Genomic DNA, 112,612 nt, shown 5'->3' on the forward strand with positions numbered 1-112,612 from the left:
TCGATACGCAGAAACAGGCCGATGCACAGCAAATTACGCAGTTATTTGGACGGGAGGAACAAAAATGAGCGAATTTATCAGCCGCGGCGATCGGTGGTTAAGCCTGCTGACCGACAATGCTCCCCGCATGCCCGGCCTTTGCCCTTCCGTGCAGGTCGCTGACGGCATGCTGGACGGCGAACCCGCGCGCTTTATTGCCGTGGTGCCGGATGCGAATAACCACTATCCGCGCGCCACCAAGGGGGAAGTGGGGCTGCTGGAGGGCTGGACGTTAGCAAAAGTACTGGCGGAAACGCTGGCGGAAGATGCGGACAGCGCAACCAAACGCCCGCTGGTGGCGGTTATCGATGTGGCAAGTCAGGCCTATGGTCGTCGCGAAGAGGCGTTTGGCATCCATCAGGCGCTGGCTGCGGCGGCTGGCGGCTGGGCAAACGCCCGCCTTGCCGGACATCCGGTCGTCGGCCTGATTGTCGGTAAAGCGATGTCGGGCGCCTTCCTGGCTCACGGCTATCAGGCTAACCGGCTCATCGCCTTCAACGATCCGGGCGTCATGATCCATGCGATGGGGAAAGATGCCGCCGCCCGCATCACGCTCCGCAGCGTCGAGGCGCTGGAGAAGCTGGCCGAAACCATCCCGCCAATGGCCTATGACATCGCTAACTATAAATCCTTAGGGCTGCTGGAAGATCTGCTGGATATCCAGGATCCCGATGCCCCTTCGTCTGATGATCTTGCCACAGTACAACAGGCGGTTAAAAAAGCCGTCATCGCTGCGCGCAACGATCCCGGACTGAGCTGCCGGCTGCATGCGGAAAACCGCCGCAGCTCGGCGCTGGTGCGCGAAAAAATGCGCGCTGCCTGGTAACACACAACTAAGACAAACCTGCCCGGCCCCTTTCTGAGCACGCGGTTGCGCGCGCCCGGAAAGGGAGTCTGTACAAAAAAACATCGTACCTGTGCTATTCGCTTATCTAACGTTTACAGGTGGTATTTATGACTTACGTGATTGTTCACGCGCTTGCGCCAATTTTTGTCATTATGTTGCTCGGTTTTTACGCCGGGAAAGCAAAAATGGTGGATAACCGCAACGTCGCTTTGCTGAATATTTTTGTGATGGATTTTGCCCTGCCAGCCGCGCTCTTTTCCGCGACCGTGCAGACTCCGTGGCTTGGGATCGTTAAGCAAACCCCGCTGATTCTGGTGCTGGCGATGTGGATCGCCTGGGTGGCGATCTATTTTCTCTGCACCAAGGTGTTTCATAAATCGCCGCAGGATGCTGCTGTACTGACGCTGACGGTCGCGCTGCCCAACTATGCCGCGCTGGGTTTGCCTATTCTGGGCAGCGTCCTGGGGGAAAACCCTGCCACTTCACTGTCGGTCGCGGTTTCTATTGCCTGCGGTTCCGTGCTGATGACGCCGTTCTGCCTGATGATTCTGGAGCGTGAAAAGGCGCTGGCAGCCGGTAACGCACAGAAATCGGGCGCCGCCATGCTGCCGGTGCTGATGTGGCGTTCGCTGACCAAACCGATCGTCTGGGGACCGCTGCTGGGCGTGGTACTTTCCGCACTTGGTATTCATATGCCTGAGATGGTGCTGACCACCATCAAACCGCTGGGCCTGGCTGCGACGGCCGCCGCGCTCTTTTTGACCGGCCTGATCCTCTCCGCCCGCCAGCTGAAAATTAACCGGGCAGTTATCGTCGCCAGTTTGACCAAGCTGATTATCCAGCCGCTGATCGCCTGGGCTATCGTTATCGCGCTGGGCCTGACGGGACAGATTGCCATCACCGCAATCCTGATGATTGCGCTTTCGGCAGGCTTTTTCGGCGTAGTGTTCGGCAACCGCTTTGGCGTCCAGTCACCGGATGCAGAAGCCGCGCTGCTGATTACCTCTGTCTTGTGTATCATTACGTTACCGCTATTTATTTCATTAACCGCAGGGATCTGACATGTCGTTGCAATACCGGGCACACGATCTGATCTGGCTCCGCCATCCGGACGCGCTGCAGGGCGCGCTCCCGGAATGGGTTTCCAGTCAGTGGCGCACCTCACTACCGCTGGTGGTGCGTCGCGACTGGGATGAGAAGGGGCGCGTGCCTGTCGGGATCAGAGGATTACGCCGGGAGTTACGTGCGGCGGCCTGGATCGATCCCGCCGCGATCCAGCGTCACCTCGCGCCCGAGGCGCTGAGCGAACGCGATGTGTTGCTGCAGTCGCCGTTCGTATCCCAGCCGCCGGTGCAGGCAGCGGTACAGCTCGCTCAGCAGTCCTGGCCCTGGCGCTGGGGCATCACGGGCAGCGTGGGGTACGCCCTGGCGACAGAAGTGCCGGTACTGCATGGCGACAGCGATCTTGATTTACTTATCCGGAGTCCGGCACCTTTTGCGGAAGAGGAGTTTGACCGCTGGCAGCAGTTTTGCCAGCGGCTGACCTGCCGCGTGGATACCCAGGTGGAGACGCCTGTAGGGGCTTTTGCGCTGGCGGAATGGCTACGTGACGGACGGGTGATGCTGAAAACAAACGAGGGGCCGCGGCTGACTTCGTACCCCTGGGAGGGCGCTGCGTGAAAATTTTACTGACCTTTCCCGGCCAGGGACCGCAGCGTCCCGGCATGCTGCAACAGCTGCCGGATGGCGAGGCGCTTCTGGCGCAGGCCAGCGACGTGCTGGGCGAGCAGGTGGGCGATCTCGACAGCGTGGAGGCCCTTAAGCATACCCGGGCGGTCCAGCTTTGCCTGCTGATCGCAGGCGTGGCGCATGCCCGCGATCTGCAGGCTAAAGGGCTTGAGCCTGATATGACCTGTGGACTCTCCATCGGCGCGTTTCCTGCCGCCGTGGTGGCTGGCGCGCTCAGTTTTGACGCGGCGTTGCGGCTGGTGGCGCTGCGCGGGGAGTTAATGGAACAGGCCTATCCAGAAGGGTATGGCCTGACGGCGATCGTCGGCCTGACCCAGCGCGAGCTGGAACCGCTGCTGGTGGAAGGAAGCTGGATCGCCAATCTTAACGCCGAGCGGCAGCTGGTGATTGCGGGCAGCGAGGCCGCCATGCAGGCCGTGGCGGAACGTGCGATGGCGGCCGGGGCGCAGAAGGTCCACCGGCTGGCGGTCAGCGTGCCTTCCCACTGTGCGCTGCTGGCCGAACCGGCCAGCAAACTGGCTGATGCCTTCAGCAACGTCACCCTTAACCGTCCACGCTATGCCTATCTGAGCGGCAGTAGCGGCAGGGTGCTCTGGCAGCCTGAGCAGATTGCTGACGATCTGGCATACAATATGTCGCGCACCGTACGCTGGCATGAAGCGATGATTGCGGCGAACGAGCGTGATGTGCAGCTGGCGATTGAGATGCCGCCTGGTGCGGTGCTTACCGGGCTGACCCGGCAGGCCTTCACCTCGGGCGAAACCCTGTCGCTGGAGCAGGGCGGCAGCGACCTTGCCCTGACTCTGGCTAAGCGACTCCGGGATCCACGCTCATAAGTTACGCAAATTTATCTAACGTCCGGCGGCCAGTGGCAGGTTTGTACCTGCGGTGACGACCAAAACACGTTAGCGGCGGGCTGCTTAAGCGACGCCGAAGCCGCTGTTAAGGCGATTCAGCGAGTACATCCGGCCCTCGGTGGCCAGCGCCAGCAAATTGGGATCGTGTTCCCGGTTACGTTCAAAAACAATCGCCAGCGTCTGACGCATCTGATACTGCTGATCCAGCTTCAGAAGCTTGACGGAATTCTCATAAACCCGCTTCATCCGGCCAGGGATCAGCGTCAGTCCGACGCCTGCCTGCACCAGGCTCAGCATGGAAAAAATATCATTCACGCGCATAACGATTTCCGGCTCAAATCCCGCAATATGAAAAGCCTCTTTAAAGCCGTGATAGGTGGCGAACCCTTCCGCCAGGGAGACGAACTTATGGGTGCGGAAATCGCGCAAGTCCGCGACCTTTTTATTATCCAGCGGAATGGTGCCCGGCGCCGCCAGAAAAATATCATCCTCAAACAGCGGCAGCACCTCAAAGCGGCCGTAGTCAATGTCACTGTCGGAAATGGAAATCAGAATGGCATCCAGGAAACCTTCATCCAGCTTGCCTAAAAGCATCTGGTTTGAATCCATGGTGAGATCCAGTTCAATATCCGGACGGCGGATTTTCATCCCCATAATCAGCTGGGGTACCGTCTCCAGCGTCAGCGAGTAGAGCGTGCCCAGCCTGACCCGTCCCTGACCGATCCCCGCTGTTTTACGCGTCTCTTCCATTCCTCTGGACATCACATCCATCGCTTCCTGGCTGTATTCGCACAGCGTATAGGCGGCGGGCAGCGGCACAAGACTGCGTCCCTGATGAATAAACAGCGGGCAGCGGACGTTCTCTTCAAGCGTATGCAGCGCGCGGTGAACGCTGACGCTGCTTAAGCCGAGCGCTTCCGCCGTCCGTGCGATGTTTCCCCGTTGCATAAAAGCCATAAAAATACCGAGCTTACGAAAGGTAATATCGAGATTATTTTTCATTATTTTATCCGTACCGATTCTGGTCGCTCTGCCGCAGCAAAGCGGGTCCGGTTTGCCCCGTTAAGCCAGCGAAATGCATGTGGCCGGCGTCGGGATGCTCTGAGTGTACAGGCCCTGGTGGATACGGCGTCGCAATGAAATAAAACGAAACATAATCGTCAGACTTCATCTGTCCAGACTGATTAAGCGTAGCCGCATTTCGTCTGGTCGCGGAAACAGATGCTTTGCATGCTAAAGTGGCTGAAAGATCTTTTCCCGGCCTGCTGCCTGGTAGAGGTTTTCTCTGGAGAGTGGATGTTATGACAAGGCAAACCGATCGCATTTCACTTCAACGTTATCAGCCACGCTATCAGCAGGGCGTGGTTTCGCTTATTTTACCGATACAGAATCAGGAGTTTGGCATAGGGATCACTGCTGAGCAGCAGCCGGATCTCAGTGAGATTGAACACTTCTATCAGCGCGGCGGCGGAGATTTCTGGCTGGCGCTGGCGGACGAAAAAGTAGTGGGCTGTATCGGGCTGAAAGATCTGGGCAACCAGCAGGCGGCGTTGCGTAAGATGTTTGTGGCAGAGGGCTACCGGGGAAGCGCAATGGGCGTAGCGGGCGCGCTGTTAAACAAATTGCTCGATCACGCCCGCCAGCAGAAGATCCGGGAGATCTATCTGGGTACCACGGCGAAATTTCATGCAGCCCACCGTTTCTATGAGAAAAATGGCTTTGAAGCGGTCACCATCCCGATGCTGCCCGCCACCTTTCCGCTGATGCAGGTGGACACAAAGTTTTATCGCCTCAGGCTGCCCCGCGAATAACGATCCGGATAGCGACTGGCTTTAATAAGTGCCGTCCGACAAGATGAATCAGACGGGCTTTGCCTGGCTGATTCAGAGGGGATAAGCACATCTTTTCCGGCCTGATAGCAGCAGGGCCAGTCTGGCGACCGGCCCTGATAATGAGCACAGCGGAGCGGTTTTCCCGTTACGGCTGCGACGCCTCTGGGGCACTCATTTTCATCAAATCTTTATCAACAAAGAACAGTCCTTTACCGCTGTTGCCAACCAGCGCCAGCTTATCCAGCACCGATTTAAACAGCGTCTCTTCTTCATGCTGCTCGGCCACGTACCACTGCAGGAAGTTGAAGGTGGAATAGTCCTGGCTGGTCATCGCCGCATGGGCCAGTTCGTTGATTTTCGCGGTAATCAGCTGCTCATGCTCGTAGGCCTGCTCCAGCACTTCGTTCAGTGAATTCCAGGTGACCGGCGGCGCGGCAATCGTGCCCAGCACCGGCATGGCACCGGTATCGCTCAGGTAATTGAACAGGCGCTGCATATGCTGCATCTCTTCTGCCGAATGCTTGCGCAGGAACGCAGAGGCACCTTCAAAGCCTTTATCAGCACACCAGGCACTCATCTGGAGATAAAGATTGGCGGAAAAGAATTCGAGGTTTAACTGATCGTTCAGTCTGGCGGTCATATCGGTCGTCAGCATAGCACTTCCTTACAGAGGGCAAATTTATCCGAAATAGTGGAGGCATTATGCACGGGTGTTGCACAAATAAAAACCGTTTGTTGCGTTTTTCCCTGCTTTTCTTTTAAATGTAACCCTATGAAAGTTAACTGATAATTATTATCACGCTATCGCGACAGGTTCCATTTTATGAATGGTTCTGAGAACGATTGCTATTAGTAAAAGAAGCAAAAAAAAGCGTCCGGACCGCAAGCACAGTAACGGCAAAATGCGTTCCGGCCAGGTTTTTTCGCTTAAGAACTGCAGAGCTGTCTCAGGCATAAGCGAGATGACTGTTGCTAAAAGCATCTTCTGCCTGAAGAGGGACAGTGCTTCCGCCAGGATAAAAAGCAGAGGTCGCCAGACTGTCGGGAAAAAAGAACAGTGTTGTTTTAACAGGCTCAAGCGGTCAGTTAAAAAAAGAAGGAGGGCGTGCAGCGGTTATTTTATGCTGGCGTAAAAAACCAGACGCATAGGGTAGGGAATTTTAAATCTGAAATTGACAGTTTCTTTAAAAAAAATAAAATGACATGTAGCGAAACTGCATTATCCTGCAACAGGATGATTTGATTCGTTAATAAATTTAATTATTCTTTTTTTTATGATTAAAACTCAATCAGATGTTTTAATTCTATCTCAAGACCTTTGGCTAAAATAACGATCACCTCAAGGGTTGGGTTGCGCAAACCTCTTTCAATTCCGCTGATATAGGTGCGATCAAGCCCGCATTTGAGCGCAAAAGCCTCCTGAGACAAGCCTGCCTGCAGCCTGAGTTGTTTGACTCTTTTTCCAAAAAGGATTTTTGGCGCTATTATTTTTTCCATACGCGCAGCATTGCGCTTTGCGGCCTATAAGTCCACGGACTATTAGTCACATTTAACTTGCCTTACTTATAATTGTGACTCATCGTCCACAAAGAAGATCCTTTTAAGAATTAGTCTGTAAAAATAATGAGCGATGCCTCCTCAGGCAAATGAAATAATTAACGCACGTTGAAAAGCGGTCTCTTTTTCAGCGTGCGTTCCGGATGAATTCTGGATAAAGACCTGCGCGAAGCATTCCATGAACATAAACTTAGCAGGCGGTTCCGGCATGCAAACAGCCCGGTGAAGTGAACGGTGTGCTTCTCTGGTCTCTGCGCATCTCACCACAAAGCTTCACTTACTTCCATCGGCATACCACAGTCTGCACAGGCTGCGGCTGAGTAGGCGGAGAGTAAAGCTGCCCGCATCCGTCAGCCTCACCCTTCTCAGCCGGTCTGTTTACGCCGTAGTCTGCACTGTTTGCGCCGGGCTGCGGCTGAGCAAGCGGACAATAAAGCTGCCCGCACCGGCCAGCGTCAGCAGCGTCACCACGCCCTGCCAGCCCGCCCACTCCAGCATCAGACTGCCCAGCGCCGAGCCTGCCGCCATGCCGATAAAGACGCCGGTAAACATCAGGGCGTTGAGGCGGCTTCGCGCAGCTGGCTCAAGACTGAAGATAATGGCCTGATGCGACACGAGCGTGGACTGCACGCCAAAGTCGAAGCCAATCGCGGAGACCACAATCAGCGCCATCTGGGCCGCAGGAGAGAGCAGCGGCAGCAGAAACATCGCCGCGAAGGAGAGCGTCGCCAGCGCGGTACCGATAAAGGTCACAATTGCCGGACCGTGACGGTCAGCCAGCGATCCCGCCAGCGGCGCGGCGAGTGCGCCGGCGGCACCAGCAAGGCCGAATGCGCCGGCAACAGCGCTGCCCGTCTGATAAACATCATGCAGCATCACCGCAAGCGTTGACCAGAACGCGCTGAAGCCCACCGAAAGCAGCGCCTGAGCCAGCGTGGCCCTGCGCAGCGGCTGGTGCGCTTTCCACAGGTGATACATTGATCCGAGCAGCGCCGGATAACGCATTTGGGTGCTGGCGGGCATTGATGGCAGGCTGCGCCATAGCACCAGCGTTATCGCCATCACCATGGTTGCCGCGACGCCGAACATCACCCGCCAGCCGAAATATTCCGCGACGAATCCACTCAGTACCCTTGAAAGTAAAATGCCCAGCAGCAGGCCAGTCATCACCGTGCCGACGGTTTTTCCCCGCTGCGCGGCAGGGGAGAGGGCGGCGGAAGCGGGAACGATATCCTGCGCCATGGTGGCGGTAATGCCAATGGCGAGGCTGGCAACTAATAGCATCACGATGCCGCCGCTGAAGGCGCTGAGCAGCAGCGCAAGCGTCAGCAGCACGCCTTTAATGGCAATAATGCCGCGGCGATCGTGACGATCGCCCAGCGGTGCAAGCAGCAGAATACCGAGCGCATAGCCAATCTGCGTCAGGGTAGGGATCAACCCAACCAGACCGATCCTGGCGTGCAGATCGGTAAGCAGGATCCCCAGCATCGGCTGGCTGTAGTAGATGGAGGCGACGCTGAAGCCTGCGCCGGTTGCCAGCATCAGAACATGGCGGGGAGCAACACGCGTCTCTGCAGAGGCCGTGGTGTGAAGAGTGGTCATCATAAGTGTCCTGAGTGAGATAAGAATCACAGTTTTACTGCTTTATGCCGCCGACGGTAGCCCTTTGCCATGCAGAACTGTTATACGTATGGCGTATGAAAAAAGAGAATCTGTCAGGCATCGATCGTATAGAGCTGATGCAAACCTTTATCCGTATTGTGGAAGCGGGCAGCCTTTCCGCAGCGGCCGCGCGCCTCGCCACTTCACAGCCGACCATCAGCCGCCGTTTACAGGCGCTGGAGCGAATGCTGGGGCTGAAGCTGGTGCAGCGCACCACCCATGAGATGAAGCTGACTGACGACGGTGAACGCTGCTATGTTCACGCCAAAGCGCTGACGGAAAGCTGGCAGATCATTGAGGAAGATTTGCAGGGTGCTGCCGAAGAGCCAAAAGGACTGCTACGCGTGCTGGCACCCCATGCCTTTGGTCAGGATCAGATGATCCTGCCATTGCAGAATTACCTGAGAAGCTATCCGAAGATGACCGTCGAATGGATGCTGAGCGACCGGCAGCCCGATTTCCTGGCGGAGGGAATTGACTGTGCTGTTCACGTTGGCGCGGTCACCGATCCCTCGGTAGTGGCGTTGCATGTGGCGGAGGTGCCGCGCATTGTGGTGGCATCACCTGAGCTTTTTCAGGGAGAGAGCGTACCGACGCAGCCGGCTGCGCTACCGGCCCTTCCCTGGGTGGCGCTGAGTACGTTTTATCGCCGTGAAATCGTACTGCACCAGGATAAAGGGGAACCCTGGCGGGGAGATATTCAGCCCGCGCTGCTGACCGACAGCCTCTATGCCCTGCGCAACAGCGTGCTGGCAGGGATGGGCGTCGGGATCGCCTCATCCTGGCTGGTGCAGCCGGATATTGACGAAGGAAGGCTGCTGCATCTCTGCCCGGACTGGCACGCCGCGCCGCTGCCCATCTTTCTGGTCTATCCCTGGGCGCGCTTCTATCCTGCCAAGCTGCGCAAGTTTATTGCGCTGATGCGCGAAGTGCTGCCGGTGGTAGGCGGCACGCAACTACCCGGCAAATAAACTTACTGATTGCTTATTCTGATCCAGCGCCAGGGCGCTTCGGCCAGTTGCTGATAATAACGACGCAGGCGCGCGGAGGTCAGACTGTTAAGCATCTCCTGCGTCAGCACTGGTAGCGTTAGCTGCTGCTTCTGCCACGCGCTCAGCACCGCATCCAGGTTCTCCGGCAGCGTTTCGCCCTCAACCAGCCGGAGCGTCCGGGCTTTTTCCTGAAGCGCTTCTGTCGTTATCTGGCAGATAACGTCGGCCATTCCGGCGATAAACTCCCCGATCTCCCAGTAAAGTTGTTCAGCGGTAAACGTGGCCGACTGAAGCGCAAACAGCACGCCCGCCGCGCCTGCTGACTGATGAAAGCGACAGCTGACCACATAGCCAGTCTGTTTTTCCATCCTGAACTGCTGAAAAAAAGGGGGTTCAGCAAAGGCGGCAATGAGCTGCCAGGCAGCCAGACATACGGCGTCGTGTTCTGCCAGCGGACAGAAAAGCAGTACTGCCGCGTCAGGGCTTTTGGTCGGAAAGAGATAGCGCGCCGCCTCCTGCGCCTCAGCCTTGAGTTCAGCCGGTGCCTGTGACGCACCGGGGGGCTGAGGGAAGGGGAACTGACCCGGAAAACGGGAAAGCAGCCGCGACAGCGCCAGGTAAAGCGCCTTATCGCCGCCGTAAAGCGTGGCTTCCCAGCCCACAGCAGAGAGGCTGATTGCAGAAAGGGGCGCCGGCTCGTTGAGCAGAAGTGTGCCAGCTGGCCTGTCAGCGCCGGATGAAACAGGGGTAAAGGCATCTGCATGACTTCCTGCCTGCCGCTGGTGAGTAATGGCGAGCGGCAGCGCGGCCAGCAAGGCCCGCACGGCGATATCCCCGCGCTGCTGCTGAGCGGCCCGCCGTGCCAGCCGCTCGCCCAGGGCGATATCAGCAGCGGCGGGAGCGCGGAGCCGGTTGTTCATCTCATTCAGCGCCGCCAGCATCAGCGCCTGGCTGCCGCTCAGCCGCAGCAGCCAGCTTCCCTGACGGCGCTCAAAATGCAGTTCACCGCCCTGATGCCGGCATGCGCCGCTGATTGTCTGCAAAACGGCGTCAGTCAGTGCCGCCTGGGCTGCGGAAAGCCCGCCGTTTATCGGATTTAAGAGCAGCACCGGAGCGCATAACGCGGGAAAATGGCTCAGCGGTACGCGTTCTGCCGGGAGAGAAGGCGGCACGGGCAGCGGGCTGTCGGCAAAAGTCAGTCCGGCGTTCTCCGCCCAGGTATCCGGCACCAGCAATTTTTCCGGGGCACGCCCGGCGCTGAGATTGAGCATAAACCCCTGCACGGTAACACTCTCTGCCACGGCGTCGGCAGAGATGTGCAGACGCGTCATCGTCTCCGGCCTGAGCTGACGCAGCAGATCCGGCCATGCATCTGACTGCGCGAGCATCTCTTCTGTTGCGGGCGGCAGGCCAAAGGCCTGCGCACGTAACCGATCCAGAGAGGAGAGACGGGCGAACCGGCGGCAGGAAAGGGCGGCGTAGTGATGCAGCTGTTGCGCCGTCAGGCTGGACAGCAGCTTCAGCCAGTGGCCGAAAAGCGCCTCCACGGCGGCCGGGACAGATGCTACAGCCTCACTTTTAACATCTGCACTGTCGCACAGATGGAAAACAACGCTAATGACTGCCTGCGCATCGCTGCGATAAGGCTCCAGCAGGTCGATCTCATCGCACAGCCCGTGCGCTCTGAGCGTTGCCAGCAGGCTGTGGCTGGCTGTGTCGCCGAGCAACTCCTGTAACAGGCTGAACGTCTGCGGTTCGGGCGATGCGATAAGAAAACTGAACTGCAGACGTTCCGCGCCCGGCAGTTGCAGCCTGAACTGCCGCTCCGGGCGCAATACCAGCGCGGGCGGCCATGCGGAAGGAGGCAGACGCGCGGTGCTGTCCGCTGCTGACCAGCCCGCCTGCGGGGTAGCCTGCTGAAACTCTCCACCCCAGGTGGCGGCAAGCTGGCGGAGTTCCGCCAGCGACTGTGGCCCTTGTAGCCAGAGCGTCAGCCGCGCCGTATGGAAAAACTGCTGGTGATAGGCCCGCAGCGCCTGCCGCAGCGCAGGCAAATCCTGACCAAAATGCGTCTGGCTGCCGACGTGGAAACGGTGCAGGGGATGAGGCGCGGCAAAAGCCTTGCTGAGGGCGGCTTCACTCAGCGTTTCGCGATGCTGCGCCAGCATGCGATATTCCGCGTCAATGGCCGCGGCTTCCTGACGGATGGCCTCCGTCGTCAGCAGCGGACGCTGTAGCATATCCACCAGTCTCGCCGTGGCGTCAGGCAGATCCGGCGCAGCAACCTCAACGAACCAGGCGGTAGAGGCGGCCTGCGTGGTGGCATTGAGCCGTCCTCCCCTGGCCGGCGTCCAGGCCATCAGCCGCTCTTCGCCCTGAAAGCGCTCGCTGCCTGCAAACAGCACGTGCTCCAGCAGATGCGCCAGGCCCGGCCACGCCTCCGGTTCGTGCAGGCTCCCTGCGGAGAGGTGTACCAACGCTGACGCCTGCGTGGCGCCAGGATCCTGACGCAGATTGACCAGAAGACCGTTAGCCAGCCGGTACTGTGCGGCGTGCATGACGGGAGGTTACTCTTTGAAAATCAGCTGAGAGTTCACGCGGTTGCGGAACTGCAGCTGGTTAATCTGCATGTTAGTGCAGTTTGCCTGCTCGCGCGCGGCGAGGATCTTGCCATGATGCGGCGACTTGGCGCACACAGGATCGGCATTATCGGCATTCCCGGTCAGCATAAAGGCCTGACAGCGGCAGCCGCCAAAATCTTTCTCTTTTTCGGAGCAGGAGCGGCAGGGCTCGGGCATCCAGTCGAAGCCGCGAAACTTATTAAAGCCGAAGGAGTCATACCAGATTTCCTGCAGCGACTGCTCCAGCACCGATGGAAATTGTACCGGCAGCTGACGCGCGCTGTGGCACGGCAGGGCGGTGCCTTCCGGCGTGACGCTGAGGAAAATCGCGCCCCAGCCACCCATGCAGCCTTTTGGACGCTCCTCGTAATAGTCGGGCGTCACAAACAGCAGATTAGCCAGGTTTCCGCTCGCGCTCATTTTTTCACGGTAGCGGTGAACCACGGCTTCGGCACGGGCGATCTGATCGCGCGTGGGCAGCAGGCCTTCGCGGTTCAGCTGCGCCCAGCCGTAAAACTGACAGGTCGCCAGTTCAACGTCGTCCGCTTCCAGCTCAATGCAGAGGTCGATAATCCGGTCAATCTGGTCGATGTTATGGCGATGCAGCACGAAGTTAAGCACCATCGGATAGCCGTGCGCCTTTACCGCTTTCGCCATCGCCAGCTTGGTCTGGAACGCTTTTTGCGATCCTGCCAGCGCGGCATTCAGCGTTTCATCGCTGGCCTGGAAGCTGATCTGAATATGATCGAGACCCGCTTCAGCAAAAGCATCGATCTTTTTCTCGGTCAGCCCAATGCCGGAGGTGATCAGGTTGGTATAAAAACCGAGATCCCTGGCGGCGCGGATCAGCTCGGGCAGATCCTTGCGCACCAGGGGTTCGCCGCCGGAAAAGCCAAGCTGCACGGCGCCCATCTGGCGCGCCTGTTTGAAGACGTCGATCCACTGTGCAGTCGTCAGCTCCTTCTCCTGCTGGGCAAAGTCCAGCGGGTTGGAGCAGTAGGGACACTGCAACGGACAGCGGTAGGTTAGTTCAGCCAGCAGCCAGAGCGGCGGATTGACCTGAGGTTTAAGCAGGTTCACGGAAAATTATCCACTTTTGTTCACAAGCCTGAATAAGAAAGGCTTTTACATCGTCATCCACGCCGCCCGCGTCGGGAAACTGCGCGTTCAGTACGGTAATCACTTCGCCAATGGAACGCTTGCCGTCCACCTGTTGCAGAATGGCGGTAGCGCTCTCGTTAAGCTTCGCCATGCCTTCCGGATAGAGGATGACGTGGCAATCCTGCGCCTGCTCCCACTGTAAACGGTAGCCACGACGAAAGGCAGGAATCTGCTGGTCGTGAATCATCATCAGAGCAGTCTCTCATGGTGCCATGCCATTTTATCGGTCACGGTGTGGTAAGGCGGGCGGTGCAGCTCGTAGGCCATAGTCATGGCATCCAGCATGCTCCAGAGAATATCCAGCTTGAACTGGAGGATCTCCAGCATCCGCTGCTGTTTTTCGACGGTATCGCAATAGGTCAGCGCCAGCGCCAGGCCATGCTCCACGTCGCGATTCGCCTGGCTCAGGCGGCTGCGGAAGTAGCCGTAGCCCTCTTCATCAATCCACTTGTAGTGCTGTGGCCAGCTGTCAAGGCGCGACTGATGGATCTGCGGCGCAAACAGCTCGGTCAGCGAACTGCAGGCCGCTTCCTGCCAGACGGCGCGGCGGGCGAAGCTGACGTAAGCATCAACGGCGAAGCGCACGCCGGGCAGCACCATACGCTGAGATAGTAGCAGATCGCGATTGAGGCCGACCGCTTCACCGAGCCGCAGCCAGGCTTCAATCCCGCCTTCGCTGCCTTCCTGTCCATCATGGTCCAGAATACGCTGCACCCACTTACGGCGCGTCTGCGGATCCGGGCAGTTCGCCATGATCGCGGCATCCTTCAGCGGGATGCTGGTCTGATAATAGAAACGGTTCGCCACCCACCCCTGGATCTGTTCACGCGTGCATTTCCCGTTGTGCATCGCCATATGGTAAGGGTGGTGGATATGATAGTAGGCGCCTTTGGCGCGCAGAGCCTGTTCGAACGCCTCGGGAGACATGGGCTCAGTAGCAATCCTGTCTGACTTCATCGTTATCTCGCTAAAGGTCAATTTGCATACCGTCCTGACTCACTTCGATGCCCAGCTGCGTCAGCGCCTGACGTTCAGCAGAGTCTTCAATCAGGATCGGATTAGTATTGTTGATATGAATAAGAATTTTGCGTCTGGCGGGCATGGAGGCGAGCAGCGCAATCAGCCCCTGCTCCTCCGCCAGCGCCAGATGGCCCATATCTTTGCCGGTGTTGCGGCCCACGCCAGTGGTCGCCAGCTCGTTATCCTGCCAGAGCGTGCCGTCGATCAGCAGGCAGTCCGCTTTTTTCATCCAGCCCAATAGCTCGCTGTCCGGCTCGCCCAGGCCGGGCGCATACAGCAGCGTACTGCCGCTGCGGGTATCTTCAATAAACAGCGCGACATTGTGGCCAGGCAGCGGCTTGCCGCGATAGCGCGAATAGGGCGGCGCATTGCTCAGCAACGGAATGGCGGTAAACCGCAGGGCAGGGCAGACCGCGACGGAAAAGGGAACGCCCGGCTGGATGGCGTGATGGGTAAGCCCACCGTTCCAGTGCGTCAGCATCGGGAAGACCGGAAAGCCGGTACTCAGATCGTCATGCACTTCCGGCGTGCACCAGACCTGATGAGGACAGCCTTCACGCAGGCTCAGAAGACCGGTCGTGTGGTCGATCTGACTGTCGGTCAGAATAATCGAGCCGATGGCGGTGCCGCGCAGCACGTCGGTTTTATGCAGGGCGGGCGTGGCCGCAATCTGCTGGATAATATCGGGCGAGGCGTTACAGAGAACAAAGTTGATACCGTCATCGCTCAGCGCAATAGAGGATTGCGTGCGCGCCGAGGTTTTCAGGGTGCCGTTACGCACGCCCTGACAGTTTCTGCAATTGCAGTTCCACTGAGGGAAGCCGCCGCCTGCCGCAGAGCCGAGAACGTTAATCTGCATGTGTAGACCAGAAAAGAAGAAGGAGAAGATGCCTGCGGCTGACCGCAGGCATAAGGCTTAGCGGTTGGAGATGTACAGCGTGACTTCCAGACCTAAGCGTAAATCAACGAACTGAGGTTTAGTCCACATAGTGAGGCTCCTTTGGTGTTAGCAATGGGTGAAACTGCGAACCTTAAGTTCGGCAGGTAATGCGCTTGTTGTCAAATAGCAAAAATTTGGCGCGCCAAATGTTGCGCTTCTGGTAAAACGATATCAACCCTTTAAGTTGCAGGGGTATAAACTGACTATAGTAGAGAATGTTCCAGCTGGTTCATTCTCCCCAGGTTTTTTTCAGTACGCCCAGCCAGTTACGCCAGCAGATTTTTTCAATCAGCGCCTCGCCGTAGCCCGCCGCCGCCATCGCCGCCGCCAGACGCGGCAGGCCGGCCACATCGCCCAGCGCATCCGGGACGCTGATGCCATCAAAATCGGAGCCGAAGCCGACATGATCTTCACCCAGTGCCGCGATCAGGCCATCCAGATGCCTGACGATATCGCTGAGAGGCGTATCGCCGTTGCGCTGACCATCGGTACGCAGAAACGCCGTGCCGAAATTGACCCCGACAAAGCCACCGCTGGCGGCCACCGCCTCTAGCTGAGCGGCAGTCAGGTTGCGCGGCTGCTGACAGAGGGCGTGAACATTCGAATGGGTGGCAACCAGCGGCGCGCTGCTCTGTTCTGCGGTCTGCCAGAACGCTTTCTCATTCATATGGGAAAGGTCGATCAGCAGTTTTTTCTGATTGCAGATCCGTATCAGGTTAAGGCCTTCCGGCGTCAGTCCGTCACCGCTGTCGGGCGAGCCGGGAAAATCGCCCGTCACGCCGACGCCGAAGCGGTTAGGCAGATTCCACATCGGACCGATGCTGCGTAACCCGGCGGCGATCCAGCCATCAAGCTGGTTCAGCTCGCCATCCAGCGCCTCTGCCCCTTCGATATGCAGCACCATTGCCAGCACGCCCGCCGCCATGCAGCGCTCAATCTCCGCCACGCTCCGGCAGATTTTCGCCCGGCCCGCTGAGCGCGCTTCAATGGCGTGCAGCAGGGCGATTTGTGCGTTGGTGATCGCCAGCGGATCGTGCCGTGCCGGATCGTAGTTCTCGTTGCCCAGCATCACGTAGCGGGCCGGCGGAACAAAAACGGCAAACAGCCCGCCCGCCAGCCCGCCCAGACGAATACGCCGCATATCAAGATGCCCGTCCAGCGTTCCGTCAAGAAACTGACCAACCGGATCGCGGGCAACATCCTGTAACCACAGGCGCAGCAGCAGATCGTTATGTCCGTCGAAAATGGGCGGGGATGAGGCAGGGCGGTGTGGCGTCATCATAGCGGGCAAATTGCGCTTATCCGGTAAGTAAGGGAAGGAGGGATGATACTGCACAATGCGGATAGGGCGCTTCATTAAAACGTGCTGAAAAAAGCGGGAAATTGTCAACGCGGCGCGTCAGTTAACACGACTTTCGATTGTCGTTGCCATCGCGATTCCTTCCGGTAACGGCAGGCAGCCCGGCCAGCGCCGCCGGGCTGCTTCTGCGCTTATTTATCATTATGGCCGAGATCCCGATCGGGAAAGCAGTAGTTTCTGACCCGCTGTTTTAACGCTTTCGCTTCGGGAAAGCCGCCATCCGCCTTGCGATCCCAGATCAGCGCATCGTCAATTTTCACCTGATAAATCCCGCCAGTGCCGGGCACCAGCGTCACCGAGGCGAGATCGGTGCTGAACGTTTGCAGTAATTCCTGAGCCATCCAGGCCGCACGCAGAAGCCAGTTGCACTGCGAGCAGTAGTGGATGGTGATAGCGGGAGAGGTTTTCATGATGCAGGCTCAAAGAAGAAAAGAGCGGACATCTTCGGGTGACCGCGCCGTGCCTGTCAAGCGGGGGTGTTACAGGCGGTCGGCAGGAATTGTGAATAAATTGTGGAGGTAGTTGATATAGTAAATCAAAATCATTATCATTCGCGTTTATAACAGGTCAGGAAATGGCCGATGTCAGTCAGAGTGCGCAGCATCTTTTTTCAGCTTGGTCAGTGGACGCAGTGGAGTCGATACTAATAATGATGAAAGGCGTAGATAAATGCGTAAGACCACTTTATTTCAGGGAGTCATTCACACCTCCGTGCTGTTCAGCACGCTGGCGACAACAAGCTTCAGCTGGGCAGCGGTAACATCCGCTTCTCCGGCACCCGCCGCCGCAACCCCTTCCACCACGCCGCTGACGATCGCGTCCACCAAAGAGGCGAACGAGCCTGTGATGACGGTCAATGCTCCCCGGCTGGAAAAAGAAGCGGGCAGTAAAACCACCATCACCGCCGCAGAGATGCAGCGCAAGGGCGCCAATGATTTTGGTTCGATCATGCGTTATGAGCCGCTGATTAGCGCAACCGGCAGCAGCGGCGGCGCCTCGACGGGCAAAAGCGGCTTCGATCGCGGCGGGTATACGGGCTACAACATTCGCGGGCTGGAGAGCAACCGCGTGGGGCTGGACGTGGACGGTATCCCCTTGCCCGACGCCACTGGGCGCAGCTATGCCAGCCGCGCCGGGCTGAATACCTTTGGTATCGGGCGTGACTATATCGATCCCTATATGTACGGCCAGGTGGATATCGAATCGGGAGCAACCTCAACCGCCACCGCCAATACGGCCATCGGCGGTGCCGTCTCTTTCAGACCAAAATCCGCTGATGACTATATCTCGCCGCTGAAACCCACCTGGTTTGGCTATCAGTCGGATTACGACTCCGCTAACCGCAGCTGGCATAACGGCGTGACCGCAGCGGCGGGCGACGCGTTTCTGCGTGGCGTGCTGGTCTACAGCCGTCGCGATGGCCAGGAAACCCGTAATAACAGCGGAACCGTGGCCGCTTATCCGGCTAACTGGCATTCGGATGCGCTGCTGGCTTCCGGCATCTGGCAGCCGGACGACGAGCATAAATTCACCGGCACGCTGGACTACTACGACAAAACCAACCATACGCATTACGATAGCTGGAACACGGCGGGCAGCGCCGTGCTCGGCACCGCCGAACAGCAAAGTAAAACGCGCCGCTGGGGGCTCACCCTGGCGGACGAGTGGACGCCCGGCAATGCATTTATCGACAGCCTGACCAGTAAGCTTTTTTATCAGCAAACTCAGGCGCACGATAATACCTGGATGCCCACCAGCAGTGGCGCAATGGAGCGCGTCTTCTCTGATTACAATGTGGATACCTGGGGCTTTGATAGCCGCCTGACGACAGTGATGGGGCGTCATACGTTAAGCGGTGGGCTGAATGGGCGCATCAGCGATACGCAGCGTCCCTTCCGCCAGGATCCCGCTCCCAGCGCGTTTACGGCCATCATGCAGCCTCAGTCCGACAGCCGCAGCACCGTGCTGGGCGGCTACGTGCAGGATACTATCCAGTTTGATATCGCCAGCCACGGCTTCGCTGTCGTTCCCGGCGTACGCGTCGCTCATCAGCGCACCAAACCGGAGAATCTTTCCAGCCTGACCAGCGGCAGCACGGTGCTGAACGAGTCGGATCTGGCGGCGTTATACGGTAAGGAGAACGCCGATACGCAGGTACTCCCCTCGCTGAGCCTGAACTATGACATCACGCCCACCCTGATGACCTGGATTCAGTACAAGCGTGGCGCGCAGTTCCCGAACGCGAGCCAGCTCTATGGTTCATGGAACCTCGGTTCTAACTATGCGGGCAGGGCGCAGTATGCGCTGATTGGCAACAGTGAACTGGAGACCGAAACCAGCCACAACCTTGAGTGGGGCATAAAGGGCGAAGTGACAGAAGGCGTCACGCTGAAAACCTCCTTGTTCTACAACACCTATAAGAACTTTATTGCCTATACGCGTTATTCACGTGCCGCTAACCCAGAGCAGTTCGCCAACGTTCCTTCAAATATCTACACCACCTATCAGGCTGAGAATCGCGACAAGGCCTATATTTACGGCGGTGAAATGGCTACCCGCATCAACCTTGGCCGCTGGTTTGAAGAAGTGAACGGCCTCAGCGCCACCTTTGCGCTTGGCTACAGCGAGGGCAAATCGAAATCCCGCTACGCCGGCGACCACTATGTCGATCTTGACAGCGTGCCGCCGGTGAAAGCCATTGCTGGCGTCGCCTGGGACGATCCGGCGAAGCGCTACGGCGCGGCAGTCACCGCAACCTTTGTCAAAGGCAAGCAGGCGACGACAACCAACCGTCAGCGCTATAGCAATAGCGGTACACCACTGGAGGAGGCCACCACGGACTATATGCGCGTGCCGGGCTACGGCATGGTGGATATGACCGCTTACTGGCAGATGGCGAAAAATATCCGGCTTAACGGCGGCATCTACAACCTTACCGACCGCAAATACTGGGACTATCTGAGCAGCCGCGAGCTGATCAACACCAGCAATCAGGACGCCCGGGATATCGCGCTGGCGGTCATGCCTGGCCGTACCTTCCAGCTGGGCGTGAATATCGATTTCTGAGCCAACATCATGTTGCCCTGCAACGGCGCAGGGCGTTAAGGAGAGCCCCGAATATGACTACACTTTTTCAGCAATATCAGGCGTTAAAAAGCGAACATCCAAAAAAATATGCCCGTGAACTGGCCGGGATGCTGGCGGTTAGCGAAGCGGAACTGGTCCAGGCGCGCACGGCGGATGATGCGGTCGCGCTGAAGCCCGATTTCGTTACACTGCTGACGCAGCTGGCGACGGTGGGTGAAACCAAATCGATCGTCCGCAACGACTGGGCGGTACATGAGCAGGTGGGCCGCTACGACAATCTTCATCTTGGGCAGCATGCGGGGCTGGTGCTGAATCCCAGAGCGCTGGACCAGCGTATTTTCATCAGCCAGTGGCAGAGCGTTTTTGCCTTAAATGAGCAAAGTGAACGCGGCATGCGACACAGCATGCAGATTTTCGACGCGCAGGGTGACGCAGTGCTGAAAATTTACGCCACGCCGCAGACGGACCGGGCGGCCTGGCAGGCACTGATCGCGGCCTTTAGCCAGCCAGCGCTACCCGAACTGAAAATTGCGCCAGAAGGGCCGGCAGCCTGGTCCACTCAGCCGGATAACGCGCTGATTGAACAGGAGTGGCGGGCGATGACGGATGTGCATCAGTTCTTTGGCCTGCTCAAGCGCCACAACGTTTCACGTCAGCAGGCGTTTCGCGCCGTTGCGGCCGATCTGGCGAAGCAGGTGGATAACAGCGCGCTGCGGGACGTGTTAGAAATGGCACAGGCGGATGGCAACGAGATCATGATCTTTATCGGTAACCGTGGCTGCGTGCAGATCTTCACCGGCGTGGTGGAGAAGCTGATGCCGGTGGATAACTGGCTCAACATTTTTACGCCGACATTTACCCTGCATCTGCTGGAAAACGGCATCGCTGAAAGCTGGATCACCCGCAAGCAGACCGCAAACGGGGTGGTGACCAGCCTTGAGCTTTTCGCCGCCGATGGCACCCAGATTGCGCAGCTTTATGGACAGCGGACGGAAGGCGAGCCGGAACAGACCCGCTGGCGTGAGCAGCTTGCTGCGGTCGCAGGCGAAGGCGTTGCCGTATGAGAGCCTGGCTGATTGCGCTGCTGGCTTTACCTTTTTCGCTGCTGGCGGAAGAGCGGGTCGTTTCCATCGGCGGTGATATTACGGAGATCGTTTACGCGCTGGGCGCCCAGAACACGCTGGTGGCCCGCGACACCACCAGCCTGCGTCCGGCGCTGGCCACCAAACTGCCTGACGTGGGCTATATGCGTCAGCTCAATGCCGAGGGGATCCTGGCGATGCGGCCAACGCTGGTGCTCGCCAGCGAGCTGTCGAAGCCTTCGCTGGCGCTGACGCAGGTGGAAAAGGCGGGGGTAAAAGTGGTGATGCTGACTGGTGAACCTGCGCTTGCCGCCATTCCTGACAAGATCCGCGCCGTCGCCCGTGCGCTGCACCGGGAAGAGGAGGGGGAAGCGTTAAGTCTGAAGCTGGAAAAACAGATTGCCGGGCTGGTCAGCACGCCGCTTCCCGTCAAGGTGCTGTTTATCCTTAATCACAGCGGTATGAAGGCGATGGGGGCTGGAAGCGGCACGGCGGCAGACGGCGCGATCCGCAGCGCGGGCCTGATTAACGCGCTGGCCGACGTGCCCCGTTACCAGCCGCTGACCCAGGAAGGCATTGTCGCCAGCGCGCCGCAGCTGGTGGTGACTGGCCGTGATGGTCTGCGGGCGATGGGCGACGACGCGCGGCTCTGGCAGCTTCCTGGCCTGGCGCTGACCCCGGCCGGCAGACAGCATAATCTGCTGGCGATCGATGAAATGGATCTGCTGGGATTTGGGCTGGAAACGCCCGCCGCCATTGCCCGGCTGCGTAAAGCCGCAGAGGCTATCCGGCCATGAAAGGGCTGACGGCGCCGCGTGGCCTGCTGCTGATGCTGCTGCTGCTGCTGATGGCCGCACTGATGCTGCTGGCCGCCAATATGGGCGCAATGCGTCTCACATTGCCTGCGGTCTGGCAGGCGGGTTCAGACAGTTTCATCGGGCAGATCTGGTGGAACATCCGTCTGCCGAGGGTGCTGCTGGCCGTGCTGGTAGGTTCCGCGCTGGCGCTCTCCGGCGTGGTGATGCAGGGGCTGTTCCGTAATCCGCTGGCCGATCCCGGCCTGCTTGGCATCAGCAGCGGCGCGATGCTGATGGTCGCGCTGGCGATTCTGGTACCGCTGACGTTGCCCGCCGTGCTTGCGCTGTGGTGGCCGATGCTGGCCGCTTTTGCCGGCAGCCTCGGCGTCACCCTGGTCATCTTTACCCTCAGCCGGCGCGGTGGCACCACGCTCTCCCGGCTGCTGCTGGCCGGTATTGCCATTAACGCCGCCTGCGGTGCCGCTGTTGGGGTGATCTCATGGATCAGCAACGATCAGCAGCTTCGTCAGCTTTCGCTGTGGGGAATGGGATCGCTGGGTCAGGCGCAGTGGTCTACGGTACTGGCCAGCGCCACGCTGATCCTGCCGGCAATGCTGGCTATTCAGTGGCAGGCGCAGCGGCTTAACCTGCTGCAACTGGGTGAAGAAGAAGCGCACTATCTCGGCGTGGCGGTGAGGCGCACGCAGCGGATCCTGCTGCTGCTCAGCGCGCTGGTGGTGGCGGCTGCGGTGGCGGTCAGCGGGATCATCGGCTTTGTGGGGCTGGTGGTGCCGCACCTGATGCGGATGTGTATCGGCAGCAACCATGGCTGGCTACTGCCGGGATCGGCGCTGGCCGGGGCCATTCTGATGCTGGTGGCCGATACGCTTGCCCGCACCCTGGTCGCCCCGGCGGAGATGCCGGTCGGGTTACTGACCAGTCTGCTGGGCGCGCCCTGGTTTTTATGGCTGATCCTGCGCCGTCAGGAGAGCCATTATGAGTGAGATATTACAGGCCGACCGGCTGGGGTATCGCATCGGACAACTGCAGCTGATCGAAGATGTTTCGCTGACGCTTGCCGGGGGGGAGATGGTGTCGCTTATCGGGCCTAACGGTGCCGGAAAATCAACGCTTTTACGGCTGTTATCCGGCTATCTGACGCCCGATAAGGGAAGCTGCCTGCTGGCGGGACAAGCCCCCGGCGCGTGGCCGCGTGAGCGGCTGGCACAAACGCGGGCGGTAATGCGCCAGAAAAGCCAGGTGGAATTCAGGCTGCCGGTCAGGGAGGTGGTGGCGATGGGGCGCGCGCCCTGGCCCGGCGCGATTAACCTGTCGATCGTAGACGAGGTGATGCAGCTGACCGGCAGCGACAGTCTGGCCCGGCGCGACTATCGCTCCCTTTCTGGCGGCGAACAGCAGCGGGTCCAGCTGGCGCGGGCGCTGGCGCAGCTCTGGCAGCCGGACGGGCCGCGCGGCTGGTTGTTTCTGGACGAACCAACCTCGGCGCTGGATCTCTACCATCAGCAACATGCGCTGCGCCTGCTGCACCGGATCACGCGGCAGGGCCAGCTCTCGGTCTGCTGCGTACTGCACGATTTGAACCTGGCGTCGCTCTGGTCTGACAAAATTTTACTGCTGCATCAGGGCCGCCTGGTTGCCAGCGGTACCCCCGGCGAGGTGCTGAGAGAAGAGACGCTGAGCCGCTGGTATCAGGCCGATCTGCAGGTGCATTACCCCGGCGAGACTGATACGCCGCAGGTGATTCTGCGTCGCTAGCGGGAAAATGGCGGAAGGAATAAGGCGGTGTGCCATAAATGGTGTTGCTCTTCACCATCCGGCACGGCGCATAGTGATATTACACTAATAAAATGAGGTGGATTATTTCAGGGCCAGAGATTCTGCCTGGCCTGCCACGGTTGTATCGCCAGCCAGAGCGGGTTCCCCGGCGGCGATGGATGACGCTTCAGCAAGCGTGTGCACACGTTCTGGCTGTGATAACGCGGCTGGAACACCCGGCGCGGCCTGTGCGGCAGGCGACTGCACGGTGCGAAACGCCAGCAAGGCGTCTTCCGGCTGCGGACGGCTGAGCAGAAAACCCTGGAGCTTATCGCAGTGGACCCTGGCCAGCGCCAGCCGCTGCGCTTCCGTTTCCACCCCTTCCGCCGTTACCGACAGTCCCAGCGAGTGGCCAAGCTTGATCACGGAAGCCACGATAGTGTCCGCCTGCTCCTGAATACCGAGCAGCCGCGTAAAACAGCGGTCGATTTTAAGCGTATCCACAGGAAACTGCATCAGATAGCTGAGACTGGAGTAGCCGGTGCCAAAGTCATCAAGCGCGATACGGTAGCCCGCTTTGCGTAAGGTCTGAATGGTTTCCAGCGCATAGTGCTGGTCTTCCAGCAGCACGCCTTCGGTGATCTCAAGCTCCAGCTGCCGGGGATCGATGCCGTGCAGCCTGACCGTGGCGTTCAGCTTGTCGATAAAGTTGCCCGCCAGAAATTGCAGTGGCGAGACGTTCAGCGACAGAAACAACTCAGGGCAGCGTTTCGCCATGCCGCACGCCTGATCGATCACCCAGTCGCCAAGCGGGATGATCAGGCTGGTCTCTTCCGCTATCGGAATAAAATCCACCGGGGAAATAGGGCCCCAGTCCGCATGCGTCCAGCGCAGCAGCGCCTCAATGCCGAGCATCTTTTTACCGCTGATATCCATAATGGGCTGATACCAGAGCGCCAGGCCGGTGGCGCTGTCCAGCGCCAGGCGCAGCTCTTCCGCCAGCAGCTGACGCTTCTGAATGGCTTTCCCCAGCATTGGCGCATACATCCGGTAGCGGCCCCGCCCGTCAGCCTTGGCGGCGCAGAGCGCGATATCCGCCATGCGCATCAGCTCCAGCTTCTCCCTGCCATGCAGCGGTGCCAGCGCCACGCCAATACTGACGCCCGCCCAGAGCGAGTTTCCCATGAGCGTCACCGGTACCATCAGCTGGGTGATGACCCGCTGACAGAAAAGGGCGATTTGCGCTTCGCTGTTCATGCCGTTAACCATAAACATAAACTCATCGCCACCCAGCCTCCCCAGGGCGTCGCCCTTTTCCAGCAGCAGGGAGAGCCGCTGGCTCATTTCGATAATCATCGCATCACCGGCATGATGGCCATAGGTGTCATTGATCATCTTGAAACGGTCAAGGTTCAGGACCAGCAGCGCAAATCCGGCATCGTCGTCGGAAAGCTGCCTTAGTTTGCCAGCCAGCTGGCTTTCCATCGCTGAACGGTTAAAGAGTCCGGTGAGAGAATCCCGTTGTGCCAGCTGCCTGGCATGGGCTTCGCTGGTTTTCAGCCGGCGTACGGTATCGGCGAGGTTGCAAGATGCAAACCAGAGGCGGCGGCTCACCAGGATGCACATGATCAGGATGGCGAGCAGGGTGATAACTGCCAGGGGGCCGGTCACTTTCAGCATCTGGGTGCCGGGGCGCATCGGCTGCCAGGAGACGTAGCTGACGGGGATATTTAACCCTGACTCCAGTAAAAATCCGCTCCTGTTTTTTTCGCTGTCAGGCACAAAGCGGAAGTCGCTGACCACGCCGCGGTGTTCAAGAAAGTCGATGAAGCTGTGATGGAGATAGCGAATAAAAACCAGCCGTTTTCCGTCGCTGTTGGGCAGCGCTCCGATAGCCATCTCTGCAACGCGATCGTTCAGGCGGACAAAGTCACCGGTAAAAGAAGAAGGTGTCTGAGGAGAGGCGAGCAGCGCCAGCCAGGGCGAGAGCCGCGCACCGATGTCGTTAAAGCGTTCAGGCGCCACCGCTTTCCCTTCATGCCAGGCCGAGAGCGGCTGATTAGCGGCATCAAGCAGATAGACCTCATCATCGCCAGCGAGACGGGTAAGCCAGCCAATCAGCGTGTGACGGCCCGCAGGCGTGGCGAGCTGCGTGGTAAATTCCGGCCAGCTAATCAGGTTATGGTGCTGACGCAGGTAGTCGGCAAGATGCTGAGTAAAAAGGTTTTTTATGACCTGTTGCTGTTTTTCTTCTGCTTTGGCATTGCTCAGCGTGGTGACCCACCAGGTGGTAAACCCGTAGCTGAGAAACGCTAACAGCACCACCGCCAGCATAGGCGCAAGCACGTAATGGGCGAAATGGCGTCTTAACCTGGCCGCAGAGCTGTTGTCGTTATTCATTTCTTTTCCAGCGTTAACGGGTCAGTGGCCAGTAATGCTGGCTCCGGCGAAGTGAAAACACTACCTCATTGGCTGGTATCGGCAGGAGTTGCCGAAGACTTTAGCGTCGTGTTCCTGAAGCCTGGCGGGGCGGTATCAGCCTGCTGTCCGGTTACTTTGCGGATCGGCAGTTACCGGCATCGGCGCTTCGTCCGGAGGAAGAAAAATATGATCCATAATATTGCGCACGACCGGTGCGGCAGTCACGCCGTTAAGGCCACCATTTTCCAGAATAATTGCCATCGAAATTTTCGGGTTATCGAAAGGGGCAAACGCGGTATAGAGCACATGATCGCGCAGGCGAACCGGGATATTTTTGGCGTTATAAATTTCGTTCTGCTTCAGGCCGAAGACCTGGGAGGTGCCGCTTTTTGCCGCGATGCCGTAGGGCGCGGTGTGAAAATATTTATAACCGGTGCCGTTAGGTTCGTTGGCCATACCGTACATCGCACGGCGCACCAGCGCCCAGTAAGGGGAATCCGCATCGCCCACCTGTTCCGGCGGCAGCGTCGGCTTCCAGGAGGCGATATGCCGGCCTTTCTTCTGCTCATAAAGCAGGTGCGGCTGGATGGTACGTCCGTTATTGATCAGTGTGTTCAGCGCCTTAAGCATCTGAATCGGCGTGGCAAGCCAGTAGCCCTGGCCGATGCCGACGGCGATGGTATCGCCCTGATACCAGCTTTTTTTATGCACTTTGCGCTTCCACTCACGGTCCGGCATCAGGCCGTTATATTCTTCATTAAGATCGATGCCGGTCGATTTGCCGTAGCCGAACTTGCTGAGGAAAGGATGGATGCGGTCGATGCCCATCATAAACGCCACCTGATAAAAGAAGGTGTCCGCCGACTCTTCAATCGCACGGGTGACGTCCAGCATGCCGTGGCCGGTTTTTTTCCAGTCGCGATAGCGGCGATGGGTGCCGGGCAGCGTCCAGGTCGGCGCGCCGAAGAAGGTGGTTTGCGGCGTGATAACGTGAGAGAGCAGTGCCGACATCGCCATAAAGGGTTTTACGGTGGAGGCGGGCGGATAGAGGCCCTGAGTAACGCGGTTGATCAGCGGCAGACTCTTATCTGCCAGCAGCGCTTTATAGGCTTTATAGCTGATGCCCCTGATGAAAGGATTCGGATCGTAGCTGGGGCTGGAAACCATCGCCAGCACTTCGCCATTACGCGGATTTTCGATAATGACCGCCGCTCGCTGTCCCGCCAGCTGTTTTTCCACATACTGTTGCAGATGAAGATCGAGCGTCAGGTAGATATTTTTGCCCGCCACCGGCGGCACTTCTTTCAGCACGCGTACCACGCGACCATGATTATCCACCTCCACTTCGCGGTAGCCGGTCTGGCCGTGGAGCACGGATTCGTAATAGGCCTCAATGCCCTGTTTACCGATATTATGGCTGCCCGCGTAGTTTTCACTCAGGCCCGCTTTTTCAAGCCGCTGATAATCGCTGTCGTTAATTTTTGATACATAACCCACCACGTGCGCCAGGTCAGCGCCATAGGGATAGCGGCGATCTTTATAGCTGCTGATGGCCACCCCGGGAAAGCGATACTGGGTGACGGAAAAGCGGGCGACTTCCTCATCGCTGAGCGCATTTTTCACTACCACAGGCCGGTAGCGGCTGGCGGTGCGCAGCGACTCTCTGAAGCTTTCGATATCCGCGGCGGAGAGATTCACCACCGGCGTAAGCTGCTTAATCAGCGCATCCATATCGTGAATTTTATACGGCATCACTTCGATATCGTGCCAGGTAATATTCTTTACCAGCGCAATGCCGTTGCGGTCGTAAATGATCCCCCGCGTGGGAGCGATAGGCAGCGTTTTGATATCATTTTCGTCAGAGCGGGTCTGATAATAGTGATGCTGCTCAACCTGAACGTGATAGAGATGAACGATTAACGTTGCAAAACCCGCCAGCACCACCCCAAACGCCACCAGCGTGCGCCGGGCAAATAATTTTTCTTCTTCTGCAAAATCTTTAAATTTCATTACCAGCCGTTGGCGTTATCTGTCTCATTTCTCTCTTTATGATAAAGACGCCGCACAAAATCACGACCTCTAAGATGCATTTGGCGCGGCTAAAGTGTGTCATTTGTTAAAAATGTTACACTTCTGACATGGTGAATGTGGCATCCGCCAGCAAATAAACCGCCGGTAAGCGGTGGCCTTGCAGCTTTCGTGCGTAACAGCGCAGCCTGGCCATAACAGAGGAAACGGAGACGATGAGAAACAGAATTACCCTGATCACTGGCGGCGATCGCGGCATTGGCCGTGCGACGGCCCTGGCGCTGGCAGAAAAAGGCCATCAGGTCTGTATCGGATTTCGCCAGCGGGAGGAGAGTGCGATGGAGGTGGTTGAGAAGATACGCCATGCTGGCGGCACCGCCATCGCCGTTCAGGCGGATATCGCCGAAGAAGAGCAGGTCGTGGCGATGTTCCGGCAAATCGACCGCGAGCTTGGCCCGCTCACCGGGCTGGTGAATAACGCCGCGATACTGATGCCGCAGTCCACCATTGAGGCGATCTCCGTACAGCGGCTGGCCACGATGTTCGCCACCAATATCAGCGGCAGCTTTCTCTGCGCCCGTGAAGCGGTGAAGCGGATGGCGGTGCGTCACGGCGGTGAAGGCGGCAGCATCGTTAATGTCTCTTCCGCCGCTTCCCGCCTCGGCGCGCCGCATGAATATGTCGATTATGCTGCCTCAAAAGGAGCGATAGACACCTTTACCACGGGCCTCGCCGTGGAAGTGGCCGGGGAGGGTATCCGGGTAAATGCAGTGCGTCCGGGATTTATCTATACGGAAATGCATGCCGACGGTGGGGAACCTCTGCGGGTGGAGAGGGTAAAAGCGAGCCTGCCGATGAAGCGTGGCGGCCAGCCGGAAGAAGTGGCGCAGGCGATCCTGTGGCTGCTGTCCGATGAGGCATCTTATGTCACGGGAAGCTTCCTCGATCTTGCTGGTGGGAAATAACCTGCCACCGAAACGCGCAGTACCCTGGCGCCTCAGTCCGCCTCCCCGTCCTGCTTTCAGCGGGGCGGTTTTACGAGATCTTTCTTCCCCCATCAGCGCCACTCACTCCTGACAATGCCCTGCTAACGTAGCCCGTTTATGTGCTAATTTCAGGCTCACTTTCTGAGGCTAATGATTACCGGCATAAAGCCAGTCACAGCAACTGCGCCAGTTTTCATTCTCCCTTCATCAAGCGCTTTAGCCGATCCAGCCAGCGCGCCGGATTCAGCGAATGCACATAAAGAAGCGAACCGGCCTCCCGGTTTAGCCGCTCAGCTCCGCGTGATTTTTATGATTTCTTTATATCTCCCTCCCCCCTTTTAACGACATTTTTATATGTAATTTTTTAGACTTTTAGTCACTTAACTATAAGGGGAGTTTCACCGTGAGCCTTGGATTACTGTCCGGCCTTGCGCTGGTGTGCCTGTTGCTGGGCTATCTCTTTTATGCCCTGTTCCGGGTGGAGGCGTTCTGATGGCGTCAGAAGCATTTTTACTGCTGGCCAGCTACCTGGTCATATTACTGATCCTGGCGCAGCCGCTTGGCCGCTACCTTTCCGCGCTGATCGCCGATCGGCCCCTACGGGCGCTGGCACCGGTGGAAACCGGGCTCTGGCGTCTCTGCGGCGTGCAGGATAACGACATGAACGGGCGGCAGTATCTGACCGCCATCCTGCTGTTTAATCTGGCCGGGCTGCTCTTTCTGTTCCTGTTGCTGATGCTGCAGGGCGTGCTTCCGCTGAATCCGCAGCAGCTGCCGGGGCTCTCCTGGCATCTGGCGCTGAATACGGCGGTCAGTTTCGTCAGCAACACCAACTGGCAGGCCTACGCGGGCGAATCCACCATGAGCTATTTCAGTCAGATGGTGGGGCTTGCCGTGCAAAACTTCCTCTCTGCCGCCACCGGTATCGCGGTCGTTTTTGCCCTGATCCGCGGTTTCGCCCGTCGGGAAACCACCTGTCTGGGCAACGCATGGCGCGACCTGATGCGGATAACGTTGTTTGTCCTGTTACCGCTGTCGCTAATCATGGCGCTGTTTCTGGTCAGCCAGGGCGTGATCCAGAACTTTTCTCCCTATCTGAGTGCGACAACGCTGGAAGGTGCGCAGCAGATCCTGCCGATGGGGCCGGTTGCTTCGCAGGAAGCGATCAAACTTATCGGCACTAACGGTGGTGGCGTATTCAATGCTAACTCGGCCCATCCGTTCGAAAACCCGACGGCGCTGACCAACTTTGTGCAGATGGTGATGATCTTTCTGCTGCCCGCCGCGCTCTGTTTTGCCTTTGGCGACACACTGCGCGACCGTCGGCAGGGGCATACGCTGCTCTGGGCGATGTCGCTGATTTTTATCGTCGCGGTCATTCTGGTGATGCTGGCGGAGACCGCCGGGAATCCGCATTTCCTGGCATCAGGTGCTGACAGCCCGCTGAACTGGGAAGGGAAGGAGAGCCGGTTTGGCATTCTCAATTCCAGCCTGTTTGCGGTGATCACCACGGCGGCCTCCTGTGGCGCGGTGAATGCGATGCACGACTCGTTTACCGCGCTTGGCGGCATGATCCCGCTGTGGCTGATGCAGCTGGGCGAAGTGATCTTCGGCGGCGTTGGTTCAGGGCTGTATGGCATGTTGATTAACGTCATGCTCGCCGTGTTTATCGCCGGGCTGATGATTGGCCGCTCGCCGGAATATCTCGGGAAAAAGATCGGCGTAACGGAAATGAAAATGGTGGCGCTTTATATCCTGATCGCTCCCTCGCTGGTGCTGCTGGGCAGCGCGCTGGCGATGATGACTGAGGTGGGCCGGGCCGGGATTTTTAATCCGGGGCCGCACGGCTTCAGCGAGGTGCTCTATGCGCTCTCTTCTGCCGCCAATAATAACGGCAGCGCCTTTGCCGGACTGTCAGCCGCTACGCCGTTCTGGAACCTGCTGCTGGCTGCCGCCATGCTGCTGGGGCGCTTTCTGCCGCTGCTGCCGCTGATGGTCATCGCCGCTTCACTGGCCGCGAAAAGAACGCAGCCGGCCAGCCCCGGCACCTTACCGACCCACGGCCCGCTCTTTGTCGGCCTGCTTATCGGCACCGTCTTGCTGGTCGGCGCGCTCACCTTCGTCCCGTCACTGGCGCTGGGGCCGGTGACCGAACATTTGCAGTTAACGACGCATTAACCGGCGGAGAAGAATCATGCAGCAGTTACCTTCAGCGCAGCGCAGCGCCCTGTGGCGGGCGGCGTTTACCGGCGCATTCCAGAAGCTCGATCCCCGCGTGCAGTACCGTAATCCGGTGATGTTTGTGGTCTATCTGGGCAGTATCCTGACGACGCTACTGGCTTTCAGCAGCACTACGCCGGGCTTTTTTTCCGTGGCTATCGCGCTCTGGCTCTGGTTTACCGTCCTGTTTGGTAATTTTGCCGAAGCGCTGGCGGAAGGCCGCAGCCGGGCCCAGGCGGAAAGCCTGAAAGCGATCAAAAAAACCAGCTGGGCGAAAAAACTGGCGGCGGCAGACTATGATGCTGCACGGCAGGAGGTCCCCGCTGAAAGCCTGCGCAAAGGGGACTTCGTGCTGGTGGCGGCGGGCGACATCATTCCCTGCGACGGGGAAGTACTGGCGGGCGGTGCCTCCGTTGACGAGAGCGCCATCACCGGCGAGTCGGCGCCGGTAATCCGCGAGGCAGGCGGCGACTTTGCCTCGGTGACGGGCGGCACGCGCATGCTCTCCGACTGGCTGATCATTCAGTGCAGCGTCAATCCGGGAGAAACCTTTCTGGACCGGATGATCGCGATGGTGGAGGGCGCCAGCCGCCGCAAAACGCCGAACGAAGTGGCGCTCACAATTCTGCTGATTGCGCTGACTATCGTCTTTCTGCTGGCCACCGCCACGCTCTATCCGTTTTCCGCCTGGGGCGGCACGCCGGTCAGCGTCACGGTGCTGGTAGCGCTGCTGGTCTGCCTTATTCCCACGACTATCGGGGCGTTACTTTCCGCCATCGGTATTGCGGGCATGAGCCGGATGCTGGGCGCGAACGTTATCGCCACCAGTGGCCGGGCGGTGGAGGCGGCTGGCGATGTGGACGTGCTGCTGCTGGATAAAACTGGCACCATCACCCTGGGAAACCGTCAGGCCAGCGCCTTTCTGCCCGCGCCCGGCGTTGAGGAGAAAGCGCTGGCAAACGCCGCCCAGCTCGCGTCACTGGCTGATGAAACGCCGGAAGGGCGCAGCATTGTGGTGCTGGCCAAGCAGAAGTTTGGCCTGCGGGAGCGGGACCTGGCCAGCCTTGATGCGACCTTTATCCCTTTTTCCGCGCAGACCCGCATGAGTGGCGTGAATACCGGACAAATCCTGCTGCGTAAAGGCGCGGCGGACGCGATTCGTCGTCACGTTGAAAGTAACGGCGGTCAGTTCCCCGCAGAGGTGGAAAGCCTGGTGGAGCAGGTCGCCCGCAGTGGCGGAACGCCGCTGGTGGTGGCCGAGGGCAGTGTGGTGATGGGCGTGGTGGCGCTAAAAGATATCGTAAAAGGGGGGATTAAAGAGCGGTTTGCCGAGCTGCGCCGGATGGGGATAAAAACCGTGATGGTCACCGGCGATAACCCGCTAACCGCCGCCGCCATCGCCGCCGAAGCGGGCGTGGATGACTTTCTCTCGGAAGCGACGCCCGAAGCCAAGCTGGCGCTCATCCGTCAGTATCAGGCGGAAGGCCGGATGGTGGCGATGACCGGCGACGGCACCAACGACGCCCCGGCGCTGGCGCAGGCGGACGTGGCGGTGGCGATGAACTCGGGAACCCAGGCCGCCAAAGAGGCCGGAAACATGGTGGATCTGGACTCCAACCCCACCAAGCTGCTTGAAGTGGTGCATATCGGCAAGCAGATGCTGATGACGCGTGGATCGCTGACCACCTTCAGCATCGCCAACGACGTGGCGAAATATTTTGCCATTATCCCGGCGGCCTTCGCCGCTACCTATCCGCAGCTCAATCAGCTTAACGTGATGCGGCTGCACTCGCCGGATTCGGCGATTCTGTCGGCGGTGATTTTTAACGCCCTGATCATTGTGCTGCTGATCCCGCTGGCGCTGAAGGGCGTCAGCTACCGGCCCGTTTCCGCCGCCTCGCTGCTGCGCCGTAATCTCTGGCGCTATGGCGCAGGCGGGATCCTGGTGCCTTTTGTCGGGATAAAACTGATCGACATGTTACTGACTGCTCTGCATCTGGTCTGAGGAAAACGCATGAATATTTTACGTCCTTTGTTTTCTGTGTTTATTTTGCTGCTGATAATCACCGGTCTGGCTTATCCTCTGCTGACCACCGCGCTGGCGCAGTGGTGGTTCCCTGATGCGGCGAACGGATCGCTCGTCGTGCAGAATGGCGACCTCCGTGGCTCCGCGCTGATCGGCCAGCAGTTTACCCGCGCGGACTATTTTCATGGCCGTCCCTCCGCAACGGCAGAGGCGCCCTATAATGCGCTGGCGTCGTCGGGCAGTAACCTGGCCGCCAGTAATCCGCAGCTGGATGAGGCGGTACAGCTGCGGGTTGCCGCGCTACGCGCAGCGAATCCTCAGGCTTCTGAGCAGGTTCCCGTCGTGCTGGTGACCGCCTCGGCCAGCGGACTTGATCCGCATCTGCCGCCAGCCGCCGCGGAATGGCAGGTGCCGCGCATCGCCCAGGCACGGCATTTACGTGAGCAGGAAGTGAGGAAGCTGGTGGCAGAAAACACCCGCTATCCGCAGCCCGGCTTTCTCGGCGAACCGGTCGTGAATATCCTGACGCTGAACAGGGCGCTGGATGCCTTAACCCACCCATAAGGGAGCACCATGGTAAAAGAACCTCAGCGGCCCGATCCCGATCTGCTGCTGGCTTTGGCCGGCAATGAAAGCCGGGGGAAACTGAAAATTTACTTTGGCGCCTGCGCGGGCGTGGGGAAAACCTGGAGCATGCTGCAGGAAGCGCGGCGCTTACGGGCGCAGGGGCTAGATGTGGTGGCGGGCGTGGTGGAAACGCACGGGCGGCAGGAGACGGCGGCGTTACTGACCGGACTTGAGCTGCTGCCCCGACGGGCCGGTGAGCGTCCCCATCACCAGGCGTTCGATCTGGATGCGGCGCTGGCACGTCGTCCGGCGGTGATCCTGATCGACGAACTGGCGCATTCCAACGTGCGCGGCAGCCGTCATCCCAAACGCTGGCAGGATATTGAGGAACTGCTGGAGGCGGGCATCGATGTTCTGACTACCGTCAACGTGCAGCACCTGGAAAGCCTGAATGATGTCGTCAGCGGCATTACCGGGATCCGGGTCAGCGAAACCGTACCGGATCCCTTTTTTGACGCCGCCGATGAGATCGTACTGGTCGATCTTCCGGCGGACGATCTGCTGCAGCGCCTGCGGGAAGGGAAGGTCTACGTTGGCGATCGCGCGGAGCGGGCGATTGAGCACTTTTTCCGCAAAGGGAATCTCTACGCACTGAGGGAGCTGGCGCTGCGCCGCACTGCCGATCGGGTTGACGATCAGGTGCGTGCCTGGCGCGAGATTAAAGGGCGCGAAGAGAAGGTCTGGCATGTCCGTGATGCAATCCTGCTCTGCATCAGCAGCGATACCGGCAGCGCCAAGCTGGTACGTATTGCGGCGCGCCTGGCGGCCCGGCTGGGCTGTGAATGGCATGCCATCACCGTTGAAACCTCTTCGCTGCACCGGCAGGGAGAAGCGCGGCGGCGGACGGTATTGCGGACCCTGCAGCTGGCCCAGAGTATGGGCGCGGAAACGGCCAGCCTCTCCGGTACGGATGAAGCGAGCGCTACCGTCCGCTACGCACGGGAACATAATCTTGGCAAAATTATCGTCGGGCGCACCACGCAGCGTCGCTGGCGCTTCACGCCCTCTTTTACCCAGCGCCTCAGCCAGCTTGGCCCCGATTTCGATCTGATTATCGTCGGGCTGGATGACGCGGTGGATTTCAAAACCGAACGCAGTGGCGATCTTCCGGCGAGCAACGCCAAATGGCAGCAGAGGCTGCGCGGTTGCGTTGCCGCCGTAACCCTCTGCGCGTTGATTACGCTGACCGGCCAGTGGCTGCTGCCCGGTTTTTCCCCGACCAATCTGGTGATGATTTATCTGCTGGGCGTGGTACTGATCGCCACGGGGTTTGGCCGCCTGCCGTCCGTTTTCGCCGCCTTGCTGAATATTCTTGCCTTCGACCTGGTCTTTATTGCGCCGACCGGCAATTTCAGCGTGCATGACACGCAGTACCTGATGACCTTTGCCGTGATGCTGGCGGTCGGTGTAATCACGGCCAATCTGACCGCAGGGGTACGCTATCAGGCACGGGTGGCGCAGCACCGGGAGCAGCGGGCGCGTTATCTGTATGAGATGGCGAACGGGCTGAGCCGGGCACGTCTGCCGGAAGATATTGCGCGGATCAGCCAGCAAATTGTCGGGGCGGCGTTGCAGGTCCGTTGTGAAATCTGGCTGCCGGATGCGCAGAACAGACCAGTGGCGCCCGACGTGAAAGCGCTGACCACCGTGCCCGATCCGGCGATCGTCAAATGGTGCTTCGATAAAGCTCAGGAGGCGGGCGCAGACAGCGATACCTTACCCGGCGTGCCCTATAAAATCCTGCCGCTGATCGCCTCCGGCAGGGCGCTGGGATTGCTGATTATCGAATCCGGCCATTTCCGGCACCGGCAGCCTGAACAGCAGCGATTACTGGAAACCTTTATTATGCTTATCGCCGGGGCGGTTGAGCGGTTTACGCTTACCCAGCGCGAGCAGTACTCCCGGCTGGCAGCCGAGCGGGAAGAGTTACGCAATTCGCTGCTGGCGGCCCTTTCTCATGATCTACGCACGCCGTTAACGGTGCTGTTCAGCCAGGCGGAAATTCTGACGCTCAATCTATCCGCTGAGGGTTCCGCCTATGCCGTGCAGGCCAGCGAGATACGGCAACAGACGCTCAGTACCATACGTCTGGTGAATAACATGCTGGATATGGCGCGGATTGAGTCGGAGGGGTTCCGGCTGCGGGCGGACTGGGTGGCGCTGGATGAGGTGATTGCCAGCGCGCTACGGGCGCTGGATGGCGTATTTCCGACGCAAAATGTTCATCTGGCGCTGCCCGACGAGATGCTGCTCCTGCATGCTGATGGCCCGCTGCTGGAGCGGGTTTTCGTTAATCTGCTGGAGAACGCCTGGAAATATGCTGGCGCCCAGGCCAGTATCCTTATCCGCGCGGAACAGCAGCAGGATAAACTGCGGATTGCCATCGAAGATAACGGGCCCGGCATTCCCGACGATAAAGCGCGCCAGATTTTTGATAAATTCACCCGTGGGCACGAGGAGTCCGCCGTGCCCGGCGTTGGCATGGGGCTGGCGATCTGCCGGGCTATCCTGACCCTGCACGCGGGTGATATTGTCGCCAGCAATCTGCCGCAGGGAGGCGCCTGCTTTACCCTGACGCTGCCGCTGTTGCCCCCACCCGCCATGGAGGAACACCCTGAGGAAACACCATGAGAAATTTGCTGATTATCGACGATGAAAAACAGATTTGCCGCTATTTAAGGGTCGCGCTGGAAAACGACAATATCCGGGTGTTTGAGGCCGGAACGCTGGCGCAGGGACTGACCGCCGCCGCCGCCCGGCGTCCCGATCTGGTTATCCTCGATCTGGGCCTGCCGGATGGCGATGGCGTGTCGTTTATCCAGCAGTTTCGTCAGTGGAGTCCTAAGCCTGTCATCGTGCTTTCCGCCAGGACGGGCGAAGAAGATAAAATTGCCGCGCTGGATGCGGGCGCGGACGATTTTCTCTGTAAACCCTTCGGCATGGGCGAACTTCAGGCGCGGGTTCGCGTTGCGCTGCGTCGCCACGACCAGGGCAGTGAAGATGTGGTCACGTTCGGAGATATTACCGTTAATCTCAGTGCGCATACCGTCACGCGCGGTGATGCATCGCTGCATCTCACCCCCACGGAGTTTCGTCTGCTGGCGCTACTGGTAAGCAATCCGGGAAAGGTGCTGACGCAGGCGCAGATCCTCCGGCAGGTCTGGGGGCCTAACGCCAGTAATAACAGCCACTATCTGCGCATCTATATGGGCCATCTGCGTCAGAAGCTGGAAGAGACGCCGGCCCGCCCGCAGCATTTCATCACGGAAAATGGCGTGGGATACCGGTTCGTGCGCTGACTGGCACTTAGCAGTAATAACGAACAGGGCGGAGCGGGACGCTTCCTGCTACCGCGAAAGAGCCGGCTGGTCGCATCCGCGAAACCGCTCACGCCTCAGTCGCGCCTGCGGCTATTGCCGCTCAGCCTCCGGACAGTGAACCTCAGCAAGCCGGGAAAGATAGCGCGGCTCATCGTTGGTTTTTAAAGCCTGAACCACGGAGAGCAGCTGATCGTGATGTGGCGCATCTGCTAAAAACCGCTGCCTTAACGCTTCATCAGGCACGCTGGCCGGGATCTGGCAATGGCTGCGCAGGTCGTCGGTCATTTTTTGCTGTTTCAGGGCAAAAGCGAGATTTTTATAGGGCGACCCCGCCTGCGCGACGGGCACAGCTAACGCCAGCAGGATCAGCACCCTTATCAGGTAAGTCATATTCTTCTCCCGGTTAATTGAGAATGTTCAGGCAGATAGCATCAGCATAGTCGCTTCCTTCAGCCTCGTGGGCCTGACTCATTACAGAGAGCGGGATCGAAAACCGTTTTCCACGCTTTTTTCATATCGACGATGACCCAGCCCTTTTGGGGAGCCTGTCTGAGCCCGCTGATAAGCTTTCCACTGGCTGGCGGATGCGCATCGTAAGCATATTCACGCGCAGCATCGGTGTGATGAACCAGTAAACCAAAGGTTTTGTAGGTCGGATTGGCGGAAGTGTACTGTAGCATCGGCACATCGCCGTCGCTGTTACCGAAAGCACCGACCGGACGCCGTCCCATAAAGAGATGGATGGCGACCGGCTTCATCGCTTCATCATCATAGAAGGCACCGTTCATCGTTTTCCGCAGTTGCGTGCCATTATCGGTCAAAGAGAATTCACTCAGCGAAAAGGAGCCGACAACCTGTTCGGGTGGAATGCCATACATTTTTTCCGCCAGCACGCGCATAAAATCGATGCCGCCACCGGACACAATCCAGGTTTTGAAACCGTTATCCCGCAGATAATCCAGCAACTGGCGCATCGGCTGATAGCCAAGCTGGTCATATCGGCAACCGAAACGCACATGCTGATGGCTCCCGGCCCAGTTGCTGACCCGCTGGCTGAATGCTTCCGTTGTCATACCGCTGTGCGTAAGCGTCATCAACTGCATCAGCCCCTTTTTGCCCGACTGCATCACCGCGTTCATATCGTTGTTAATAACCGCCTGTACTAAGGCATCGTTATTCCATTCCGGGTGTTGCGGGGCGAGGCGTTTGATTTCATCCATCACAAACTGCAGTTGAAAGGTCAGCGGCGCTTCCGGCCACAATGTGCCGTCATTATCAAACACCACATAACGCTGACTGACGGGGATGAAATCTTTGCTATCCGATGAGGTGGTTTCCTGCACCCATGTTTCAATAGCCTGTTTTGCGTGACCGTCATTCCATGCGCTAAGCGGATCGTCTGCCGCGAAAGCCGAACTGAGATGAGCCGTCATCAGCACTGCCAGCAAGGATTTTAGTTTCATCATTTTTGCCTTTTAGTGGGAAGCAGGTCGGGCAGCGGGACGATCCGCCAGTATTCACGTAGTCGCTGCACCAGCCTTTGCAGACTGTGGCTAACAATACGTCGGAAAAAGAAGCCCGCAAGCAGCAGCAGTACGATCGCTGCTGCCGTGAGCCATGGCATCCAGTTGACGGGGGCGCGGGCTTTCAACGCCTGTTCACTGCCCGCCGGACGCGCAGCGGCAAGGGTGTAATGGGCTCCGGGTAATTCAGCCAGCTGCCACTGGTGCTGGCGCGTATCCCACCAGCGCAAACGCAGCGGGGGGATCACCAGCTCACCGGCTTGAGAGGGCAGATAACGCAATCGTTCTTCACGCTGTGCGCCGACGATCTCATCCCGTCCCTGCGTCAGGTTGCTGTTTACCGGTGGCAGACGCTGCGCACCGGAACCGGGAATGGCATACAGTAATTGCGGAATTTGCACGGCAATCACATCAGTGGCACGCAATGTCACCACCCGCTCAATGACGTCACCGACGTGTAACTGCTGATCCTCCGTTGCGCGGTAGATATGCCATTGCTGCGAAAGTTCAAGCGTGCTGGCAGGTAAAAAACGGTCCGGCTGACGCACGTCGGCGGGCCAACTGACCGCTTTCTCCAACACCGGTAGCGACACCGTTTTCGGCGGCTGATTCGCGGAGAGCATCACCACATCCGCCGCTGGAAAACGCAGCGTGCCCTGATCCCATGCCATCACCTGGCGTTCCATGCGGATACCACTCCAGCTGATCCCATCGCTATTACGCGTTACCAGCTGATTGGGCAGCGGCGTGTTAAGCAGATTGCCGTTTTCAATGACCATTTCCGGCCATTGCGGCGGCGGATTAAACCAGCTGTCGGTCCAGAAGGTCACAGCAATCGTTACTGGCTGGCCCGGCACCAGTTGATCGGGTGCAACCAGCTCACGCGTCATGACCATTTCAGCTCGTACCGGCAGGTTTAGCAGCAACAGCAGACAAACGATAAGTCGCTTCATGGTGCCTCCGCTGGCGCAGCGCGGTAGAGATTTTCCAGCAAACCGCCAGGCGAAAGGGTGAGATTGCTGTACCACTGTTCAGCCGAGGGCGCCGCGCCCGCGATGGGCTTCATATCCAACTGGTTCACGCCCTGATCGGGTTTGAGATCATGTTTAATGGCGTCAGGATCTTCGTCTTTCTGCTCATGCTGATCGGCCTGGCGGTCGCGTTCTTTTTGCCGCAGCTGCATGATGATATGCGCAATTTTCGCCCGATTTTGCTGAGCCATTGCCCATTCGGGCCGTAAACTCAGCGCCTGATCGTAGCTGTTCAGCGCCTGCTGCCAGACTTTCTGTTGTGCGTAACAGTTGCCCATCCACAACAGACTTTCTGCAGTGGCCGGAACCTGACGAAAAGCCCCCAGAGCCGCGACATAATCTTCTGCATAATAGAAGGCGATACCCCGCCGTAACGGGTCCTGAAAGCGCTGGGCGGCGGTTTGATAGTGACCGCGGTCAAAGGCGAACTGACCCTGCACATCGGGGCGTACCCATGCGTCCAGCAGTGCCGCTGAACTGCCGGGTGACCAGGCGAGCAACGGCAGCATCACCACCGCCAGGCAGAGCAACTGCTGTCGCCAGAGCAGCAGTAGCAACAGCATCGGGACGATCAACAGATAGCCGCTGTTCTTCCACTGCCAATCCTGCCGGCTGTTCTGCTGCGCCGTCATGCTCTGCCGGATATGACCGCTGACCGCACGAAGGTCGTCATCTTCGGCAGAGACCAGTGTCACCGGAATACCGCCATCACGAACCTGTTCGAAACGCGCGACATTGAGGCGCGTATCAATACCCTGCGACGCCTGCGCTTCCGGCAACGGTCCTCCTTTTGCCGTACCCGCGACCCAGATCTGCAGCGGCAGGTTTTGCTGCCGCAGCCAGTCAACGTCCTGCGCAGTCATACTGTCAGCCACCAGTATCAGCGCTCGTGGGGCTTCAGGTGTTGCGGGCAGATTTTTAAGCGCAAGGGCGATCGCCTCACGCAGCCCGGAACTCTCACCCTGTGGCACCAGTGTTGGTTGTTGGGCCGTCAGGAACAGGTTATAAAAATCGGCATCATTGGTCAGCGGCGTGGTAAGCCAGGCATCAGCGCTGTAGATCACTAAACCAAAGTGGCTGCCGGGCATTTGCGTCATCAGCGCGGTGATTTTCTGCTGCATGCGCTGATGGCGGTCAGGCGGCACATCCTGTGCCAACATGCTGAGATCCTGCTGCAGTATCACCATCACATTGTTTTCGGGCGTGAATGCGGCGGGCAGGTCGCGTTGCCAGCTCGGACCGGCTAACGCCAGGACCCCAAAGCCAAAGAGCCACGGCAGCACCTGACGCGTACGCACCCGCTGACCTTTAATCAGCGCCGCGGCAAATGGCTTTTCCATGACACGATGCCAGACACTGCCTGAGCGCTGCGCGAAAAAAAAGAGCAGCGGACAGAGCAGCAAACCCAGTAATCGCCAGGGATAGAGGAAATGGAAATCGCTCATGCACGTCGCCTCATCATTGTGCTGCTGATGGCAAACAGCAGTAACACCAGGAGTGCAAGGGCTAACGGCCAGACGAACAGCGGACGATGCCAGGCTAAGCCCAGCGTTTTCACTTGTTCCGGCGTCTGCGCATCAATTTGCTGCCAGACCTGCGCCAGCGCATCGCGGTTAGTCGCCGCGCGCCAGGCATTACCGCCGGTAATCCGGGCAATAGTGTCCAGCAGCGCCGTATCCACCTTATCTTCACCGCTGCTGTTGACCTCACCAAAGGCGATGGTATGCACCCTAACGTGATGCGCAGCGGCAAGCTGTGCGGCAAGCTTAGGATCCAGCAGAGAAGCGGTGTCATTGCCATCGGTCAGCAGAATTGCCATTTTTGACGCGTCAGCGTCCAGGCTGTGATCCAGCAGTTTCACCGCCACGCCCAGCGCATCCCCCACCGCAGTCTGCTGGCCAATCATGCCCGGCGCGAGCTGGCTGATGCGCGCTTGCAGCGCCTGTTTATCCTCGCTGATCGGCGCAAAAGGCCACGCCTGGCTGGCAAAAATCACCAGACCGATGCGATCGTTTTTGCGCTGACTGATAAAGGTGCGCACCGTTTGCTGTACTGCCTGTAAACGTGTCTGTCCGTCCTGACCGTCGTTTTTCTCCATCGAGCCGGAGACATCCAGAATCAGTACGATGTTGCGCATCGGCTTTATTAGCGTTTTTGGCGGCATCAGATATTCGGGCCGGGCCAGTGCAGTAATCATTAAGACCCAAACCATCCAGAACAGCAGCCGGTGACGCCAACTGGGCTGCGGCGCCGGGGCTGAGAGCTGCAGGGCTTCAGCCAGCTCGGTTAAAAAAGGCACCCGCACCTGTTCACTCACCGGCCGCTTTGACGGGAGCAGGTAGTGGGTAATCAGCGGTAAAAATAGCAGCACGCCCGCCCACGGCCAGGCGAAATCGATCCGTGAGATAAAATCAGACATGAGGCAGCGTCTCCAGCCAGTGACGCAACTGCATTGCAATACGCTGATTGATGGCACTTTCCAGTTGATTGTCAGGCTGACAATAACGACGGCACATCAGCGCGCGCAGCTCCTCGTCCAGCGGTGTCTGCGCCAGAAGCTGTTCCGGCGACCGCCACTGGCTGACCCGGGCACGCGGGTGTTGCACCAGAAGCACTCGTTTGATCCATGTTATCCAGCCATCCACCTGTTGCTGGGGAAGTTGCTTTCTGGCTTCGCGCCGCCAGCGGTTGCGGCGAAAGCGCGCCAGCACGCTCAGCAAGGCAATGAACATCATCAGCAACACAATAACGCCGAGCACCGTCCAGCCAGGCGGTAGCGGGAACCATGAAGCGGCGGCTGGCAGAGCAGGATGCGCCAGTTCCGGTGTGCTAAACCCTTTTGCCAGCATGCGCATCCTCCTGCTGTAGTTGTGGCAGCACGGCTTCACCGCTCACGATAGTTTTTACCGTAATCCCCACGCGCTGTAACCGGCGTTGCTGCTGCGCCAGCCGCCCGGTGACGCTTTGCTGAATGCGATCGCTGAGGTGAGAAGTGAGATTGAGCGCGGTGCTTACGTCATGGTAATACGCCGCAAGTTGACCGTGCGGGGGCAGGCGGCGATGAAGATCATCGAGTGTGACATAGGCGGTAATTTCGCAACGGCGACGCAGATGAGCCAGCACCGCATCGCAATGTGTATCCAGATCGTGAAAATCACTGATAATCCCCAGCCAGCTACCGGAGGGCAGCAGGCGAACAATACGTTGCAACGCGTCTGACAGGGAGACGGTCTGGCGAGGGGGTTGCGCATAATGGGCAGGAAGCTGCGCATTCAGACGCTGGATGTCGGTTAGAATCGGCATCAGATTGCGTTTCGGCGCACGGCAGGGATGCAGCGCCAGTTCATCATCACCCAATATCGCGCAGCCCAGTCGATCACCGTCATGCCAGCTTCGCCATGCCAGCAATCCGGCAATGTTTCCAGCGGCTACCGATTTCATCTGCAGGCGGGTTCCGAAGTACATGTCCAGTCGCTGATCCACAAGAATGAATACTGGTCGTTCGCGCTCCTCATTGTAGAGGCGGATCCATGGTGAGCGGAGGCGCGCTGTGGCCTTCCAGTCAATCAGCCTGACGTCATCGCCTGGCTGATAGCGGCGTAAGCTATCGAAGTTCAGACCACGTCCCTGCTGACGTGACACGCGCTCACCGGTTAATGCGCCGGGTGGGATTTGCCCTGGCGGATTATCCAGTCGCTGTGCGTCACCCGCCAGCGCCATCAGATCAGCCAGTTCAAGCGTCAGCGGCTGAGACATCACGCCACCACTGCGTTAAGGAGCATAGCGATCGCCTGGTCGGGCGTGCAGTTGTCGGCGTTTGCCTGATAGCTCAACAGCAGACGATGGCGCAGCACAGCCGGCGCGATGCGTTGAATATCTTCTGGCAACACCGCATCACGGCCATCCAGCCATGCGCAGGCGCGACCACAGCGATCCAGGGCAAGTGTGCCGCGCGGGCTGATGCCGAGGCTGATATAACCCGCAAAGGCTTCGCTGACCTGATCGGGATGACGCGTCATTTCGACCAGGTTAACGATGTACTGTTCAACGGTCGGCGCCACATAAACCGTGGCGATTTCACGCCAGCATTCGGCGATATCCTGTTGGCTTATCAGTAACGGGGCGGTTTCTGGTATAGGATTTTCATGCTGATCTGCCTGATATTTCGCCTGCTGCTCAGCGCGAACCAGTTGCATGACCAGTTGCTCATTCTCTTTCGACGGATAATCGACAATCACCTTCATCAGAAAACGGTCAAGCTGGGCTTCAGGTAAGGGCCAGGTGCCTTCCTGATCGACCGGGTTTTGCGTGGCTAACACCATAAATACGCCGGGAAGCGGCCAGGTTTTACCGGCCACAGTGACGTGACGCTCTTCCATGGCCTCCAGCAGCGCCGACTGCACGCGGGCTGAGGCGCGGTTGATCTCATCGGCGAGGATGATATTGCCGAACACCGGGCCGGGGCGGAAACGAAACTGATCTTCTTCCCGTGTGGCATTCTGCTGATAGATTTCGCTGCCGGTAATGTCTGAGGGAAGCAGGTCAGGCGTGAACTGAATACGACGAAATTCGCCTTCGATATGGCGAGCCAGCTCGCGCACCGCACGCGTTTTCGCCAGACCTGGCAAGCCTTCCAGCAGCACATGGCCATCACACAATAAGGCGACAATCAGCATTCGCACCAGCTCCTGCTGCCCAATCACCTGCTTGTTCATGCTGGCTTCCAGCGCCAGCAGCTTTTCACGGTTATTCATCATGCATGTTCCACCGGCTGACGTTTCAGAAGCGTGGCGATGCCGACCAGCATCGGCTGCGCGTAGTGAAAGAAAGCCTTGATGCCGGGACAGAGATAGTTCAGCCCCAGCTCGCCCTCTTCGCTGCGAACGATGCGGTTTTTTGGGCATTCGCCATAACAGAGCTTGAGGTAAGGGCAGCGTTTACAGGCAGCCGGCAGCGTTTCCCGCTTGCCGAGGCCAAACGCCTTTTGCCGCTCCGAAAAGGCCATATGCGCCAGCCTGGTGGTTTGCACGTTGCCCAGCTGATATTCGAGATAGACGTAGTGATCGCAGGAAAAGATGTCGCCGTTTTTCTCAATCGCCAGACCTTTGCCGCAAAATTCAGACGTGATACAAATTTGCGCGGGCATCCCCATGGTTTGGGCGACGGCGGTTTCAAACAGATTGACTTGCACCCGGCCTAAATCGTTGTTCACCCACTCCTCGAACACGGCAATCAGAAAGCGCCCCCAGTCATCGGGATCCACTGACCAGTCGGTGACGATCGAATCAAGATCGCCGGGTTTAGCCCGGCGGCTGCCGGTGACCGGAATCGTCTCGTCCCGCCAGAACTGCGGGGCGGTCTGTTTGAAATCGACCGGCTCAACGCAGGGGTTAAACTGGATATAGGTCGCGCCCAGGTCACGCGTCAGAAAGCGGTAAACCTCCAGCGGGAAGCGCGCGTTGGTACGGTTCACCGTCACCAGCGCGTTAAAGGGCACCTGATGTCGTTTAAGCGCCGCCACCCCGGCCATGACTTTTTCAAAGGTGGGTTTGCCGCTGCGGGTCACGCGGTAGCGGTCATGGAGTTCTGCCGGGCCATCAATGGAGATGCCGACCAGAAATTTGTGCTGACGCAGAAAGCGCGCCCAGCTGTCATTCAGCAGAATGCCATTGGTCTGCAGATCGTTTTCGATGCGCTGTCCGGGCTTCTGGTACTTCTTCTGTAGCGCGACGATTTTTTCAAAGTAGCCGAGTCCCATCAGCGTGGGTTCGCCGCCCTGCCAGGAAAAAACCACCTGATCGCCATCCTGGCTGTCGATATATTGCTGAATAAAACTCTCCAGCACCTCATCGCTCATCCCGCTATGTCTGTCCTGCTCCAGCAGCTGCTCTTTATGCAGATAAAAACAGTAATTACAGTCAATATTGCAGCGCGAGCCGGTCGGTTTCGCCATTACATGAAAACGGCGCTGATAAGCCGGCCCTTTGCCGTTGAACTTCTCCGCGGTCGGCAGCGGTTTGACGGGCAGGGTTGTGCTGAACTTCATGAACGCCTCCTGAAAACCGGGTGGAGAAGCCCACCCGGTAAAGTTTTCCTGCTATCAGTTCGTTGCGGGAGTACCTTCCTCAAAGAGTTTCTGCACGTCAGAGACGGTAAAGGAACCGGGTTTCTGGCGTGGCGGGAACGCTTTAAAACTCTCCAGCATGTCGGCGGCATATTTCTGCGCGCCGCCGAGCAGGAACAGGCGATCGTAGAACCAGTGGTTGTAATCCATACCGCTGTCGCCACGCTCTAACGGATCGATTTCCAGATCGAACAGCAGTGGCGTACGTAATTTAACGAACGGGTATTTCCACAAATCCAGACCCGAGTGCTCCTGAATCATAAAGTGCGCCTTCCAGCGACCGTAACGCATCGCCAGCAGATCGCCGTCGTCGCTCCAGTAGAAGAACTCTTTACGCTGATTGGGACCGTTACCCTGCAGATAATCGAGCTGGTTATAACCATCAAGGTGCACCTTGTAGGTCATGGCGCTGGTTTTGTAGCCGTTCAGCAGCTGTTGTTTGATATCCGGCACACCCGCCGCCGCGACCAGCGTCGGGAACCAGTCGTTACTGGCGAAGATGTCGTTGATCAGGGTACCTGGCTTGATATGGCCTGGCCATTTGACCATTGCCGGGACGCGGAAACCGCCTTCCCAGCCGGTATTTTTCTCGCCGCGGAACGGCGTCATTCCCGAATCAGGCCAGGTAGCGATCATCGGGCCGTTGTCGGTGGTATAGAGCACGATGGTGTTCTCTTCGATGCCCAGATCTTTAATTTTCTTCAGCACTTCGCCGACCATCTTGTCATGCTCCACCATACCGTCGGCATAGTCGCCCAGGCCGGTGACGCCCTGACTGGAAGGTTTGATGTGGGTTTTGTTATGCATGCGGGTGGTGTTGAACCAGGTAAAGAAAGGCTTATTGGCTTTAACCTGACGTTCCATAAAGTCATTGTTGGCTGCCAGCGTCTCTTCATCCACCGTTTCCATACGCTTGACGTTAAGCGGACCGGTATCTTCAATTTTGCCATCCGCCGAAGATTTGATCACACCGCGCGGGCCAAACTGTTTGCGGTATTCCGGGTCTTTCGGATAGTCCGGATTTTCCGGTTCTTCTTCCGCGTTCAGGTGATAGAGGTTGCCCAGAAACTCATCAAAGCCATGGGCGGTGGGCAGGAATTCATCGCGATCGCCGAGGTGGTTTTTACCAAACTGGCCGGTGGCATAGCCCAGCTGTTTAAGCACCGAGGCGATAGTGGGATCTTCTTTCTGTAAGCCCTGCGGGGCGCCCGGCATACCCACTTTGCTCATCCCGGTACGGAAGGGCATCTGGCCGGTGATAAAGGAAGAGCGTCCTGCCGTGGAACTCTGTTCGGCGTAGTAGGAGGTAAACTTCGCACCTTCCGCCGCAATGCTGTCGATATTCGGGGTCTTATAGCCCATCGTCCCCTGGTTGTAGCTGCTGATGTTCCAGTAACCGATATCGTCACCGAATATCACCACGATGTTGGGTTTACCGCTGTTTTGCTCAGGCGCGGTTTGCGCATTGCTGGCCGGCGCCGCATAAGCGCTGGTCGCGCAGCAGGCAACGGTTAACATCGAGGCGAGCAGCGATTTACAAAATGGCACTTTTGTCATTTCTTTGCTCCGTATCTGTGGACTTGCGGTGGAAAGGCACGTAGCTCGTTCCGTTAGCGTGTTTTGGGTAATGTGTGGTGGCGATACCTCCTTTGGTGGGGCTCAGAAAATCCGGCTGTAGTTAACGCCGAAAAAGTACAGGGCTGGGGTGTCGTACCGGCCTTTCAACAGAGGGGACGATACGGATGCTGTTTCGATATGCGCGTATTCAAAAGCCATGCCGAGGCTGCTGTCAGCATCAAGCTGATAACGCCCTCCCACTCCCCAGCGCCAGGTATCGCCGGAGGGCATCGTCAGTGAGGTGTCACTCTGGTGACGGTAAAAGCTGCTGTCGAACGCCACACCGGTATTGAATGTCCAGTCGGGATGAGGCGTGAACTGGGTACCCAAGGCGAGATGCCAGGTATCGCGCAGCCGGTTGTTCCCGCCAACGCGGTTACCGGCGACGGAGATCTTGCTGTTGCTGTAATCGCTCCAGTCCTGCCAGCCCAGATCGCCCATCACTGCCCAGCGTGGGGTCAGCTGGTGAAACAGGCTGAACATCAGCTGCTGCGGGGTATTTACGCTGGCGGCAATCGGCAGGGTGTAAGAAGGGGAGTCGTTGAGTTGTTCAAGCTGGAAGGTCGTACTGACGTCAAAATCATAATTCGTGCGGCTGCTATAGGTCAGTCCGGCGCGGGTTTGCGGAGAAAACTGCCAGAGCGCGCCGACTTTGGCGTTGACTGCCCAGTCGCGATCGGAAAGCGTATCTCCCCGGGCGCGTTTTATTTTTACTATGCCGTAGTTAATGCCGAGGCCCGCCCCAAGCGACAGCGCATCGTTATATTGCCAGGCGATGGCTGGCATTAAGGTGGCGCCGAGTAAGGTACTTTCTTTAATAAGATTATCGCCAGCCCAGTTGCCAAATTGCAGGCCGAGGCCGTAATTGCCAAAAAAGCCAATGCCCGCGGTGAGATCCGCAGTGAGCGGCTGTGAATAAAATGCGCTGCCGCCGGGAAACCAGCCGATAACGTTGCCTGGACTGTCGCCGCTGAGGCGGGCATCATCGTCCAGCTGATAAGGCGCGTCGCCATATAAGCCCTGCGCGCCCAGCGTCAGCATCCGTTCAGGCAACAGCGTCATTCCTGCGGGATTGGTAAACAGCGTGGACGCGTCCTGCGCCCGCGCGGCCTGTCCCGCACCTGCGAGCCCGATATCGTCCGTACCAATCTCATACAGATAAAGCCCGCTGGCCTGGGCGGCTGGCAGGTTTAACAGGCTGATAAGAAATAGCTTTTTTCGCATAGCTTTCTCTCTTGGTATTATCCAGTGAGATAAAAGATCGGTAAAAATACGCTGCGATAAAGCGCTGCGACCACCTGCGGTGGGGCAGAAAAATATGTTGTTAAATATTATTTTAGGAATGTCTTTTTAATAACCTAAGTCAAATTTATCGCTTCCACAAGTTCTGTAAAAAAATATACTCTCTGATGTGCATTAATGTGACAGATAACTTTTTTCAGGAAATGGCGGGGCGGAAAAATAGTTTGATTAATTAAAAAATTATTTATCTGGCTGGTTTTAGTTCCGTTAATAAGTTTATTTATTATTAACCGGATTTATTTTTATTGCCGGGGGTTGGTGACTGTCATCAGGCAGTGGGTGAATGCGGTAAAGAGGTTATGCGAATAGCCGAAAAAGAGAAGGTCAAAAAAATAGTTATGACTGGATCGACATGTTACCGGGCACCTTATGACGCCCGGTTTTACTTTGAAGATTGACCGCTCGCCGTCACGGCCAGCGTCTGATAACCAGCGACGTATTAATACCGCCAAAGGCAAAGTTATTGCTTTGTAAGAACTCACAGTCGATGCTTCGTGCTTCTCCCATGATGTGATCCAGCGCGCCGCAGCGGGTATCTGGCTGGCTCGGGTTCAGCGTGGGAGCAAACCAGCCCTCGCGCATCATCTGCAGGCTCATTTACCCGATCTGAACCAGTGACCAGCGATTATAAGCCGGCTCAATGTAAAGCCTGTTCTACTCCATCCCGATCGTACAATGCCGCACTCGCTGTGGATGTGATTTCAATATGATACTGAACCGCTGTGTCGCGCTTTTTTGTGCTTGAAGGAGAGGCTGGAATCGCGACGTGCAGAGACTAAAAATTATTGTGCGACACTGCGTGCAACAAACAAAAAAGCCACCCTCTGAAAGGTGGCTTAATGTCCTGATTTAACAGGGAAAATCTGGTGGCCCCTACTGGGCTTGAACCAGTGACCAAGCGATTATGAGTCATATGAATAGCTTGTTTCATTATTTTTCACCTTAAACCATAATTCTTCATTAATCCATTTATAACAGTAAGTTGAGTTACACTGGTCGTTTCATGTTGTTCCGGGATCTTCCTTTCAGTATCATCCTTACGTCACCCACTACATCACCCAGAAAAGGGCGATAAAATTCTCGTAAGGACTTTCTTTTGGCAGACAATTTAACGAACTCAATGGTACGCGGCCTTAAAGCTCGTGACTCGGCTTATCAGGTTTGGGACAAAAGCGGTGAGCGTGGAGCAGGGCGCTTGGGTGTTAAAGTTGAGCCATCCGGACAACGAGTTTTCTACTATCGCTACTACTGGGATGCAAAACGCCATTTCATTCAATTAGGCCGTTACCCTGAGATGCCGTTAGCTCAGGCCCGTCAGCTTGCGAAAGGATATGCCGGCACACTGAAGGAAGGGAAGAACCCAAAGGTCGAGAAGGCTGAACAGGAAATCGCGCTGGAAAAGCAAAAGCGCGCCGAACAGTTGAAAGGCAGTATCGAGCAGCTTATCCAGGGTTACACCAATAAAATGCGTGAGGATGGTAAACGAACCTGGCAGCAGGTGCTCTACCGTCTGGAGAAGGAAACGTATTCTTTTATCGCCAAAGAGACGAAGGCCAATCAAGTCACGCCACTGCATATCAAACAGATTCTGTCTGCCATTATTCAGCGCGGCGCGAGTGTTGAAGCTAACCGTGTCCGTTCTTATCTGATGGCAGCGTTCAACTATGGGCTCAAAGCGGACAACGATCCGGCCAACCACCAGCAGAACGTGATGTTTGGGCTTGAGATGAACCCGGTGAGCGTCATCCCTAAGCAGTCGGCTGCAGAGAAAGCGGGAACCAACTGGCTGAAGTTGGATGAATTACAAGAGCTGATGGGTGGCTTTCCTAAAACACCTGGCGTAGGTAGCACGGTGGGCTTGCTACTTAATTTATGTATTTATGCTGGTGGTCAGCGCCCGCATGAACTGGCTTCCAGCCGATGGGAGGCTGTGAACTGGGAAGAAAAAACGCTATTGATCGTGGCCGATGTATCAAAGAACAAGCGAGACCATCTGGTACCGTTAACAGATTCTGCCGTCGAAATATTGGAAAGGCTTAAGGCAGAAAATGTTAACGACAGTCCGTTTATCTTCCCGCAAAGGGTGGATGCCAGTAAGCATCTACGGACCGATAGTTTTGCTCAGGCTATCATCTATTATCGCGAGCATTTTCCAGACCACCCGGTGTTTGTTGCGCGGGATATACGGCGAACCTGTAAAACGCTAATGGGCGAAATCGGTGTCGCGAAGGAACTTCGTGACCGCATTCAAAACCATGCATTGCAGGATGTCAGCTCTAAGCACTATGACCGTTATGACTATCTTAGTGAGAAGCGTAAGGCGCTGGAGTTATGGGAAAGACGAGTTAATAAGGTTGAGCATGCACACAGTAATGTGGTGAATCTTTTCGGTTGAATAAAAGCTTGCTTTCAAAGGGATGAAAATGAACATGACATAAACTTAGCCTTTATCGGTTAGATAGCTAGCCGCTGAGATGATAAAGATGGTACACGCGCTTTTGATTAACATGCAGGCCTTCGCGACGCAGTAACTGTCATAAGCACCGGTAACCGAAACGCCTGCACTCCAGTGCCAGCTCAGTGATGCGTCCGAACAGATGCGCATACTGCGCCTCATACCGGCAGGTCGACAGAGACAAACCTGCCAGCTTGTAGTCGCGACGTTGCGACAGACTCGTCGCTTCACACATCAACACAACGGCTTCCCGCTTGTGGTCTGTCATCAGTACTTTCGGCCCGGGGCTATACCTGTAATGCCTCTTTATCCAGAATGGCTTCAACGAGCAGTTTTTTGAGGCGGACGTTCTCTTCTTCAAGTGACTTGAGCCGCTTTTCTGCGGGCACTTTCATGCCGCCAAACCTCTTGCGCCAGGTATAGAAGGTGGCATCGGAGATGGCATGCCTGCGGCAGATCTCTCGGGCGGAAATCCCGGCTACGGCTTCGCGAAGAATACTGATGATCTGTTTGTCAGAAAAACGCATCTTCATAGACATGTCCTCACGTTACTGGTAATGACCCTGACCCAAAATCCTGTTCCATTCAGAAACAGAATTCCGGCATGATAAACACTCCCCTGAACGGAGGATGTGCCGATGAAAAAGTCACGATTCACCGAAGAGCAGATTGTTTTTGCCCTGAAGCAGGCTGAACTGGGTACGTCAGTGCCGGACGTCTGCCGCAAGCTGGGCATTTCGGATGCCACTTTCTATACGTGGAGTAAAAAATACGGCGGCATTTCTCCTTCGGAGCTGAAGCATATGCGGCAACTGGAAAAGGAAAATCTGCGGCTGAAGAGGCTGGTTGCTGACCTCAGCCTCGATAAGGCCATGTTGCAGGACGTGCTGGCAAAAAAGAGCTGACGCTGGCACGCCTGCGCGAATGGGTCAGGGATTTACAGGCCCGGTACGGTGCCAGCGAAAGACAAATCTGTTTTGCGCTGCGGGTCAGCCGCAGCTCGTTCAGGTATCGTTCTGTTGCTGCCGATGACAGTGCGCTGCGTCTGCGCATCCGCGAGATCACCGAAACCCGGGCGCATTACGATTACCGCCGCGTACACGTGATGCTCAGACGGGAAGGCTGGCGCGATAACCACAAAAGGATTTACCGGCTTTACAGCGAGCAGGGGCTGTCGCTGCGCCTCAAACGGCCACGGCGTAATAAATCCGCACAGCGCCGGCAGCCCCAGCCGCAGGGTCTGTATCCGAATCATGTATGGGGCATGGATTTTGTCTCGGACGCGCTGTTTGACGGGCTACGACTGCGCCTGCTGACGGTTATCGACCTGTACACCCGCGAATGCCTGGGGATCTGCGTGGGGCAGAATTTGCGTTCAACAGAAGTGGCAGAAATGCTGAACAGCATAGCGCTCAGACGTCCTTTACCTCAGTTGCTGAAAACCGGTAATGGTTCTGAATTTGCAGGGAAAATGCTGGACAGATGGGTGTACGAAAGAGGCATCAGAATCGACTTCTCACGCCCGGGAACACCGACGGACAATGCGACGGTGGAGTCCTTCAATGGCAGGTTACGGCAGGAATGTCTGAACGAGAACTGGTTTATGTCTCTGGAGGATGCACGGTGCAAAATCGGGGCCTGGCGCATACACTATAACCAGAGGCGTCCCCATTCTGCGCTGGGCTGGATGACCCCGTCAGAATTTGCTGAGAAGTCTGCCGGTTGCCAGAATACACAACCAACATGAAGCCGGTTATTCCTGATTATGAATGGATCATATTCGGGGTCAGGGTCACCATCCGACATTACTAACTGAGCGTTGTATCTAATTCTGGGGGCAGGTCAATCTTTCAAGTGAAGGCGCTCACATTGGCAGCTTTGACCCGGCTACAGGTAGGCAGCTTAAAGGCCCTGAAAAGGCTAGGAACATCAAAAAATATTTATAAGGAGTTTATCGTGGGTTTAAAACTTGAGCTATATTGGTGTGAGAAAAATGGCAATGACATTATTGGAAAAGAAACATCTAAAGATTTAGGTGGCAATTTTGACCTTGTTAAGGCGCTAGGGTTTGTCCCTAATGAAGTTATCAATAATGGGGATTTTGATGTTTTAAATAATTGGATTGAAAAAGTTCAACCATACTTTAAATCCCCTATCATGCTAAAAGAGCATGACTATTTAATTGCGTTCACATACCGCAATGTATGGTAACGTTGCTTAAAGTAAGATAGTCTTTTACATCATAAGCCGCACTTAGTGCGTCTTTTACCCCTCTGCCAAACACATTGCTATTACTTATCATTAATAACCATTCTTTCCGTCTTTTCCCATCGAATTTGGATACTTGGCATGCAGCCCTTGGACTGCAGTTCCGTCCGGATGAAGACTGGCGGCTGAATACCGGCTTTGCTTATGACAGCAGTTTCTACCGTTCTCAGAACGATACCAGTCTCACCATGCCATCCGGCGAGGCATGGCGATTCGGCATTGGCGCGCAGTATCAGATTACGCCCCGGAGTAATGTTGGACTGGCCATGGAATACCTCACCATGTGCTCCTCACGCGTGGCAAGCGAACCTTTTAAAGGCAGCTATGACGATCCATCTATTTACTTCGTCAGCGCCAGCTACAGCTGGCAGTTCTGACGCGGCCGGGTATACGGCAGAAATCGGAGCATACAATGAAAAAAACATTTTCTGATGCTGTTGATCGCCTTGCTGTCCGGGTCCGCTCTGGGTGAATCCGGCTCCGTCAGGAACAACAGGGAGAAGCTTGATGACGATCCGACAAAGGTCACAACCAAACTAGGCATTGCCTGGTCTGACACTTACAGTCTTGACGACAGTAACCTGTCTTTTTCAGGCTCGGTTGCGCTCGACGCAGCCCGCAAGCTCAACCCCCTGCAGTTTATGAAAGTGCCTGGTTCATGAGGCACGGAACCGTCTAGGAAATCCGGGTCTATCCAGTGCAAATGCATTGGCGACTCGCGGTCGGGCGCGGCGCCTGTTACTCTAACACCGCATAGCTTAAACAGGGAGGTCTGATGTATATCGCACATATCCGAGCCATGATCGGAGCAACGCTTTTACTGATGTCACTCTGCATCTCGGCTTCCGCAGCTCAGTCACCGTCTATAGCTTCAGACTATTCAAACTCGCAGCGTATCTCTGTACAGACGCAAGGCTCAGGACCGGATGTAATATTGATTCCGGGGCTGGCCTCGTCTCGCGAAGTCTGGGCCGATTTAGCAGCAGATTTACGTAAGCGCCACCGCATTCATCTGGTAGAACTGGCGGGCTTTGCCAGCACACCTGCCATTTCCAACCCAGAGGGAAAGGTCATCGTTCCGGCAGTTGACGCCATCGCTGAATACATCCGCACCCAGCACATCAACGCACCTGCGATTATTGGCCATTCTCTCGGAGGGGAAATTGCCCTGATGCTGGGTGCCCGTCATCCCGACCAGGTTGGTCGCCTAATGATCGCCGATGCTTTGCCGTTCTATACGTTGACGATTGACCCTGTAGCGACCAGCGAAACGGCTGTCCGGCAAGCCACTGCTATGCGGGACTGGTTGCTGGCGCAGTCGCCAGAGCAAAGGGTAGCATCTCAGAAGACCTCCATAGCCCGCTTAACCAAAACCGAGGCGGTGAGGCCTGTTCTGGTAGCTGCGGGGATTAATTCCGATCGTAAAACCGTTGCCGATGCCGTGTATGAATTGATGATTACCGATTTGCGTCCCGAGCTTGGTCGCATTAAAGCACCGATTGAGATCGTCTACGCTTATGACGCCCTGTTCGGAGTGCCTGCCGACGGCGTGGATGCGATGTACCGTCAAGCCTATGCCTCTGCACCAGATATCCATTTCACGCGGATTGATGACAGTTTTCACTTCGTCATGTTCGATCAGCCAGAACGGTTCTCCAGCACGGTTGAGTCATTCTTAAATAAGTAAAAGCTCCATGGGATATTGGCATCTTCACTCTCCATTAGGTCAGGAAATGTGATTATGGATGTCCCATGTGAGCGAGAAGCGAATGTACCATCGCCGTACATAAAGCAACATTAGGCAAACCTGGTGAGATTAAAAGCCAAAGATTTACAAGTGCTTTCAATTGTAGATTGAATGATCTACAATTAATCACCAGCTCAGGAGAATGAAATGAAATGAAATCATCTGTTGGTAGACCCCGAGAATTCGATCCAGAGGACTTCCTGAATACTGCTCTGGAATGTTTCTGGCAGAAAGGGTATCGGGCAACCTCTATGGCCGATCTTATGAAAGCATCAGGTTTAGCAAGCGCCAGTATCTATAAACTCTATCCGGATAAACGAGCAATCTATCTAGCGGCGTTACAACAATACATGGATGAAGGCGTTTCCAGAGGAGCGAAACGCGATGCGGAGTTATCTCCAGAAGCTGCATTGCGCGAAACGCTCGAATTTGTGGCGCTTTTATCATCCTCTCCAGATGGAGAGAAAGGCTGTTTTACCATTGCCGCTGCCAGTGAACTTTTACCGGATGACGAAGAGGTAAGAAGAAAGGTTAAATATAAATTTAATTCAATAATCAACCAGTTAGAAAGCATATTATGCAAAGGTCAGACGCGGCAGGTCTTTCGACGCGACGAGTGCGCGCGAGTAATGGCCCTGAGCATTTTTATGATGCTGGAAGGGATGCGAGTATACGGAAAAATTCAGCCTGATATTGAGGAGCTTAAAAGGTGTAACGAGTTTATTGTCAGGTCGGTGCTCTTAAACAGAGATGATGAGAAAGTCGTTTCAAGAAAGGCATCAACATGATTGAGATAGGCACAATTGTTCGGCGTCGGAAAAGAAGGAGAACAATGGTTGTGCTCGAATGTGAAGATGGTATGGCCTTGTGCGGTTGGGTCGATAAAGGAAAGTTTTTCAAAAGACGCTTTCCGCTTTCTCAGCTAAAGATATGTGTGCCTTATTCAAACTTTTGGCCTCTTAATTGAGCGCCGTGATATTCATAGCCGGTTGCTTGATACTGACGTCCGCTTCTGGCACAAAGCGGACATACGCAGAAAAGCAACTCATGAACGAGCATCAGCGTCTTCCATTATCGCTTTCACTCTTAAAATGGTCTGCCGTGTGGTGTCAAATTCGCGGGCAATCGCGCTGATACTCTTCCCTTCACTAAGACGCAAGAACACCGCTTTCTTTTGTTCGTCATCCAGAGCCGGCGGGCGGCCGAAACGCTTTCCGGATGCCTTAGCCCGCGCAATACCAGCATGTGTACGTTCAAGTAGCAGATCGCGCTCAAATTCAGCAACCGCCGAGATTACCTGCATTGTCATCTTTCCGGCCGGGCTGGTGAGGTCTACCCCCCCCAGCGCCAGGCAGTGTACCCGTATTTCTGACGCAGAAAGTAGCTCAACGGTTTTTCTGATATCCATGGCGTTTCGCCCGAGGCGATCCAGCTTCGTTACGATTAAAACGTCTCCGTTTTCCATTCGATCAAAGAGACGCATAAATCCAGGGCGTTCAGCAGCCGCGACTGAACCACTTATGTACTCTTCAATCAGTCGCTGGGGTCTGATGGTAAAGCCGGCCGCTTCGATTTCACGACGCTGGTTTTCAGTGTTCTGTTCGAGGGTCGATACCCTGCAGTAGGCAAAAACTCGTGACATGTAGTTATTTTATGTACGAAATAGGTGTACTTATTATAACGCATGTCCGAAATTAAAAACACTAACTTTCGGACATGTTATATTCTACATGTACGAAACCGGTCGTTTCCGTACATCATGCTAAAGTAATATGCATAATAATGAAAATATAACCTTGATAATATTTCCATTGGGTATAATTTCAGCGCGTTCTGATTATAGCTTTCAGACTATAACATTTGGGTATACATAAATGTCACGCAGTTTATCATTGCGAGTGTATATGCTATTTGTAAAAGTCAAGGCAATAAACTCTGCTGGCGCAGATTCGGATTCGGTTAAACCCTCCGTTCCCGGAGTTTTACCGAATGGCCCGGCGGCGCGGGTACAGAACAGCTGCCGGTAAATGAAGGTGTGCCAAGACGCCATGTACAACATATAGTGCTTCTTTTTTTACGGACCGGCACTACATGTAGGCTCCGAAAAATAAACGTGTCGCACAACGGCAATTCGGTGGAATAGGGGTTTTACCGAATCAGGATACCCACAGCCTGCTTCGGTGCGCAACATATCGCTCTGCCTGAACATACGGTATAAGATTTCACTCATCCGTGATTAACTCAGTCAGGAATTCATGTGGAAAAGGAAACGTGGGCATTATTTGGAGCAGCAGCAGCCGTCGCAGCACCGCTGATTTTTAACACAGTAAAAGAGGCGCTCTGGGAGAGGAAGAAAAGAAAAAGGGAAGAACGGTACATAGTCATACAGCTTATATTCGTGCTGGACAAATATATGTCTCAGTGTGAATTCCTGTCTTACAACGACGGTATTTATGATCCTGAAAAAGAATACAAGGTAACAGACTACGTTAAACCTGAACTGCAATTATCATCGGTAAAGGGTGACTATAAATATCTGGATACAGATATGCTTTACAGGCTGCACAGCATTGATTCCAAGCGCGCACAGGTAATCAGTGAACTCTCAAACCTTGATGATAGTTACTTCGAGGATGCACCGGATTGCAGTGGTTATTATTCTAAACGGCAGGAACTTTACGCAAAACATGGCCTTTATGTGATTGAGCTGTCGGAGGATATTTGTCGAAAATTCAAGATAAAACATGTTTCATGGGATGGCGGTTTCAATCCGGCAACGTCCATCAGAGAACGGCTGATTCAGATCCGGGCATCGAGATCCCGCTCAAAACTTCGTAACATGGAAAGGTATGCAAAGCGCGTCGCTGAAAACAACGAAAATTAATGCAAAACTAGAGACGGCATTAGCAGCGTATTTCCGAACTCACTCCGCTTATTGAAGGTTAAGGTAAAACAGGCGCAAAAAAACCGCCTTTCGGCGGCGTGCCTAAAGTTACTGTCCGGGCTGTTCCTCTTTAGCGGTTTGCAGCGTGCGAACGTCATATTCAGACATCCACTGATCAGTGGCCTCCGTATGCCCGTCAGCTTCGGTGAACACGATAATTTCATAAGCGGGATTCAAACTGGACTGGTATTCAACGGCTTTAAGCAGGTCAGGGCCGGGGAAGAATAATAAATAGACCCCTTCCGTCAGATAGCTTTTATTCAGTGCCAGAGTGGTGTGCAGGCTCACTTTTCGCCCGTATACGTTGATAATCTCATTTGACTTAAGTTTGTTTACCTCGCTTTTCTCAAAGATGCGCTCCAGTATCTGATCGCCGTGGGCTTTAGTGTTCACGCACAGATAAACGTCACACTCATGGTGTTCAGCCCGATCAATCGCATATTTCAGGATGCTTTCGTGCAGCCTGTTCATAAGCTCAGAGAATTCACGCTGTAGTATCACCCGGTCAGTCATTTTGATTCCTCTTGATGAATGAGTTGTGGGATCAATCATATCGGTAATGTCCGGTGCGGCACAGCGCGGAAGCTCGTCCTGATGCACAGTTCGGTGTTATGCGGGTTTTACCGAATCCGGGGAAAAGCATAAGCCACGCTGGATTTTTACCGTCCCTGCAATTAAGATGATTCCTAAGAAGAAGAAAAATAAAGCTGTGCAACGGTTTTCATATCGTAAGGAAAGTAAAGATGACTCTACATCAACAGGCCACCACCACGCAGAAGGTCTGCGAAACCATTATATGGTTAGTGGTTTTTATACCGCTGGCACTCCTGGCCGTATTCTTCTTCGCTACCACAGGCGGCGTTTCAATGTGGGTTGGTGGGGGCATGAGTGTGGTCTTTGCATTCGGTTTCACCCAGAGGTGGTGGCGAAAGATTAATAACTGACCGTCATATTAAAAAAAGAGGCGGAAGTACCCCGCCTCTTTTTATGCTTTTTTCTGAAACCCCATTATCATGGGAAAAACTTCTCATAAAAGGACTATTTGATGAAAAAAATTATTTATGGCAGCCGTTCTCGGTATGGCGTTCCTGCTGGCTGGCTGCGGCGATGACGGTATTTACGGAGATTACAAAAATGAGCAGTACGGACTCATTCTGAAAATCTCCGAGAAAAATATAGAATACAAAGGTAAGACTTTAGCAGTCGAAAGCTGGGGTAATAATGAAAAAGAAAAAACGTATACGGCCCGTGTCAACGCCTCCGGCTATAAGATGAACATGCGCTTTGTGAAAAAAGGTAATGATGTGGTTTATCAGGGCGCACTGTTCAAGGCTGACTAAGTTCGAACTGGCGGCGGCATACAAAGTGATTTAAGCGGCCTGACGGGGCGGGGTTAATACCCTGCCATTTTTTTAATGTGTAATCCATAACTATGGTAGGCACAATTCCAATACTCAAGGAAAAGCTTATGACTAACCTATACAAATTTATGGGCGCTGATGTGGCCGATAAATTAATGATGGATGAAAAACATATTGGAATAAAATTTTCCCATTTAAATCAATATAATGATCCTTATGAGTTTTTTCTCACTATTGATTTTAATCGCGCCTCAGACGAATTAGCCTTTTATAATGAAATGATCGGCATGGTTACAAAGCAGCCAGCCACTTGCTTTACAAAAAGCCCAGTAATTCCTCCTATGTGGGCGCACTATGCGGGAAATTCATCTGGTTTTGTAATAGAAATAAATGAAGAAAAATTCAAGTTATTTTTAAAAGAAACTGGCTTTAACGAAAATACTGGAATAGCTGACGTGGAGTATAAAGATTTGCCAGGTGAGGATATTGAACCCACCCTAGAAAGAGCATTTCATATATGTAAACCCCGTTATATTTATTGGCTTCAATCATATATAAGACACGCTGCATATCTGACAAAACAAGAGTGCTGGAGTTATGAGCAGGAAAGGCGCGTCATAATCGATGAAAAAGCACTTACCAAACCTAACGACTGGCTTATGTTGCTTCCTGTACCGATAAACTGCATCACGGCGATTATAGTTGGTCATAAATCGGATGATTCATTGAAGGAGAAAATTCAGGTTTTGGCTAAAAAGGCTAAGTGCAGATATTTTGAAATGGTAATAGGAAAAACAACAACTACTCCATTCCTTTTATCAAAAAACCTTAAATCACACCAATTTATCAATGGAAAGATAAAAGCTGTAAGCCAGCAATGCAAAAAATGTTATGAGCCTTTAAATATCGATAATAAGATTTGCGGTTGGTGCGGCATTACTCAGCGTGATGTTAGCATGGCTGAAAGAAGAAACGCATTTCGGGCGATAGCAAGCACTGGGGGGTTGGAAAATTATATTGCCGCAATGAGAGCCATCAGTGCTAGACATAGAAGCTGAGGCAGATCAAGCCGATTTACCGAAACCTAGTACAGCCAGACTAAAAGCAGTGCTGTACGGTTCAGTAATATGGGCGTTTTACCGAATGCCCGCAGAAGGGCGTAAAAAAACCGCCTGGCGGCGGTTTCGAGCGGGTTACGCTAAGGAACCTGCTTACCTACTGTGACGGGTAAAGGAACTAAAACTTCCCACTGAGCAGGCCAATCCTGGATAATGTGAGTGGGTATCGTTTGTCCCAGCCAGTACAATTCAGCACGGTAAGTATGCACAAGGGCTGAGTCGGCATTATCTAATAAACGCATATCCGCAATATGGCATTTTCTCAAATCTGCTTCAAGGGAATAAATCGGGTCACCCGGACTCCCGTGGGTATTTCTGAAAGTAAGTGCCTCATCTAGAGATTGCCAAGCGTAGAGGCATTGCCACCGCGATGGTTTGCCTGGGTGTTGAGCACGCCGATAAAATTCAAATGACCAGTCAATATTTATCGTAGGGTCAATATAGGGAACATTGGAAAGAAAATAGTAATTACCTTGGTCAGATACTCCTTCAGGGAACAAGTTCATTGCCAAATGGCTAAGCTCGGCCGGCTTAAGATCACTGAATGTTTTCAGAGAAACCATATGATTTTCCTGATAGCGGTTAAATCTGTCAACTACATATAATGTATTCATTGTATCCACCTGAATCAGAGTGTGAGTTCTATTGATGATGTTATTGCTTATATCAGTTGTAGGTAAATCAGATGACTGCCCAATCCGGCTTAGGTATGTTCACTATACAACATCTTAAAGTCTGACCAGTGCGGAGTCGGTCTTATAGGCGTTTTACCGAATGCCCGGAGAAGGGCGTAAAAAAACCGCCTGACGGCGGTCTGGTTCATTCCCAATACCGGTATCGGATATCCTCCCGACTCGGGCTGAAAGGAATAAGTTCTGATCCTGGCGGGATGGTCATCCAGCGGATTTCTGATTCAGACCAGAACCCCGCACGGGATTCATCCTGTGTGAAGACAATACAAGTGCCATATCTCCCATGTTCCTCATGTTGCTGACGCCATTGTTTACTTTTAGGATTATAAATCTTGAACCATTTCAATTGAATAAACCTCTCTGAGAGCCACAGGTGCAGGCTACCACATGAGCTATGTTAAAGACTCAGATAAAAGCTACCCGAAGGGACATACTGCCGGAAAGGGCTTCGGTTTTATTGGCGTTTTACCGAATCAATCAGGAAAACACTGAATCTAACCTTGGCGGCTGAGCGGAGGCTTGGACATACCACAAAAACTTGGCGTATTGGTCATAATTTGTACAAAAAACAGCATTTAGAAATGGAAATGGGAATCTTCTTATAAGATAATGTTATGAATTCGTCCTCACCTCAAAGCTAATATTGCTTTTTCGGATATATATGAAAAACCATGAATATATTGTTATAAGCGGATTCAATAGAAGTAAAGTAGGGCGAATAATTGGCTCAATAGCTTCCTTTTTATCGGGTTTCCTTGTATTAGGTATTTTATCTTTACTTAAGTATTTATCTTACTTTGACGGACAATCCATATTAACTCCTACAATTTGTTCACTGATAAGTGCAGGTTCTATTTATTTATTACTTTACTGGTTGTTTGATTCAAAAATATGGAAATGGAAGCTGGTATCAAAATTTATCAATGTTCCTGATCTTTCAGGGGAATGGGATTGTGTGGGTAGAGGAGAAAACAAACAAGGCGATATTTTCCCCTGGAATGCTAAAATTAAAATTTTCCAGTCATGGGACAAAGTTCATATCCGTAGCCAAACCCCACAATCAGGATCAGATAGCATTGCCGCTTCCATTATATATGATGGCGATATAGGTTATAGATTGGTTTATAACTACAGGAATGATCCACGGATAGATGAGAAAGAACTTAGCCAGCATATGGGTTTTGCAGAATTAATATTTGATAAAAACCTGACTACTGCAGAAGGTGAGTACTTCAATGGCAGAGGCAGAAATACCTTTGGAACAATGAAATTAAGGAAGTTATAAGATGGCAGCTGATTACGCAAACAGAATAGAACGTTTAAAACTCAGAAGGAAGGGTATAAACGAAATATTTGCTATGGATAGTGCTGATGAAAGCAGGCATATTTTGCTGAAAAAATCCCATCAACAGGAAAGCTGGGAAAGCAGGGCGTCAGGGAAGTCAGCTACAAAATATGCTTTAGGGGCCATGCAGGAGGTTGATCCTGTCTATACTCGAGTCAGTAATGAAACAGGCGATAGAATAAAAAATCAGCTGTCTAAACGATTGGAAGGTAAAGGGATTATAGCATCTTTTCGTTTGCAAGGTTCCGTTCCCTTAAATATCCATATAAAGGGTGTTAGTGACGTAGATCTTCTTGCAATTGATGAAGAGATTTTTATGGCTGACACTAATGGGATTAAAAACAGTAGCTATATTCCATCCAGTAAAAACAGCCTTCATGTAATCCAGTCTTTACGTAATGAAATTGAGGATTCTCTCGCCTCTGCATTCCCTGCAGCAACTATTCATACCGACAACGCTAAATCAGTAAAAATAACAGGCGGTTCTTTAGCTAGAGACGTGGATGTGGTTCCGGCAATTTGGTGGAATAATATTAACTATCAGTCGTCAGATAGAGAAGTAGATAGAGGGGTAACGATTTTAAATAAGAGAACTCCTGAGCTTATCTACAATACTCCATTTCTTCATATTGAATTAATTACCAAGCGTTGTGATTTTACATTTGGCGGATTGAGAAAATCGATAAGAATGCTTAAGAATATAAAAGCAGATGCAGAGGCGGAAAGTATTGAAATAGGCCTTAGCAGCTTTGATATTGCATCTATTATGTATCATGCCAACCTCAACAATCTGCAACAAGGCCTCTATTATGAACTTGCAATATTAGTTGAAACACAGCGCTGGCTGAACTGGTTATGGCATAATTATGAAGCTGCTCAAGAACTTGACGTTCCCGACAAAACAAGAAAAATATTTGATAATGCAGAAAAGAAAGATGAATTAGCCAAGTTATCCTTGCAGGTAGATAGGTTGTTGTTGGCTGTAGCAAATGAATTTAACAGAATATTTAACAATGATATTGTTGATGATAACCTTCGAAACTATGTTAGTAAATCAAGTGCTTAGCTTTTTTTTTCTGTGTAGCAGTTTATCAGATGAATGCAGGAAAAAGGGCGAACGAAACTGCCTCAAGTCGGCAGTTTCACTGATATAGATAACGGAGATTCACATATGTCATACCAAGAAGATTTTCTGACAGCTATTCAACGTACGTCGCGTTTTAACCTTCAGCCTATACCGGCATTCAGCGAAACATCCGGCCAGATAATGAACGCTGCGCGGGTTAATGATCTAAACAAGGTGCTGGCACCGGTTTTTTCCGGCATCCAGAGCTACGAACAGATTGTAGGTGAATGCATGCCTATACATCTCAAAGCCCGTTCTGTACTTGAGAAGTGGCTAGGTTGCCCGGTCTATTACACTCTCGGCTGGATTGACGACGGTTCATCCGAAGGGTTGTTCCGGTTTGACGATGAAAAAATCGCTATGAAGCTGGCAGCAGGTCATCAGGATGAAACGCTCGATATACATGCCTGGTTGACGCTACCTACAATGGAGATTATAGACCTGACACTTACTACCACGCTCTGCATACTACAAGGAATAAAGGAGGGGGAAGGCGGAGTGATCGTTAAGAAAGCTGACGAAGTAACTGGGCTTTCTTACAAACCGATGCTGATTGGCGAAACCTATCTGCATAAAATTGGGGTAATTAAGAATATGGCCTGGCTTGACATGGGAGTCAGTTCGGGAAAATAGGCGTTTTACCGAATGGCGGAAAAAAGAGAGAAAAGGCCGCATTCTGTCGGCAAAAAAATTAGGGGAATAAATGGAATGCGCTTAGGATCTGACTTGTGCCGGAAACGGTATGTTCAGGACGAAAAAAAACCCGGCTTGGAAGGCCAGGTTTATTTTCTGTTCCGGGTGCGGTTGGAGGCCGCGCGCTGGAACAGGGTACTGCATGTATCGACTCGTAGGGCAATTTTAGCACTATTGACGGCCCCGTCAATATAGCATCAGCCCATCGTTGACCTTATAATGACAACGCGAGTTGCGCTTATGCAGTGCCATCGGGTGAAGCCTACAGGATTCTCCCGGCCGGAAACGGGTGGAGCCGTCCGGTCTGCCCCCACTCATAGGGTGCTGCATGTATCGACTCGTAATTGATACGCGCCGCGAGGGGAAGCTCAAGGGCATAAGCGGCGTGTGGCGCTCTCCTGAAAGGGAGAAGCTTAAAGTGATAACGCTGGGATCTATCCTGCTGATATTGCAGATACTGCACGTCAGCTTACGCATTATCGTTGTTATCAAGCAACTGACCGGACGCCCGTAAGGGCTGAAGGAACTTGAACAAAGGCGGGGGTTTTCCACCCCGCCTTTTTTCGTTTCTGCGCGGCGTTCGGCAGAATTAGGGTTTTACCGAATCCGCGCGAACGGGGAACATCAGTCCGCTTTGTGCCAGGAGCGGACATTGGTAGCTGGTAAACGCTGTAGTGATACTTCGCCGGGAAGAGTAGACCGGACCTGTCCGGTTTAGATATCGAATAATATTTATATGATTTCGTTTTTTGCAAAACTGCTGTTTAGGCTTTTCAGCACTTCATTGATTCCTCTGCTTACAATCCGGTCCTCCCGCATAACTGCCCCGAGAGTCCGGTGAAGAGAGGGCGTCACAGAGTAAAGATCGAGCCCCGATCTTTCCTCGATGCATGCAACGGACATTCGGGGAACAATGCTGTAGCCAAGACCTGCACGGACCATTCTTTTAATAGCCTCGATACTGCCAAGCTCCATGACCGGGCAGGCAATATGTCCCGTCTCCCGGAACCACTGGTCAATCAGGGCGCGTGTCCCGCTTCCCGGTTCAAAGATAATCAGCGGCAGCGGCAGCAAGGCGCCCGGAGTCCATATTTTCGCGCTCTGCTCTGATGCATCCTTTTCCATGATGACAACAAACTCATCCGTACCCTGCGGGATGATGTTCAGGTTTTTACCTGCGGCTGGCAGAGTCACCAGGCCAATATCTATACGATTTTCCTCCACGCCCCGCACAATATCGGAAGTGTTACCTGTGCGTACGTCCACCTTCAGCAGGGGATGGGCCTGCCGCAGTTGCTGCAGTAAGGGGGGCAGTAGATGAATACAGGCCGTTGCGCCTGTGCCGACAGTAACAGTGCCGGTTATCTCGTCGGAATGCAGGCACACCGATTCAACTGCTGTACTTACCACTGCATCAATTTTCATGCTGTGCTCAACGAGAGTCAGCCCGGCAGGCGTGGGCCTTACTCCCCGGCTGGTTCGCTCAATAAGCCGGACCTGAAGCGCCTGCTCCAGTTGTCTTATCTGCAGGCTCACTGCCGGCTGCGACAGGCTAAGTGCTTCAGCCGCGCCGGAGAAACTGCCCCGGCTGACGACCAGTCTGAAAGTAGCCAGGTAATCGAGGTTCAGGTTTGCCATACCAAAATTTTCCTTATGCCGCTGATAAGTCCTGCTGCCTGTCTGAAATTATTCATTCGGGTTAGTCTCTGCTTCTGACCGTAGAAGGAGCCGTACCGATGGAAATAACCGAAGCAGATGAACGACATATTCCTGCCATCCAGCAGATTTATGCTTATCACGTATTGCATGGCACCGCCACTTTTGAAACCGAACCGCCGGATTTGGCTGAAATGACAGCCCGTCTGAAAAAGGTGCGTGCAGCAGGACTGCCCTGGTTTGTGGCGGTTGAGGACGGCAATGTGCGCGGATACTGCTACCTGTCACTCTACCGGGAACGGTGCGTCTACAGATTCACCCTGGAGGACTCTGTATATATTGCCCCCAACTTTCAGGGGCAGGGGATCGGAAAAAAGCTGTTATCGAGTGCGGTCGCATGGGCAGAGGCCCGTAGCTTTCGCCAGCTCGTGGCCGTAGTCGGAAACAGCGAAAATACCGCCTCTCTTGCCCTGCATCGCGCGGCGGGCTTCAGCATTACAGGAACGCTCAAATCTGTGGGCTTCAAGCACGGACGCTGGCTTGATACGGTCATCCTGCAGCGTACGCTCGGGCAGGGCGACGCCACATTTCCGGAGAGCACAGGTTGACTGACGGGCATCTGACAGGCCGCACCATTTTCTGCATTGGCATGACGCAGCTAATCAACTGGGGTATCACATTCTATATGCCGGGAGTCTTCGGGACCGCCATCATGGCGGAGACAGGCTGGTCGCCGGCTGTGACATTCTCCGGGCTGACTACTGCCATGCTTGTTATGGGGCTTGTTTCGCCGCTTACCGGCCCCCTTATGTCCCGTACCGGCGTACATACGATGATGATGGCGGGAACCTTCGCCATAGTCCTCGGTTGTTTTCTGATGGCTTTTACCCATTCAACAGCATCGTGGGTTGCCGTCTGGCTCCTGATGGGAGCCGGCATGCGACTTGCTCTGTATGATGCCGCGTTTGCTCTGCTAGTAGAAACCGCAGGCGCAGGGGCCCGCCGGGCAGTCTCCCTGGTCACCCTGCTGGGTGGCCTCGCTTCAGCCGCGTTCTGGCCAGCTGGCGCAGCGCTACTGCACATTACCGACTGGCGGCATGCGATTATCGTTTACGGCTGTGCGGGCATTGTCAGCCTGCTTTTTCTGTCCACCGTTCCGGCAGGGCATCGGAGTCAACCTCCCGTTGCCGGGCAGCCCGCTCTTCCGGCGATCGGAACAGCAGAAGACCGAAAAGCATTCATCAGCGGCCTGTGGTACGCCACGCTAATAGCGCTGATAAGCTTTGTTTCCACCGGCATGTCCACTCATTTTCCTCAGATACTGGCCGCTTATGGTATGCCCGCTGTGGCGGGTATGTTGTGGGGAGTGGGACAGGTGAGCGCCAGACTGCTGGACGTGGCTTCTGGCGCACGTACCTCTGCGATCCGTCTGAGCCTGGTTACCGGCATTCTGCTGCCATTTTGCTTTCTGGCCGGCCTTGCAGGTAATGTTACCCCTGTGGCTACAGCCATCTTTATTCTGAGTTACGGAGCTGTGAACGGACTGAGTACGGTAGTTAAGGCCGTACTACCTCTTGTGCTGTTTGATCCGCAGCAGTATACCCGTAAAACAGGCGTACTGCTGTCACCAGCTTTTTTACTCGCGGCGCTCGCTCCGTCAGCTTACGCCATACTGCTGGAGCGATACGGCATACCCGGCACGCTGCTTTTATCTTCCATCCTTACCCTGTTCATCACGGCGATTTCCATAGTGATCTGGCGTCGCCATCCTTCCTCTGCTGGACAGAACCGGGATAAGAACGTGCCATCCATTCCGGGGAAAAATATTTGACGCTGTCTACATTTCCATTATTCTGGAAATATAGTTTAAGGAGGCCGCATGGATTTAAATACAGCAGCAAATGCGCTTCGGGAGCTGGGGCATCCGACCCGTCTCAGCGTGTACCGGGAGCTGGTGAGAGCGGGTCATGACGGCCTGCCGGTCGGCGTTCTGCAGAAGCGCCTCGGTATTCCGCCCTCCACGCTCAGTCATCATATTTCCGCGCTGATGTCCGCCGGGCTGGTCAGCCAGGAGCGGCAGAGCCGTACCCTGTTCTGCAAACCCTGCTATGTGCAGCTTGAACAGCTGATGGCCTTTCTGACAGAAGAATGCTGTGCAGGTGGCAGCTGCAGTCTGTCAACCGTGACGACTCATGAAGAGACCTCATTGTGAACAACATGAACGATACCCTGAAAAATATTGATACTTCACTCCTGGACGTGCCGCTGACTGAAGATAAGCTGAGGGCTGCAGAAGTAGCGCACCCGCCCCGCATCCTGATGCTGTACGGCTCGCTGCGGGAACGCTCATACAGCCGTCTCACAACGGAAGAGGCGGCCCGGCTGCTGACGGCAATGGGTGCCGAAGTGAAAATTTTTAACCCGTCCGGCCTGCCCCTGCCCGATGACGCCCCGGAGACGCATCCGAAAGTTGCAGAGCTGCGCGAGCTGGTTCTCTGGTCCGAAGGCATGGTCTGGTGCTCGCCGGAACGGCACGGCGCCATGACCGGCATCATGAAGGCGCAGATAGACTGGATACCCCTGACGTCGGGGGCGGTGCGGCCTTCTCAGGGCAAAACTCTCGCCGTTATGCAGGTCAGTGGCGGCTCGCAGTCGTTTAATGCCGTCAACCAGATGCGCATCCTCGGCCGCTGGATGCGTATGATCACTGTCCCGAATCAGTCATCCGTGGCAAAAGCGTGGGCCGAATTTGATGAAGATGGCCGCATGAAGCCTTCGCCATACTACGACCGCATCGTGGACGTAATGGAGGAGCTGATGAAGTTCACTCTGCTGACGCGCGGGCGCAGTGACTACCTGACCGATCGCTACAGCGAAAGGAAAGAGAGTGCCGCGCAGCTGTCTGAGCGGGTTAATCAGCGCAGTATATGAAAAAAGCCGGCATCTGCCGGCTTCTGTTTTTGCGTCTCCCTTCCTGCTGGCAGCACATTGAAAAATCAGTGGCTGATCCGGTTTCCGTGTTCATCAATGACTTTTTCGCCGTCCTCTTTCGTAAATGCTTCCTTCTGCGGGTCAGGCAGAATGTCCAGAACCGCTTCAGACGGACGACAGAGCCTTGTGCCGAGTGGCGTCACAACCACCGGGCGGTTGATGAGGATGGGGTGAGCCAGCATCGCATTCAGCAGTTCATCATCGCTGAACCGGTCTTCTGCCAGCCCCAGATGCTCATACGGCTCTGTATTTTTGCGCAGCAGGGCGCGTGCGCTGATACCCATATCTGCTATCAGCTTTTTCAGCTCGTCGCGGGTTGGTGGCGTCTCCAGATACAAAATCACTGTTGGCTCCACGCCACTGTTGCGGATAAGTGCCAGGGTGTTACGCGACGTCCCGCAGGCCGGGTTGTGGTAAATAGTGATATCAGTCATAAACGGTACTCCGTTACGGAGCTGCGCAGACGCAGCCCCGGGGTTAAGGTTAAACAGACAGGCGCAGGGCCAGCGCGGCCAGCGTCACAAAAAGCACCGGCAGGGTCATCACAATGCCCACGCGGAAGTAGTAGCCCCAGCTGACGGTAATGTTTTTCTGCGCCAGCACGTGCAGCCACAGCAGGGTCGCCAGGCTGCCGATGGGTGTGATTTTGGGGCCGAGATCGCAGCCGATGATGTTGGCGTAAATCATCGCCTCCTTCACCGCGCCCTGAGCCGTGCTGCCATCAATGGACAGGGCACCGACCAGGACGGTAGGCATGTTGTTCATCACCGATGACAAAAAGGCCGTCAAAAAACCGGTACCGAGTGTGGCGCTCCAGACGCCGTGTTCTGCAAACCGGTTCAGGATGGCTGAGAGGTAATCCGTCAGTCCGGCGTTGCGCAGGCCATATACTACGAGATACATACCCAGCGAGAAGATGACGATCTGCCAGGGCGCGCCTTTCAGCACTTTACGGGTGTCAATTACGTGCCCTTTCCGGGCAACAAGCCACAGAATAAATGCCGCCACCGCTGCCACCAGACTGACCGGAACGCCGAGCGGCTCCAGGGCAAAAAAACCGGCCAGCAGCAGGAGCAGGACCAGCCATCCGGCTTTAAAGGTTCGCATGTCTCGAATGGCTTCCCGTGGCACCTTCAGTTTCGCCAAGTCATAAGTGATCGGGAGGTCTTTACGGAAAAAGAGGTGAAGCATAACCAGCGTGGCCGCCACGGACGCGATATTTACCGGCACCATGACAGACGCATATTCGCTGAACCCCAGCTTAAAAAAGTCCGCCGTCACGATGTTGACCAGGTTCGATACGATGAGCGGCAGGCTGGATGTGTCCGCGATAAAGCCTGCCGCCATCACAAACGCCAGTGTGGCGCCGGGGCTGAAGCCCAGCGCCAGTAGCATGGCGATGACAATAGGCGTCAGGATAAGTGCCGCCCCGTCATTGGCAAACAGGGCCGCCACTGCCGCACCCAGCAGAACAATATACGTGAACAGCAGCCTGCCTTTACCGCCTCCCCAGCGGGAAACGTGCAGTGCAGCCCACTCAAAAAAGCCAGACTCATCAAGCAGCAGGCTGATGATAATAACCGCGATAAACGTGGCCGTGGCGTTCCAGACAATCTGCCAGACGGCCGGAATATCACCGATATGCACCACGCCGGTCAGCAGCGCCAGCGCGGCCCCGATAACTGCACTCCAGCCAATACTGAGTCCCTTTGGCTGCCAGATAACCAGCACCAGTGTCAGGACGAATATAGCGCCTGCCAGAAACATACTTTCTCCTTTGGATATAAAGCCTGTAAACGGGACTAAAGACAGCCCTGCTAACAAGTATGTAAAATCATATGTGTTTGGGTAAATTTCAAATGCAGACAGGCTTGCCGTTGGTGGTCGCGTTATTCCTTTCAGCCTGCTGGCTGAGTTGCAGAATGTCATCGCGCTGACACAGGTAAGCCTGCTCAATTACCGCAGCAGCCCAGGCGGGCATGTGTGGTGACAACCGATAATAAACCCACTTGCCGTCTCGCCTGTCGATAAGCAGACCGGCGTCTCTGAGTAACGCCAGATGCCGGGAAATTTTAGGCTGACTTTCTTTCAGCATTGACGTGAGTTCACAGACGCAAAGCTCTCCTTTTTCGCGCAACAGCAGCACCAGACTGAGTCGTGTTTCATCAGAGAGATTTTTGAAAAGCTGAAGAGGCTGAAATTGAGGCATGATGACTCCTGAGTCCGGAATTGAAGACATTCTCACTGCCTACAATTTGTGAGTCAATCATATATTCGTTAATTCAGATGTGTTTATCTGGCAGTAGCTCATTTTGTGACAATTCGTTTACGGTATGCCTGCACAGGTAAGCCAGAAGGATGCAATCAATCTTCGAGCACTCAATGTCCGCTTTTCGCTCAAAGCTGCCTGTAGGTTCCTGCCGCGCCTGCCGGCGTCGGCCAACGCCTCGCGGCCGCACAGTAAACTGCACTCCCGCTCGCCGTTCCCGGAGTTCTGCATCATACTTCTTCAGCCCGGTAAAAAAACACATCGCGGGCAATCAGTACAATCAGTATCTGTAACCTCGCTTTCCGGGAGGTTGGCAAAGCCGCCCGGAACTTTTTTGCCTAAAATCCGCCCTTGGTTACAACATCCGCGCGAAACCCGCCGCCATTCACTTTCGTGCATGCCTATGCAGACGCGTCAAAATCATCAGGGGCGTTTTTCGGGGTTTCGGGCAGAGATAACCCTGCCTTTCGGCCAGAAACGCGCAAAACGGCGCTGAGGGCGTTTCTGCGGTGCGGGCAACCCTGATGTTATGGTAAATACAGAGCAGGGAGCTAATCAGAGCTTACTTTTCCGCTTCGCTTTTCAAAGATGATCACGTCGCGAAATACCCCATTCATTTCGCCCACTTTTTCTCGGTAACCGACCTTTCTGAACCCCTGTCCAAGGTGCAGCCTTATGCTGGCCTGATTTTCAGGGAAAATACCGGCAATCAGCGTCCAGTATCCGGCCTGTTCAGAGGCAGTTATCAGCGTTGAAAGAAGCTGCTTCCCCACCCCGTATTTATGATTGTTTGGATGAACATAAATACTCAGTTCCGCTACACCCCGGTAAGCATGACGGCTTGAGTAAGGGGATAGAGCAGCCCATCCGATAAGCTCGTCATGTACACACGCCACGTAACGGCATTTTGTCAGATGACCGGTATTCCACTCATCCCATTCTGGCGCAGCAGTCTGAAAAGTGGCGTTACCAGTAGCGATACCCGCCTGATAAATGTCCCTTACGGCATTCCAGTCATCCTGCCGCATTTCTTTTATAGTGATTTCGACCATCAGCACTCTCCGACTCGACCGTCATTATGTTTTATTAACATAGCATTAAACGATTCTTAGCTGCGATCGAAGGCAGTTCTCCAGCCGGATGTTATGGTAAATGTGAGTGGGTTATGACAATTGAAATCAGTGGCAGCAAGGAGTCGGCAGTGGAAAAATTTACGGTACGGCGCATTACTGAAAGCGATCTTGGCGACTTCAGAGAATTGAGGCTGGAAGCCTTGCGGCTTCATCCGGATGCTTTTGGTGCGTCCTACGACGAATGCACACTGAAGCCGCTGCATTTCTTTGCCAAACAGCTGCGAAATAGTCATGTTTTTGGCGGGTTTGATCTTCATAACACCTTACAGGGCATGATTGGCGTTAACCGCAGCTCTCTACCAAAACTGAGCCATGTTGCAAGTATCTGGGGAATGTATGTTCGCACCGAGATGAGAGGCAGCGGGCTGTCATCTCGCCTCATGGAGGCGGCGCTGGAAGTCGCCAGTTCAGCCAAAACTGTGAAACTATCCGTGGTTACCACTAACCGGGCTGCGTATGCGCTTTATCATTCCTTCGGGTTTACCGAGTGGGCAACGGACACCGCTGCACTGTGCGTTGACGGGGTGTTTCATGACGAGTTCCTCATGAGGCTGGACTCAGAGAGCGGTTCATAACAGAGATGTTATGGTAAATGCGAGTGACCGGCAGGGTCTCGTGAGAAAGAGCGAAAGCTCTACTCAATGTACTGGCTAAAACGCAGAAGGTATCCATCCGGATCCTGCACGAGAAATTCTCGCTGGCAGGCGGTTGTTTCGCCGGTGTTGTAATGGTTATCGCTGAGACCCCGATACAGCGTTACGCTATGCGCATTTATACGGGCGAATATCTGTTCAATATCGTCCACTTCTATCTGGAAATTTACGCCGCGTCCCAGCGGTCTGGTGAGTTCTGCCGTATTCCACCCTCCTGGATGATACTGCTCAAGCATCAGTTGCGCTTCGCCAAGGTTGATATAGGCAAACTCCGGCTCTGTGCGCCTGATCATGACGCTGAAGCCAAGCACATCGGTATAGAAGCTAAGGGAAGCGGGAAGATCTGTTACGGTCAGCTCGGGAACCATGCGGTTCCAGTAGGGTTCTTTCATGTCAGTCATTTTTTTCATCCTTTTTTGACTGACGCAGCATACACCAGATGGCTTGTGCGGGGTTCGTGGCCGGGATGGTATGTTCAATTCGACCTGGTAGCAGATTCAGATGAGGAGGAGGCCGCCTCATGGCTGCGGCCAGCAAATTACTACAAAGGGGATACAGCTTGAACATTGTGCTGGAAGACGTAAGGATCAGATAGCAGCTCAAATTGCTCGTCGTCTGGATAGGTGACTGCAATCTGGTACTGTTCGCCTGCAAATGCTTTCACTGCCTCAAGATCTTTCCAGTAAGTTGCCAGGAAGAAATGTTCCCATTCACCCTGTGTCTCTCTGCGTACATATGCTCCCAGATTTCCTGGTGTCCTCTCTGAATGTTCAACACCGGTCTTTTGCAGATGGCTTGCAAAGCCTTCTGCATACTTAAACGGTACGCATCCGTGCCATGTTCTGACAATCATGTGTCTATCCTCATGTTGTGGAAGGGTTTAACCATAACATGGGATGGAAAGAGGTGGGATTCGTGATCAGATGTTATGGTAAATACAGGGTGTCTGAAGAAGGTGCATCGGATTACTGCATTACTCAGAGAGCCCGGAATATCCACACTGTAATGGGATACAACAGGTAAAGAATGACGACGACTTGCAGCCCTTTGAGCAGCCAACGGGTACGACGCCAGAGGTGACGTTCCTTTTCATTGGCTTCCTGAATGGATTTCTGTATCTGATCCTGATGAGGCACAGCGTCATCCTTGATTGAGGGTTATCAGAGGTTCCAGCATAACGGAACACGCTTTTTCATCAAGTGCATCACCCAGATGTTATGGTAAATATTATGATTGAGAATAGAGATGGAGTGTTTGATGGGTATCGTAATACGAGCTGTTGAATTAAAAGATGCGGAGCAGCTGAAAAGTATATATAGCCAAAAAAATGTCCAAGAAAACATGTTGCAACTACCGGCTCCATCGCTAAGTTATTGGGAGAGTCGAATCCAAAATTATAGCGAAAATGGATGGATTGGTTTTGTAGCTGAGATCGAAGGCGTTGTGGTTGCTGAGTTAGTGATTTTTACTCAAAAAAATATAAGGCTTAGGCATGTTGTTTCTTTTGGGGTTGCCGTTGATATGAATCATTCAGGAAAAGGTATAGGAAAGAAGCTGATTCTTTTCTGTCAGGAATATGCATTTCAATGGTTGGCAGCTGGGCGTCTTGAGTTAGAGGTTTTTGCTAGCAACAGTTCAGCAATCAAACTTTATGAAAAATTAGGCTTCGAGATTGAAGGCAAGAAGAGAAATGCCGCATTAAAAAATGGGGTGTATCAGGATGTCTTCATTATGTCGAAGCTAGCCATTTAAACCTAAGACCTGGAACTATCAAACTCTAGGCCTAGATTGATTTTTATAGCGTTATAGTCGGTACATGACAGGGTTGTTATGTTTAATATGGCAGAACTTCCCTGTCACTATAATTTTGATGTCCGCTTCTCGCTCGTAGCGGACTTTGATCAATCGTTTGGGAAGATGCAATAAATGATGAATGTGGTTGAAATCTCTCTATGACATTTGAGCATACCCAAGTGTCATAGGGTAAATCCCTCCTTAAAACCCCTAATGTCATTATCTATATGTCATGGGTATGATTGTCATAACCTAAATGTCATAGGTTCGCGGCTCTTGTAGACTTATTTGCATATAGTCATTCCGATTTGTGATTTATTAGGGTTGTCATTGGAGAGATGATCGCTGTGTTCTTTACCGTTTGCTTTTACCGATCATTATTGAGCGATCGGCTTTATGATCATTCCGTTTTCGATGGTAGAGCTAGATTTTTCATAACCACGCTTTAATCAACATCGGATCGAAAAGCCCTTTTGGAAAGTTGAACAGATACTGGCGGGCGGTTGTGACGTTCAAATCATAGAAATCCGCATATTCTCTGACGTTACAATTCCTCAACCATGCGCCGCTGTAATACTTATCAAAATGCTGGGCCCAGATTTCATTCATTGGGCGCCGTGATAACTGGCGATGCGCTGTGCGCTGAGGAAGCTGATTCTCGACAATATACTCCTGCGCAGTTAGCGCTTGTTGCTGGTGGAACTGGCGGCGGTGATAAACCCAAAACAGCACACGGATTGCTGCACCACCGCATTTATGCAAATTCTCATACATTCTGCGTCTGGGAAGCTTGTGCTTGTACGCATATTGTTGTTGGGTGATGCCATTTAAGATAGCCTCGCGGCGATAATTTTGCTTATGAAAGGCCCACTGAACCCGCCATCTACCATTCCAAACATCATAGTCCTTATAATCTTTTTCATACTTCATTGCCGGGAGCAGAAAACGCTCAAATAATTCATCCAGTGTTGCAGGTAAGATATGAAGATGCTGCTTTCTTTGCAGGCGCTGCTCATCAGTCAGTGAGCTTATTTCAAATTTCGTAAGCCAGTCATTGGTTCCCGTATGGGTTTTTAATTTACTATTAATAGAGTGGTGAATATCAATTTTAGCATTGCCAATTTTTATCTTTTCCATCTTTATGATCCTTATAAATCTTTAGAGCCAAGGTTCTAACAACCACGGGTTAATTAGATTAGCCGGGTAATTACATAGATAGCGGCTTGCCGTGCCCGGATTAAGATAATACCAGCGGCAATATTGCGAAACGCTAATGTTGCAGGGCCAGTAATAGCGGTAGTAACATTCAAAATGGCGTTGCCAGTGAGGGCTGAGTTTTTGACTAACCCTATTGAATTCCGTGGTAGGCAAGTGAGTTGTAAATGAGCTCAAACGCTGAAATGCTCTTCTGAGAGCTTTCATGCGAAGTGAGGAGATATCTTTCAATTGTTCGTTATCTGCGACCGGCGCAACCATAAGTGATGTATCCGGGCCCCCCGGGGAAGCAAAAAGCGAATCCAGTTTTCCAGGCAGCGGGCAATGCTCTTGAGCAGGGGCAAATGAAGCAGGTTCCGCGCGGAATGGAGTTGTTCTAGGGGGCCTGCCTTTTTTCAGGCATGAATAATGCTGAGTGCCAGAGAGTGCAATACCTTTAGCAATACTCTCTTTAGAATGCCGCTTAGCAAAATAACTAACCCGCAAAAGCAACGCGGTCAGAGCCTCAGTGTCGTTCTTCCTGACGAAATAATATCCGTGCTTTGGAAACCAGACCGTACCACCGGTGGCGATTTTCCAGCAGCTCTCCACCAGCTTGTTAATTTTAAGAGGATGGCGAACGTAGTTGCCGTCTACCATCAGAAGGTAATGATAATGCTGCGCCGGTGCTTTGTTCTGCTCCCGGACCCAAAACACCCGAACAAAGCTTTTAGGGTACATTCTCCTGAGAGAAGGGATGATTAACTGATGAAAGTTGGTAATAGCACGATTGTCAGAAGTGTACTGAGGAAGATGAAAATCATAACGTATTGCGAGAAAGCGTGAGCAGCTGCTGTAAGTTTTATCAATTGTCCGGAACAGTGAGTTCATGATTTTAGCATTTTGCTGACACTCCTCGGGCATGACTGGCCAAAGAACACCATCATACAGAAACTCTCCGCTAGCCTGGATATCCGGATAAACAGTACTGCGCGTAATATTATTAATTACCGGCTTTTGGGAAGCGGAAACCTGATTGGCAGTTTTGCTGTTTATCATAGAGTTACGATTAGTTTGGAGTCACGAAGCCAGGCTGATCTAGTGCGTTTGTTGTTTCAAATGGTTGCATCAGCAGGTAAAAGAAAGGCTGGAAATCCCAGCCTGATACAGACGTCTAGCAGCAGCTATTAAGCCACTGTTCATATTGTGTGACTGTCCAGCCCATGGTTCTGCCTGAGCGCTTTTTTGGCTCAGGAAACTCGCCGCTGAGTACCCAGCGGTAAAGGGTAGTACGGCTGCAGTTCAGGAGATCCAGCATTTCGCGAATACGGATAAGGCGTTGAGGGCCAGGAAGGTGGCGAATGGTAGCGGATAAGGAGTTTTCGTGTTTCATTTTAAATCTCTCGGTGATGAATCAGGATGAAACATATCTTAGAAACCGAGAAGCTTTATGTCGTGGTTACCCTGGAAAGATACCTTGGTGACCTTTGTTATCTTTTTGATTATTAATGTTTAAATTTCCGAATTTTTTGCGCCTGTCTCTTTTCTTCCCTTAACTGATAGAGGTCAGTTACATCGTTACCGAGCAGGTTAATAGCTTCCCGCAAATTTTTCAGGCATTGCTCTTCACTCATGGGAAAACAACCTTCTTCTGGCCAGATGAGTGGGATTTTCCTTTCGACTAACCTTAAAAGTTCGGGGGCTTTTGGCAGTGAATCTTTTAAAGAATTTAGTCTGTTTTTATCATACAAACTTGCTATGACTGCGATGAGAAATTCTTCCCTTTTAGCTGCATAGGTTTCAGCTTTCTCAATAGGAGCAGACAGGCGTTTTTCCAGAGCCTCGATTTTTCCTTTTAGTGTCAGGTTTTCGGCTTGTAAGTCTGAGTTAACTTGTTCGCCCCCTGACAATTGTGGCATCGCAGAATCAAGCGTAATCTCAAGCGCAGCACTGATTTCGGTACGTACAAAGCCACAATCAGCCAGATCATCGGTCTTCATGATGTCGTCAGAAACAGCTCTCAGCGCAGCTTCGGCATTATGGTAATAGTGAGGAGTACCTAAATTAGGTGCGCCGTTATTGTCCAAAAGCTGTAAGAAAGCTCCTGATGAAATGTCGCTCCAGCGGCCATAACTAAACCAGTACAGAGAAGGCTGATTTCCTGTGCTTCGATACTTTTTTAATGCCATCAGACACAAAGTCTGATAGCTCTGATCCACATAACGCTGCTTAAGCTGTTCAAAAAGACTTTTAACACTGATAAATCGTTCAGCATCTAATTGGTTTGCAAGCTGCTCATTGCGCAGTTGCTGGATGGAATCATCGAAACTCATGAGTTGTGTTTAGTCCTGAAAACCAGGGGTACTTCAGATGACAACGCGTTGATGAGCAAGCTTGAGCGGCTGATATGCGCATGGAAGCGAGAGGTAAAAGTTTGGCCACCAGCAAAATATGCACTCAAACCGATATTGCTTACGTCACCCAGCCTTTCTCTTACGTCACCCACTACATCACCTGAATCGCACCCAAAGAAAAAGGAGTCAGACGATTTCTCATCTAACTCCTTGTTTTATCTGGTGGCCCCTACTGGACTTGAACCAGTGACCAAGCGATTATGAGTCGCGTGCTCTAACCAACTGAGCTAAGGGGCCTGCGGCGCAGGATTATAATGGAAGTTGCTGGGGCAATCCAGCGGTAAACAACCATTTGTTGAATATTCAGGCAGAAGTGGCATTCTGGAAAGAGGTTAAATAACAATCGTTTCCACCATCATATCCGGCAGGCATTGGCGTTTATCAGGGCTCAGTCGGCCTTTTTCCGGGGCGTCTGTCTGTTTTAGTAATCCCTTAAACCTGCCTCTTAAACGGCGATGAATGATGACTTACTTCACTGGTCAGCCTGGCGCGGAAATCCGCCGCAGGAAAATGGCGGCGCTGATTACCCAGCTGGCGCCCGATAATGGCTATACCCAATCGGCGCTACAGGATGTGCGGTTTCTGCGATCTGACGTGTCGATCCAGCAGACACCTGTGCTCTACGAGCCTTCCATTGTTATCGTCTGTCAGGGCCGGAAGCGGGGGTTCTGGGGCGAAGAGATCTTTCTTTATGATGCGCAGCACTTTCTGGTGGTCGCCGTACCGCTGCCTTTTGTGAGCCAGACGGAAGCGAGCCAGCAGGAACCCATGCTGGCGGTGGCGCTGCGGCTCGATTTTCAGGTGCTGGCGGATGTGCTGATGACGCTGGAGATACCGGTTTCCCGTGGCAGCATGCCGGTGAGTATGACTTCAACGCCTCTGGACGATCCGCTCGGCGAGAGTGTTATCCGCCTGCTATCCGCGCTGCAATCGCCGCAGGAGGCGCGCGTGCTCGGTACGGGTCTGATTCGGGAAATTTACTATCGGGTGCTGACTGGCGCCCAGAGCGCCACGCTGCGGGCGGCGCTGGCGCAGCAGGGGCATTTTGCTCAGGTCAGTAAGGCACTACGGATGCTGCAAATGCGTTATCAGGCGCGTTTTGACGTCACGGGCCTGGCTCGCGAAGTGGGAATGAGCGTGGCGGCATTTCATGCGCATTTCAAAGCGATTACGCAGATGTCGCCGATGCAATATCTGAAATCTGTGCGGTTACACCAGGCAAGGCTGTTAATGGTGAGGGGCGGCATCTCCGCCGCTGCGGCGTCGGCTGAAGTTGGCTATGAAAGCCCCTCGCAGTTCAGCCGGGAGTTTAAACGTTTCTTTGGCCGCAGCCCCGTTCAGGAAGCGCTTTATATGCAGGAAATTTTACAACTCTCGCCTGCGGTTGGCCTGACGGGATAATGCCGGGAGAAGCGATGAAATTCCCGGCAAGATTGCATCAGTACGGGCTGTTCGTCGGGCGGATGACCATCTCGCTGACGTCGACATCATCAGGCTGGCCGATCGCCCAGGCAATCGCGCGGGCGATGGCGAGCGGATCGATGGCCACGCGGCGAAAGCTATTCATCGCTTCCCGGGCGCTCTCATCGCTAATGGTTTCGGCCAGTTCCGAGGTGACTACGCCGGGAGAAACAACCGTAACGCGCAGATGCTCCGTTTCCTGCCGCAGTCCGTCCGACAGGGCGCGGACTGCGAATTTAGTGGCGCAGTAAACCGCGGCGGTGGGGGAGACGGCGTGGCCGCCGATAGAAGAGACATTAATGATATGACCCCGCCGCTGCTGTTCCATCAGTGGCTGGACCGCGGCAATACCGTGCAGTACGCCCCGGATATTGACATCAATCATCCGATCCCATTCTGCCACTTTGCGGGCTGATAACGGGGAAAGCGGCATCACGCCGGCATTATTGATCATCACATCGAGTCCGCCATAAAGGCGCGTCGCTTCTTTAATAAAGGCTTCCATCTGCGGCAGGCTTGTGACATCAAGCGTCATGCAGGCCGCTTCGCCGCCGGCGCTCTGAATCTCCGCAACCAGCTTTTCCAGCCGTTCAGTCCGGCGCGCCCCGATAAACACCTTTGCCCCTTTCGCCGCCAGTAAGCGGGCCGTCGCCTCGCCAATGCCGCTGCTGGCACCGGTAATCGCAACAATTTTATTGTTCAGTTCAGACACGGGAAACTCCTCAAGGATGACTGCTGAACGGCCTCTCCGTCAGCAGCCTTCAGAGTAACGGCAAGCCTGGATGCGGCGAATATCCAGGACTCTTTAAAGCTTGCCTGTTTCTCTCAGGATATGATGGGAGGATGATAAATCGCGGCGCTCCAGTGGCGGCTGCTGGCATGTTTTTCCGCCAGCCAGCCGCTTTTGCGCAGATGACGGGCGATCAGTTTATTCATAATGCCGTGTCCCAGCAGCAAAACATTGCCACGGCTGGAGAGTTCTATCAGTTTGTTGGCGGCAAGCGCCGCACGCTGCTTCGCCTGATCCAGAGACTCGACTGAACCGGCATAGCCACAAAACCAGAGCAGATGCAGCAGCGCGAGCCAGAGCGAGGGCGGAAGATGCGGATAGCTCAGCTTGATAACCGGCAGTGAAACTTCACTGTAGAGAGGGTCTGTGTGGGCGGGTTCAAGCCGCAGTTTTGCGAGAGAGGAGCGGGCGCGGGGAAGGGGACTGCTGACCACATAATCCGCCATCGCCGCCAGACGCAGGCTTTTCTCCGGAGGAAGATCCTGCACAATCGAAAGATCGTAAGCTTCACACCACTCTGCCATAGCCAGGGCGGGCACCCGTCCCGGAACATAATGATCTGGCTTGCCGTGACGCATCAGGATAATGCTCATCATTTTACCTCGCCGCTTTTAAGCCTGTGTGAAAAATGGAGAAAACAAATCAGCGCCTTTCCGCTCTGCTTGCTGGTTGCAAACGCAGTCTGTCATTTAACTGTCATATTTCATCGCCATGCTGTCCGGTCCTGCTAAAAACCGCGTGGTTAAAAATAGCGCATAACTAAAGAATTTTAGTTTACTTTTGAAGGGGAAAGCACGGTTTTGCTATCGGTTTATTATTTAACTTATTGTTAATAAAGAGTCCAAAAACATAATCTGCGTTGGCAATGTAAAGATTCTCTAATTTATTTTGGTACAAATATTGATTTATCTACGCGTGTAGATACAATGAGGCCGTTTTAAAATTCACTGCGCGGGATGTTTTATGCCAGATGAAGGTCACCCTGCTTCACGCTACAGTCGATTGGTTCTTAAAGCCAACGGGCGCGAAGCAGCCTAAGCGACACCCAACACCAGGGAACCCGTTACTGACCTTTTCATCATAGATCAGCAAAAGCACGCCCCCGCTGGCGAAAGCACGTTGAGTCACAGGACGGCCAGGGAAGGCGAAAAACACACACGACAGGGAGTTTTTATGTCCATACCTCATGATATTCCGCATGCCGGAACCCCTCCGCAATACGCCACTTCCGCAGCAGATGAACGGCTGACAACGCCAGAAGGACGTAAAGATTTCTGGCGAGCCACCTTTTCCTGCTGGCTGGGCACTGCCATGGAGTACGCCGATTTTGCGCTCTATGGCCTGGCGGCGGGGATTATTTTCGGTGACGTCTTTTTTCCTGAATCCACGCCAGCGATGGCGCTGCTCTCAAGCTTTGCCGCCTGGTCCGTGGGATTTATCGCCCGTCCTGTCGGCGCGCTGTTTTTTGGCTGGCTTGGCGATCGTAAAGGCCGCAAGGCGGTGATGATCTCAACCATCATTCTGATGGGCGCGTCCACTACGCTGATTGGGCTGATCCCCAGCTATGCCTCGATTGGGCTTTGGGCGCCGGCTTGCCTGGTGCTGCTGCGGTTCAGCCAGGGGTTTGGCGCCGGGGCTGAACTGTCCGGCGGGACGGTTATCCTCGGCGAATATGCCCCTGCGGAAAAGCGCGGGCTGGTTTCCTCCATTATCGCGCTGGGCTCTAACAGCGGGACGCTGATAGCTTCACTGGTCTGGCTGGCGGTAGTGCAGATGGATCAGCAGCAGCTTCAGGCGTGGGGCTGGCGTATCCCTTTCCTTTGCAGTTCGCTGATCGCGCTGATCGCACTCTGGATCCGGCGGCACCTGAAAGAAACGCCGGTGTTTGAACGCCGTGTGGCGATGCTGGCCGCAGAGCGGCTCAGCAGCCTGGAGCGGCATCAGGCTGCACCGGATAACCGCAGCTTCTGGCGGCGTAGCCGGGCCTTCTTTACCCTGATCGGCCTGCGTATAGGCGAAAACGGCCCTTCCTATCTGGCTCAGGGCTTTATGATCGGCTACGTGGTTAAGGTGCTGACGGTAGACAGATCGGTGGCTACCTCCGCGGTTTTTATTGCTTCTCTGCTCGGCTTTCTGATTATTCCCGCCGCCGGCTGGCTTTCTGACCGGTTTGGCCGTCGCGTGACCTACCGCTGCTTCTGCCTGCTGCTGATGCTCTACGCTTTCCCGGCGTTTATGCTGCTTGATTCCCGGGAGCCGGCGATTGTGATAACGACCATTGTGGTCGGGATGGGGCTGGCATCGCTGGGCATTTACGGTGTGCAGGCGGCGTGGGGCGTTGAGATGTTCGGCGTAAAAAACCGCTACACTAAAATGGCGACGGCCAAAGAGCTGGGGTCGATCTTATCCGGTGGCACCGCGCCGCTGATTGCCGCAGCGTTGCTTTCCTGGACAGGACACTGGTGGCCGATAGCACTCTATTTTGCGCTGATGGCGGCAATCGGTTTTGTGACGACCTTTGTCGCACCGGAAACACGCGGTCGCGATCTGAACGATCCTGAGGATGTCATCTGAAGAAGGATCTGAACTTCACGCGCAAACAGGTTAACCACGTTAACGGGAAAGTCGTTTGGTAAAACAGACTCAGCAGCGCATAACACGAGCGGACGTGGCCAGGATAGCGGGCACGTCCGTCGCCGTTGTAAGCTACGTCGTCAATAATGGTCCCAGGCCGGTGGCAGAAGCCACGCGGCGGCGCGTTCTGGACGCGATAAACATCACCGGCTACCGTCCCAACAGCCTCGCACGTGCGCTGGCTTCCGGCACCACAAAAACCTACGGGCTGGTGGTGCCCAATATCAGCAATGCGTTTATCGCCTCTTTTGCCCATGCTCTCCAGCAGGAAGCCTTAGATCACGGCATGGTGATGCTGCTTGGCGATGCGGGCGACTGCCGCAGGCGGGAGCGGGAGTTACTGAATAATCTGCTCAGTCAGCAGATCGATGGCCTGCTCTATAACAGCGTCGATCGCCATCCCTATATCGATCTGATTCAGGCAAGCGGCACGCCCTGTGTGATGCTGGATCGCGTCGATCCCGGATTAAACATTAATATTCTCCGTGTTGACGAAAGGGCTGCGGCGTATCAGGTGACTTCCCATCTGCTCAGCCATGGTTATCAGGAAGCGGGGATTATTTGTGGGCCGCTTGAACGGCTGAATACGCAGGATCGCCTTGCCGGCTGGCGACAGGCGCTGCGTGAATATGGTCTGACGGAACGTCCGCAATGGATATTTCCGGCGACCTATACCCTTGAAGGCGGTTATCAGGCGGCAAAGCATATGCTGCTGGCCGGTCAACTTCCCAGAGCGCTGTTTATCTCCAATGAGGCGCAGGCGATCGGTTGTATACGGGCGCTGAACGAAAACAGCATAAAAGTGCCGGAACAGCTGGCGCTGGTCTGTTTTAACGGAACGGATCGCGCCGCCTACCATGTTCCTTCGCTGACCACGGTCAGGCAGCCGGTGACGGAGATGGCTAAAAAAGCGTTAGAAATGCTTAATGCACCGGGCGAAAGCGTACAACTGAGCGAATTTTCTCACCGGCTTGAAATCGGCGAATCCTGCGGTTGTCAGCCCTCTTCACACAGATAACTTTTTAAAAACACACCATGAAAAGACTTATTATTGATTGCGATCCGGGGAACGGCATAGCAGGTGCTAACGTAGATGATGGTCTGGCCCTCGCGCTCGCGTTGGGATCGCAAGCGATCTCACTGGAACTGATTACCATTGTTGCAGGCAATACGCCCAGCGACGTCGGTTATAACGTGGCAAAGGACTTAACCGACAGGCTTGGCATAGACGTGCCGGTAGTACAGGGCGCGGCTTGTGCGCTGGTTGAGCCGTCAGCACCCTGGCGTGATGCGTTGGATAACCGCATTCAGGACAACAAGCTTGGTTATCTGTGGGATGACGTCCGGCGACCCGCTAAGGCTGTCGCGCCGGATCGCGAAGCGGCAGATGCCATCGGTGAGCTGATTTGCGCCAATCCGGGCAAAATTACCCTGGTGGCGATCGGCCCGTTAACCAATGTGGCACTCGCGCTGGCGCGCTATCCGGAGATGGCGGAGGCGGTGCAGGAAATTGCCATTATGGGCGGCGTATTTGCGCTGGATAATTTCATCAAGGATACCAATTTTGGCCTCGATCCTGAGGCGGCCCATCAGGTACTGACCAGCGGCGCAAATATCACGCTGGTGCCGATGGATGTCACCACGCAAACGATGATGACGCACCAGGATTTGGATCGGATTGCACGGTTTGACACGCCGTTAGCGAAATTTATTACCGGAACGGTACGGCCATGGCTGGACTATTCCATGCAGACCCGTCACCTTCCGGGTTGCTGGATACATGATGCTTTAGTCGTCGCCTGGTTACTGAATCCGGGGATCGCAACCGCGGCGGATTATTTTGTGGATGTTGAGCTGAGGCCTGGTCAGACGCGGGGCAAGTCCTGGCGCTATCGCCAGCCGCTTGCGGTAAGCGTGGGTACAGGCGAACCTGCTGGCGGTCTGATTCATGTGCTGAAAACGGTGGATAACAACATGCTGCTGGAGATGATTGAGCAGGCGATGGCGGGCTGAAGCCGCCCCGGTAGACGGAACACAGTGATAAAGCGGGCCACGCTCAGGCTATGAGGTGGCCCGCAAACATTATGCGGCCAGCGCTTTTGCTGCGCGCTGCCAGCGTAGCGCATCAATAAGCAGCAGGACCACAAGGCTGAGCCCCATCACCGGCAGGCTGATGGCGAGCACGAATGTGCAGACCAACAGAAGGAAGCGTGCGCTGAGGGAAAGCTGACGCCAGTGGTACAGCAGCGTTTCCGCCGGATGCGTTCCCTGACCGGCGGCGGGACGTCGCCGCCACCACAGCCGGTAGCCGAGCACAATCAGCGTACAGAGTCCCAGCCCAAAGCCCGCCAGAATCAGCTGGTTTGGTAAACCAAACAGCACGCCCATATGCGCATCCACGCCCCAGCGGGTCAGTTTCGCCAGCAGGCCGAACTGGGCGAATTCCACCTTATCCACTACCTGAAAATTACGCGGATCGACGGCCACGCTGTCCACCTGCGTTGGCCAGCTACGATCTATCTCGCTGACCGTCCAGGCTTTATTGATAACGCTGGCCGGGCGGACTTCAATTTTGCCCGCCGCTATTCCCGCCGCACGAGCGGCTGCCACCACATGATCGAACTGTTCAGGTTCAATACGGGCGATAAGAGCGGGGTCGTCCGGCATCCCCATGCCAGCCATTTTATGTTCAGCATGCTCATCCACGGCCACTGATTTCTCTGCCATTGCCTGTCCGGCATGCTCACCAGCTGGCATCGGATGGTGTGCCGTTGAGTGTTCAGCATGTTCATCCATGACCATCGGCTCGTGTGACCTTGCATGCTCAGCATGTCCCTCAGCCGGCATGGTATGGCCGCTATGTGACAGACCATGGCTGATATCCTGTGGTTCACTACCCTGAACTGTCAGCGCCGTATTCACTGACGGTGTCATCCAGCCAAAATGGGCCCGCATCAGTGAAATATTGTCGCCCGCCCAGCGGGACCAGGTCAGGCCGGTCGCGGAGAAGAACAGCAGCCCCAGCAGCAGCAGCACGCCCAGCGTACTGTGCCAGTGACGACGGCCCAACCGGCCTTTATGAGGGGAATGTTTCCGGGTACTCCGGCGCGCCCTGCGGCCCGTTGCCCAAAGCACTGCGCCACCCAACGCGGCAATCCACAGCCAGCTGGCGGCCAGTTCGCTGTAGTTACGGCCTACATCGCCCAGCAGCAGGTTACGGTGCAGGTAATCGAGCCAGGTTCTGAACGGCAGCACGCCGCTGGTGCCGTAAACGTCGAGAATGCCGCGAACGGCAAGCGTTGAGGGATCAACAAATACCGCAGTTGTTTCCGATGGCCCGGATGTCGGTGTCGAAAACATAACTCTGGTCGTTTCACCGGGCGCGGGCGCAGGACGAACGGCGGCCAGCCTGACGTCCGCGCCCATTGCCTGCTGGGCAACATGAATCTGCTCCGACAGCGGTTTTGCGGGGTCGCTCACCGGCGCGAAAAGCTGATGCGAATAGAGCGCGTTTTCCAGCTGCGGAGTCAGCACGTAGAGCGTGCCGGTCAGGGCAGCCATAAAGATAAACGGCGCGATAAAAAGCCCGATATAGAAATGTAAGCGACGCAATAGCGGCAAAAAGGCACTGCGATTCTGTTCGGCGCGCGCGACGTGCGCCAGCGTTTTTTCTGACATAATTTTTCCATCCGCCTGTTATCAGGCATGAGCAGGTGCCTGCCGCAATGGCGACAGGATTAAGGTTCAGCGATGGGTGATATCAGACGGCTGGCGGTGCCCGGGGATGGAAAAAATGTGCGACAACGCGCGGGATAAATTGAGGGAGCAGGGGAAGTGCGGGCGGTTTGGCCGCCTGCAAGGCTGACCAGAGCGGCACCAAATTATTCAGGTCCAGCGGCATATGCGCCAGCAAAACGCAGTAGCCGCAGGCGCTGTCATCCATCATTGACATGGGATGATGCACCATCATCCGGGCATGTTCCGCCGCCGCGCCGGGCATGCTTATCGCTACTTCAGTGTCTGCGTGGGATGCCTGTTCCATTGTATGCATCTGATGCAGATGCTCTACAGAGATACCCTGGTCGCGGCTAGTCTGAATAGCCGGCACCGGCATGCTGTGCTGCATGCCTGGCATCATGAAACGATCGCCATAAGCCGACACCAGTGATTTTGAGATCACCGGAGCAATAAACAGCAGCATTATGGCAAACAGCCCGAGCCAGGCGGCGAAGCGACTGGATGAGCGGGAGATCTGAATCAACGACAAGACAGCTGGTATCCTGAACAGAGATGAACGGCGGACAGTGTAACAAAGAATGTCGCTCTGCCCCAGCGCGGTAATAAATCCGCGCAGCCTGAAAAGGCGATCAAGTGAGTAGCCACTCACAAAAGTGCCGGTCAGGTGACTGACCGGCGCGCTGTGGTTACCGGTAGGACAACTTTAGCGCCCGCCGGGGATCTGACATACGTCGATCCATGTTGCTTCGGTGAGCGCCGCCATTCTTTCCGGCGCGATGCGGATAGCGCTGTTGATGGATCCTGCGGCGGGTAGCACTTCATCGTAGGCCCGCAGCGAAATATCGCAGAAGATTTGTAATGGCGTCTCTAAACCGAACGGGCATACGCCACCTACCGGATGGCCTGTCCAGTTCACAACCTCATCAGTGCTCAGCATACGGGCTTTTGTACCCAGCGCCTGCTTCAGTTTAAGGTTATCCAGGCGGGCATCGCCCCTTGTCACGATCAGCACTACCCGATCGCGGACTTTGAGTGTCAGCGTTTTGGCTATCTGTCCTGGCTTAACGTGGTGTGCTCTGGCCGCCAGCGCCACGGTCGCGGTGCTTTCAGCAAGCTCAATAATCTCAATATCAGGGGCGCGTTCGGCGAAGAACTGCCGTACAGAGTCCAGGCTCATGCTTATCTCCAACTCAACGAAGCGGATAAACCTGCCACAGAGTACGGGGAGTGTAAACGGGGAAGGGAGCGATCAGACCGGTTTTAAGGTGCAGTTGCCGCAGCGCTGTACATCAGGCAGGCGGTAACGCTGGCAGCAGGTACGCCGCTGCATCTCATCTTCGCCTGGCAGCATCGTACGGTAGAAAGGATTATCGCTACCGTCTGACAGCGTTTTTGAGAAGAAAAAGGTGTGTTCCAGCTCTGCGCGTAACGCTTCACCGATCAGTGGGGCAATTTCGCCTAAAAACCAGTAAACGGAAAACCCGGTATTGCTCCAGATCAGCTTGCCGTTGATATCGCCATGCTGCTCTATGCCCTGGATAGCCGGAATAAGGTGCTGCTGGATCAGACGATCCATACGACGGCGTGGGCTGAGATAGCGGGCCTCTTCATCTTCGCGGACATCAATCCAGAAGGCGGCGGGACGGCCGGTTTCATGAAATTCAACGTGGCAGCGTTCGGGAGAGCAGTCCAGCGCGCGGGACTCCAGCAACAGGCTCATCATCATCGGAGGAAGAAAAAGACCGAAATACCACTGCGCCCAGAGCGACTGAAGCGGTTTGTTTTCCCGCGCCATTTCACCCTGCTCGCGATAGATAAAATCACCATAACGGCGGTTAAGCTGCGCAAACACCTCAGGTTGTGACCAGCGCTTGAGCGTCATACACTCGGCGGGGGCCTCTTCACCGAGGTGGATCGTTTCCAGGAAGTAAGCACGGTGCTCGCTGAATAACGCACGCAGCGAATCGCCAAGCGAGCGATCGCTTTGCAGAAAGATCAGCGGATAAGAACCATACTCAGAAGCCTGCCGAACGATCGTGGTCATGAGCTACCCAGTTTAAACCGAAGTATAAAAACAAATGATAATCGTTCTTGATTGTATCTGAGGGGCATCGCTCAGACAAGCAGCATTTTAAGACGCATTGTGCAGCACCTTATTCCCCCTGGTGATGGCAGGGTTATCATCATTGTGCGGCTAAAAGTGCATTCCGCTTTTTAGTTACGGAACGAAACTGAGGTAAAAATTTCTCCCGTCAGGGCACAGCAGTGAAACGTAATGCGCCTGCAGCAATAATAAATTCCTTTTTAGAAGAATAAATAATACATGCGCTGAAAGTGAATATAATTAAGGTCAGGATGACTATTTAGTCAATAAGATGTCGGGAAGTAAGCAATTAATTAAATGGCAAAGTGAGGGGGCAGGGCTAATTCTGCTTATCAGGATTATCTTAAATTTAACGGGTAATCCATGACTGAAATGTTTCGGCCTGCGTGGCAGGCCCGTAACCTGAGTTAAATCGCATCGGCGGGGTGGCTGAGTGAATTTTTAACAGTTTCTTCACTGGAAAGAATGGTATTTCTGCCACGGCTTTTCGCCAGATAAAGCGCCCTGTCCGCACTGCTCAGCGCGGTATCGAAATCTTCGCCGTGAAGGGGCGCGAATCCTGCACTGATCGTGACGTGAGTGGCCACGCGCTCGTTGAAAAGATGAGGAATTTCCAGCTCCAGCACATTCTGGCGAATACGTTCGGACAGCTTGCGGGCAATGGATTCGTTTACGTTGGTCAGTAAAACCAGGAACTCTTCCCCCCCGTAGCGCGTCACAATATCACGGGAGCGCACCGCATCACGGATGGCAATGGAAACGCGCGCCAGCGCCTGATCGCCCATCGCGTGTCCGTAGTTATCGTTATACGCTTTGAAATGATCAATATCGAGAAGCAGGACAAAGTGGCTTCCTGCATGGTTATCAAGGATGTTCTGCAGCCTGTTTTTCAGCCCACGGCGGTTGTAGAGTCCGGTAAGCGGATCGAGCATGCTCAGGTCGCTGTAGGTTTCTTTCTCTTCATAGAGCTGACGCATCAGGCGGCGGGTAAAGATATCGCGTCGCCGCTGCATCAGGTGATGTAAAGTCAGGCCGCCAAGTGGAAGCGCAATTGCGAACAAAATCAACAAGGTGTGATGACCATTGTCCAGCACTAGCGCCGTCAGTGATGAGGGAGTTATATGCAGCCCATAGGCGGGCAAGTGGTCGCCCAAGGCAATCACGCCGATAAAAAATACCCCAATCAGGCCGATCGCTAAAAAGCTGCCGTCCAGAGGAAAGATAAATTTATAATTAAGTAAAATTTGCCACGCCCAAAGTAAACCTGTGATCAGTGCCACAATATTTAATATTGGTAATTTCCCCGTTGGCTTCAGCGTTACCCAGAGTAAAATTAATGCGCTGGTTAAAGCGACCGTCATCACCGGCGTCATTAACTCAAATGCGCGGTTTTTTCCGAAGCTGTATAAACAAAATAATGCTGTTGCTGTGTTTAAAAAAAGAAAAAGCATCAGTGAAAGGCGATGCTTGCTGTGAAGCAATTCATCATAACTTTGTAATTTCATTATGTTCTACTCGTAACTGCCCAGAAATAGCGCACGACGGTAACCGAAGGTGCCGGGCTATTTCACGCGTGGAATAGTGTGTACTTATTATTATTTGCGTTTTCATTATATGTGGAGCGAATGCAATTTAGCACTTAACGCCAGCACTGTCATTAGCACCACAGGAGTTTAGGATAATGGCGCTAAAAGTTGCTGAAAGATGATAGGGATTCTTATATGATACTGGTAATCATTATCATTTAAGAGAGTGTGGGGTTGTGATGCTGATAGCGATAATTACCGCATGTGCTGTTTGGGGCGTCAGCCTGATGCTGGGGAAAAAACTGGATAGCGGCTGGGGCATACTGTTGCCCTGTACGGTGATGTCGGTGATAAGCTTGATGAATCTGACGTTCGGCGAATGGCGGCTGATCATGGTTATCGCGCTGCTGGCGACAATAGTCATGCTCTATCACAAACGGCTACGTCACTATTTGCTGTTGCCTTCTTGCATGGCGCTGACGGGTAGCATCGCGGCGATATCACTGAATTTCGGTACGCTTTAACAGGGGAGAAAAAAGAATAACGGAAAATGCAGGCGATAAGAGAGAGTAAAGCTGGAGGGTTGTTCAACGTGGTGCGAAGAGAGGGACTTGAACCCTCACGTCCGTTAAGACACTAACACCTGAAGCTAGCGCGTCTACCAATTCCGCCACCTTCGCATCTCTGTTGAACTGCTTATTCACATCACCGCATTTGGTGCGAAGAGAGGGACTTGAACCCTCACGTCCGTTAAGACACTAACACCTGAAGCTAGCGCGTCTACCAATTCCGCCACCTTCGCGCAGATGCTGCGTAATATGAATAACATGGTTTTTGGTGCGAAGAGAGGGACTTGAACCCTCACGTCCGTTAAGACACTAACACCTGAAGCTAGCGCGTCTACCAATTCCGCCACCTTCGCATACCCGCAATACAGATAAAATGTATTGCAACCACGGAGGCGCATTCTAGAGATTTTCCAGGGGACGTCAACAGTTATTTGACGCCCCTGCGGCGATCGCTGCAAAAAGCAACGTTCCTGCCGCTTTGTAACGGAATCAGGCGTTTGCCCGTGGATGGCTTCAGCTACCCACGGGCCGGACGAGCGTTAATGCTTCGCTTTACTGGCGCGGGCCAGGACGGCACGGTAAACCTTAAACCGCCCGTTCTGCAGCAGAACTTCATGGCTGCCAAACGTTTCATCCAGCACCTGCGGATAGGGCAAAAAGGCATTTGCCACAATGCGCAGCTCGCCGCCCATATTCAGGTGTTTCACCGCGCCGCGAATCAGTGTCTGCGCGGCGTCCAGGCTGGTTTGCATACCATCATGGAAAGGCGGATTGGAGAGGATCATATCGTAGCGCCCGTTCACGTCAGAGTAGACGTTACTGGCAAAGACTTCGCCTTCAATCTGGTTTGCGGCAAGGGTTGCCTTACTGGCTTCTATCGCGGCGGCGTTAACGTCCGTCATAAACAGGCGAACCTTGGGAGAGAAGCGGGCCAGCATGACGGAAAGCACCCCCGCGCCACAGCCCACATCCAGTACTTTGCCTTTGGTGTGCGGCTTAAGCGTGGAGAGAAGCAAGTTGCTGCCGGCATCAAGACCGTCACGGCTGAAAACGCCGGGCAGCGTTTTTACGGTCAAATCACCAAGCGAATACTCATCCCACCAGGCGTCGGCATCAAAGCTTGGTTGTGCGTCGAGCCTGCCGTGATAGAGGCCACAGCGGCGGGCGCTGTCAATTTTACTCAGCGTTGCCCATTTTGCGACCATCTGTTCAGCGCTACGCACGCCGCTGCGGTTTTCACCCACCACAAACAGATCGCTGCCGACCGGCAACAGCGACAGCAGATTCTCAAGCTGAAACTGCGCTTCAGGCTTATTTTTCGGCCAGAAGTAGATCAGCGTATCGCACTCTGCCAGCTGCTCTGCCGTGGCAATCAGACCAAAGTGGGCATTCTCTCCCAGCGCACGGCTGAGGATCTGCCAGTGATGATACTGTTGCGTATGCACCCGGCTCAGGGCGGTCTCCAACTGGGCGGGCAGATCATCCTGCAAGTCGCCAGCAAACAGCACGCGGCGTTGAGTAAATTCATCACTGTGGCGCAGTATCACTTCACTGGCCGGGGAAAATGCAGACATCGGTGGCTCCTTACAAATCAGAGCGGGGATTATACCCAAATTAACCGGGCAAGTAAGAAGCGGTGAGAGGTTTGTTGGCGCAGATTGGATGGGTTTGCTAGCATAGCGGCGCAATCGGGCGACCAGACGGGATAAAGTATGTCTTCCAGACGTGACTGGTTATTACAGCAAATGGGCATAACGCAGTACAGACTGCGGCGTCCGCGCGCCCTGCACGGCGAGGTTGCGGTATCGCTGCCTGAAAATACCCGGCTACTGATTATTGCCGATGCCCCTCCTTTACTGAACGATCCCCTGATCGGCGATGTGCTCCGTGCCATGCTGATGCAGGAGAATGAAGTGGTTGTGCTTACGCCCGATCAGCTCGCAATGCTGCCCGATGATACCCGTTGTATAAGCTGGTGCATGGGGCTGGCGGCGCCAGTTGCGCTGGCAGGTTCCCAGATCGCTTCGCCTGCCCTGGCGGAGCTTTACGACAATGCCGGTGCGAAACGCGCGCTATGGCAGCAGATTTCTCACTATGAATCCGATTTCTTTACTGACACCGCAGGATCTTGAACGGGCATTTGCCATTGAGCAACGCGCCCACGCTTATCCCTGGAGTGAAAAAACGCTGGTAAGTAATCAGGGCGAACGCTACCTGAATTACCGGCTTGATGCCGAAGGCAAGATGGCGGCATTTGCTATCACACAGGTGGTGCTGGATGAGGCTACGCTGTTCAACCTGGCGGTAGATCCGGACTTTCAGCGCAGAGGACTCGGACGCGCCTTGCTGCAGCACCTTATTAGCGAACTGGAAGCGCGCGAGGTTCAAACGCTCTGGCTGGAGGTGCGTGCTTCTAACCGACCCGCTATCGCGCTCTATGCGTCGCTGGACTTCAATGAAGTGTCGGTACGCCGCAACTATTACCCCAGCGCAGATGGAAAAGAAGATGCCATCATTATGGCGCTGACAATCTGAGATAACAGGTAAGTACCGCTATTGTGCTCAGCCTCCGGGCAGCACGCTGTGCGACTGGCCTGGCAACCCGCCATCAGGTACTGACCTCAAAACCCTATAAGGATCGCAAGATGTTAAAAGAGTGGGACTGGATCTTATTTGACGCCGACGACACACTGTTCCATTTCGATGCCTATGCTGGCTTACAGCGCCTGTTTCAGAACTACGAAGTTGAGTTTACTCCCCGCGATTATGACGACTATCAGGCGATCAACAAACCGCTGTGGGTTGACTATCAGAACGGCGCTATCAGTGCGCTACAGCTTCAGCATCAGCGTTTTCAGGGATGGGCAGAACGGCTGAAAGTAACGCCGCACGATCTGAACAGCGGTTTTCTCACCGCGATGGCGGAAATTTGCGTGCCGCTGGCTGGCGCGGTGAATTTGCTCAATAGCCTGAAGGGAAGGGTGAAAATGGGCATTATTACCAACGGGTTTACGGCGCTTCAGCAGGTCCGCCTTCAGCGCACCGGTTTTATGGACTATTTTGATCTGCTGGTCATTTCCGAGCAGGTAGGTCATGCCAAGCCGCATCCGGCCATTTTTGACTATGCGCTGGAACAGATGGGCAGGCCTGCGCGGGAAAGAGTCATGATGGTGGGCGACAATCCGGATTCTGATATTCTGGGCGGCATGCGGGCGGGGCTGGCAACCTGCTGGCTGAACGCGGACAACCGGGCGCTGCCGGAAGGGATTACGCCTACCTGGCAGGTTAAGTCGCTGAAAGAGCTGGAAACGCTGCTGGTAGGGTAGTGTCATCTGGATGTGACAACGAAAAGGCTGACCAGGACGGTGCGCTGGTCAGCGATGATGTCACCGCGAAGGGCGATAAAACGGGTTTATTTCGCCAGCTTATCCTGCGTTTTCAACTCAAAATCGCTGGCGTCGTGCCGCTCATGAAGCTGCTCTGATGGGTCACCAAAGGTACGGTTAACGATACGTCCCCGTTTTACTGCCGGGCGCTGGGCAATTTCGTCAGCCCAGCGCTGAACGTTTTTGTAGGCGTCCGCATTAAGAAACTCCGCCGCGTCATAAACCATCCCTTTGACCAGCGCGCCGTACCACGGCCAGATAGCGATATCCGCAATAGTGTAATTTTCACCGGCGATGTAGCGATGCTGGGCAAGTTGCCGATCCAGCACGTCGAGCTGTCGCTTCGCTTCCATGGTAAAGCGATCGATAGCGTACTCAATTTTTACCGGCGCGTAGGCATAAAAATGGCCGAAGCCGCCGCCCAGATAGGGCGCGGAACCCTGTAACCAGAACAGCCAGTTTAAGGTTTCGGTACGTGAGGCCGGGTCTTTAGGCAGGAAATGACCGAATTTTTCGGCCAGATAGAGCAGAATAGCCCCCGACTCAAACACCCGCGTCGGGGGCGTGGTGGTGACGTCCAGCAGGGCAGGAATTTTTGAGTTTGGATTAATATCCACAAAGCCGGATTTGAACTGATCGCCTTCACCGATGCGGATCAGATACGCATCATATTCCGCATCGTTAACGTTCAGTGCCAGCAGCTCTTCCAGCATAATGGTCACTTTCTGGCCGTTCGGCGTACCCATTGAGTAGAGCTGAAGAGGGTGCTTGCCGGTCGGCAGGGTCGCCTCGCTGCGCGGGCCGGCCGTAGGGCGGTTGATGCTTCCCCAGGTGCCGCCAGCGTCTTTCTTTTCCGTCCAGACTTGCGCTGGCTGATAGTCGTTATCACTCATAACTGAAAGTACCCTTTTTTATGGTGGATGGCGCATAGCCCGATGACGCTGCGCCGCCGATGGTCTAAAACATAGCCTCGTTGCAGAAAAAAAACCAAACGCGGTTGTTACACCGGATGTCAGATATAGCATTGTCGTGTGTACGGCGTTTATCCTGAAAGAGCACTCTGTCTGGTGAAGCTGAGGACGTTAGTAATGGAGCATTACCTGAGCGATTTAAAAAAGGCAGGCCTGACCCTGAGCGATGATGGCCGGGTTTGCTGCGCATGGCAGTCTGTCATGCCCGATTATCACGACAATGAATGGGGCAGGCCGGTGACTGACGACCGGCGACTGTTTGAAAAGGTCTGCCTGGAAGGGTTCCATTCCGGCATGTCGTGGCAGCTGATATATCATAAACGGCAACACTTTCGCCGGGCGTTTCAGGATTTCGACTTTCACACCGTCGCGCGGTTTACCGAGGCCGACGTGGAAAGGCTGATGAACGATAAAACGATTGTGCGTAATCGCGCGAAAATCCTCTCTGCAATCAATAATGCGAAACGGGCAATTGAGCTGGTGAGCGAGGCGGGTTCGCTCGGCGCGTGGTTCTGGCAGTTTGAGCCTTCTCCGCAGGAAAGACCGGCCAGAATCGATCTGGCATACTGGCAGTCTGCCAAAACGTCGCCGGAGGCCATCCGCCTCTCAAAAGCGTTGAAAAAGCGTGGCTGGACCTGGGTTGGCCCCGTCACGGCTTATGCGCTGATGCAGGCGTTAGGCATGATTAACGATCATATTGAAGGCTGTCAGTGTCGCGAAGTGTGTGAAGCAGAGCGAACAAATCTGATCCGTCCGCCGTTAAAATCGTGATAAACCACCATGCTCCACAGGGGACGAAGCCAATGTAGCCAGAAATGGAGCGATGCCGCACTACGGGTGAAAAAACAGCAAGGATGCGCAGTGCTTTGCGACCTGCCTGCATTTCTGCGTATTCCCTCCCGTTCTGCATTGTTTATCACTGCTGGATCGGCGAAAATGCCGGCCATTGATGATTAATCCCCTGTGAACCTGCTCCGCGCTGACCGCGCAGCAGCACAGCATAAACAGAGTTTCTTCATGTCAAACGCACCCTTTATGCAAGAGGTGGCCCGTCGCCGCACTTTTGCCATTATTTCTCACCCCGATGCGGGTAAAACCACCATCACTGAAAAAGTGCTGCTGTTCGGGCAGGCGATTCAGACCGCCGGTACGGTTAAAGGCCGCGGCTCCAGCCAGCATGCCAAATCGGACTGGATGGAAATGGAAAAGCAGCGTGGTATCTCAATCACCACCTCCGTGATGCAGTTTCCTTATCGGGAATCGCTGATTAACCTGCTGGACACCCCCGGTCACGAAGACTTCTCGGAAGATACTTACCGTACGCTGACGGCGGTGGACTGCTGCCTGATGGTGATTGATGCGGCAAAAGGCGTTGAGGATCGTACCCGCAAGCTGATGGAAGTAACCCGTCTGCGCGACACGCCGATCCTGACGTTTATGAACAAGCTGGACCGCGATATCCGCGATCCGATGGAAGTGCTGGATGAGGTCGAAAGCGAGCTGAAAATCGCCTGCGCACCCATCACCTGGCCTATCGGCTGCGGCAAACTGTTTAAGGGCGTTTATCACCTTTATAAAGATGAAACCTATCTTTATCAGTCTGGCAAAGGCCATACCATTCAGGAAGTTCGCGTGGTGAAAGGGCTGGATAATCCGGACCTGGATAGCGCTATTGGCGAAGAGCTGGCCACGCAGCTGCGTGAAGAGCTTGAGCTGGTACAGGGCGCCTCTCATGAGTTCGAGCGCGAGGCTTTCCTTGCCGGACAGCTGACCCCGGTTTTCTTTGGTACCGCGCTAGGTAACTTCGGGGTGGACCACATGCTGGACGGGCTGGTGGAGTGGGCGCCGTCGCCAATGCCGCGCGAAACGGATCTGCGCACCGTCACCGCCGCCGATGAAAAATTTACCGGCTTCGTCTTTAAAATTCAGGCGAATATGGATCCGAAGCACCGCGACCGCGTGGCCTTTTTGCGCGTGGTTTCTGGCCGCTATGAGAAAGGCATGAAGCTGCGCCAGGTTCGTCTGGGCAAAGATGTGGTGATTGCCGACGCGCTGACCTTTATGGCCGGCGATCGTTCTCACGTTGAAGAAGCCTATCCGGGCGATATTATTGGCCTGCATAACCACGGCACTATCCAGATCGGCGACACCTTCACCCAGGGTGAAAATATGAAGTTCACCGGTATTCCGAACTTCGCGCCGGAGCTGTTCCGCCGTATTCGTCTGCGCGATCCGCTGAAGCAAAAACAGTTGCTGAAGGGACTGGTGCAGCTTTCGGAAGAGGGCGCGGTGCAGGTGTTCCGTCCGGTGCATAATAACGATCTGATCGTTGGCGCTGTCGGTGTACTGCAGTTTGACGTGGTGGTGGCGCGTCTGAAAAGCGAATATAACGTTGAGGCGATTTACGAAGCGATCAACGTCTCCACCGCTCGCTGGGTGGAATGCGCGGATGCGAAGAAGTTTGATGAGTTCCAGCGTAAAAATGAAGTCAACCTCGCCCTCGACGGCGGGGATAATCTGACTTATATCGCGCCCACCATGGTGAACCTGAATATCACGCAGGAACGTTATCCGGAAGTGGTGTTCCGTAAAACCCGCGAACACTAAGATCCTGACGACACACCCTATCTTTGCGAAGCGATGCCCGGTGCATCGCTTTTTTTATGCTGGTTTCTTCCCTTCAGACGCGTTTTTGGCGTACAGACTCATCTTAAAAAATTGCGCTTCTGAGCAAATATCCATCATATCAACCACAAGCGGCTGTGAAATCCTGATTAGCGACTATATTTATTTCAACAGGACGCAAAACATGCGGCGCGGTTGCTGCGACGTCTTACTCCTCCAGTCACGCCGTTTGTGACTGAAAACTCACAGTTGTGAGAGTATGAACTGAGAAGGAAGAGATCGATGAACAAGACTAAGATTGCTAAAACTCTGATGGCTGTAATGATGGGTTCTGCTCTGGTAAGCGGTGCAGCGATGGCTGAAGACACCACCACACCAAAAGTGCAGTCCACTAACGATAGCGTGAGTTCTAAGATCGATAGCTCTATGGACAAAGTCGGTAACTACATGGATGACAGCGGAGTGACTGCCAAGGTGAAAGCTGCCCTGGTAGACAGCGATGCCATTAAAAGCACGGATATCTCGGTCGAAACTCATCAAGGCGTGGTCACGCTGAGTGGTTTCGTCCCGTCGCAGGATCAGGCTGAAATGGCCGTTGCGGCGGCGAAGAAAGTCGAGGGTGTGAAATCCGTCAGCGATAAACTACACGTTAAAGACAGCACAGAAGCAAGCGTCAGTGGTTATGCTGGTGATGCGGCAACAACCAGCGAAATCAAAGCTAAACTGTTAGCGGACGATATCGTTCCGTCACGTAATGTTAAAGTGGAAACCACCAATGGCGTGGTGCAGCTTTCTGGTACGGTAAAAAATCAGGCACAGTCTGAACGTGCTGAAGGCATTGCCAAAGCCATTGATGGCGTGAAAAGCGTGAAAAACGATCTCTCTGTGAAATCGTAATGAGACAGCAGGCCGTTCTCATCAGAGAACGGCGCTGGCCCGGTGATTGTTAGAAAGACAATAAATGACTCATGCCGCTGTAAGGCTGAATTGAATAACAGAAGCAGTTCGATTTTCACTATAAGGTAAGGAGAGGCTTATGTTTCGTTGGGGTATTATTTTTCTGGTCATCGCGCTTATCGCTGCGGCGTTAGGCTTCGGCGGTCTGGCGGGTACAGCCGCGTGGGCAGCCAAGATTGTTTTCGTTGTCGGTATCATCATCTTCCTGATCAGCCTGTTTACCGGCCGCAAGAAGTTATAGACGTACTGACGATAAACGTTTCAGAAAAGACCAGCTACGGCTGGTCTTTTTGTTGCTGACGACTTTTTGCGCAGGAAAGCAAATTCCGCCACAACCCGCGCCTCCATTAACCGTATCCTGAGCATGAAATTTCATATAAGGATACCGAAGTGGGAAACTATATCCCCATCATCCCAGGCCTGACAGAGACACCCGCGTTAGTGCCTTTTCGCCCTGGCAAGCTGGCGCTGGTATGCGAAGGTGGCGGGCAGCGGGGCATATTTACCGCCGGGGTGCTTGATGAGTTTCAGCGCGCCAGCTTCAATCCGTTCGATTTGATGCTCGGCACTTCTGCCGGTGCGCAGAACTTATCCGCCTATATTTGCGGGCAGCCGGGATATGCCCGCCGGGTGATCACCCGCTATACCACCAGTAAACTGTTTTTTAATCCGCTACGCTTTGTACGTGGGGGACACCTGATCGATCTGGACTGGCTCCTTGATATCACTGCTGCAGAGTTTCCGCTGGCGATGGCGGCAGGTGAAAAAATGGTCTCTTCAGGCCGGGAGTTTTACATGTGCGCCTGCCGCAGCGACGACTATTCGCCCGGCTATTTTGCGCCGACGGCAGCCAACTGGCTGAACCTGATTAAAGCGTCCAGCGCGATACCGGGCTTCTACCGTCCCGGCGTCGATCTGGAGGGAATAAGCTATCTGGATGGAGGCATCAGCGACGCTATTCCGGTGCGTGAAGCGGCCCGGCGTGGGGCGGAAACCATTGTGGTGATCCGTACGGTGCCTTCACAAATGACCTATACGCCGCAATGGCTGAAACGAATGGAGCGCTGGTTCAGCGAAGGCGCCCTGCAGCCGCTGGTTACAATTATGCAGCTGCATGAGGCAAGCTATCGCCAGACGCAGGAATTTATTCAGCATCCGCCGGGTAACGTGACGATCGTTGAGATCGCCCCGCCTCACGCGCTGGCCAGCAGAGCGCTGGGAAGCCGGATTGCGTCACTGAATCAGGATTATCATCTGGGCCGTCACTGCGGACGCCATTTTCTGGCAACGGTTGGACAGTGGCTCCGGGATAGCAGTACGTTGGTGAACAAGCCGCCGGCGGTGCCTGTTGCCCCGGTCGCCAACGAACCGGATCGCCAGGGCATCGCCGTGGCGTCTGAGGCCGGTAACGACGCGGACTACACTAAAGGATCGCTGGCATGACACCTGAATTTGTTGATACTCACTGTCACTTTGACTTTCCGCCCTTCTGCGGCAATGAAGCAGAAAGCCTGCGCCTGGCGGAAGAGGCAGGCGTAAAAAAGCTGATTGCTGTTGGCGTCTCGGCAGATCGCTTCGCGGGCGTAATGGCGCTGGCAGACCGCTATCAGCCGGTCTTTGCGGCGCTCGGCATTCATCCTCTGGCGATCGCTGATTTTCGCGAAGAACATCTTGCAGAGCTGGAAGCGTTCCTCCGTCAGCGTCCCGACAAACTGGTCGCGATAGGTGAAATTGGCCTGGATCGCTTCGAAGAAGATGCTCAGTTTGAGCGGCAGGAAGCGTTACTGATTGCGCAACTGCGGCTGGCCAAAGCGTATGATCTGCCGGTCATTCTTCACTCCCGCCGCACTCACGATAAGCTGGCCATGCATCTCCGGCGCCTTGATCTGCCGAGGCGGGGCGTGGTGCACGGTTTTGCCGGCAGCGAGCAGCAGGCGCTGGCGTTCATTCGTGCCGGCTATTTTATTGGCGTGGGCGGTACCATGACCTATGAACGCGCAACGAAAACCCGCAACACGCTTGCCCGTCTGCCGCTCTCTTCCCTTCTGCTGGAGACCGATTCGCCCGATATGCCCGTGCAGGGTTTTCAGGGCCAGCCCAATCGTCCCGAGCGGATCAAAAATATCTGGCAGAGCCTGTGTGCAATTCGTGAAGAGTCGCCACAGGAGATCGCCGACGCTATTCGGGAAAACACCCGTACGCTGTTTCATCTCTGAGTGTCTAAACTTTCACAATAGCCTCCGCTGACGCGCAACGCTGGCGCGGCTGCCTGCGGGAACAGGAGTAAATGTTATTATTTTAACATTTGTGGGTGTCGGTTTTTATCCAGCCGGTCAGCATAGCGGAGTTTGCTGCTAAGTAGCGCGGTATCAGGCAAAAAGGTGTGATATTAATCACCATGAAGTTATAATGATTGCAATGATACTTTTAACCTGTGTGAATTAAATCACGGAACAGAGGTAGTCTGCTCTGTTATAATCCTAACATCACGGACGCCACTTTCCGACTGGAGAAACTAATGACTGACGTAACCCAAGCCGCCGTACGGGCGTTAAAACTGATGGATCTGACCACGCTGAATGACGACGACACGGAAGAGAAAGTCATCGCCCTGTGTCGTCAGGCGAAAACGTCTGCGGGCAACACCGCCGCGATCTGCATCTATCCCCGTTTTATTCCGATTGCCCGTAAAACGCTTAAAGAGCAGGGCACGCCGGATATCCGCATTGCGACCGTAACTAACTTTCCCCACGGCAATGACGATCTGAAAATCGCGCTGGCAGAAACGCACGCGGCCATCGCTTATGGTGCCGATGAAGTGGACGTGGTTTTCCCTTACCGTGCGCTGATGGCGGGTAACGAAGACATCGGTTACAAGCTGGTGAGCGCCTGTAAATCAGCCTGTGAAGAAGCGGACGTGCTGCTGAAGGTGATCATCGAAACCGGCGAACTGAAAGATCCTGCGCTGATCCGTAAAGCGTCTGAAATCGCGATTGAAGCGGGCGCTGATTTTATCAAAACATCCACAGGCAAAGTGCCGGTTAACGCAACGCCAGAAGCGGCGGAAATTATGCTGCAAACCATTGCAGACAAAGGAATGCAGCAGTCGGTTGGCTTTAAGCCTGCGGGCGGCGTCCGTACCGCCGACGATGCAGCCATTTACCTGAAGCTGGCCGACGACATTATGGGCAGCGACTGGGCCAACGCCCGCCATTTCCGCTTCGGCGCGTCCAGCCTGTTAGCGAGCCTGCTGAATGCGGCGGGTCATACCGGCGCGAAAAGCGACTCCGCTTACTGAGTAACGGAACGGGCGAGTATCGTCAGGCTTAACGGCGCTGACGGCTCGCCCTTTGTATTACTGCCTGCGCCACGTTTTTCTGTGCCGGGTCAGGTTTCAGCCGCGGCTCACATCGCCAACGTTTTATTACCAGGGGGCAAAATGTACCTGCCACAAGAGATAATCCGCAAAAAAAGAGACGGCCTTGCACTGAGTGAAGAAGAAATTCGCTTTTTCATCAACGGGGTGCGTGACAACAGCGTTTCGGAAGGGCAGATCGCCGCGCTGGCGATGACCATCTATTTCCACGATATGACGCTGCCCGAACGCGTGGCGCTGACCATGGCGATGCGGGATTCCGGTTCGGTGCTCAACTGGCAGGCGCTAAACCTCAACGGTCCGATCGTGGATAAACACTCCACCGGCGGCGTCGGCGATGTCACCTCACTGATGCTTGGCCCTATGGTGGCGGCCTGCGGTGGGTATGTGCCGATGATTTCGGGACGCGGCCTCGGTCATACTGGCGGTACGCTGGATAAACTGGAAGCTATTCCGGGATTTGATATTTTCCCGGATGACAACGCCTTCCGCCAGATGATCAAAGAGGTGGGCGTGGCGATTATTGGCCAGACCAATTCGCTGGCGCCAGCTGACAAACGCTTTTACGCCACGCGGGATATTACCGCAACGGTCGACTCCATTCCGCTGATCACGGCTTCTATCCTGGCGAAAAAACTGGCCGAAGGGCTGGATGCGCTGGTGATGGACGTGAAAGTCGGTTCCGGCGCTTTTATGCCCTCTTTTGAACTGTCAGAGCAGCTGGCGCAGGCCATTGTCGGCGTGGCGAACGGCGCGGGTTGCAAAACTACCGCGCTGCTGACGGATATGAATCAGGTATTGGCTTCCAGCGCAGGCAATGCGCTTGAAGTGCGCGAAGCAGTGCAATTCCTGACCGGCGAATACCGTAACCCGCGCCTGCTGGAAGTGACGATGGCGCTGAGCGCCGAGATGCTGGTATCCGGCGGGCTGGCCTCTTCAGTGGAAGAAGCGACCGGTAAGCTGCAAAAGGTGCTGGATAATGGCCGTGCCGCCGAGATATTTTCCCGCATGGTTGCGGCGCAGAAAGGCCCGGCAGACTTTATCGAAAACATGGATCGCTATCTTCCCGCACCGATGCTCAGCAAGGCGGTCTATGCCGACGCGCCAGGCATCGTCAGCGCCATGGATACCCGTGCGCTGGGTATGGCGGTGGTGGCGATGGGCGGCGGTCGCCGTCGCGCCAGCGATGCTATCGACTATAGCGTTGGCCTGAGTGAGATGGCGCAGCTGGGCGATCGCGTGGATGGTGAACGTCCGCTGGCGGTGATCCATGCGGCGACCGAAGCTGGCTGGCAGGAAGCGGCCAAAGCCGTGAAGGCGGCGGTCACGCTCAGTGAGAAAGAGTTCGCAGAAACGCCCGTTATCTATCGCAGAATAAGTGGATAACCGTCATACTACTCTGATCGATAAAATTTACGCTCAGCGCGTTATAAACGCAGGAGACCAGAATGAAACGTGCATTTATCATGGTGCTGGATTCCTTCGGGATCGGCTCCAGTAAAGACGCCGACAAGTTTGGCGATGAAGGCTCAGATACCCTCGGTCATATTGCCGAGGCGTGCTACAACGGCCAGGCCGATAAAGGCAGAAAAGGCCCGCTGCATTTGCCGAACCTCACCGCATTAGGCCTGGGTAAGGCCGCGGAAGAGTCCACCGGGAAATTCCCGCTGGGACTGGATAAAGATGCCGACATCATTGGCGCTTATGCCTATGCCAGCGAACTCTCTTCGGGCAAAGATACCCCGTCGGGCCACTGGGAAATCGCCGGTGTGCCGGTGCTGTTTGACTGGGGTTACTTCTCCGATAAAGAGAACAGCTTCCCGCAGGAGCTGCTCGATCTGCTGGTTGAGAAAGCGAATCTGCCGGGCTATCTGGGTAACTGCCATTCGTCAGGCACGGTCATTCTCGATCAGCTCGGCGAAGAGCATATGAAAACCGGCAAACCGATTTTCTATACGTCGGCAGACTCAGTATTCCAGATCGCCTGCCATGAAGAGACATTCGGGCTGGATCGCCTCTATGAACTGTGCGAGATCGCCCGTGAAGCGCTGACGGAAGGCGGTTATAACATCGGTCGTGTGATCGCGCGTCCGTTTGTCGGTGATAAAGCCGGTCATTTCGAACGTACCGGTAACCGTCACGATCTGGCCGTTGAGCCGCCATCGCCCACCATCCTGAAAAAGCTGGTGGATGAGCAGAACGGCGAAGTGATTTCCGTGGGGAAAATTGCGGATATCTACGCGCACGTCGGCATCACCAAAAAAGTGAAAGCGACGGGCCTGGATGCGCTCTTCGATGCCACCGTGGAAGAGATGAAGATCGCGCCGGATAACAGCATTGTCTTCACTAACTTTGTCGATTTCGACTCCACCTGGGGCCACCGCCGCGACGTGGCGGGTTATGCCGGTGGGCTGGAGCTGTTCGATCGTCGTCTGCCTGAGCTGATGGCGCAGGTAAAAGAGGGCGATATTCTGATCCTCACCGCTGACCACGGTTGCGACCCAACCTGGAAAGGCACCGAGCACACCCGTGAGCACATTCCGGTGTTGATCTACGGTCCGGGTATCGAGCCGGGTTCGCGTGGCTATCGCGACACCTTTGCCGATATCGGGCAGACCGTGGCGAACTATTTTGGCCTGTCCCCGATGGAATATGGCAAAAGCATGCTGTAATCAGCGCAACGTAACCGGCCAGCGCACCGCGCGCTGGCACTAATTAACAAGGAAAAGAGATGGCTACGCCTCATATTAACGCTGAAATGGGTGATTTCGCAGACGTCGTGTTGATGCCGGGCGATCCGCTTCGCGCTAAGCACATTGCGGAAACCTTTTTACAGGATGCAGTTGAAGTCAATAACGTGCGCGGCATGCTGGGCTACACCGGGACCTATAAAGGCCGTAAAATTTCGGTAATGGGTCATGGCATGGGCATTCCTTCATGCTCCATTTATGCCAAAGAGCTGATCACCGATTTCGGCGTGAAAAAGATCATTCGCGTCGGTTCCTGTGGTGCGGTGCGCGCTGACGTAAAACTGCGCGATGTGGTGATCGGTATGGGCGCTTCAACGGATTCCAAAGTAAACCGTATGCGCTTTAAAGATCATGACTTCGCGGCAATTGCCGATTACGACATGGTGCGTAACGCGGCAGACGCGGCGAAAGCGCTGGGCGTGAACGCCCGCGTGGGCAACATCTTCTCCGCCGATCTTTTCTATTCGCCGGACCCTGAGATGTTCGACGTGATGGAGAAATATGGCATTCTGGGCGTGGAGATGGAAGCGGCCGGTATTTATGGTGTGGCCGCAGAGTTTGGCGCTAAAGCGCTGGCTATCTGTACCGTTTCGGACCATATCCGTACCCACGAACAGACAACCGCTGCGGAGCGTCAGACGACCTTCAGCGAAATGGTCGAGATCGCGCTGGAATCGGTGTTGCTGGGCGATAAAGAGTAATAACAGACGGAGCCAGCGCCGGTGCAGCCACCGGCCCGGCATGCCGTTTGTTCATCTGGGCGGTTTATCCGCCCCCGGTGACCGGGAAAAGAGGCGGCCCTGACGTAACCAGAATCATCGTCCCGCGCTGTCCCAGGTGCGGAACGCTTTCCTCCTGGTTCCTGCGCGCTTCGTTTCAGGTTTGTCAGCAGTCTGAAGGGCCGGTTAATCCGGCCCTTATTTATTGCGGTTATTAAAAGGCATCGTCCGAAACGACCCGGCAAAATGAGGCAGGATTAGGGCTGTTTATCCGTCGTCGGGGCGGCGTCGGGATTTTCTTCTTCATCATCTTCCCTGACGGGGTTATTCGCCGTCAGCAGAAATGGCGACTGCTGCCAGCGGGTGCGGCGATCTCTCAGCAGGGTGCGGGTCAGGATGATGCCGATAGCCAGCGAAAGCAGCATCATCAGGCGCAGGATATTGGTGGTGTTATCGACCTGTCGCGATTCGGTGACCAGCACATGCGTATCCAGCGTCACGCGCAGAAAACCGCGCGGGCCGTCCGGGCTGTCCAGCGACTGGACGATCTGGTGGTTAAAATAGCTGCCGGCACGTTGTCCGTCGAGCGCCAGCCGGTCTCGTACCGAAATCGTTTCGCCGCTGTGCGCCATCAGCATCCCGTTCTCATCGTAGAGCGACGCGTCCAGAATGCGGCTCTCTTTGGTCAGCAGATTGAGCATCTCTTCGATTTTCGGCTGATTATCGTCGCTGTTTTCCATCAGCGGCGTCAGGCTCCAGGCCACCTGGCGGGTCAGTGTACGGGCAAGCTCATCCACCTGCTCCGAACGGGCCATCTGATGCCCGAGACTGAACCAGGAGGCGCCCTGCATCAGCACCACTAACAGGGTCAGACAGATCAGGACGATTACGGTGCGGTGCAGTCTGAATTTTAGTTTGGCCTTTGCCATTTTTGCCCTTCATGCTTCAGGAAGAAAACCGACGTTTGTCGCTGAGCTTTATGTTGCCAGAAGCGGGGCGGACAGGGTAGCCTCTTGCGTGGTTAATATGTCCTTACAGGAGCTGTAATGCCAAATAGTCTGACCTGGTGCGACCTGCCTTCCGAAGTCTCTCTCTGGCCGGGTTTGCCTCTTTCCCTCAGCGGCGATGAAGTGATGCCGCTGGACTACCGCGCCGGACGCACCGGCTGGCTGCTGTACGGACGCCAGCTTGATAAAGCCCGCCTTACCGAATTCCAGCACAAGCTCGGCGCGGCGATGGTTATTGTCAGTGCCTGGAGCGTTGAGGAGTATCAGGTGATACGCCTGGCGGGTTCTCTGACCGCGCGTGCGACCCGGCTGGCTCATGAAGCATGCCTGGACGTGGCGCCGCTGGGGAAAATTCCTCATCTGAAAACGCCCGGGCTGCTGGTGATGGATATGGATTCCACCGCGATCGAGGTGGAGTGCATTGATGAAATCGCTAAACTCGCGGGCTGCGGTGACAAGGTTGCCGAAGTGACCGAGCGGGCCATGCGCGGTGAACTCGATTTTACCGCCAGCCTGCGTCAGCGCGTGGCGACGCTGGCGGGCGCGGATGCGGCGATCCTGACGAAGGTGCGCGATGAATTGCCACTGATGCCGGGCCTGACGCCGCTGGTGCAGAAGCTCCAGGCGCTCGGCTGGCATGTGGCCATCGCCTCCGGCGGTTTCACCTGGTTTGCCGGTCATCTGCGCGAAAAGCTTCATCTTTCCGCGAGCGTCGCGAATGAGCTGGAAATACGCGACGGCAAGCTGACCGGCGAGCTGCTGGGCGATATCGTGGATGCCCGCTATAAAGCGGAGACGCTGCAAAAGCTCGCCGCCCGCTTTGAGATTGCGCCAGAGCAGACCGTCGCCATCGGTGACGGGGCGAACGACCTGCTGATGCTGAAAGCCGCCGCGCTGGGCATTGCTTATCATGCCAAGCCGAAGGTAAATGAAAAAACCAACGTGACTATCCGTCATGCGGATCTTATGGGCGTGTTCTGTATTCTCAGCGGCAGCCTGATTTCCGATGAACGTTAAGGAACAGATTTGGCCAAAGCGATAAAACGCGCCTTTGTATGTAACGAATGCGGCGCAGATTACCCACGCTGGCAGGGGCAATGCAGCGCCTGCCACGCCTGGAACACCATTACCGAAGTGCGCCTGGCGGCATCGCCGACCGTGGCGCGTAACGAACGCCTCTCCGGGTATGCGGGCAGCGCGGGAACCAGCCGCGTGCAGAAACTGTCCGATATCAGCCTGGAGGCGTTGCCGCGCTTTTCCACCGGCTTTAAAGAGTTTGACCGTGTGCTGGGCGGCGGCGTAGTGCCCGGCAGCGCTATCCTGATTGGCGGCAGTCCCGGCGCCGGGAAAAGTACGCTTTTGTTGCAGACGCTCTGCCGCCTATCTGAGGGAATGAAAACGCTGTACGTCACCGGCGAGGAGTCGCTGCAACAGGTGGCGATGCGTGCGCACCGGCTGGGACTGCCGACCGAAAATCTGAATATGCTCTCAGAAACCAGCATTGAGCAAATCTGTCAGATTGCCGAGCAGGAAGCGCCGAAGCTGATGGTAATCGACTCAATTCAGGTCATGCATATGGCCGATATCCAGTCCTCGCCCGGCAGCGTGGCGCAGGTGCGGGAAACCGCCGCCTATCTGACGCGCTTTGCCAAAACGCGCGGCGTCGCCATCGTGATGGTGGGCCACGTGACCAAAGATGGCTCACTGGCTGGCCCCAAAGTGCTGGAGCACTGTATCGACTGTTCCGTACTGCTGGATGGCGATGCGGATTCCCGTTTCCGCACCCTGCGCAGCCATAAAAACCGCTTTGGCGCCGTGAACGAGCTTGGCGTGTTTGCCATGACCGAACAGGGGCTGCGGGAAGTGAGTAACCCTTCTGCCATCTTCCTCAGCCGTGGCGATGAAGTGACTTCCGGCAGCTCCGTGATGGTGCTGTGGGAAGGGACGCGTCCTCTGCTGGTCGAGATTCAGGCGCTGGTGGATCACTCCATGATGGGCAATCCACGGCGCGTCGCGGTTGGCCTTGAGCAGAACCGGCTGGCGATCCTGCTCGCGGTATTGCACCGCCACGGTGGCCTGCAGATGGCGGATCAGGACGTGTTTGTGAACGTCGTTGGCGGCGTCAAAGTGACGGAAACCAGTGCCGACCTGGCGCTGATGCTGTCGATGGTTTCAAGCCTGAGGGATCGTCCGTTGCCGCAGGATCTGGTGGTATTTGGCGAAGTGGGGCTGGCCGGTGAGATCCGTCCGGTGCCCAGCGGCCAGGAGCGTATCTCCGAGGCGGCGAAGCACGGTTTCCGCCGCGCTATCGTCCCGGCGGCCAACGTGCCGAAAAAGGTGCCGGAAAACATGAAAGTGTATGGCGTGAAAAAACTGGCCGATGCGCTGGCGATCCTGGAAGATCTTTGAGTCAATCCCCCTTTGTGGCGGATCAGTCTGTCCGCCTGAGGGGATGCGCAAACTATATTCACCCGGGTGGAATTGAGTCCGCCCGTTATGCAGGAGGCACCTGATGTCGTCATTCGATTATCTGAAAACCGCCATTCGCCACCAGGGCTGTACGCTACAGCAGGTCGCTGAAGCAAGCGGTATGACCAAAGGCTATCTTAGCCAGTTGCTGAATGCCAAAATCAAAAGCCCCAGCGCGCAGAAGCTTGAAGCGCTGCACCGTTTCCTTGGCCTGGAGTTTCCACGGCGTGAAAAAACGGTAGGGGTGGTCTTCGGCAAGTTTTATCCACTGCATACGGGGCATATCTATCTGATCCAGCGCGCCTGCAGCCAGGTAGACGAACTGCATATCATTATGGGTTACGACGAGCCGCGTGACCGCCAGCTGTTTGAAGCCAGCGCCATGTCGCAGCAGCCCACCGTCAGCGATCGCCTGCGCTGGCTGTTACAGACGTTCAAGTACCAGAAAAATATCCGCATTCACTCGTTCAACGAAGAAGGGATGGAGCCTTACCCGCACGGCTGGGATGTCTGGAGCCGGGGCATTAACGCCTTTATGGACGATCACGGCATTGTGCCAAACCGGGTTTATACCAGCGAAGCGTTGGATGCGCCTCAGTATCAGCAGCATCTCGGCATTGAGGCGGTGCTGATCGATCCCAGTCGATCGTTTATGAATATCAGCGGCGCGCAGATCCGGCAGGATCCGTTTCACTACTGGGAATATATTCCGACGGAAGTGAAGCCATTTTTTGTCAGAACAGTGGCGATCCTTGGCGGCGAGTCGAGCGGTAAATCGACGCTGGTCAATAAGCTGGCGAATATTTTCAACACCACCAGCGCCTGGGAATTTGGTCGCGATTACGTCTTTTCACACCTTGGCGGTGACGAGATGGCGCTCCAGTATTCCGATTATGACAAAATCGCGCTGGGCCAGGCGCAGTATATTGATTTCGCAGTAAAATATGCCAATAAGGTCGCCTTTATCGACACGGATTTCGTCACCACTCAGGCGTTCTGTAAAAAGTATGAAGGGCGTGAACACCCCTTTGTACAGGCACTTATTGACGAGTACCGTTTCGACCTGGTTATTCTGGTGGAAAATAATGTGCCCTGGGTCGCCGATGGCCTGCGCAGCCTCGGCAGTTCTGTCGATCGCAAAGAGTTTCAGAAGCTGCTGATCGCGATGCTTGAAGAGAACAATATCCCCTATAAACATGTCGAGCAGGAGAGCTACGATGAGCGCTTCCTGCGCTGTGTGGAACTGGTGAAAGAGATGCTGGGCGATCGCAGTACCAGCGTCTGACGGGGCAAAGCACCGGGGCAGGGAGGTCACACTTCCTCTCCCCGGTTTACACCTACGCCAGCGAGCGTAACATGTTTACGCTTCGCTCACGGACGAATAGCGCCAGCAGCACCATTCCGGTCAGTGCCAGCACGCTGGCCAGCAGAAAGGCCGAAGAGTAACCCCCGCCATACTGGATCAGAAAGCCGGTGATTGCCGGTGATAAGATCCCCGCCAGATTCGCGAGCAGATGCACAAAACCGCCAGCGGTGCCGATACGTTCAGCGGGCACGATATCCTGCAGCAGCGACCAGCAGGCCTGCGGCGTCATATAGGCGAATACGCTGGCCAGTGTAATCAGCGACACCGCCAGGGTGACGCTGCTTGCCCATGCGGTCAACATCACACAGATCGCGGCGACCGCCAGGCCGGTGAAGATAACAAGTTTGCGCGAAAGCAGGAAATTACCGGTACGGCGGAACAGCGCATCGGAGACAATGCCGCCGCCGATAAAGCCGATCGTCGCGCCGAGCCACGGCAGGATGCCGATCAGGCTCATGCTTTTGATATCCAGGTGCTGAAAATCGGTCAGATAGCTGGGCAGCCAGGAGAGAAAGAAAAACTGGATATAGTTAAAGCAGAAAAAGGCCGCCGCCACGCCCAGTACCGGCAGCGAAAGGACGTAATGCCAGAGCGGCACCTGATGCGAATCGCCCGTTTTGGTTACCCGCGTGGCGGGTCGCTGCGCGGCGATCAGCGTACGTTCAGCCTCGCTGACGCGCGGGTGCTGTTCAGGCCTGTCGCGGAACAGCCACAGCCAGAAGGCCAGCCAGACAAAGCCCAGCGCGGCAATCACCACAAACGCGACGCGCCAGCCAAATTGCAGCCCGACCAGGCCGACCACGGGTGCGGCTATCGCGGCGCCCAGCGGCTGTCCGGCATTGGTAAAGCCCACCGCACGTCCCACTTCCTGACGGGGAAACCAGTTCGAAATCGACTTATTGGTAGTGGTGCCCATCGGGCCTTCGCCAATACCAAACAGCACGCGCACAACCAGCAGATGGGCAAAGCTGCCCGCCATCGCGGTGGCGCCGCAGAACAGCGACCAGATGGCCGCCGCCCAGCCGAACACTTTACGGGGACCGTAGCGATCGGCGGCCCAGCCGCCCAGAAAGCAGAACAGGCAGTAGCCGATAAAAAAACAGCTGAACAGAATGCCCATCTGCGCGTCGTCGATGTGCAGATCTTGTTTGACCAGCGGTGCCATTACCGACAGCGCAGCGCGGTCCAGATAATTAAGAATACCCGCGAAAAACAGCAGCAGCGCCACTACGGTGCGATAGTTTTTAAACATGATTTTCCTCCGCACTCAGCGTGATATGGCTGACGGTGTGATTTTTCATGACCTCTGCATCGGGCTTAAAACCCAGGCCTGGCGTGGCAGGCAGCGTCATCTCCGGCACAAAGTCGAGTTGCGGATAAAGCAGCGGCGAGAAGCGAATGTAAGGCACTTCCAGCAGGATCTCGTCTGGCAGGGTGGCGACCAGATGTGCCGTCGCCAGCAAACCCGCGCCATAGTAGAAACAGTGAGGAACCACTTTGATGCCGTGCGCCTGAGCCTGCGCAATCACGCGCAGCGAGGCGGTAATGCCGCCCACTTTCGCCACGCTGGGCTGAAGTACGTCGACGGCCTGAGCGTTGTAGAAAGGCTCAAAACCCCAGTCGCCACAGATGTTCTCGCCGGCGGCAATCGGCGTGCCTGCGCGACGAACCTCCGCCAGGCCGGCAATATCATCCGGCGGCCAGATG

The 112,612-nt window shown here is 54.8% G+C and carries 112 protein-coding genes, 5 tRNA genes and 2 pseudogenes (2 of these 119 only partly in view); 61 read left to right on the top strand and 58 right to left on the bottom strand.

Annotation, left to right across the window (positions count from 1 at the left end; translation table 11 throughout):
- The 5 genes from EA20_RS0110935 to mdcH form a co-directional block, all read left to right on the top strand.
- Positions 1-68, top strand: the final stretch of a protein-coding gene (locus tag EA20_RS0110935; RefSeq protein WP_024966864.1) for a biotin-independent malonate decarboxylase subunit beta. The gene continues 769 nt to the left of window position 1, outside the view; 68 of the gene's 837 nt are visible here — the last part of the coding sequence; its start codon lies beyond the left edge, outside the window; its stop codon occupies positions 66-68.
- A complete protein-coding gene (gene mdcE, locus EA20_RS0110940) occupies positions 65-865 on the top strand; it encodes a biotin-independent malonate decarboxylase subunit gamma (RefSeq protein WP_024966865.1) in 801 nt (266 codons plus the stop codon). The genes EA20_RS0110935 and mdcE overlap by 4 nt, the downstream gene beginning before the upstream one ends.
- Before the next feature lie 128 nt (positions 866-993).
- Positions 994-1,947, top strand: coding sequence for an AEC family transporter (locus EA20_RS0110945; RefSeq protein WP_024966866.1), 954 nt, complete (start codon positions 994-996; stop codon positions 1,945-1,947).
- A gap of 1 nt (position 1,948) precedes the next feature.
- Positions 1,949-2,566, top strand: coding sequence for a malonate decarboxylase holo-ACP synthase (locus EA20_RS0110950; RefSeq protein WP_024966867.1), 618 nt, complete (start codon positions 1,949-1,951; stop codon positions 2,564-2,566).
- Positions 2,563-3,471: a malonate decarboxylase subunit epsilon gene (gene mdcH, locus EA20_RS0110955; RefSeq protein ID WP_024966868.1), complete on the top strand. Its 909-nt coding sequence runs from the start codon at positions 2,563-2,565 to the stop codon at positions 3,469-3,471. The genes EA20_RS0110950 and mdcH overlap by 4 nt, the downstream gene beginning before the upstream one ends.
- Positions 3,472-3,555: 84 nt before the next feature.
- Here mdcH and EA20_RS0110960 read toward each other — a convergent pair whose 3' ends face one another.
- Positions 3,556-4,494: a LysR family transcriptional regulator gene (locus EA20_RS0110960; RefSeq protein ID WP_024966869.1), complete on the bottom strand. Its 939-nt coding sequence runs from the start codon at positions 4,492-4,494 to the stop codon at positions 3,556-3,558.
- 299 nt (positions 4,495-4,793) lie between these two features.
- On the opposite strand from EA20_RS0110960, the gene EA20_RS0110965 reads away from it, so the two are divergent.
- Entirely contained in the window at positions 4,794-5,303 is a 510-nt protein-coding gene (locus tag EA20_RS0110965; protein ID WP_024966870.1) for a GNAT family N-acetyltransferase, read from the top strand.
- Positions 5,304-5,469: 166 nt separating this feature from the next.
- Here EA20_RS0110965 and ftnA read toward each other — a convergent pair whose 3' ends face one another.
- From ftnA to EA20_RS0110990, 3 genes are all read right to left on the bottom strand, one after another.
- Entirely contained in the window at positions 5,470-5,979 is a 510-nt protein-coding gene (gene ftnA, locus EA20_RS0110970) for a non-heme ferritin (RefSeq protein ID WP_024966871.1), read from the bottom strand.
- Positions 5,980-6,602: 623 nt separating this feature from the next.
- On the bottom strand, positions 6,603-6,821 hold the full coding sequence (locus EA20_RS0110980) for a helix-turn-helix domain-containing protein (protein WP_024966873.1): 219 nt from the start codon (positions 6,819-6,821) through the stop codon (positions 6,603-6,605).
- Between the two features lie 438 nt (positions 6,822-7,259).
- Positions 7,260-8,483: an MFS transporter gene (locus tag EA20_RS0110990; protein WP_024966874.1), complete on the bottom strand. Its 1,224-nt coding sequence runs from the start codon at positions 8,481-8,483 to the stop codon at positions 7,260-7,262.
- 95 nt (positions 8,484-8,578) lie between these two features.
- Between EA20_RS0110990 and EA20_RS0110995 the strand changes: the two genes are divergently transcribed.
- Positions 8,579-9,514 carry a LysR family transcriptional regulator gene (locus EA20_RS0110995; RefSeq protein WP_024966875.1) on the top strand — a complete coding sequence of 312 codons (936 nt, stop codon included), beginning with the start codon at positions 8,579-8,581 and terminating at the stop codon, positions 9,512-9,514.
- Between the two features lie 2 nt (positions 9,515-9,516).
- Here the strand turns inward: EA20_RS0110995 and pqqF are convergent, their stop codons facing one another.
- The 8 genes from pqqF to EA20_RS0111030 form a co-directional block, all read right to left on the bottom strand.
- Positions 9,517-12,093 carry a pyrroloquinoline quinone biosynthesis protein PqqF gene (gene pqqF / locus EA20_RS0111000; protein ID WP_024966876.1) on the bottom strand — a complete coding sequence of 859 codons (2,577 nt, stop codon included), beginning with the start codon at positions 12,091-12,093 and terminating at the stop codon, positions 9,517-9,519.
- A gap of 9 nt (positions 12,094-12,102) precedes the next feature.
- Complete coding sequence (pqqE, locus tag EA20_RS0111005; RefSeq protein ID WP_024966877.1) at positions 12,103-13,236, bottom strand: pyrroloquinoline quinone biosynthesis protein PqqE; 1,134 nt, start codon at positions 13,234-13,236, stop codon at positions 12,103-12,105.
- Positions 13,223-13,507 (bottom strand): pyrroloquinoline quinone biosynthesis peptide chaperone PqqD, encoded by a 285-nt coding sequence (pqqD, locus tag EA20_RS0111010; RefSeq protein WP_369699786.1) that lies wholly within the window; start codon positions 13,505-13,507, stop codon positions 13,223-13,225. The genes pqqE and pqqD overlap by 14 nt, the downstream gene beginning before the upstream one ends.
- Positions 13,507-14,274, bottom strand: coding sequence for a pyrroloquinoline-quinone synthase PqqC (pqqC, locus tag EA20_RS0111015; protein WP_038381578.1), 768 nt, complete (start codon positions 14,272-14,274; stop codon positions 13,507-13,509). Before pqqC ends, pqqD begins: the two co-directional genes overlap by 1 nt.
- A 10-nt stretch (positions 14,275-14,284) precedes the next feature.
- Positions 14,285-15,196 (bottom strand): pyrroloquinoline quinone biosynthesis protein PqqB, encoded by a 912-nt coding sequence (gene pqqB / locus EA20_RS0111020; protein WP_024966880.1) that lies wholly within the window; start codon positions 15,194-15,196, stop codon positions 14,285-14,287.
- Positions 15,197-15,253: 57 nt separating this feature from the next.
- Complete coding sequence (gene pqqA, locus EA20_RS20230; RefSeq protein WP_071995430.1) at positions 15,254-15,325, bottom strand: pyrroloquinoline quinone precursor peptide PqqA; 72 nt, start codon at positions 15,323-15,325, stop codon at positions 15,254-15,256.
- A 181-nt stretch (positions 15,326-15,506) separates the two neighbouring features.
- Complete coding sequence (locus EA20_RS0111025) at positions 15,507-16,556, bottom strand: dipeptidase (protein ID WP_024966881.1); 1,050 nt, start codon at positions 16,554-16,556, stop codon at positions 15,507-15,509.
- Between the two features lie 212 nt (positions 16,557-16,768).
- The gene (locus EA20_RS0111030) at positions 16,769-17,047 is read right to left on the bottom strand and encodes a SelT/SelW/SelH family protein (protein WP_024966882.1); all 279 of its coding nucleotides are present in this window, start codon (positions 17,045-17,047) and stop codon (positions 16,769-16,771) included.
- Positions 17,048-17,306: 259 nt separating this feature from the next.
- Here EA20_RS0111030 and EA20_RS0111035 point away from each other — a divergent pair, with 259 nt between their 5' ends.
- The 5 genes from EA20_RS0111035 to EA20_RS0111055 are packed head-to-tail and all read left to right on the top strand — an operon-like array spanning position 17,307 to position 23,379.
- The gene (locus EA20_RS0111035; protein ID WP_024966883.1) at positions 17,307-19,703 is read left to right on the top strand and encodes a TonB-dependent receptor domain-containing protein; all 2,397 of its coding nucleotides are present in this window, start codon (positions 17,307-17,309) and stop codon (positions 19,701-19,703) included.
- Between the two features lie 53 nt (positions 19,704-19,756).
- A complete protein-coding gene (locus EA20_RS0111040; protein WP_024966884.1) occupies positions 19,757-20,788 on the top strand; it encodes a hemin-degrading factor in 1,032 nt (343 codons plus the stop codon).
- On the top strand, positions 20,785-21,603 hold the full coding sequence (locus tag EA20_RS0111045; protein WP_024966885.1) for a hemin ABC transporter substrate-binding protein: 819 nt from the start codon (positions 20,785-20,787) through the stop codon (positions 21,601-21,603). Before EA20_RS0111040 ends, EA20_RS0111045 begins: the two co-directional genes overlap by 4 nt.
- A complete protein-coding gene (locus EA20_RS0111050; RefSeq protein ID WP_024966886.1) occupies positions 21,600-22,607 on the top strand; it encodes an iron ABC transporter permease in 1,008 nt (335 codons plus the stop codon). The genes EA20_RS0111045 and EA20_RS0111050 overlap by 4 nt, the downstream gene beginning before the upstream one ends.
- Positions 22,600-23,379: a heme ABC transporter ATP-binding protein gene (locus tag EA20_RS0111055; protein WP_024966887.1), complete on the top strand. Its 780-nt coding sequence runs from the start codon at positions 22,600-22,602 to the stop codon at positions 23,377-23,379. The genes EA20_RS0111050 and EA20_RS0111055 overlap by 8 nt, the downstream gene beginning before the upstream one ends.
- 102 nt (positions 23,380-23,481) lie before the next feature.
- Here EA20_RS0111055 and EA20_RS0111060 read toward each other — a convergent pair whose 3' ends face one another.
- Positions 23,482-25,779: a bifunctional diguanylate cyclase/phosphodiesterase gene (locus tag EA20_RS0111060; protein ID WP_024966888.1), complete on the bottom strand. Its 2,298-nt coding sequence runs from the start codon at positions 25,777-25,779 to the stop codon at positions 23,482-23,484.
- A gap of 135 nt (positions 25,780-25,914) precedes the next feature.
- On the bottom strand, positions 25,915-27,810 hold the full coding sequence (gene mrdA / locus EA20_RS0111065) for a penicillin-binding protein 2 (RefSeq protein ID WP_024966889.1): 1,896 nt from the start codon (positions 27,808-27,810) through the stop codon (positions 25,915-25,917).
- Between the two features lie 233 nt (positions 27,811-28,043).
- On the opposite strand from mrdA, the gene EA20_RS0111070 reads away from it, so the two are divergent.
- The 7 genes from EA20_RS0111070 to kdpE all read left to right on the top strand — a co-directional run bounded on the left by EA20_RS0111070 (position 28,044) and on the right by kdpE (position 36,986).
- The gene (locus EA20_RS0111070) at positions 28,044-28,793 is read left to right on the top strand and encodes an SDR family oxidoreductase (protein WP_024966890.1); all 750 of its coding nucleotides are present in this window, start codon (positions 28,044-28,046) and stop codon (positions 28,791-28,793) included.
- Between the two features lie 424 nt (positions 28,794-29,217).
- Complete coding sequence (gene kdpF, locus EA20_RS19695; RefSeq protein ID WP_038381579.1) at positions 29,218-29,307, top strand: potassium-transporting ATPase subunit F; 90 nt, start codon at positions 29,218-29,220, stop codon at positions 29,305-29,307.
- Positions 29,307-30,992 carry a potassium-transporting ATPase subunit KdpA gene (kdpA, locus tag EA20_RS0111080; RefSeq protein ID WP_024966891.1) on the top strand — a complete coding sequence of 562 codons (1,686 nt, stop codon included), beginning with the start codon at positions 29,307-29,309 and terminating at the stop codon, positions 30,990-30,992. The genes kdpF and kdpA overlap by 1 nt, the downstream gene beginning before the upstream one ends.
- 16 nt (positions 30,993-31,008) lie before the next feature.
- Entirely contained in the window at positions 31,009-33,039 is a 2,031-nt protein-coding gene (gene kdpB, locus EA20_RS0111085; RefSeq protein WP_081772572.1) for a potassium-transporting ATPase subunit KdpB, read from the top strand.
- A gap of 9 nt (positions 33,040-33,048) precedes the next feature.
- Positions 33,049-33,624 carry a potassium-transporting ATPase subunit KdpC gene (gene kdpC / locus EA20_RS0111090; RefSeq protein WP_024966893.1) on the top strand — a complete coding sequence of 192 codons (576 nt, stop codon included), beginning with the start codon at positions 33,049-33,051 and terminating at the stop codon, positions 33,622-33,624.
- A gap of 9 nt (positions 33,625-33,633) precedes the next feature.
- The gene (gene kdpD / locus EA20_RS0111095; RefSeq protein WP_024966894.1) at positions 33,634-36,318 is read left to right on the top strand and encodes a two-component system sensor histidine kinase KdpD; all 2,685 of its coding nucleotides are present in this window, start codon (positions 33,634-33,636) and stop codon (positions 36,316-36,318) included.
- A complete protein-coding gene (gene kdpE, locus EA20_RS0111100) occupies positions 36,315-36,986 on the top strand; it encodes a two-component system response regulator KdpE (RefSeq protein ID WP_024966895.1) in 672 nt (223 codons plus the stop codon). The genes kdpD and kdpE overlap by 4 nt, the downstream gene beginning before the upstream one ends.
- A gap of 111 nt (positions 36,987-37,097) precedes the next feature.
- On the opposite strand, the gene EA20_RS0111105 is transcribed toward kdpE, so the two are convergent.
- The 13 genes and pseudogenes from EA20_RS0111105 to EA20_RS20790 form a co-directional block, all read right to left on the bottom strand.
- Positions 37,098-37,397, bottom strand: a complete 300-nt coding sequence (locus EA20_RS0111105) for a YicS family protein (protein ID WP_024966896.1) — start codon at positions 37,395-37,397, stop codon at positions 37,098-37,100.
- A 59-nt stretch (positions 37,398-37,456) separates the two neighbouring features.
- On the bottom strand, positions 37,457-38,470 hold the full coding sequence (locus EA20_RS0111110; RefSeq protein WP_024966897.1) for an HAD family phosphatase: 1,014 nt from the start codon (positions 38,468-38,470) through the stop codon (positions 37,457-37,459).
- On the bottom strand, positions 38,470-39,483 hold the full coding sequence (locus EA20_RS0111115; protein WP_024966898.1) for a BatD family protein: 1,014 nt from the start codon (positions 39,481-39,483) through the stop codon (positions 38,470-38,472). Before EA20_RS0111115 ends, EA20_RS0111110 begins: the two co-directional genes overlap by 1 nt.
- The gene (locus EA20_RS0111120; protein WP_024966899.1) at positions 39,480-41,006 is read right to left on the bottom strand and encodes a VWA domain-containing protein; all 1,527 of its coding nucleotides are present in this window, start codon (positions 41,004-41,006) and stop codon (positions 39,480-39,482) included. Before EA20_RS0111120 ends, EA20_RS0111115 begins: the two co-directional genes overlap by 4 nt.
- Positions 41,003-41,980, bottom strand: coding sequence for a VWA domain-containing protein (locus tag EA20_RS0111125; protein WP_024966900.1), 978 nt, complete (start codon positions 41,978-41,980; stop codon positions 41,003-41,005). The genes EA20_RS0111120 and EA20_RS0111125 overlap by 4 nt, the downstream gene beginning before the upstream one ends.
- Positions 41,973-42,410 (bottom strand): DUF4381 family protein, encoded by a 438-nt coding sequence (locus tag EA20_RS0111130; protein ID WP_024966901.1) that lies wholly within the window; start codon positions 42,408-42,410, stop codon positions 41,973-41,975. The genes EA20_RS0111125 and EA20_RS0111130 overlap by 8 nt, the downstream gene beginning before the upstream one ends.
- Positions 42,391-43,317: a DUF58 domain-containing protein gene (locus EA20_RS0111135; protein WP_024966902.1), complete on the bottom strand. Its 927-nt coding sequence runs from the start codon at positions 43,315-43,317 to the stop codon at positions 42,391-42,393. The genes EA20_RS0111130 and EA20_RS0111135 overlap by 20 nt, the downstream gene beginning before the upstream one ends.
- Complete coding sequence (locus EA20_RS0111140) at positions 43,317-44,315, bottom strand: MoxR family ATPase (RefSeq protein WP_024966903.1); 999 nt, start codon at positions 44,313-44,315, stop codon at positions 43,317-43,319. Before EA20_RS0111140 ends, EA20_RS0111135 begins: the two co-directional genes overlap by 1 nt.
- Positions 44,315-45,607 carry an anaerobic sulfatase maturase gene (locus EA20_RS0111145; RefSeq protein WP_024966904.1) on the bottom strand — a complete coding sequence of 431 codons (1,293 nt, stop codon included), beginning with the start codon at positions 45,605-45,607 and terminating at the stop codon, positions 44,315-44,317. Before EA20_RS0111145 ends, EA20_RS0111140 begins: the two co-directional genes overlap by 1 nt.
- Positions 45,608-45,661: 54 nt before the next feature.
- Positions 45,662-47,242, bottom strand: a complete 1,581-nt coding sequence (locus EA20_RS0111150; protein WP_024966905.1) for an arylsulfatase — start codon at positions 47,240-47,242, stop codon at positions 45,662-45,664.
- Positions 47,243-47,344: 102 nt separating this feature from the next.
- Positions 47,345-48,526 (bottom strand): OmpP1/FadL family transporter, encoded by a 1,182-nt coding sequence (locus EA20_RS0111155; protein WP_024966906.1) that lies wholly within the window; start codon positions 48,524-48,526, stop codon positions 47,345-47,347.
- 486 nt (positions 48,527-49,012) lie between these two features.
- A pseudogene (locus tag EA20_RS0111160) lies at positions 49,013-49,201 on the bottom strand (beta-ketoacyl-ACP synthase); the annotation flags it as partial.
- A 267-nt stretch (positions 49,202-49,468) separates the two neighbouring features.
- Positions 49,469-49,553 (bottom strand) — tRNA-Met (locus tag EA20_RS20790).
- A 147-nt stretch (positions 49,554-49,700) separates the two neighbouring features.
- Between EA20_RS20790 and EA20_RS0111165 the strand changes: the two genes are divergently transcribed.
- Positions 49,701-50,999 (top strand): site-specific integrase, encoded by a 1,299-nt coding sequence (locus EA20_RS0111165; RefSeq protein WP_024966908.1) that lies wholly within the window; start codon positions 49,701-49,703, stop codon positions 50,997-50,999.
- A gap of 70 nt (positions 51,000-51,069) precedes the next feature.
- Here the strand turns inward: EA20_RS0111165 and EA20_RS20795 are convergent.
- Positions 51,070-51,592: pseudogene (locus EA20_RS20795) on the bottom strand (transposase); the annotation flags it as partial.
- 105 nt (positions 51,593-51,697) lie between these two features.
- Here EA20_RS20795 and EA20_RS0111190 point away from each other — a divergent pair.
- From EA20_RS0111190 to EA20_RS0111215, 6 genes are all read left to right on the top strand, one after another.
- A protein-coding gene (locus EA20_RS0111190; protein WP_369699787.1) for an IS3 family transposase occupies positions 51,698-52,806 on the top strand; the annotation gives its coding sequence in 2 pieces (ribosomal slippage) (positions 51,698-51,959 and positions 51,959-52,806; 1,110 coding nt in all).
- A gap of 121 nt (positions 52,807-52,927) precedes the next feature.
- On the top strand, positions 52,928-53,005 hold the full coding sequence (locus EA20_RS20240) for a hypothetical protein (RefSeq protein ID WP_081772585.1): 78 nt from the start codon (positions 52,928-52,930) through the stop codon (positions 53,003-53,005).
- Between the two features lie 10 nt (positions 53,006-53,015).
- Positions 53,016-53,270: a colicin E3-like toxin immunity protein gene (locus tag EA20_RS21120; RefSeq protein ID WP_024966911.1), complete on the top strand. Its 255-nt coding sequence runs from the start codon at positions 53,016-53,018 to the stop codon at positions 53,268-53,270.
- A 125-nt stretch (positions 53,271-53,395) separates the two neighbouring features.
- Positions 53,396-53,704: an outer membrane protein transport protein gene (locus tag EA20_RS0111200; RefSeq protein ID WP_369699788.1), complete on the top strand. Its 309-nt coding sequence runs from the start codon at positions 53,396-53,398 to the stop codon at positions 53,702-53,704.
- 398 nt (positions 53,705-54,102) lie between these two features.
- Positions 54,103-55,014 carry an alpha/beta fold hydrolase gene (locus EA20_RS0111210; protein ID WP_024966914.1) on the top strand — a complete coding sequence of 304 codons (912 nt, stop codon included), beginning with the start codon at positions 54,103-54,105 and terminating at the stop codon, positions 55,012-55,014.
- Between the two features lie 212 nt (positions 55,015-55,226).
- Positions 55,227-55,862, top strand: a complete 636-nt coding sequence (locus EA20_RS0111215) for a TetR/AcrR family transcriptional regulator (protein ID WP_024966915.1) — start codon at positions 55,227-55,229, stop codon at positions 55,860-55,862.
- Positions 55,863-56,119: 257 nt separating this feature from the next.
- Here EA20_RS0111215 and EA20_RS0111220 read toward each other — a convergent pair whose 3' ends face one another.
- On the bottom strand, positions 56,120-56,716 hold the full coding sequence (locus tag EA20_RS0111220; RefSeq protein WP_024966916.1) for a recombinase family protein: 597 nt from the start codon (positions 56,714-56,716) through the stop codon (positions 56,120-56,122).
- A gap of 615 nt (positions 56,717-57,331) precedes the next feature.
- On the opposite strand from EA20_RS0111220, the gene EA20_RS0111230 reads away from it, so the two are divergent.
- On the top strand, positions 57,332-57,958 hold the full coding sequence (locus tag EA20_RS0111230; RefSeq protein ID WP_024966918.1) for a hypothetical protein: 627 nt from the start codon (positions 57,332-57,334) through the stop codon (positions 57,956-57,958).
- 108 nt (positions 57,959-58,066) lie between these two features.
- Here EA20_RS0111230 and EA20_RS0111235 read toward each other — a convergent pair whose 3' ends face one another.
- Positions 58,067-58,531, bottom strand: a complete 465-nt coding sequence (locus tag EA20_RS0111235) for a hypothetical protein (RefSeq protein ID WP_024966919.1) — start codon at positions 58,529-58,531, stop codon at positions 58,067-58,069.
- Positions 58,532-58,761: 230 nt separating this feature from the next.
- Here EA20_RS0111235 and EA20_RS0111240 point away from each other — a divergent pair, with 230 nt between their 5' ends.
- The 3 genes from EA20_RS0111240 (at position 58,762) to EA20_RS0111250 (ending at position 60,437) form a co-directional block, all read left to right on the top strand.
- Entirely contained in the window at positions 58,762-58,962 is a 201-nt protein-coding gene (locus EA20_RS0111240) for a hypothetical protein (RefSeq protein WP_024966920.1), read from the top strand.
- A gap of 117 nt (positions 58,963-59,079) precedes the next feature.
- Entirely contained in the window at positions 59,080-59,358 is a 279-nt protein-coding gene (locus EA20_RS0111245) for a hypothetical protein (protein WP_024966921.1), read from the top strand.
- Positions 59,359-59,486: 128 nt separating this feature from the next.
- Positions 59,487-60,437, top strand: a complete 951-nt coding sequence (locus EA20_RS0111250; protein ID WP_024966922.1) for a DUF2971 domain-containing protein — start codon at positions 59,487-59,489, stop codon at positions 60,435-60,437.
- A gap of 140 nt (positions 60,438-60,577) precedes the next feature.
- Here EA20_RS0111250 and EA20_RS20970 read toward each other — a convergent pair whose 3' ends face one another.
- Positions 60,578-61,111 (bottom strand): hypothetical protein, encoded by a 534-nt coding sequence (locus tag EA20_RS20970; RefSeq protein WP_152540230.1) that lies wholly within the window; start codon positions 61,109-61,111, stop codon positions 60,578-60,580.
- A 739-nt stretch (positions 61,112-61,850) separates the two neighbouring features.
- On the opposite strand from EA20_RS20970, the gene EA20_RS20800 reads away from it, so the two are divergent.
- The 4 genes from EA20_RS20800 to EA20_RS20975 all read left to right on the top strand — a co-directional run bounded on the left by EA20_RS20800 (position 61,851) and on the right by EA20_RS20975 (position 64,867).
- Positions 61,851-62,474: a hypothetical protein gene (locus tag EA20_RS20800; protein ID WP_071995403.1), complete on the top strand. Its 624-nt coding sequence runs from the start codon at positions 61,851-61,853 to the stop codon at positions 62,472-62,474.
- Position 62,475: 1 nt separating this feature from the next.
- Positions 62,476-63,600, top strand: coding sequence for a hypothetical protein (locus tag EA20_RS0111265; RefSeq protein WP_024966925.1), 1,125 nt, complete (start codon positions 62,476-62,478; stop codon positions 63,598-63,600).
- Between the two features lie 105 nt (positions 63,601-63,705).
- A complete protein-coding gene (locus EA20_RS0111270) occupies positions 63,706-64,293 on the top strand; it encodes a hypothetical protein (RefSeq protein ID WP_024966926.1) in 588 nt (195 codons plus the stop codon).
- A 388-nt stretch (positions 64,294-64,681) separates the two neighbouring features.
- The gene (locus EA20_RS20975; protein ID WP_038381582.1) at positions 64,682-64,867 is read left to right on the top strand and encodes a hypothetical protein; all 186 of its coding nucleotides are present in this window, start codon (positions 64,682-64,684) and stop codon (positions 64,865-64,867) included.
- Positions 64,868-65,085: 218 nt separating this feature from the next.
- Here EA20_RS20975 and EA20_RS0111280 read toward each other — a convergent pair whose 3' ends face one another.
- Positions 65,086-65,991, bottom strand: a complete 906-nt coding sequence (locus EA20_RS0111280) for a LysR family transcriptional regulator (RefSeq protein WP_024966928.1) — start codon at positions 65,989-65,991, stop codon at positions 65,086-65,088.
- Positions 65,992-66,089: 98 nt separating this feature from the next.
- Here EA20_RS0111280 and EA20_RS0111285 point away from each other — a divergent pair, with 98 nt between their 5' ends.
- From EA20_RS0111285 to arsH, 4 genes are read left to right on the top strand one after another with little or no spacing between them, the layout of a single operon-like run.
- Positions 66,090-66,617: a GNAT family N-acetyltransferase gene (locus EA20_RS0111285; protein WP_024966929.1), complete on the top strand. Its 528-nt coding sequence runs from the start codon at positions 66,090-66,092 to the stop codon at positions 66,615-66,617.
- On the top strand, positions 66,614-67,840 hold the full coding sequence (locus tag EA20_RS0111290; protein WP_024966930.1) for an MFS transporter: 1,227 nt from the start codon (positions 66,614-66,616) through the stop codon (positions 67,838-67,840). Before EA20_RS0111285 ends, EA20_RS0111290 begins: the two co-directional genes overlap by 4 nt.
- A gap of 48 nt (positions 67,841-67,888) precedes the next feature.
- Complete coding sequence (locus EA20_RS0111295; protein WP_024966931.1) at positions 67,889-68,221, top strand: helix-turn-helix transcriptional regulator; 333 nt, start codon at positions 67,889-67,891, stop codon at positions 68,219-68,221.
- Between the two features lie 5 nt (positions 68,222-68,226).
- Positions 68,227-68,940: an arsenical resistance protein ArsH gene (arsH, locus tag EA20_RS0111300; RefSeq protein ID WP_024966932.1), complete on the top strand. Its 714-nt coding sequence runs from the start codon at positions 68,227-68,229 to the stop codon at positions 68,938-68,940.
- 65 nt (positions 68,941-69,005) lie between these two features.
- On the opposite strand, the gene arsC is transcribed toward arsH, so the two are convergent.
- The 4 genes from arsC to EA20_RS0111320 all read right to left on the bottom strand — a co-directional run bounded on the left by arsC (position 69,006) and on the right by EA20_RS0111320 (position 72,321).
- A complete protein-coding gene (gene arsC, locus EA20_RS0111305; protein WP_024966933.1) occupies positions 69,006-69,434 on the bottom strand; it encodes a glutaredoxin-dependent arsenate reductase in 429 nt (142 codons plus the stop codon).
- Positions 69,435-69,483: 49 nt separating this feature from the next.
- The gene (locus tag EA20_RS0111310; protein WP_024966934.1) at positions 69,484-70,767 is read right to left on the bottom strand and encodes an arsenic transporter; all 1,284 of its coding nucleotides are present in this window, start codon (positions 70,765-70,767) and stop codon (positions 69,484-69,486) included.
- Positions 70,768-70,855: 88 nt separating this feature from the next.
- Entirely contained in the window at positions 70,856-71,209 is a 354-nt protein-coding gene (locus tag EA20_RS0111315; protein WP_024966935.1) for a metalloregulator ArsR/SmtB family transcription factor, read from the bottom strand.
- 611 nt (positions 71,210-71,820) lie between these two features.
- Entirely contained in the window at positions 71,821-72,321 is a 501-nt protein-coding gene (locus EA20_RS0111320) for a GNAT family N-acetyltransferase (RefSeq protein ID WP_024966936.1), read from the bottom strand.
- A gap of 113 nt (positions 72,322-72,434) precedes the next feature.
- On the opposite strand from EA20_RS0111320, the gene EA20_RS0111325 reads away from it, so the two are divergent.
- Positions 72,435-72,977 (top strand): GNAT family N-acetyltransferase, encoded by a 543-nt coding sequence (locus tag EA20_RS0111325; protein WP_051516352.1) that lies wholly within the window; start codon positions 72,435-72,437, stop codon positions 72,975-72,977.
- A 59-nt stretch (positions 72,978-73,036) separates the two neighbouring features.
- Here EA20_RS0111325 and EA20_RS0111330 read toward each other — a convergent pair whose 3' ends face one another.
- Positions 73,037-73,456, bottom strand: a complete 420-nt coding sequence (locus EA20_RS0111330; RefSeq protein ID WP_024966938.1) for a VOC family protein — start codon at positions 73,454-73,456, stop codon at positions 73,037-73,039.
- A 140-nt stretch (positions 73,457-73,596) separates the two neighbouring features.
- Positions 73,597-73,908, bottom strand: coding sequence for a hypothetical protein (locus EA20_RS0111335; protein ID WP_024966939.1), 312 nt, complete (start codon positions 73,906-73,908; stop codon positions 73,597-73,599).
- 404 nt (positions 73,909-74,312) lie between these two features.
- Between EA20_RS0111335 and EA20_RS0111345 the strand changes: the two genes are divergently transcribed.
- A complete protein-coding gene (locus EA20_RS0111345) occupies positions 74,313-74,807 on the top strand; it encodes a GNAT family N-acetyltransferase (protein ID WP_024966940.1) in 495 nt (164 codons plus the stop codon).
- A gap of 474 nt (positions 74,808-75,281) precedes the next feature.
- Here the strand turns inward: EA20_RS0111345 and EA20_RS0111350 are convergent, their stop codons facing one another.
- From EA20_RS0111350 to EA20_RS0111375, 5 genes are all read right to left on the bottom strand, one after another.
- Positions 75,282-75,986: a hypothetical protein gene (locus tag EA20_RS0111350; protein WP_024966941.1), complete on the bottom strand. Its 705-nt coding sequence runs from the start codon at positions 75,984-75,986 to the stop codon at positions 75,282-75,284.
- A gap of 21 nt (positions 75,987-76,007) precedes the next feature.
- Entirely contained in the window at positions 76,008-77,102 is a 1,095-nt protein-coding gene (locus EA20_RS20255; protein WP_071995404.1) for an inovirus-type Gp2 protein, read from the bottom strand.
- A gap of 115 nt (positions 77,103-77,217) precedes the next feature.
- Positions 77,218-77,436, bottom strand: a complete 219-nt coding sequence (locus EA20_RS0111365) for an AlpA family transcriptional regulator (RefSeq protein ID WP_024966943.1) — start codon at positions 77,434-77,436, stop codon at positions 77,218-77,220.
- A gap of 112 nt (positions 77,437-77,548) precedes the next feature.
- Positions 77,549-78,376 carry a hypothetical protein gene (locus EA20_RS0111370; RefSeq protein WP_024966944.1) on the bottom strand — a complete coding sequence of 276 codons (828 nt, stop codon included), beginning with the start codon at positions 78,374-78,376 and terminating at the stop codon, positions 77,549-77,551.
- A 241-nt stretch (positions 78,377-78,617) separates the two neighbouring features.
- Positions 78,618-78,694 (bottom strand) — tRNA-Ile (locus EA20_RS0111375).
- Between the two features lie 225 nt (positions 78,695-78,919).
- Between EA20_RS0111375 and EA20_RS0111380 the strand changes: the two genes are divergently transcribed.
- Complete coding sequence (locus EA20_RS0111380) at positions 78,920-79,858, top strand: AraC family transcriptional regulator (RefSeq protein WP_024966945.1); 939 nt, start codon at positions 78,920-78,922, stop codon at positions 79,856-79,858.
- A gap of 37 nt (positions 79,859-79,895) precedes the next feature.
- Here the strand turns inward: EA20_RS0111380 and EA20_RS0111385 are convergent, their stop codons facing one another.
- Together EA20_RS0111385 and EA20_RS0111390 are read right to left on the bottom strand one after the other, a co-directional pair.
- Positions 79,896-80,630, bottom strand: coding sequence for an SDR family oxidoreductase (locus EA20_RS0111385; protein ID WP_024966946.1), 735 nt, complete (start codon positions 80,628-80,630; stop codon positions 79,896-79,898).
- A gap of 113 nt (positions 80,631-80,743) precedes the next feature.
- The gene (locus tag EA20_RS0111390; RefSeq protein ID WP_024966947.1) at positions 80,744-81,301 is read right to left on the bottom strand and encodes a histidine phosphatase family protein; all 558 of its coding nucleotides are present in this window, start codon (positions 81,299-81,301) and stop codon (positions 80,744-80,746) included.
- A gap of 580 nt (positions 81,302-81,881) precedes the next feature.
- On the opposite strand from EA20_RS0111390, the gene EA20_RS0111395 reads away from it, so the two are divergent.
- The 3 genes from EA20_RS0111395 to EA20_RS0111405 are packed head-to-tail and all read left to right on the top strand — an operon-like array spanning position 81,882 to position 85,355.
- On the top strand, positions 81,882-83,282 hold the full coding sequence (locus EA20_RS0111395) for an MFS transporter (protein ID WP_024966948.1): 1,401 nt from the start codon (positions 81,882-81,884) through the stop codon (positions 83,280-83,282).
- A 55-nt stretch (positions 83,283-83,337) separates the two neighbouring features.
- Positions 83,338-84,360: a LacI family DNA-binding transcriptional regulator gene (locus EA20_RS0111400; RefSeq protein WP_024966949.1), complete on the top strand. Its 1,023-nt coding sequence runs from the start codon at positions 83,338-83,340 to the stop codon at positions 84,358-84,360.
- Positions 84,361-84,377: 17 nt separating this feature from the next.
- Entirely contained in the window at positions 84,378-85,355 is a 978-nt protein-coding gene (locus EA20_RS0111405) for a nucleoside hydrolase (protein ID WP_024966950.1), read from the top strand.
- A gap of 69 nt (positions 85,356-85,424) precedes the next feature.
- Here the strand turns inward: EA20_RS0111405 and EA20_RS0111410 are convergent, their stop codons facing one another.
- The 5 genes from EA20_RS0111410 to EA20_RS0111430 all read right to left on the bottom strand — a co-directional run bounded on the left by EA20_RS0111410 (position 85,425) and on the right by EA20_RS0111430 (position 90,689).
- The gene (locus tag EA20_RS0111410; RefSeq protein WP_024966951.1) at positions 85,425-87,020 is read right to left on the bottom strand and encodes a PepSY domain-containing protein; all 1,596 of its coding nucleotides are present in this window, start codon (positions 87,018-87,020) and stop codon (positions 85,425-85,427) included.
- A gap of 82 nt (positions 87,021-87,102) precedes the next feature.
- Entirely contained in the window at positions 87,103-87,609 is a 507-nt protein-coding gene (locus EA20_RS0111415; protein WP_024966952.1) for a DUF2946 domain-containing protein, read from the bottom strand.
- Positions 87,610-87,783: 174 nt separating this feature from the next.
- Positions 87,784-88,257 carry a YbaK/EbsC family protein gene (locus EA20_RS0111420; protein ID WP_024966953.1) on the bottom strand — a complete coding sequence of 158 codons (474 nt, stop codon included), beginning with the start codon at positions 88,255-88,257 and terminating at the stop codon, positions 87,784-87,786.
- 72 nt (positions 88,258-88,329) lie between these two features.
- Positions 88,330-89,124: a siderophore-iron reductase FhuF gene (fhuF, locus tag EA20_RS0111425; RefSeq protein ID WP_024966954.1), complete on the bottom strand. Its 795-nt coding sequence runs from the start codon at positions 89,122-89,124 to the stop codon at positions 88,330-88,332.
- Between the two features lie 467 nt (positions 89,125-89,591).
- Positions 89,592-90,689 carry a diguanylate cyclase gene (locus EA20_RS0111430; protein ID WP_024966955.1) on the bottom strand — a complete coding sequence of 366 codons (1,098 nt, stop codon included), beginning with the start codon at positions 90,687-90,689 and terminating at the stop codon, positions 89,592-89,594.
- 260 nt (positions 90,690-90,949) lie between these two features.
- On the opposite strand from EA20_RS0111430, the gene EA20_RS0111435 reads away from it, so the two are divergent.
- Complete coding sequence (locus EA20_RS0111435; protein ID WP_024966956.1) at positions 90,950-91,234, top strand: DUF1435 domain-containing protein; 285 nt, start codon at positions 90,950-90,952, stop codon at positions 91,232-91,234.
- A gap of 69 nt (positions 91,235-91,303) precedes the next feature.
- Here the strand turns inward: EA20_RS0111435 and EA20_RS0111440 are convergent.
- From EA20_RS0111440 to rsmC, 4 genes are all read right to left on the bottom strand, one after another.
- Positions 91,304-91,390, bottom strand: a tRNA-Leu gene (locus EA20_RS0111440).
- 35 nt (positions 91,391-91,425) lie between these two features.
- Positions 91,426-91,512: transfer RNA gene (locus EA20_RS0111445), tRNA-Leu, on the bottom strand.
- Between the two features lie 33 nt (positions 91,513-91,545).
- Positions 91,546-91,632 (bottom strand) — tRNA-Leu (locus tag EA20_RS0111450).
- Between the two features lie 186 nt (positions 91,633-91,818).
- Positions 91,819-92,853: a 16S rRNA (guanine(1207)-N(2))-methyltransferase RsmC gene (rsmC, locus tag EA20_RS0111455; protein WP_024966957.1), complete on the bottom strand. Its 1,035-nt coding sequence runs from the start codon at positions 92,851-92,853 to the stop codon at positions 91,819-91,821.
- Between the two features lie 138 nt (positions 92,854-92,991).
- Here rsmC and EA20_RS0111460 point away from each other — a divergent pair, with 138 nt between their 5' ends.
- The 3 genes from EA20_RS0111460 to yjjG all read left to right on the top strand — a co-directional run bounded on the left by EA20_RS0111460 (position 92,992) and on the right by yjjG (position 94,605).
- Positions 92,992-93,411, top strand: a complete 420-nt coding sequence (locus EA20_RS0111460; RefSeq protein WP_024966958.1) for a DNA polymerase III subunit psi — start codon at positions 92,992-92,994, stop codon at positions 93,409-93,411.
- On the top strand, positions 93,374-93,814 hold the full coding sequence (rimI, locus tag EA20_RS0111465) for a ribosomal protein S18-alanine N-acetyltransferase (RefSeq protein ID WP_024966959.1): 441 nt from the start codon (positions 93,374-93,376) through the stop codon (positions 93,812-93,814). Before EA20_RS0111460 ends, rimI begins: the two co-directional genes overlap by 38 nt.
- A 110-nt stretch (positions 93,815-93,924) precedes the next feature.
- Positions 93,925-94,605, top strand: a complete 681-nt coding sequence (gene yjjG, locus EA20_RS0111470) for a pyrimidine 5'-nucleotidase (RefSeq protein ID WP_024966960.1) — start codon at positions 93,925-93,927, stop codon at positions 94,603-94,605.
- 86 nt (positions 94,606-94,691) lie between these two features.
- Here the strand turns inward: yjjG and yghU are convergent, their stop codons facing one another.
- Entirely contained in the window at positions 94,692-95,558 is an 867-nt protein-coding gene (gene yghU, locus EA20_RS0111475; protein WP_024966961.1) for a glutathione-dependent disulfide-bond oxidoreductase, read from the bottom strand.
- A gap of 195 nt (positions 95,559-95,753) precedes the next feature.
- Between yghU and EA20_RS0111480 the strand changes: the two genes are divergently transcribed.
- The 10 genes from EA20_RS0111480 to deoD all read left to right on the top strand — a co-directional run bounded on the left by EA20_RS0111480 (position 95,754) and on the right by deoD (position 106,045).
- On the top strand, positions 95,754-96,407 hold the full coding sequence (locus tag EA20_RS0111480) for a DNA-3-methyladenine glycosylase I (RefSeq protein ID WP_024966962.1): 654 nt from the start codon (positions 95,754-95,756) through the stop codon (positions 96,405-96,407).
- A 246-nt stretch (positions 96,408-96,653) separates the two neighbouring features.
- Positions 96,654-98,243 carry a peptide chain release factor 3 gene (prfC, locus tag EA20_RS0111485; RefSeq protein ID WP_024966963.1) on the top strand — a complete coding sequence of 530 codons (1,590 nt, stop codon included), beginning with the start codon at positions 96,654-96,656 and terminating at the stop codon, positions 98,241-98,243.
- A gap of 300 nt (positions 98,244-98,543) precedes the next feature.
- A complete protein-coding gene (osmY, locus tag EA20_RS0111490) occupies positions 98,544-99,158 on the top strand; it encodes a molecular chaperone OsmY (protein ID WP_024966964.1) in 615 nt (204 codons plus the stop codon).
- Between the two features lie 139 nt (positions 99,159-99,297).
- On the top strand, positions 99,298-99,459 hold the full coding sequence (locus EA20_RS20260; protein ID WP_071995405.1) for a DUF1328 domain-containing protein: 162 nt from the start codon (positions 99,298-99,300) through the stop codon (positions 99,457-99,459).
- 149 nt (positions 99,460-99,608) lie between these two features.
- Positions 99,609-100,661: a patatin family protein gene (locus EA20_RS0111500; protein ID WP_024966965.1), complete on the top strand. Its 1,053-nt coding sequence runs from the start codon at positions 99,609-99,611 to the stop codon at positions 100,659-100,661.
- On the top strand, positions 100,658-101,434 hold the full coding sequence (locus EA20_RS0111505; RefSeq protein ID WP_024966966.1) for a TatD family hydrolase: 777 nt from the start codon (positions 100,658-100,660) through the stop codon (positions 101,432-101,434). The genes EA20_RS0111500 and EA20_RS0111505 overlap by 4 nt, the downstream gene beginning before the upstream one ends.
- 302 nt (positions 101,435-101,736) lie before the next feature.
- Positions 101,737-102,516 (top strand): deoxyribose-phosphate aldolase, encoded by a 780-nt coding sequence (deoC, locus tag EA20_RS0111510; RefSeq protein WP_024966967.1) that lies wholly within the window; start codon positions 101,737-101,739, stop codon positions 102,514-102,516.
- A gap of 141 nt (positions 102,517-102,657) precedes the next feature.
- The gene (gene deoA / locus EA20_RS0111515; protein WP_024966968.1) at positions 102,658-103,980 is read left to right on the top strand and encodes a thymidine phosphorylase; all 1,323 of its coding nucleotides are present in this window, start codon (positions 102,658-102,660) and stop codon (positions 103,978-103,980) included.
- 62 nt (positions 103,981-104,042) lie between these two features.
- Positions 104,043-105,266: a phosphopentomutase gene (gene deoB, locus EA20_RS0111520; RefSeq protein WP_024966969.1), complete on the top strand. Its 1,224-nt coding sequence runs from the start codon at positions 104,043-104,045 to the stop codon at positions 105,264-105,266.
- Between the two features lie 59 nt (positions 105,267-105,325).
- Positions 105,326-106,045 (top strand): purine-nucleoside phosphorylase, encoded by a 720-nt coding sequence (deoD, locus tag EA20_RS0111525; RefSeq protein ID WP_024966970.1) that lies wholly within the window; start codon positions 105,326-105,328, stop codon positions 106,043-106,045.
- A gap of 275 nt (positions 106,046-106,320) precedes the next feature.
- Here the strand turns inward: deoD and EA20_RS0111530 are convergent, their stop codons facing one another.
- Entirely contained in the window at positions 106,321-106,992 is a 672-nt protein-coding gene (locus EA20_RS0111530) for a YtjB family periplasmic protein (protein WP_024966971.1), read from the bottom strand.
- Between the two features lie 117 nt (positions 106,993-107,109).
- Here EA20_RS0111530 and serB point away from each other — a divergent pair, with 117 nt between their 5' ends.
- The 3 genes from serB to nadR all read left to right on the top strand — a co-directional run bounded on the left by serB (position 107,110) and on the right by nadR (position 110,824).
- Entirely contained in the window at positions 107,110-108,087 is a 978-nt protein-coding gene (gene serB, locus EA20_RS0111535) for a phosphoserine phosphatase (protein ID WP_024966972.1), read from the top strand.
- Positions 108,088-108,096: 9 nt separating this feature from the next.
- Complete coding sequence (gene radA, locus EA20_RS0111540) at positions 108,097-109,479, top strand: DNA repair protein RadA (protein WP_024966973.1); 1,383 nt, start codon at positions 108,097-108,099, stop codon at positions 109,477-109,479.
- Positions 109,480-109,582: 103 nt separating this feature from the next.
- On the top strand, positions 109,583-110,824 hold the full coding sequence (gene nadR / locus EA20_RS0111545; RefSeq protein WP_024966974.1) for a multifunctional transcriptional regulator/nicotinamide-nucleotide adenylyltransferase/ribosylnicotinamide kinase NadR: 1,242 nt from the start codon (positions 109,583-109,585) through the stop codon (positions 110,822-110,824).
- 52 nt (positions 110,825-110,876) lie between these two features.
- On the opposite strand, the gene EA20_RS0111550 is transcribed toward nadR, so the two are convergent.
- Complete coding sequence (locus EA20_RS0111550) at positions 110,877-112,157, bottom strand: MFS transporter (protein ID WP_024966975.1); 1,281 nt, start codon at positions 112,155-112,157, stop codon at positions 110,877-110,879.
- Positions 112,150-112,612, bottom strand: partial view of a mandelate racemase/muconate lactonizing enzyme family protein gene (locus EA20_RS0111555; RefSeq protein WP_024966976.1) — the 3' portion only. Its footprint extends 689 nt past the window's final position; 463 of the gene's 1,152 nt are visible here — the last part of the coding sequence; its start codon lies beyond the right edge, outside the window; the stop codon is at positions 112,150-112,152. The genes EA20_RS0111550 and EA20_RS0111555 overlap by 8 nt, the downstream gene beginning before the upstream one ends.

It is taken from the genome of Pantoea sp. IMH (assembly GCF_000599885.1).
Taxonomy (GTDB): domain Bacteria; phylum Pseudomonadota; class Gammaproteobacteria; order Enterobacterales; family Enterobacteriaceae; genus Erwinia.

What these genes read in the sequence shown, in the direction of transcription:
- EA20_RS0111365 (WP_024966943.1), bottom strand. Translation starts at nt 77,436, where the DNA reads ATGAAACACGAAAACTCCTTATCCGCTACCATTCGCCACCTTCCTGGC.
- EA20_RS0111505 (WP_024966966.1), top strand. Translation starts at nt 100,658, where the DNA reads ATGACACCTGAATTTGTTGATACTCACTGTCACTTTGACTTTCCGCCC.
- arsC (WP_024966933.1), bottom strand. Translation starts at nt 69,434, where the DNA reads ATGACTGATATCACTATTTACCACAACCCGGCCTGCGGGACGTCGCGT.
- EA20_RS0110980 (WP_024966873.1), bottom strand. Translation starts at nt 6,821, where the DNA reads ATGGAAAAAATAATAGCGCCAAAAATCCTTTTTGGAAAAAGAGTCAAA.
- EA20_RS0110950 (WP_024966867.1), top strand. Translation starts at nt 1,949, where the DNA reads ATGTCGTTGCAATACCGGGCACACGATCTGATCTGGCTCCGCCATCCG.
- EA20_RS0111370 (WP_024966944.1), bottom strand. Translation starts at nt 78,376, where the DNA reads ATGAGTTTCGATGATTCCATCCAGCAACTGCGCAATGAGCAGCTTGCA.
- EA20_RS0111345 (WP_024966940.1), top strand. Translation starts at nt 74,313, where the DNA reads ATGGGTATCGTAATACGAGCTGTTGAATTAAAAGATGCGGAGCAGCTG.
- deoC (WP_024966967.1), top strand. Translation starts at nt 101,737, where the DNA reads ATGACTGACGTAACCCAAGCCGCCGTACGGGCGTTAAAACTGATGGAT.
- EA20_RS0111315 (WP_024966935.1), bottom strand. Translation starts at nt 71,209, where the DNA reads ATGCCTCAATTTCAGCCTCTTCAGCTTTTCAAAAATCTCTCTGATGAA.
- kdpC (WP_024966893.1), top strand. Translation starts at nt 33,049, where the DNA reads ATGAATATTTTACGTCCTTTGTTTTCTGTGTTTATTTTGCTGCTGATA.
- EA20_RS0111380 (WP_024966945.1), top strand. Translation starts at nt 78,920, where the DNA reads ATGACTTACTTCACTGGTCAGCCTGGCGCGGAAATCCGCCGCAGGAAA.
- EA20_RS0111430 (WP_024966955.1), bottom strand. Translation starts at nt 90,689, where the DNA reads ATGAAATTACAAAGTTATGATGAATTGCTTCACAGCAAGCATCGCCTT.
- EA20_RS0111125 (WP_024966900.1), bottom strand. Translation starts at nt 41,980, where the DNA reads ATGTCTGATTTTATCTCACGGATCGATTTCGCCTGGCCGTGGGCGGGC.
- EA20_RS0111390 (WP_024966947.1), bottom strand. Translation starts at nt 81,301, where the DNA reads ATGAGCATTATCCTGATGCGTCACGGCAAGCCAGATCATTATGTTCCG.
- yjjG (WP_024966960.1), top strand. Translation starts at nt 93,925, where the DNA reads ATGTTAAAAGAGTGGGACTGGATCTTATTTGACGCCGACGACACACTG.
- EA20_RS0111140 (WP_024966903.1), bottom strand. Translation starts at nt 44,315, where the DNA reads ATGAATAACCGTGAAAAGCTGCTGGCGCTGGAAGCCAGCATGAACAAG.
- EA20_RS0111045 (WP_024966885.1), top strand. Translation starts at nt 20,785, where the DNA reads ATGAGAGCCTGGCTGATTGCGCTGCTGGCTTTACCTTTTTCGCTGCTG.
- EA20_RS0111215 (WP_024966915.1), top strand. Translation starts at nt 55,227, where the DNA reads ATGAAATCATCTGTTGGTAGACCCCGAGAATTCGATCCAGAGGACTTC.
- EA20_RS0111025 (WP_024966881.1), bottom strand. Translation starts at nt 16,556, where the DNA reads ATGACGCCACACCGCCCTGCCTCATCCCCGCCCATTTTCGACGGACAT.
- EA20_RS0111265 (WP_024966925.1), top strand. Translation starts at nt 62,476, where the DNA reads ATGGCAGCTGATTACGCAAACAGAATAGAACGTTTAAAACTCAGAAGG.
- EA20_RS0111280 (WP_024966928.1), bottom strand. Translation starts at nt 65,991, where the DNA reads ATGGCAAACCTGAACCTCGATTACCTGGCTACTTTCAGACTGGTCGTC.
- pqqB (WP_024966880.1), bottom strand. Translation starts at nt 15,196, where the DNA reads ATGCAGATTAACGTTCTCGGCTCTGCGGCAGGCGGCGGCTTCCCTCAG.
- EA20_RS0111060 (WP_024966888.1), bottom strand. Translation starts at nt 25,779, where the DNA reads ATGAATAACGACAACAGCTCTGCGGCCAGGTTAAGACGCCATTTCGCC.
- pqqC (WP_038381578.1), bottom strand. Translation starts at nt 14,274, where the DNA reads ATGAAGTCAGACAGGATTGCTACTGAGCCCATGTCTCCCGAGGCGTTC.
- EA20_RS0111405 (WP_024966950.1), top strand. Translation starts at nt 84,378, where the DNA reads ATGAAAAGACTTATTATTGATTGCGATCCGGGGAACGGCATAGCAGGT.
- kdpB (WP_081772572.1), top strand. Translation starts at nt 31,009, where the DNA reads ATGCAGCAGTTACCTTCAGCGCAGCGCAGCGCCCTGTGGCGGGCGGCG.
- EA20_RS0111220 (WP_024966916.1), bottom strand. Translation starts at nt 56,716, where the DNA reads ATGTCACGAGTTTTTGCCTACTGCAGGGTATCGACCCTCGAACAGAAC.
- EA20_RS0111055 (WP_024966887.1), top strand. Translation starts at nt 22,600, where the DNA reads ATGAGTGAGATATTACAGGCCGACCGGCTGGGGTATCGCATCGGACAA.
- mdcE (WP_024966865.1), top strand. Translation starts at nt 65, where the DNA reads ATGAGCGAATTTATCAGCCGCGGCGATCGGTGGTTAAGCCTGCTGACC.
- mrdA (WP_024966889.1), bottom strand. Translation starts at nt 27,810, where the DNA reads ATGAAATTTAAAGATTTTGCAGAAGAAGAAAAATTATTTGCCCGGCGC.
- EA20_RS0111325 (WP_051516352.1), top strand. Translation starts at nt 72,435, where the DNA reads ATGACAATTGAAATCAGTGGCAGCAAGGAGTCGGCAGTGGAAAAATTT.
- nadR (WP_024966974.1), top strand. Translation starts at nt 109,583, where the DNA reads ATGTCGTCATTCGATTATCTGAAAACCGCCATTCGCCACCAGGGCTGT.
- deoB (WP_024966969.1), top strand. Translation starts at nt 104,043, where the DNA reads ATGAAACGTGCATTTATCATGGTGCTGGATTCCTTCGGGATCGGCTCC.
- EA20_RS20260 (WP_071995405.1), top strand. Translation starts at nt 99,298, where the DNA reads ATGTTTCGTTGGGGTATTATTTTTCTGGTCATCGCGCTTATCGCTGCG.
- EA20_RS0111150 (WP_024966905.1), bottom strand. Translation starts at nt 47,242, where the DNA reads ATGACAAAAGTGCCATTTTGTAAATCGCTGCTCGCCTCGATGTTAACC.
- EA20_RS0111250 (WP_024966922.1), top strand. Translation starts at nt 59,487, where the DNA reads ATGACTAACCTATACAAATTTATGGGCGCTGATGTGGCCGATAAATTA.
- deoD (WP_024966970.1), top strand. Translation starts at nt 105,326, where the DNA reads ATGGCTACGCCTCATATTAACGCTGAAATGGGTGATTTCGCAGACGTC.
- EA20_RS0111115 (WP_024966898.1), bottom strand. Translation starts at nt 39,483, where the DNA reads ATGAAGCGACTTATCGTTTGTCTGCTGTTGCTGCTAAACCTGCCGGTA.
- EA20_RS0111480 (WP_024966962.1), top strand. Translation starts at nt 95,754, where the DNA reads ATGGAGCATTACCTGAGCGATTTAAAAAAGGCAGGCCTGACCCTGAGC.
- rsmC (WP_024966957.1), bottom strand. Translation starts at nt 92,853, where the DNA reads ATGTCTGCATTTTCCCCGGCCAGTGAAGTGATACTGCGCCACAGTGAT.
- EA20_RS20800 (WP_071995403.1), top strand. Translation starts at nt 61,851, where the DNA reads ATGAAAAACCATGAATATATTGTTATAAGCGGATTCAATAGAAGTAAA.
- EA20_RS20970 (WP_152540230.1), bottom strand. Translation starts at nt 61,111, where the DNA reads ATGAATACATTATATGTAGTTGACAGATTTAACCGCTATCAGGAAAAT.
- prfC (WP_024966963.1), top strand. Translation starts at nt 96,654, where the DNA reads ATGTCAAACGCACCCTTTATGCAAGAGGTGGCCCGTCGCCGCACTTTT.
- deoA (WP_024966968.1), top strand. Translation starts at nt 102,658, where the DNA reads ATGTACCTGCCACAAGAGATAATCCGCAAAAAAAGAGACGGCCTTGCA.
- EA20_RS0111210 (WP_024966914.1), top strand. Translation starts at nt 54,103, where the DNA reads ATGTATATCGCACATATCCGAGCCATGATCGGAGCAACGCTTTTACTG.
- osmY (WP_024966964.1), top strand. Translation starts at nt 98,544, where the DNA reads ATGAACAAGACTAAGATTGCTAAAACTCTGATGGCTGTAATGATGGGT.
- fhuF (WP_024966954.1), bottom strand. Translation starts at nt 89,124, where the DNA reads ATGACCACGATCGTTCGGCAGGCTTCTGAGTATGGTTCTTATCCGCTG.
- EA20_RS0111295 (WP_024966931.1), top strand. Translation starts at nt 67,889, where the DNA reads ATGGATTTAAATACAGCAGCAAATGCGCTTCGGGAGCTGGGGCATCCG.
- EA20_RS0111155 (WP_024966906.1), bottom strand. Translation starts at nt 48,526, where the DNA reads ATGCGAAAAAAGCTATTTCTTATCAGCCTGTTAAACCTGCCAGCCGCC.
- EA20_RS0111135 (WP_024966902.1), bottom strand. Translation starts at nt 43,317, where the DNA reads ATGTCTCAGCCGCTGACGCTTGAACTGGCTGATCTGATGGCGCTGGCG.
- kdpD (WP_024966894.1), top strand. Translation starts at nt 33,634, where the DNA reads ATGGTAAAAGAACCTCAGCGGCCCGATCCCGATCTGCTGCTGGCTTTG.
- EA20_RS20255 (WP_071995404.1), bottom strand. Translation starts at nt 77,102, where the DNA reads ATGATAAACAGCAAAACTGCCAATCAGGTTTCCGCTTCCCAAAAGCCG.
- EA20_RS0111240 (WP_024966920.1), top strand. Translation starts at nt 58,762, where the DNA reads ATGACTCTACATCAACAGGCCACCACCACGCAGAAGGTCTGCGAAACC.
- EA20_RS0111270 (WP_024966926.1), top strand. Translation starts at nt 63,706, where the DNA reads ATGTCATACCAAGAAGATTTTCTGACAGCTATTCAACGTACGTCGCGT.
- EA20_RS0111130 (WP_024966901.1), bottom strand. Translation starts at nt 42,410, where the DNA reads ATGCTGGCAAAAGGGTTTAGCACACCGGAACTGGCGCATCCTGCTCTG.
- EA20_RS0111035 (WP_024966883.1), top strand. Translation starts at nt 17,307, where the DNA reads ATGCGTAAGACCACTTTATTTCAGGGAGTCATTCACACCTCCGTGCTG.
- arsH (WP_024966932.1), top strand. Translation starts at nt 68,227, where the DNA reads ATGAACGATACCCTGAAAAATATTGATACTTCACTCCTGGACGTGCCG.
- EA20_RS0110945 (WP_024966866.1), top strand. Translation starts at nt 994, where the DNA reads ATGACTTACGTGATTGTTCACGCGCTTGCGCCAATTTTTGTCATTATG.
- EA20_RS0111350 (WP_024966941.1), bottom strand. Translation starts at nt 75,986, where the DNA reads ATGGAAAAGATAAAAATTGGCAATGCTAAAATTGATATTCACCACTCT.
- EA20_RS0110995 (WP_024966875.1), top strand. Translation starts at nt 8,579, where the DNA reads ATGAAAAAAGAGAATCTGTCAGGCATCGATCGTATAGAGCTGATGCAA.
- EA20_RS0111110 (WP_024966897.1), bottom strand. Translation starts at nt 38,470, where the DNA reads ATGAAACTAAAATCCTTGCTGGCAGTGCTGATGACGGCTCATCTCAGT.
- EA20_RS0111245 (WP_024966921.1), top strand. Translation starts at nt 59,080, where the DNA reads ATGGCAGCCGTTCTCGGTATGGCGTTCCTGCTGGCTGGCTGCGGCGAT.
- kdpA (WP_024966891.1), top strand. Translation starts at nt 29,307, where the DNA reads ATGGCGTCAGAAGCATTTTTACTGCTGGCCAGCTACCTGGTCATATTA.
- EA20_RS0111460 (WP_024966958.1), top strand. Translation starts at nt 92,992, where the DNA reads ATGTCTTCCAGACGTGACTGGTTATTACAGCAAATGGGCATAACGCAG.
- EA20_RS0111235 (WP_024966919.1), bottom strand. Translation starts at nt 58,531, where the DNA reads ATGACTGACCGGGTGATACTACAGCGTGAATTCTCTGAGCTTATGAAC.
- rimI (WP_024966959.1), top strand. Translation starts at nt 93,374, where the DNA reads ATGAATCCGATTTCTTTACTGACACCGCAGGATCTTGAACGGGCATTT.
- EA20_RS0110990 (WP_024966874.1), bottom strand. Translation starts at nt 8,483, where the DNA reads ATGACCACTCTTCACACCACGGCCTCTGCAGAGACGCGTGTTGCTCCC.
- EA20_RS20975 (WP_038381582.1), top strand. Translation starts at nt 64,682, where the DNA reads ATGTATCGACTCGTAATTGATACGCGCCGCGAGGGGAAGCTCAAGGGC.
- EA20_RS0111105 (WP_024966896.1), bottom strand. Translation starts at nt 37,397, where the DNA reads ATGACTTACCTGATAAGGGTGCTGATCCTGCTGGCGTTAGCTGTGCCC.
- EA20_RS0110960 (WP_024966869.1), bottom strand. Translation starts at nt 4,494, where the DNA reads ATGAAAAATAATCTCGATATTACCTTTCGTAAGCTCGGTATTTTTATG.
- EA20_RS0111550 (WP_024966975.1), bottom strand. Translation starts at nt 112,157, where the DNA reads ATGTTTAAAAACTATCGCACCGTAGTGGCGCTGCTGCTGTTTTTCGCG.
- EA20_RS0111410 (WP_024966951.1), bottom strand. Translation starts at nt 87,020, where the DNA reads ATGTCAGAAAAAACGCTGGCGCACGTCGCGCGCGCCGAACAGAATCGC.
- pqqD (WP_369699786.1), bottom strand. Translation starts at nt 13,507, where the DNA reads ATGATGATTCACGACCAGCAGATTCCTGCCTTTCGTCGTGGCTACCGT.
- serB (WP_024966972.1), top strand. Translation starts at nt 107,110, where the DNA reads ATGCCAAATAGTCTGACCTGGTGCGACCTGCCTTCCGAAGTCTCTCTC.
- EA20_RS0111330 (WP_024966938.1), bottom strand. Translation starts at nt 73,456, where the DNA reads ATGACTGACATGAAAGAACCCTACTGGAACCGCATGGTTCCCGAGCTG.
- yghU (WP_024966961.1), bottom strand. Translation starts at nt 95,558, where the DNA reads ATGAGTGATAACGACTATCAGCCAGCGCAAGTCTGGACGGAAAAGAAA.
- EA20_RS0111420 (WP_024966953.1), bottom strand. Translation starts at nt 88,257, where the DNA reads ATGAGCCTGGACTCTGTACGGCAGTTCTTCGCCGAACGCGCCCCTGAT.
- EA20_RS0111335 (WP_024966939.1), bottom strand. Translation starts at nt 73,908, where the DNA reads ATGATTGTCAGAACATGGCACGGATGCGTACCGTTTAAGTATGCAGAA.
- EA20_RS0111310 (WP_024966934.1), bottom strand. Translation starts at nt 70,767, where the DNA reads ATGTTTCTGGCAGGCGCTATATTCGTCCTGACACTGGTGCTGGTTATC.
- EA20_RS0111030 (WP_024966882.1), bottom strand. Translation starts at nt 17,047, where the DNA reads ATGAAAACCTCTCCCGCTATCACCATCCACTACTGCTCGCAGTGCAAC.
- EA20_RS0111145 (WP_024966904.1), bottom strand. Translation starts at nt 45,607, where the DNA reads ATGAAGTTCAGCACAACCCTGCCCGTCAAACCGCTGCCGACCGCGGAG.
- EA20_RS0111435 (WP_024966956.1), top strand. Translation starts at nt 90,950, where the DNA reads ATGCTGATAGCGATAATTACCGCATGTGCTGTTTGGGGCGTCAGCCTG.
- kdpE (WP_024966895.1), top strand. Translation starts at nt 36,315, where the DNA reads ATGAGAAATTTGCTGATTATCGACGATGAAAAACAGATTTGCCGCTAT.
- EA20_RS0111320 (WP_024966936.1), bottom strand. Translation starts at nt 72,321, where the DNA reads ATGGTCGAAATCACTATAAAAGAAATGCGGCAGGATGACTGGAATGCC.
- EA20_RS0111040 (WP_024966884.1), top strand. Translation starts at nt 19,757, where the DNA reads ATGACTACACTTTTTCAGCAATATCAGGCGTTAAAAAGCGAACATCCA.
- EA20_RS0111120 (WP_024966899.1), bottom strand. Translation starts at nt 41,006, where the DNA reads ATGAGCGATTTCCATTTCCTCTATCCCTGGCGATTACTGGGTTTGCTG.
- ftnA (WP_024966871.1), bottom strand. Translation starts at nt 5,979, where the DNA reads ATGCTGACGACCGATATGACCGCCAGACTGAACGATCAGTTAAACCTC.
- EA20_RS0111070 (WP_024966890.1), top strand. Translation starts at nt 28,044, where the DNA reads ATGAGAAACAGAATTACCCTGATCACTGGCGGCGATCGCGGCATTGGC.
- pqqF (WP_024966876.1), bottom strand. Translation starts at nt 12,093, where the DNA reads ATGCACGCCGCACAGTACCGGCTGGCTAACGGTCTTCTGGTCAATCTG.
- EA20_RS0111285 (WP_024966929.1), top strand. Translation starts at nt 66,090, where the DNA reads ATGGAAATAACCGAAGCAGATGAACGACATATTCCTGCCATCCAGCAG.
- EA20_RS0111050 (WP_024966886.1), top strand. Translation starts at nt 21,600, where the DNA reads ATGAAAGGGCTGACGGCGCCGCGTGGCCTGCTGCTGATGCTGCTGCTG.
- EA20_RS0111530 (WP_024966971.1), bottom strand. Translation starts at nt 106,992, where the DNA reads ATGGCAAAGGCCAAACTAAAATTCAGACTGCACCGCACCGTAATCGTC.
- EA20_RS0111395 (WP_024966948.1), top strand. Translation starts at nt 81,882, where the DNA reads ATGTCCATACCTCATGATATTCCGCATGCCGGAACCCCTCCGCAATAC.
- EA20_RS0110965 (WP_024966870.1), top strand. Translation starts at nt 4,794, where the DNA reads ATGACAAGGCAAACCGATCGCATTTCACTTCAACGTTATCAGCCACGC.